Here is a 115,343-nt window from a genome sequence, read left to right on the forward strand (position 1 = left end):
TTGACCTATCGACTCTCCACAACTTGCCTTAATCATCTCATCACAGTTACTTTCATTTGAAACTTTAATTAATATGTCCACAGTCTCAGCATCTTGGAAGTTCTCTTCTAATTCAATTACTGCGTCATCTTTTTCTGCATCCGATGCTGTCGGGTCTGTTAGTATTTCTAATAACCTTTCCCTCTTCATAGACTTTACTCCCCCAATGGAATATGAGTCCCACACTCCTACCGCCCGTTTCCCCTATAAACGGATTGATGTATGTTCCCTTTTCGTCTATTCTAGCATCGAAACGAGGTTGATTACTCCCTGCACCTAGTCCTTCCCTTGTACTGGCTTCGGGTTAGGGTAAAAATTCAAGCATTAAAGTAAGAACAAACAAAATGGAGAAACCTAACTACGAGTACTACATGGGTATTACCTGTTTGTTGATTGATAAATTCATTCGTCACCCACCACCTCCCAAAAAAGAAACCTTGAGAGGACGAATCCAATCAAGGTTACAACTAATTTCACTCCTCATACTCCCAGTGAAAATATCTTGACAATAATAGTGCCACCTCTCTCCATGAATCCCCCTTGCAGTTATCTAGTAGCCGATTAACCTGAAATTGAATGGCCCCAATGTTGTAATCTTTCATAATAAAGATTCCCCGTCCAATTTCAACATTATTTCCGTCAAGATATAGTTCGAGTCTCTTGGGGCTTATGACACGAAAGGAAAAAGTATCAGCACCTTCCGTGTTATATGGTCCGATATCTATTTGTACATCTACAGCAAAATTTTCGATATCGTCTCCCCAATCCTCGCTAGTAACAGTAAATGAGATTAATTGTGGTTTAATCATTCTATTCCTCCAATATATCAACGTGCACGTTTTTAACTTCTTTTATTCCATTAGTGCGTTCGTTTCGAGTATTCTCAGTAAAGTTAGCCCTTACTCTCCCTTCGTTCGGTTTATATTGTAACCTAAATGCCCTTAACCCGTTCTGACTGCTGTAACCAATTACCTCACCATTTCCGTTAGTTATTGGCTTTGCACCAGGTCCAACCCACGCTTTACCTGCTTCTAAAGCATCGGCCCTTCTAGCACTCCCCATCGTTGACAATCCCTTAGATGCATTTTTCGCCCCTAGAACCATGTCGGTTGAACTCATGTTATAAACATAATTTGGATTATAATACTTTGTCCTAGTCCCCCCAACAGGCTGAGCAGCCGGCTTGAGCATCCTTGTCTTCGCATCTGGCTGAATCGGGGTTGGATCGGGCGGGTGGTACGTGCGAGGCGACAGATTTCCTGCGCCGGAAGCTTGCATTCCTTGGACGCCGATCATCAGTTGCATGCCGTTGTAGAACTGGCATTCTTGCGTGCGGAGTCCCGGGCCGGATTGGCAGTATTGCTGGCGCTCGTTCGCTTCCATCTGTCTGCCGATCGCTTGTTGGATCATGCGGTCGTCGTAGTTGCCGAGCCATCCTTTGAGATAAATCCCCGTTGCCTCCATGTTGTCTTCCATCGAGAGATTTTGGTTGTACTGTCCCGAGGCTGTCAACATGTAGAGCATCGTGAGCTTCTCGGTTCGGGACATGCTTTCGAGCGGTATTGGACCTGAACTGCTCGAATAGTCATTGATCCGCTGTTGCCGGATCTGCTCCCTGATGATTCTTTCCAGCTCATCATCGGGGATCGGGTCGGGGTCGTCCGGGTCGAAGATGCCTCCGTCTCCGGGGTTGCCCCCGCCTCCACTTCCACCTCCGGTTGCGGGCGGTGGAGGGTCTTCAATGCTCATGTCGCAGTCTCCGATTTGGATGCTGCAGAAAATGTGGCCGGTCGGGTCGGCGTATTTGAGCGGGTTGTTCACAGTATAGATATAGCGGTTTTGCGATTGCGGGTCGTCGAGGTACCCGGGCCAGGTGTCCTGCGTGGTGAAGCGGCCGTTCGCTGGGCTGTACCAGCGGGCGCTGTAGTCCATCAGGCTGGCTTTGATGTCGTACGTCTTGCCGGTGAGACCGACTTGGTTGTACGGGTTCCACAGCTGGGTGAACACCCCGCCGAATGCGTCGTAGCGGTATTTCAGCACTTCGCTTCCCGTGTGGTCGGTCAGGTCGGTGACGTTGCCCGTCACATCGTAGTGGTAGAACAGCTGGTGTCCTCGGTCGCGCAGGTTGCCTAAGTACCCTTGCTCCTTGCGCCCTTGGAAGCCGAACATCTTGCGGGAGATCACCTGATCCTGCTCGCCTCGCGCATAGTAGGCGAAAAGCTCGTTGTCGCTGCCGTTGTACTCGTTGAGCAGGGCAAGCCCGTCGTAGAGGTAGCGGGTGGTCTCTTGCTTGAGATGGTAGTTTTTAATCACTCCACCGTTACCACCAGTGCCTTCGCTGCCTTGGTTTTTATCGCGTCCGTAGGCGTTGCCTTTGCCGTTGCCCGGGTTGGGATTTTTGTCTTTGCCAGTTGCCGCTCCGTTGTTTCCACCCATCGAGGCCCCGGGGCCGTTCAGGTCGTAGAACTGCTCTTGGCGGTAGACTTTGCGGCCCAAGGCGTCATAGTCGTATTGGACATACGTCTGATCCGCATACGACACTTTGGTCAGTTGGTTGTCCGAATTGTAGGCGTAGTTGACCGGACCGTGTTCGGTCGTTCTTGAGGTCAGATTGCCTTTGGCATCATACGAGTACGTTTCCCCGTCCGCTTCGATCAGGCGGTTGGCCGCATCGTAGCGGTAGGTCACTTGGCCGTAGTCGTCGGTCATCGTGGTGCGGTTGCCTGCCGCATCGTAGGTGTAGGTGGCGCGCTCCACCGGGTTCAGGAAGAAATCGGGATCTTCCGGCACGTAGTTCGGCGGATAGCCCAGCTCCTGCAGGGTCACCGGTTCGTATTGTTGCTTCTGTTCTTGTATTTGCCGTACGCATCGCCGTTTCCTTTGCCCGGTCCTTTTCCGTTGTCATTTCCAGCTTAAGTCAGGGTATAAAATTCAACATTAGATATGCGTAGTATCTAAATGAAGAGAACTCGTTACACCCTATAGTTTAAACAAGCGATCGTGAAAGAGGTACAGGAAGTCGGCAATGCAGCACAAGTAGCGCGTCGTCATGAACTCAGATCGGATTTGGTCTATCGTTGGGTCAAGCAGACCAAGCATGGTATCTGTACCATAATCAACCTGATTAATGTAACGGCATAGCGTTATTTAGGTTACAAATTCAAGCATTGATTCATTGAAGTGCGTACGAACGATTTCATGAAATTTTTATACATATATTACATTGGTTAGATGTGTTGTTAATTGAACGATGGATTCATTCGGCACTGGGTAGCCCCCGCCAAGAAAAAACCTTGAATGGCACGAAGCCAATCAAGGTCCTCTGAGGATTATTCAAACTCAATGATAAACTTAGAATTCTTTGTTTCAGCGATTACCTCTTTAATGATTTTAGATTTAGTCACATCATCTATTGCTAAATTCTCGTGTGGTGACTCCCAATTCTTAATTGTATCAGAATAAGCAATAAATCCCCCAACAGTCATTTCCCCTTGAATCTTGACCGTTTTATTGTCATATTCCACTTTAATGTAACTTGAGGTTCCTGTGATCTTCATAGAATCACCTCCTAAATATTACTTTTTCAACGAGTGTCTTAGGGTCAATCGTAGTAATTTGGGTTACGTTAGGGTTTTTCATTAATCTTGGCAACTCGACGTTCTCCCATATATTCCCTCCTCTTAAATTAGAACCTACAACAGCACGTACATTTCCTGAAACTTGATTGGCATAGGTAGCAGAAACATCTTCCCACGCCTTGATAGAACTTGGATTATTAATATCCCATTCAGGCATTTTAATCCCTTTGCTCTCAATGAGACCTTCTAATGTAGTTCCACCTTTTTGTTTGGCAATTTCCAATGCTCGCTTAGCCCCTCCAATACCATCTGTTCTTCCTGACCAAAAGAACGCAGAATTGGATTCAGTTTTTAAGAGTGATGGGGCAAAGTTTCCCGCACCCCCACCAGGCTGAGCAGCCGGCTTGAACACCCTTGTTTTCGCATCGGGCTGAATCGGGGTTGGATCTGGCGGGTGGTACGTGCGGGGCGACAGATTTCCTGCGCCGGAAGCTTGCATTCCTTGGACGCCGATCATCAGTTGCATGCCGTTGTAGAACTGGCATTCTTGGGTGCTGAGTCCCGGGCCGGATTGGCAGTATTGCTGGCGCTCATTCGCTTCCATCTGCAGGCCGATCGCTCTTTGGATCGTGCGGTCGTCGTAGTTGCCTAACGATTGGTTGAGATAAATGCCCGTTGCCTCCATGTTGTCTTCCATCGAGAGATTTTGGTTGTACTGTCCCGAGGCTGTCAACATGTAGAGCATCGTGAGCTTCTCGGTTCGGGACATGCTTTCGAGCGGTATTGGACCTGAACTGCTCGAATAGTCATTGATCCGCTGTTGCCGGATCTGCTCCCTGATGATTCTTTCCAGCTCATCATCGGGGATCGGGTCGGGGTCGTCCGGGTCGAAGATGCCTCCGTCTCCGGGGTTGCCCCCGCCTCCACTTCCACCTCCGGTTGCGGGCGGTGGAGGGTCTTCAATGCTCATGTCGCAGTCTCCGATTTGGATGCTGCAGAAAATGTGGCCGGTCGGGTCGGCGTATTTGAGCGGGTTGTTCACAGTATAGATATAGCGGTTTTGCGATTGCGGGTCGTCGAGGTACCCGGGCCAGGTGTCCTGCGTGGTGAAGCGGCCGTTCGCTGGGCTGTACCAGCGGGCGCTGTAGTCCATCAGGCTGGCTTTGATGTCGTACGTCTTGCCGGTGAGACCGACTTGGTTGTACGGGTTCCACAGCTGGGTGAACACCCCGCCGAATGCGTCGTAGCGGTATTTCAGCACTTCGCTGCCCGTGTGGTCGGTCAGGTCGGTGACGTTGCCCGTCACATCGTAGTGGTAGAACAGTTGGTGTCCTCGGTCGCGCAGGTTGCCTAAGTACCCTTGCTCCTTGCGCCCTTGGAAGCCGAACATCTTGCGGGAGATCACCTGATCCTGCTCGCCTCGCGCATAGTAGGCGAAAAGCTCGTTGTCGCTGCCGTTGTACTCGTTGAGCAGGGCAAGCCCGTCGTAGAGGTAGCGGGTGGTCTCTTTCTTGAGGTGGTAGTTTTTAATCACTCCACCATTGCCACCATTGCCACCATTACCACCATTACCACCATTGCCTTCGCTGCCTTGGTTCTTGTCGCGTCCGTAGGCGTTTCCTTTTCCGTTGCCCGGGTTGGGGTTTTTGTCTTTGCCAATTGCTGCTACGTTGTTTCCGCCCATCGAGGCCCCGGGGCCGTTCAGGTCGTAGAACTGCTCTTGGCGGTAGACTTTGCGGCCAAAGGCGTCGTAGTCGTATTGGACATACGTCTGATCCGCATACGACACTTTGGTCAGTTGATTGTCCGAGTTGTAGGCGTAGTTGACCGAACCGTGTTCGGTCGTTCTTGAGGTCAGATTGCCTTTGGCGTCATACTAGTACGTTTCCCCGTCCGCTTCGATCAGGCGGTTGGCCGCATCGTAGCGGTAGGTCACTTGGCCGTAGTCGTCGGTCATCGTGGTGCGGTTGCCTGCCGCATCGTAGGTGTAGGTGACGCGCTCCACCGGGTTCAGGAAGAAATCGGGATCTTCCGGCACGTAGTTCGGCGGATAGCCAAGCTCCTGCAGCGTCTCCGGTTCGTTGGTTGAATGATGGGTTCATTCGTCACTCACCCCCTTCCAAAAAGAAACCTTGAAAGGCATATAGCCAATCAAGGTTCTGACACTTTTACAATGATTCACGTGTAAACGGTAATATTTTATGAGCTAGGTTCTCCAAAAAAATAATATCATCTTCACTTCCTTGAATCGGACATAGGCAATTGCCTGTGTCCTCATGGTACATTAACCTAAATGGAATATTATCTATTTCAAAAGTGCAATATCTTGAATATATTCCCTCCAGGTTATCAGAAACTATGGCGTTAAAATGGGTTGTCAGGATATTTTTTAACGTATCAAAGTCATCCCATAACTCAAACCCGACAAATTCAATGTCAACTTTTCCATCATCAGCGATATGCTTTATGATTCTTACCACTAGAAACCTCCTCTCACTCTAATCCCAGTGATTTATTTACACTTTTCCTTGATTTTTGGGAACTTTCAATAATCCCTTTGTATATATCATCACCAGTAAGACCTTTATCTTTTTGACGTTGAACAATCTGTTCCCAAGTCAAATTTGGGTCTGTCTTATTCAATGATGCGGCAGCATCCCTATCAGACATTAGCTCTCTAGCCTTAGTTCGATATTGGTTCCTCAATTCAAACGCTTGTCTTGCCTGTTGCTCTAGTGGTGCGTTTTTGTTGATTAAGTTAGGGATATTGGCTTCCTGTTTTAAGTACCACTTCCTCGTGTCCAAGTTACTTAGAGTCCCCCCAACAGGCTGAGCAGCCGGCTTAAGCACCCTTGTTTTTGCATCGGGCTGGATCGGGGTTGGGTCAGGCGGGTGGTACGTGCGAGGCGACAGATTTCCTGCGCCGGAAGCTTGCATTCCTTGGACGCCGATCATCAGTTGCATGCCGTTGTAGAACTGGCATTCTTGCCTGCGGAGTCCCGGGCCGGATTGGCAGTATTGCTGGCGCTCGTTCGCTTCCATCTGTCTGCCGATCGCTTGTTGGATCATGCGGTCGTCGTAGTTGCCGAGCCATCCTTTGAGATAAATCCCCGTTGCCTCCATGTTGTCTTCCATCGAGAGATTTCGGTTGTACTGTCCCGATGCAGTCAACATGTAGAACATCGTGAGCTTCTCGGTTCGGGACATGCTTTCAAGCGGTATGGAGCCTGAACTGCTTGCATAGTCATTGATTCGCTGTTGCCGGATCTGCTCCCGGATGATTCTTTCCAGCTCTTCATCGGGGATCGGGTCGGGGTCGTCCGGGTCGAAGATGCCTCCGTCTCCGGGGTTGCCCCCGCCTCCACTTCCACCTCCGGATGCGGGCGGTGGTGGGTCTTCAGTGCTCATGTCGCAGTCTCCGATTTGGATGCTGCAGAAGATGTGGCCGGTCGGGTCGGCGTATTTGAGCGGGTTGTTCACGGTATAGATGTAGCGGTTTTGCGATTGCGGGTCGTCGAGGTACCCGGGCCAGGTGTCCTGCGTGGTGAAGCGGCCGTTCGCCGGGCTGTACCAGCGGGCGCTGTAGTCCATCAGGCTGGCTTTGATGTCGTACGTCTTGCCGGTGAGACCGACTTGGTTGTACGGGTTCCACAGCTGGGTGAACACCCCGCCGAATGCGTCGTAGCGGTATTTCAGCACTTCGCTGCCCGTGTGGTCGGTCAGGTCGGTGACGTTGCCCGTCACATCGTAGTGGTAGAACAGCTGGTGTCCTCGGTCGCGCAGGTTGCCTAAGTACCCTTGCTCCTTGCGCCCTTGGAAGCCGAACATCTTGCGGGAGATCACCTGATCCTGCTCGCCTCGCGCATAGTAGGCGAAAAGCTCGTTGTCGCTGCCGTTGTACTCGTTGAGCAGGGCAAGGCCGTCGTAGAGGTAGCGGGTGGTCTCTTGCTTGAGATGGTAGTTTTTAATCACTCCACCGTTACCACCAGTGCCTTCGCTGCCTTGGTTCTTGTCGCGTCCGTAGGCGTTGCCTTTGCCGTTGCCCGGGTTGGGATTTTTGTCTTTGCCCGTTGCCGCTCCGTTGTTTCCGCCCATCGAGGCTCCGGGGCCGTTCAGGTCGTAGAACTGCTCTTGGCGGTAAACTTTGCGGCCCAAGGCGTCGTAGTCGTATTGGACATACGTCTGATCCGCATACGACACTTTGGTCAGTTGGTTGTCCGAATTGTAGGCGTAGTTGACCGGACCGTGTTCGGTCGTTCTTGAGGTCAGATTGCCTTTGGCATCATACGAGTACGTTTCCCCGTCCGCTTCGATCAGGCGGTTGGCCGCATCGTAGCGGTAGGTCACTTGACCATAGTCGTCGGTCATCGTGGTGCGGTTGCCTGCCGCATCGTAGGTGTAGGTGGCGCGCTCCACCGGGTTCAGGAAGAAATCGGGATCTTCCGGCACGTAGTTCGGCGGATAGCCAAGCTCCTGCAGGGTCTCCGGTTCGTAGGTGTTGTTGCTTCTGTTCTTGTATTTGCCATACGCATGGCCATTTCCTTTGCCCGGGCCCTTGTCTTGCGGGCCTTTTCCATTGCCATTGCCATTGCCATTGCCATTGCCATTGCCATTGCCATTGCCATTACCATTTCCGTTGCCCGGCGTTTTGACCTCTCCGCCATTGCCGTTCCCGTTGCCGCCTTTGGCTGCGGAAAGGGTCAGTTTGTCGAGCGGCGGAGTGTAGTAGGTATCACGGATCGCTTCGATTTTTTCAATCGGATAGACGGCTTCCACAAGGCGGGACAGCTCGTCGTAGGCAAAGTTCGTGACAGCCCCGTCCGCTTCGGTTTGGCTCAGGAGGTTCCCCAGGCGATCGTAGGTGTAGCTCAAGCTCTCCAAAACGCCATTTGCATTCGTGGTATGAATGTTGGTGACGAAGGCGTTTTTGTTATATTCATATGCGGTCGTGGTCAGATCGCCGCCGCGGATGTTTTGCACCTGTCCGAACGGGTTGTATTCGTAATTCGTGACAAAGCCTTCCGGATCGGTGACGGTGCGGATCTGATCGCGCTCGTTAAAGGTGTAGGATGTCGTGCGGCCGTCAGAATCGGTGATGGCCGTTTTGTTGCCGATCGCATCGTACGCGTAGGAAATCGATTTGCCAAGGCGCGGGTTGGCCACCGAGGTGATGCGCCCCAATTTGTCGTAGGCAAACGTTTCTTCAGAAGCCCGGTTGGACGCGCCGGTCATGCGTCCGATCGCATCGTAAGCAAAGCTGGCGGTGCCACTCGGGCTGTTGATGCCGGTGAGCAGTTGGCGCTCATCGTAGACGTACGTGGTGCTCTCGCCTGCCGCGTCGATGCGGGTGGTCAGATTGCCCGCCCCGTCGTAGCGGAAGGAGGTGGTATTGCCCAGCCCGTCCTTCTCCGAGGTCACGCGGGACAAACCGTCATACGTCCAGGACATGGTGTGGCCGAGCGGGTCGGTCTGCTCAAGCACGTTGCCCATCGCATCATAGCGGTAGGATGTCACTTTTTCCAACGCATCGGTCACTTGGGCCAGACGTCCGGACGCGTCATAGCCGTAGCGTGTTTTCGCACCGTTGGCGTCGGTGGTTTCGACAGCTTGGCCTGCTGCGTCGTATGCGGTCGCCGTCGTATTCCCTTCACGGTCGGTGACGCTGACCAGACGGTTCAACTCGTCATAGGCGTAGCGGACCGAATCGCCTGCGTGGTCGATCTCTTGGATCAGGTTGTCCGCTTTGTCATAGACGTAGCGCGTTTTGGTTCCGCCGGTGTCGGTTTGCTCGATCAGGCGGTTCAAAGCGTCATACGCAAACGAAGTCTGACGCTTCATCACGTCGGTGACCCCGGTCAGGTTGTCGTTTTCGTCATACGCATAAGCTGTCGTTTGCGCCATCGGGTCGGTGACGGCGGTCAGACGGCCTGCTGCGTCGTAGGTGTAGCTCCACACATGATCAAGCGCGTTGGTGCGCGTGAGCAGGTTGCCCGTTTTGTCGTAGGTCATGGTGGTATGGCCTTGGGGATCGGTCAGAGTGGTCAGCCGTCCCAGCTTGTCATACTCGTAGCTTGCCGTGTGGCCGCGCGGGTTGGTCTTTTCCAGCAAACGGCCTAATTCGTCATATTTGTACGCGGTCACGCCGTCTTCTGCGTCGCGGAAAGAGAGCAGTTCGCCCACTTTGTTGTACTCATAGCGGTTCGTCTTCCCGTTCGGCAGCTTTTCTTCCACATACAGCCCGAGCGGGTCGTAGCTGTAGGAAGTCACCGCACTGGACGGATCGGTAACGCTGATGACGCGGCCCAACGCATCATAGGCGTAAGCGGTCGCATGGTCGAGCGAATCGATCTCCTGCGTCAACTGGCCCAGCGCATCGTAACGGTACTGAGTCCTGCCAAGCGGCGTCTCCACCTGCGTCAGCCGCTGGTCAGCATCGTACGTGTACTGCGTGGCATGACCGTTTTCATCGGTGACTTCGATCAGGTTGCCTGCAGCGTCATAGCGGTGCAGTTTCGAAATGCCTTCGTCGCGGATCACTTCCGCCGTGCGCGCTTCTAAATCGTAGCGGAACAAGGTGCTGTGCCCGCGCGGATCGAGCAGTTCGGTCAGGCGGCCGGCCGGATCGTATTGAAACTGGTAGGTTCTGCCGAGCGCGTCGGTCTTGCTCGCCGGCAGCCCGGTCGGATGGTAGGTATAGGTGGTGGATTTCTCGTCCGGATCGATTTTTTCAACGACCCGGCCTGTTTTGTCATACTTGTACCCTGTGACTCCGCCTGCAGGGTCGGTTTGGGCGATCAGACGCCCCGCCTCGTCATATTGGTAGGTGGTGACGAGCGTGCCGTTCTTTGCTTCCAGCACGTTGCCCATCGCATCATACGCATACTCCGTGATGCGCTCCTCCGGGTCGGTGACGGTCAATACGCGCCCCAATACATCGTAGGTGTACGAAGTAATGCGCCCCTTCGGATCGGTGACCGAGGACAGGTGCTGCCATTCGTCATACGCGTACATGGTGATACCGCCGAGCGGGTCGGTTTTGGTCAGCACGTTGCCATACACGTCGTACGTATAGGTGACGCTGCGCTCCAGCGCGTCGGTAACCTTTTCCACGTGGCCGGCTGCGTTGTACGCATATTGGGTCTTGTGCTGCCCCGGCGTGGTGACACTGATCACCCGCCCCATCGCGTCGCGTTCGTAGACGGTGGTGCCTGCTGCTGTCTTGACGCCGGTGACCAGCCCGTACACATCATACTGATACTCAGCCGATGCGATGCCTTTGCCCGATTTCGATCTCAGGCGTCCTTGTTCCCAGCCGTACTGCACCTGCCGTCCGTCCGGGTAGGTGATCCTCGCGATATTGCCCATCGCCGTGTAGGTGTAGGAGGTGACAAGGTTGCCCGGTGCGGTCATCTGATCGACCTGGCCCAAGGCGTTGTAACGATATTTCGTGCCCGCTCCCGCCTCGTCGATCGTCTCCATCAGGCGCCCTTTGTCATAGACAAACCGCGTCTCGCTGCCAAGCGGCCCGCGGACCTTCGACGGGTTGCGGCTGCCTCCGCTGTACTCCACGAGAACACTGCGTCCGCCCGGGTAGTCGACGCGGGTCAGGCGCATCGAGTTGTCGTACGTGTACCGGGTCATCTCGCCTTTGGCGTTGACGACTTCGGACACTTTGGCGAACGGGTTGTTGTAGTCATACTGCATCCCGCGCCCCGAGGGGTCGGCGGTTCTCATCGTCACTTGCCAGAACGGGTCGAGCTCATGGCGGGTGACACGGTTTTTCGGATCGGTGACCGAGGTCAAAGTTCCCTTTTCGTTGTAGGTGTAGCGCCACTCCGCGCCGCCCGGTTCGACGACACGGGTCGGCTTTTCAAAAACGGGGTGGTTCTCGATGCGCGTCACGCGGCCTAACGGGTCGGTGCGCAGCGTCACATCGCCTTGATAGGCAAAGCTGGTCGTACCTTTGTTCGTTTTGATGGCTGCGACTTTTCCTTCTGCGTTGAATGTCATCTGCACGCCTTTGGAGTCAACGGTCTGGCGGACTTTGCCTCCTTCGACTGTGTAGACGAGCGTGTTGCCGTCCGCATCGGTGCGGGTGACTTTGTTGCTTTCATAGCGGTAGGAGTAGATCGTGCGCTCCAGACCGTCTTTGATCGCCGTCACTTTGCCGCCAGTGTACACGTAACCGGTCTTGACGCCGTTTTCGGAGCGCGAGATCATGCGGTGCTCGCCGTCATACGTCATTTGCAGCGTTGAGCCGTCCGGGCGGGTGATTCCGGTCAGATTGCCCGCTCCATCGTAGGAGTAACGATAGGTCAGCCCTCCGTTGTCGCTGACCGAAGTGACGAGCGGGCTGTTCCCCGTATAGCCAAAGGTCAGCTTGGGCGGCGTGTTGCCCTTGAAACTTTTCAGCCGTCCCTGCTCGTCATAATCGACCCACATCGTCAAGCCTGTGCGGTCCGCATAGCGCATCAGTTTGCCCGCTTTCGGAGACTGCCCGTCGCGCCACGGGGCTTTGTACCCGTAGAACGCGTAGGCGTACCCATTCTCCGGGTCCCAGATCAGGTAGTCGGTCGGGCCGCGGCGGCGCAGCTCTTTTTGGCTGTCCTCATCGGCGGGGGCATAACTGCCGAGGTGCAGCGGATAGTAGATTTTCGGATCGTCGTCATAGCTTTCGACGAACTCGATATCCGGATTGGATTTGGTAAACTTGTAGTTCTCCCGCGTCCCGTTCCCATGCACATCGGCAATGGCAAATTCATCGTACATCTGCAAATAGCGGTCTTGCGGAATCGACCACCCATGTCCGAAAATCGACCGGGTCCCGGCCAGTTGCGTCGAGTACGAGCGCTCAAGCGTCAGCGGCGGCCCGAATGTCGAATAGGCAAAATCGACCTCTTTCAAAATCAGCGCCCCGGTCGTCACATCAATCGGGTCGTCCGGCGCTGTCGGCTGCATGTCTTCCGCTTCCGTGACCGGCGAGACGGCCAGATTTTCCATCGTCTGCCCAGGTCCTTGCAACCCGCGCTGCAATTGCGCAGCCGGGTCAAAATTCTGCCCGTTCCCAGGCAGCCATTCCAGCAGCGGATCCCACTCCGCAGCAGAAGCTGCCTGTGCATGCCTGTCGCCGCCCGGTACAAGCGGCGAAACGAGCACTGCGGCACTCAGGACAAGCGATGTCAGCTTGCGTACCCACTTCTTTTTACCCATGCGTCTCCTGTCTCCCCTACAGACTATTTTCCCAGATCGAGAAGTTAAATTTAGGATAATAGTACTACTCTTTCGATAGGTAAATCGAATTACCTTTTGATAACAGTAGAATTTGATTATTTTCTATGGCATTTCCATTTTCCGAAAATCCTTTAAGAGATAAAAAAAAGAAACCGGAGCGGTCGCCCCGGTTCAATCATTCGATAATGGCATTATGCATGTACGGAAATCAATTGTTCGCCAATCCCGCGAATGTCGCCTGCGCCCATCGTCAGCACGAGGCCGGCCTGCGCAGCGCGCTGTTTGCGGATCCATTCGGTGCCCTCGTCCAGCGTGTTGACCAGATGCACCGTCTTGCCGCGCTCGGCGATCTTCTCGGCGAGCAGGTTGGTCAGCTCTTCCGCCCGGTCGCCCGCTTCGCGCGCCGACTGGTAGATCTTGACCAGCATCACTTCGTCAGACAGCGTCAGCGCATCGGCAAACTCATCGAGAAACGCCATCGTCCGCGAAATGGTGTGCGGCTGGAACACGGTGAGCAGGTGATCGTTCGGGAACGAGCGTTTCACCGCTTTCAAGGTCGCTTCGATCTCGCTCGGGTGATGGGCGTAGTCATCGTACACTTCCAGCTGCCCGATGTGACCGAGGTAATCAAAGCGGCGGTAGACCCCGCCAAACTCGGCAAACGACTCCTGCACCGTCGCAAACGGAATCTCGAGGATGCGCGACAAGGTGATCGCCGCCAGCACGTTCAGCACATTGTGCTCGCCGATCGCGCGGACTTTGACAACGCCTAGCTGCTGGCCCTGTTCCCAGGCCATAAAGCTCAACATCCCGCGCCGTTCCTTAACATCGGTCGCGTAGATGTCGTTTGTATGTTTCAAACCGAAATAGTGAACCTTACCTTTGGAGACCAGCTTGCGGCACAAGGCCTGGTCGCCCCACGTGATCAGAGCGCCATCTTGCGGCACTTTGTCCACGAAGGTCTGGAACGCTTCAAACACATCGTCGATGCCGGAAAAATAGTCCGGGTGGTCGAAATCGATGTTGTTGATAATCGCAATCTTTGGCGAATAGTTGTGGAAGCTGCGACGGTATTCGCACGCTTCCGCCACCATATGCCCGTAGCCGTAACGGCCGTTGGAGCCGATGTTATAGTTCTTGCTGCCGATGATGGCCAGCGGATCGAGCTTGGAAAAAAGCAGCATGTTCGCGATCATCGAAGTGGTGGTCGTCTTTCCGTGCGTTCCGGAGACGGTGATCGCCGCTTCTGCGTGACCGTCCATCAGACGGCCGAGCATCTGCGGGTAGCTCAGCACTTCGATGCCGAGTTCCTTTGCTTTTTTGATCTCGATATGATCATCTCCGTATGCCGGAGAGTGGCAGACGATATCTGCATCTTGCACGTTTTTCTCAGACGGGCCGGTGACCTGCGTGATGCCAGCCTGGCGCAGCAGTTCATCCGTGAAAAAGACCGCGTCTGTGTCCGAACCGGTCACCTCGCAGCCCATGCGTGCGTACACCTGTGCGAGCGCACTGATCCCTGAGCCTTTGATTCCCACGAAGTGAATTTTCTGCACTGGACGTACCTCCCATGATCCTCTCCCAAACGCCACGAGGGCAAAATGGGGACAACAGTCTTAGTATGGGCAAAACCAGCTCAAATTGCAATTGTAGATTTATTACAATCCTGTTTCCGGAAGCTCCTGCAGCGGGAACAGAAAGCGGAATGTCACGCCTTCGCCCGTTTTGCTTTTTGTTTCCACCCGCGCATAGTGCTCGTGCATCGTGCGAAACACCATGGTCAGCCCCAAACCTACGCCGCCGTCTTTCAGCGAGAAGAACGGTGTGCCGAGCAGATGCAACAGCTCCTCCGGAATCCCTTCACCATTATCCTCCACCTCGACGACCAGCGTCCCGTCCTTGCGTTTGTGGCGCAGGATGATCGTCGGGTTCTCTGCGCCTTTCATCGCTTCCAGCGCATTTTTGATCACGTTGAAAAAGGCCTGCTTCAGCGTCTCTTCGCTGCCTTCGATCAGCACGTCTTCATCCTCAAATTCCATCACGATCTGTTTATCATACAAGTGATCGGCAAACAGCTCCGCCACCGAGGTCAGCACTTTGTGCAGCGAGACCGGGCGCTTCGGCGCCTGCGGTTTGTTCGGCTTGGCGACGTCGAGCATCGTGTTGATCGTCATGATCCCGCGGTCGAGCTCCTGCATCGCCAGAGTCAAAAAGTGGTGTGGCTGCGACTCCATCAACAACTGCAGGAAGCCGCGCGTCGCCGTCAGCGGGTTGCGCACCTCATGTGCGACACCGGCTGCCATCTGGCCGATCGCCGCCAGCCGTTCCGTGTCGAGGCGGCGCTTCTGCTCGTTGAAATAGTTCTCCTTGATCGCCATGTAGTGCGTCATGTAATTTTGCATCGCCAGCTCACACTGGTTGTTTAGCGCTTCTGCCAGTTCGAGGCTCTCGCGGCAAGGGAGATTCTCCCGCTCTGCAAAATCAATAAAGTAGGTGACCAGTGTATGGCGGAACATCCGAAAACGTTCCACCGCTTCGTCGACCGGCACCCCTTGCGTCGCCCGTTTCGAAGAGCAGATTTTTGCCCATTCGGTCATGCTGGCAAGATTGTTTCCATGGAACGACTGAAAAACGATGTCCAGAAGCTCTTCCGCTTCCTGTCGCAACACCGTCTCATAAAACTTGTCATCCATATGATAGAAGAAATTCTGGTTGTCCTCATGGCGATCATTCCACCAGCGGTAGGTAAATTCTTTGATCTGCAGCGCCATATGCGCACGGAACTTATCGATGGTCAACATTGCGAGTTACTCCTTGTTGTTTCAGTCCGTCACCCGGCATGATTAGTTACTTTATAGTATAAACGATTTCGACAAATAATTGCGCTTTTCGACAAATTTCCCTCGGCATTACTAACAAAGGACACCCCTAAGGGTGCCCTTTTCCGGACGAATCATCCACCGGTTCCACATGAATGTGGACATATTCGATTTTTTCCTTATCGAACAAAAGCTGTTCAATCTGCTCGGTGATATCGTGGGACTCGCCAACGGTAAGCTCAGCATCGACACCGATCACCGCGTCGACATAGATGTTGCTGCCGTACGTGCGCGCTTTGATGTCGATGATCGAACGCACCTGCGGCACGTCTAAGATCATGTCTTCCAACACTTTCAGATGCGCCTCGTCATACCCGTCGGTCAGCGCATGCGCCGCTTCCCGGAAGATCTCATAGGCCGTTTTCAAAATGATCACCGCCACGAACAGCGCTGCGATCGGGTCGAGCCAGTGCAGCCCAAACTGGGCGCCCAAGATCCCGACAAAAGCGCCTAAGGACACATATGCGTCCGAGCGGTTATCCGCTGCGGCGGCCAGCACAGCCTGTGAATTGATGCGCTTGCCAAGGCGCTGGTTGTACTGCCCGACAAACAGCATCACCCCGGCCGAAAACAGCGCCACCCACATCGAAATCGGGTTCGGCACCGTGAAATTGCGATCCATCATGCTCTGAATGGCATCCCACAACACATTGATGCCGACGCCCGCCATGATCAGCGCGGCGATAAACGTCGCCACCGTCTCGGCGCGGTAATGGCCGTATTTGTGATCTTCATCCGGCGGTTTGCGGGCGATGCGCAGACCGATCAGCACGGCGACTGAGGCCACGATGTCGGTCGAGTTGTTCAGCCCGTCTGCGAACAGGGCCTGCGAGTTGGCCACGTAGCCTACAAACAGCTTGAGCGCGGAAAGTACCAGATAGGCGGCGATGCTGACCCAGGCCCCGCGCTCGCCTTGTTTCATCATCGCTTGTTTGTCATCCATCGTCCCCGCTCCCATCTCATTTGACTCTGCATGTAAGATGGTACCCTCTGCACCCCGTTTTAGTCTACGGAAACGTTTTTGGACACGGGCAACAATGTCTTCATCCTCCCGCCCTTTTGCGCTCAATGGATGCCACCGCCCGTTAGGTCAGGCCCTCCGTCATGCTTGCCGACGCCGTCGCGCGACATTTTGTCACGCAGCTGTTCGACCATGTAGCGCCCGAGCATTTCATACAGCTCCTGGCGGTTCATATCGCTGATGATCTCCATCAGATGCTCTTTTTCCAGCTCTTCTAAGATGCCGGAGACGATGATCACCGCATCTTCCTCATCGCCGACCAACTGTTCCCGGTAGTGGTTGTAGAGATCGTTTACAAATTTCATCGTCATCCGCCCCCACGCTCCTTTTGCGAAAAGCTGTCTTGGGCTAGTGTCCCCGTTTTTCCTGCAAAAGATTTCTTACATATCTTTCTGTAGGTTTTTATAAAGATGCTGTAGTTTTCAGGCTAGTATGAATAGTGCCAGGGGGTGTCCTCATGATTCATTTCCATCAAATCAATAAACATTACGGTTCTTTCCATGTGCTCAAAGACATCGACCTGCACATCAAAGCGGGCGAAGTGGTCGTCATCATCGGCCCGTCCGGCTCCGGCAAAAGCACGCTGCTCCGCTGCATCAACCGTCTGGAGACGGTGACCAGCGGGGAACTGCTCGTAAACGGGATGAAGGTGAGCGACAAGTCCACCAACATCAACAAGCTGCGCCAGGACATCGGGATGGTCTTTCAGCACTTCAATCTCTATCCGCACATGACCGTTTTGAAAAACATCATGCTCGCGCCGACCAAGGTGCTGGGGATCTCCGAAAAAGAAGCGCTGGACACGGCGATGCATTATTTGGAGAAAGTCGGCATCCCGGAGAAAGCCAACGCCTTCCCGTCCCAGCTCTCCGGCGGTCAGCAGCAGCGCGTGGCGATCGCCCGCGGCCTTGCGATGAAGCCCAAGATCATGCTGTTCGACGAGCCGACGTCCGCGCTCGACCCGGAGATGGTCGGCGAGGTGCTCGACGTGATGAAAAGCCTGGCCCGTGAAGGCATGACGATGGCCGTGGTCACGCACGAGATGGGTTTTGCCCGCGAAGTGGCCGACCGCGTCGTGTTTATGGACCAGGGCCAGATCGTCGAAGAAGCGGCGCCCGATCAGTTTTTCGCCAATCCGAGCGAAGAGCGGGCCCGCCAGTTTTTAAGCCGTTTGATGAACCATTAAGGGAGGTAATTTTGTCATGAACAAATGGAAAAAGATCTTCTCCACGGTGCTTGTTTCGTCCCTGACCGCAGCGCTGCTCGTTGGCTGCGGCTCCGATTCGTCCGCTCCGAAAGACAACACCGGCGGCGACACGCCGGCCGCCTCGCAGACCCTGCAAGCGATCAAAGAGCGCGACAAGCTGGTCGCCGGCGTCAAATTCGACACCAACCTGTTTGGCCTGAAAGACCCGGCGACAGGCATTGTGGACGGTTTTGATATCGACATCGCCAAAGCGTTGGCGAAAAAGTTGACCGGCGATGAGAACAAGATTGAATTTAAAGAAGTCACCTCGTCGACGCGCATTCCGATGCTGAACAAAGGCGACATCGACATCATCATCGCGACGATGACGATCACTGAGAAGCGCAAGGAAGAAGTCAACTTCTCCGACGTGTACTTCAAAGCCGGGCAATCGCTGCTGGTCAAGAAAGGCTCCGACATCACCGGCGTCGATGCGCTCGACGGCAAGACGGTGCTGGCTGTAAAAGGCGCCACTTCCGGCAAAAACGTCAAAGAAAAAGCGCCGGGCGTGAAAGTCCTCGAGTTCGCCAACTACGCCGAAGCGTTCACCGCGCTGAAATCGGGCAAAGGCGATGCGCTGACCACCGACAACTCGATCCTGCTCGGCATGAGCGCGCAAGACCCCAACTACGTGCTGGCCGGCGATCCGTTCTCCGACGAGCCGTACGGCATCGCTTCCAAGAAGGGCGATGAAGAGTTCACCAAAACTTTGAACGACTTCCTCAAGGAACTGAAAGACTCCGGCGAATACAACAAGATCTACAAGAAGTGGTTCAAAGAAGATCCGAAGTAAAAGTGATAGCAGCAAGGAGCTTCGGCTCCTTGTTTTTGTAAACAAGCGAGGTGACTTCCGTGGACTTTTTTGATCCTACCATCCTTACCGAATATTTTTCCGATAACTTCCTTGTCGGTTATAAAAATACGCTCTTGGCATCCTTGTACGCCCTGTTCGGCTCCTTTATCCTCGGCGTCATCATCGCCGTCTTCCGCATCGCCCCGGTCAAGCCATTAAACTGGATCGGCGCGGTCTATGTGGAAGTGATCCGCAACATCCCGATCCTGATCCTCGTCTATGTGTTTTACTCCGGCCTGCCCGCGCTGAACATCGACCTCGACGGCTTTGCAGCCGGGACGATCGGGCTCGCGATCTACACTTCGGCCTTTATCGCCGAAGCGGTGCGCGCCGGCATCCAGGCCGTACCCAAAGGCCAGACCGAAGCGGCGCGGTCATCCGGTCTTTCCTATCTGCAAACGATGCGCCACATCGTCTTGCCGCAGGCGATCAAGATCGTCATTCCGCCGCTGGGCAACCAGTTTATCAATCTCGTCAAAAACTCCTCGGTGCTCGGCATCGTCGCCGGACTTGACCTGATGTACAACGCCGATCTGGTGATCAGCGACTCGTTTGACACGTTCTCCACGTACCTCATCGTCGCCGTCTTCTATCTGACACTGACCATTCCGCTCGCCATCTTCGTCAATTACCTCGAACGCCGCATGGCGCGGTCGAACTAAAAGGAGGGATTGAACGATGGACTTTGCCGGAACGTTCCAATCTGAATTTGTCACCTTTATGCTAAAAGGCTTCCTGCTCACGCTGGAAGTGGCGGGAATCTCGATCCTGCTGTCCTTTGCCGTCGGCATCCTGATCGCGATCCTGCGCTACACCAAGATCCCGGTCCTCTCCCAAGCGTTGTTCCTGTGGGTGGAATGCATCCGCAACCTGCCCCTGCTGCTGATCATCGTCTTCATGTACTTCGGCCTTGACCCGTTCAACATCTCACTCACGCCGAAAGTCGCCGTGATCTGGGCCCTCGTCATCTTCGAATCGGCGATGATCTCCGAGATCGTGCGCAGCGGCCTGAACTCGATCGACAAAGGCCAGACCGAAGCGGCACGCTCCTCCGGGCTGACCTACGTGCAGACGATGCGCTACATCCTGCTGCCCCAGGCCTTGCGCCGGATGATCCCGCCCACCGTGTCGCAGTTCATCTCGCTGCTCAAAGACACCTCGCTCGCCACCGTCATCGCTTTGCCGGAGTTGATGCACAGCACGTCGATCGTCTACGCGCAGCACGTTTCCTACGTGTTCCCGGCGATCCTCTTCGCAGCATTCCTGTACTGGGCGGTCAACTACCCGCTTTCACTGGTGGCGCGCCGTTTGGAAAAACGATTCACAACCTAAACGAAAACGCCATTCCCATGGTAAACTATTGGGAATCGGCGTTTTTTTCTGAACCGATCGTCTTGCACACAGAGGAGGTGTCCCGATGACGATCATGAAGCGCCTGCTTTTGCTCGTCCTGATCATGGCGGCGACCGCCTTTTTTGGCGAACTGAAGATGAACCCGTTTGGTTCGCAATTTCGCTTCTCGCTTGGCACCTGCGTCTATTTTTTCGGACTGATCTGGTTTCGCCAGCTCCGGCCGTTTGAGACCGGTGTCAGCGTTGGACTGTTCCTGATGCTCTTCCGCTCCCTGCTCGATGTTACCCAGCATGGCGGCACGTTTTGGAGCTACCTGCCCGACCATCTGCCCTCGGCCGTCTACTACCTGCTGTTCGCGTCCTTTCTCACGCTGACCAACCTGCGCAAACGGCTGGACAGCCCAATGCTTGTCGGCATCACCGGGACGCTTGGCGACCTGGTTGGCAACATCGGCGAACTGTTGACCCGCAACGCCCTCGGCGCCGACTATGTGCTCGGCCCCAATACCGTGCTGGTGCTCTTGCTGTTCGGGGCGCTGCGCTCCTTTTTTGTCGTCGGCTTGTACAACATGCTGATGATCCGCCAAGTCCGCGCCTTGGGCCAACAGCAGCAAAAGCAGATCGACCGCCTGCTCCTGATCAATTCCTCATTATATGAAGAAGGATTTTATCTGCAAAAATCGATGCTCCACATCGAAGAGATCACGCGCAGTTCCTACGAGCTGTACAAACAGCTGATCGAGCAGGAGAAACGAGGACAGACCGCCCCCGCGCTCTCCCGCCGGGCGCTGCTGATCGCCGAAGAAGTGCATGAGCTGAAAAAAGACTCCCAGCGCATCCTCGCCGGGCTCGACAAGCTGATCAAGCAGGAGTCACTGCGCGACCGCATGCCGCTCCTGCATCTGAATGAACTGGTGATCGGCGCCAACGCCAAATACGCCGAGATGCTCGGCAAAGAGATCGAATTCAGCACCCGCACCGACATCAATCTCGGCACGACGCGCATCTATCCTCTGCTCTCCATTCTGAACAACCTCACCGCCAACGCCGTGGAAGCGATCCCGCACAAGGGGCGGGTGGGGCTTGAGGTGATGCTGCGCGAAGGCAGCATCGAATGGCATGTTTGGGACGACGGACCCGGTATTTCGGCGGACGACTCCGAATATATATATCAGCCTGGCTACACCACCAAATACGATTCGCTCGGCAACCCCTCGACCGGCATCGGCCTCTCGCACTGCCAGGACTTGGCGGCGATGCTCGGCGGGTCGCTGACCCTGCTGCAAGAAAACGGCGTGACACGCTTTATCATGCGCATGCCGACTTATGAACTGCTGAGCAAAGAGAAAGGAAGGTAAAAGGCGATGCGTTATTACCTGATCGAAGATGATGCGGCGACACGGCGCATGCTGGAGCGGATCGTCACCGGCGAAGGGCTTGGCGAGATCGTTGGCGTCTCTTCCAGCGGCTCCGAGGTCACGATCGGCGATGTGGCAACGGCAGACATCATTTTGATCGACCTGCTCATGCCCGGCCGCGACGGGATCGAAACGATCCTCGCCTTGCGCGAACAAGGCTATCTGGGACGATTCGTGATGATCTCGCAGGTGGAAAACAAAGAGATGGTCGCCGATGCGTACCTGAGCGGCGTCGACACGTTTATCCACAAGCCGGTCAACCGCTTCGAAGTCCTGTCTGTCCTGCGCCGCGTCGCGGAACACCGTCAGTTGGAGCAGTCCCTGACTTCCATTCGCCGCTCGCTCTCCGCACTCGACCTCGCCCAACCGGCCGTCGCCGTGCAGACGACCGTCCGCACGTTCGAAGCCTGTGCCAGCGACCTGCTCTCCCGGCTCGGCATCTCCGGCGAAGCGGGCGCGTACGACCTGGCGCGCATTTTAAACTTCCTGCGGCGGCAGGAAGGGCTGGGGCATCAGCTCGCCCATGACCTGCCGACGCTCAAAGAGCTCTACCAGTCGGTGCTGCACAGCGACAACTCCGGGCTATCCGGCGAGCAGTTGCAGCGCGAGATCAAAGCGATGGAGCAGCGGCTGCGGCGCACGATCCTGCAGGCGCTTGGACATATGGCGTCGATCGGGCTGACCGACTATGCCAACCCGACGTTTGAGCACTATGCGCCGCGCCTGTTTGATTTTCAGGAAGTGCGGCTGCGGATGACCGAGCTTGAGGAAGGCGAACGGACGACAAAATGCCGTCTGAACATCAAAAAGTTTATCTCTGCGCTGTATGCCGAAACCAAAGCGCAGCTCGAAGCATGACAAACAAAAAGGCGACAGGGGTTCCACTCGCTCGCGAGTTGCGGATGCTCCCTGTCGCCTTTTCAGCTGGCATTCAATTGTCGGCTCCATCACTTCGGCTGTTTACCTCCGGGGATTTTTTGTGGAAACACTTCGTACATCAGCAGTTCGCGCCGCAGTTCTTCGAGGCGTGCTTTGACGCGGTTGATCTCTTCGCCATCCTGCGCTTTCAAGGCGTCTTGCAGCGAGACCAGCTCGTAGTCCATCTCCAGCCGCAGCACCGGAATCCGCTCGGCGATCTCCGCGCTTTTGAACGCTTTCAACACATCTTCGCTCGTCACATGAATCGGCTTCTCGTACACAACTTTTTTGCGTGGTCCGTTGAGTTCCATAATCGATTGCGCCTCCCCATTTTTTATTTTGGAAATCAAGATCGGGCCTTCGGTGAAATGCTTGATCACCGCACACCCTTTGGCACGGATTAAGGTGAATTGAAACGCGTGAATCAGACCGCTGTCATGCAGGTGAAACGTGCCGGTCAGGATGAATCGGCCCGCTTTCTGCGCGAAGCAGAACTCCTGCCGCTGCACCCGGGTGGCGACGGTGAGGATCACTCCACCTTGGCCGTCCCGCCATTTCATCGAGGCTCCGCATTGGGCCAGCTTCCCGAGAAATTGTTCAAGGTCTGCCCGCTTCAATTCCATGTTGACATCGCAATACTCGGCTTCCCGTATCTTCTCTGTCAACAGCATCGCCCTCCTTTGCTCTTATTATACTCAATATTCTGACTTTTTGCCATCATGCTTTGCTGTGTATTAATGGATTCGAAGGAAGAAAAGGCTAATTGACGGTCGGGTGCAAAAATAGGCGGCCGTCCATGACGACCGCCTTTCCTGCTATCGCTTGATGATGCTCAAGTCGCCGCTCGAGGTCTCGACGCGCACCATCGGGCCGCCGTCGCCGATCTCCGCCACAAGCTGATGATCGTCACGCGATTGCACATTCAGCGGAAAATCGACGGCCGATGAACCGGACGACGTGTTGAAGTCCAGCTTGTAAAAGGCGCTGGCCGGAAGCTCCAGTTCCACATCGCCCGACGAGGTCAGCAGATCGAGCTCCTCCTGCAGTGTATTCATCGCGAGGCGCACACCGCCTGACGAAGTATGCGCGCGCACCGCTCCGGTCAGATCGAGCAGGCGCAAGTCGCCGGAGCTCGATCTGGCCTCCGCTTTCGTGCCCGACCAGGTGCGCAGTCCGATCTCCCCGGATGCGCTCTCCAAAACAAGCTCTCCGGACAGATTTTGCAGCTCCTGATCGCCGGAGGAGCTGACAAACTGCATCTTTTGCCCCTGCACGTCTTTGGCCTGAATCTCGCCGGACGACGTTTGCACCCGGATCGCTTCCCCGTTCACCCCGGAGATCTGCAGATCCCCCGAGGATGCGGTGGCTGTCAGTTCCTTGTAGAGTTTTTCCGGCAATCGGACGTCTAAGCGCAGGTTGCGCTCATCGTAAAAGCCGAACTGAACACTGTAGACCTGCTTCAGCTCCACCTTCAGCACATCTCCGCCCAGATCGGTGAACAGCTCATAGTCTCCGCCGCCGATGCCGCCTTTGATCACTTGTCCGGTAAAGTCGATATGTACTTGATCATCATTCGAAGGCAGAAGATTGAGATCGGCGCTGCTGGTCAGCACTTGCACCGAGCCGACTTTTTCCCCATCGAATGTTTTATGCTCGTCATACTCGCGCGTCTCCCGGTTGATCCAGGTGATCGAACTGATCGCCGCGATCACAATTGCCAAGCCGAGGATTACCGCGGCAGTGATTTTCAATGCTTTCATCTAAACTCCCCCTCCAGAAGATTAGACGCAGATTCTGGAAGAAACACTTCAACTTTCGAAAAAAAAAAAGCACCTCTTCGCCCATGCGGGGAAGAGGTGCCTGTTTCATGCATACAGATTGATTACTGAGTAACCGCGCGGTATGCATTGACACGGCCGTTGATCCAGTAGGAGCCGGTGCCGGAGATCTTGTCAGCAGTTGCGTTGATTTTGTTGACGATGGTAGCCGGGGATGCGCCGGTGCCGTAGCGAGCCCATACCAGACCTGCAACGCCTGCAACTACCGGAGTAGCCATCGAGGTGCCGGACATGGTGGTCATGCCGCCGCCGTTACGGGTGGAGTAGATGGATTGGCCCGGAGCTGCGATGTCAACCCAAGTGCCGTAGGTGGAGAAGGAAGCTTTGGTGTCGGAGCTGGTGGTTGCAGCTACGGACAGTACGTTGGAGTAGTTCGCCGGGTATTGAACAGCGGTGTTGCCGTTGTTACCAGCAGCAGCTACGATGACGGTACCGGAGTTCCAAGCGTAGTTGATTGCCGATTGGAATGCGGAGGAGTAGCCGCCGCCGCCCAGGGACATGGAGATGACATTTGCATTGTTGTCAGCAGCGAAGTATACGCCGTCGATGATGTCAGAGGTGTAGCCGGAACCGGATGCGGAGAGAACCTTCACCGGCATGATGCGAGCGTTCCAGTCAACGCCAGCGCCGTTGGTGCCGTTGTTGGTGGAAGCAGTCGCGATACCTGCGCAGTGCGTGCCGTGACCTTGGTCATCGTCAGCGTTGGAGTCGTTGTTTACGAAGTCGTAACCAGCAATGATTTTGCCAGCGAGGTCCGGATGCTGGATGTCAACGCCGGTGTCAATGATTGCGATCTTGACTGCGGAAGAGCCGGTGTTGTAGTCCCAAGCGTAGTTTGCTTGGATCTTCGGCAGGTGATATTGGGAACCGTACGACGGATCGTTCGGCGTGTAGTTGATGCTCATGATTTGGTCGATTTCAACAGACTCAACGTTCGGGTCTGCTTGCAGCTTCGCGAGAGCTTCGGAAGCTTTGCCGTTTTTCACTTTCAGAACTTTGTAGCCGTCATGCTTGAGGGATTTCTTCACATCTGCGCCAGCTTTAGCTGCAACTGCTGCAGATACGTCGGACTTGCCAGCTTTGAACTTTACGATCAGCTGGTCGGATACCGGACCTACTACTTGTTTTGCTTCCGGTTGTGCAGCGGACACGCCAGCTGCCGGCAGCAGAGCTGCGCCCATTGCAATCGCCAGGATTGCGCCGGAGACTTTGTTCAATTTCGCCATTTTAATGGCCCCCTTTATTTGTTTTAGCGGAATTCGTGTTCCGCTTACAATTTGAGTATAGAGTGAAATCACAAACGAAACAAATCACGTAATGTCCAAATTTGGCGACGAACACCACTTTTTCGTCCATTTTTACTCAAAATCTAATTTTTTCATATATTTTTTTAAAATTCGTGTATCTATTTACAAAAAGAAGAGGCTCCCTGATATTCAGGGAGCCTCTTCCATTATTTAAGTCGATTACAGAGTAACCGCTTTGTATGCATTTACGCGGCCGTAGATCCAGTAGGAGCCAGTGCCGGAGATCGCATCGGTAGTCGAAGTGATCTTGTTCACGATAGTGGACGGAGCTGCGGAAGTGCCGTAGCGAGCCCATACCAGACCTGCAACGCCTGCGACTACCGGAGTAGCCATCGAGGTGCCGGACATGGTGGTCATGCCGCCGCCGTTAGCGGTGGAGTAGATGGATTGGCCCGGAGCTGCAACGTCAACCCAAGTGCCGTAGGTGGAGAAGGAAGCTTTTGCGTCGGTGCTGGTGGTAGCAGCAACGGACAGCACGTTGGAGTAGTTAGCCGGGTATTGAACAGCGGTGTTACCGTTGTTACCAGCAGCTGCTACGATGACAGCGCCTTTGCCCCATGCGTAGGTGATTGCCGATTGGAAGGTGGAGGAGTAAGAGCCGCCGCCCAGGGACATGGAGATTACTTTCGCGCCGTTGTCAGCAGCCCAACGTACGCCAGCTTCGATGTCGGAGGTGTAGCCGGAACCAGCGGAGTTCAGAACCTTCACCGGCATGATGCGAGCGTTCCAGTCAACGCCAGCGCCGTTGGTGCTGTTGTTGGTGGAAGCAGTTGCGATACCTGCGCAGTGCGTGCCGTGACCTTGGTCATCGTCAGCGTTGGTGTCGCCGTTTACGAAGTCATAACCAGCAACGATTTTGGAGGACAGGTCCGGATGTTGGATGTCAACGCCGGTGTCCACGATTGCGATTTTAACCGCGGTGGAACCTTTTTGGTAGTCCCAAGCGGAGTTAGCTTGGATTTTCGGCAGGTGGTATTGGGAACCGTACGACGGATCGTTCGGCGTGGTTACATCGATGGAGTAGATGTGGTCGAGTTCTGCGAACTCAACGTTGCCGTCAGCTTGCAGCTGAGCGAGCACATCTTCTGCTTTGCCGTTTTTAACTTTCAGAACTTTTGCGCCGGTGGAGAGGGTTTTCTTCACGGAAGCGCCGTGTGCTTCAGCAACTGCTTGAGCAACGTCAGATTTGCCAGCGGCAAACTTAACGATGATTTGGTCAGTGCCAGTTACGTTTTCGATCTTTTTCGCCGGTTTTACTTCCGCTTGTGCAGCGGATACGCCTGCTGCCGGCAGCAGGGTTACGGTCAGTGCTACTGCTACGAGAGCACCGGAGAGCTTGTTGAACTTCGCCATTTTTAATGGCCCCCTTTATTTATATTGTGAAGGTTGTGTCACCTTCTGACATCATTGTAGGCGCTGTTATTTATTAATTCAAATGCCGAGTTATTCAAATACAACCGCCATTGAACCCGTTTTCTACTCCATACGCCCGTTTTCAGGCTTTTTCGCGCTTATCTAAATGTTTTATTATTTATTTATCTATAAAACGACAAGGTGTGTTAGTAGTTTCTTTCTACATCCATAATTTTATATTTATTTTTTAAAATACTAAAAAATCTATAAAAAAACACCCCTTGGAGCAGGGGTGTCTGTCAAATCTTGCGGTTTATCTCAGGTTGATTTTGCCGTATGTCCAGTAGGTGCCGGTGCCTGTGATCGGGGTTGCGCGGCTGCCGAGATAGTTGATGATGCCTTGGTTGGTCAGCGTCGGGTTCTTCGCCCACGCCAGCGTAAACGCGCCGGAGACGATCGCTGTGGACATCGAAGCGCCCGACATCGTCGCCGTGCCCCCGCCCATCTTGCCCGAAACGATGCTCACGCCCGGCGCTGCAAAATCAACCCAGGTGCCGTAGGTCGCGAACGACGCTCTGACATCGGTGCTGGTCGTCGCCGTCACCGCAACGACATTGCTGTAGCCGGCCGGATATTGCACGGCCGAAGAGCCGCTGCCGCCTGCTGCTGCGGTCAGGACGATGTTCTTGCCCCAAGCGTAGTTGACCGCGTCTTGGAACGCCTGCGAGTAGGAGCCGCCGCCAAGCGACATGTTGATCACTTTCGCCCCGTGGTCGGCCGCCCAGCGGACGCCGGCGATGATGTTCGAGGTGGTGCCGGAGCCGGACGAGTTCAGCACTTTGACCGGCATGATCTTCGCATTCCAGTCCACACCTGCGCCCAGCACCCCGTTGTTGGTGTTGGCAGCCGCCAGCGTGGCGAGGAACGTGCCGTGGCCCTGGTCGTCATTGGCAACGGTGTCGCCGTTTACGAAGTCATACCCCGGCACGATCTTGCCGGACAGGTCGGCATGGCTCAGTTCCACGCCGGTGTCGATGATCGCGATCACGTTGGACGTGCTGCCTTTGTTGGTGTCCCAATGCACGTTGGCGCCGATGTTCGGCAGATGCCATTGGGAGCTGTAGGTCGGATCGTTTGGCGTGGTCGCCAGCGCCGTGTGGATATAGTCGAGCTCGGCAGCCGCCACATCGGCGTCGCCTCGGAACTTCGCGAGGAACTCCTGCGCTTTTCCGTTCGGGACTTTGACCAGCTTCCACTCCCCTGCCAGTTCTGCTGCTTCGCCTGCTCCATGCTTTTTGGTGAGCGCTTTCGCATCTTTGCCTGCTTTGACCTTCACCAGAATCTGGCCGTCTTGGAACTTCTGCTCCGCTTTCACCGGAACTGTCTGCCCGGCAGCGGACACACCGCCTGCCGGTACCAGTGCTGCCAGCATTGCCAGCGCGAGGAACGAACCTGCCCATTTGCTGTGCTTCATTCGGAATGGCCTCCTTATATGTTTAGATCAGGTTCAAGCGGCCGTGATACCAGTAGGTGCCGGTATACGGGATCGGAAGCGCCTTGTCGATCAGGTAGTTCTCCACCCCGACGTTTGTCATCCCGCTTTTCCAGACCAGCGAAGCAGCGCCTGCTGTCACACCAACCGCGCGTTCGGTGCCGGTATAGTGGTACATGCCGCCGCCAAGCTTCGTCGAATAAATGTAGGTGCCCGGCGCCGAGATGTCCACCCACGGCCCGCGGTTGCTGCGATACCAGAGGTTATCTTCCGGATCGATCGCGTTCACCGAAAACACATGGCTGTAGCTCGCCGGATAGCGGGGGGTCGTGCTGCTGTTGTTGCCCGCTTGGGAGACGATAAAGTCCCCGCGCTGCCAGGCGTAGTTGATCGCCGACTGCAGGACGGACGTATAACGGACCGTCGTGCCGGCCGTGATGCTGATCACGTCAGCCCCGTGGTGGGTCGCCCAATAGATCGCATCGGCGATCGTTGACGTGTAGGAAACACCGTTCTCGTTCATCACTTTCAGCGGCATGATCTTCGCGGTCGGGTCCACCCCTTTGCCGCCGGTCAGGTTGTTGTGCGTAGCCGCTGCGATTCCGGCGATGTGTGTGCCTGTGCCATACTCATCGTTGGCGATCGGGTCGTAGTTGACAAAATCATAGCCCTGCACGATTTTGCCGCTCAGGTCGGGATGGCTGTAATCCACCCCGCTGTCGATAAACGCGATGGTGCGATAGTTTCGATTGGATTTCCAGAGCTGGTCAGCGCCGATATACTTTTGATGCCATTGGTCTTTGTAAGCCGGGTCGAAGAACAGTTGCGGAAAGATGCGGATGTCCCGCTCGATCAGCTTGATGTATTTCGCATCGCGCAGCTTGTCCATCCAATCGTCCACTTCACCCGGATTGACGTAAAAAATGTTCCAGTTCTCCGCGCCGTCGCCAAGCGGCTGCACCTTTTCGATGCCGTACTCGGCCGCCACCACTTGCGGGTCGACGCCTGCTTCGATCTGCACCAGTACGCGGTCATCCGCGTATTCAACAACTTCCTCTTCCTCCGCCTGCACAGGCGCTGTGGTCAGGACGCCAACCGAAGACAGGAGCGCCAGCGCAACCAGGGTATGAGTCAACGTTTTTTTCATCGTCGCTCTCCTCCTTTCGAATTAGAAACCGTTGACCGTCTTGTACGCGTTCACGCGGCCAAAAGCAGCGCCTGTGATCGGATCGATCTGCGTCAGCACGCGGTTCTGCACGGTCGCATTCGAGTACGACAGGTTGCACGACCAGCCCAGCGCCATGACCCCGGAGACGATCGCCGCCGAGAAGGAAGCGCCGGAGTAAGTTGCGAGCCCTCCGCCCATCCGGGTGGTGGTGATATTGCTGCCCGGTGCGCCGATGTCGATGTAGCTGGCGTTGATCGACGGAACGTCGGTCGACGAGGTTGCCGTCACGCCCACCACATTGGCGTACCCGGCCGGATACGAAGGATTGGAATAACCGTCAGCCGATGCGACGATGATCGCACCGCTGTTATATGCATAGTTGATCGCAGCTTGCATCGCCGACGAGTAACCGCCGCCGGCCAGCGACAGATTGATCACATGTGCGTCTTGATCGGCCGCGTAGTAGATGCCGTTGATGATCGTCGACAAAGCGCCGGAGCCGGATGCGTTCAGCACTTTCACCGGCAGGATCTTGGCGTTCCAGTCCACGCCGGACGTGCCGATGCCGTTGTTGCCGTATGCGGCAGCCACGCCTGCCACCGCCGTGCCGTGGCCTTGGTCGTCGTCCGCGTTGGTGTCGCCGTTCACAAAGTCATAGCCGGTCAGGACTTTCCCGATCAGGTCGGGATGATCGACATCCACCCCGGTGTCGATGATCGCGATCTTGCGCATCGACGAGCCCTGTGTGAAGTCCCACGCCTGCGGAGCCTGAATTTTATTGAGATACCACTGGCTGCTCAAGTTCGGATCGTTTGGCGTGGTCGTCAGGATGCTAACCTCCTGGTCGACCTCCGCCGCTTCCACATCGCCGTCCCGCGCCAGCTTGTCCAGCCAGAACGACAGCTTGCCCGCCGGCACTTTGAACTGGTGCCAGTCGCTTTTGCCGAGCTGCTTCTCGTTTTCTGCGCCCAGTTTCGCCGCGATCTTGTCCGCATTTTTGCCATGCTTAACTTTGACCAGAATGCTGTCTTTGCCTTGATCGACATAGGCGACAGACTCGGCCTGCACCGGCAGCCCTGCCATCACAACGAGGCCAAGGGCCAGTGTTGCACCAACCGCCTTGCTTTGCCATTTACTCATTTCAATTCCTCCCATTTTTATTTAATTTGTTACAATTCCATTATACATAAAACAAAAGAAAAAGCACCCTGCATCATCTGCAAGGCGCTTTTTCTTCGGACGATCACCAGTTTTGCATTTTAGGGCTTCCCATTTCTCTCTATTTATGTAGTCGCTTTTACGACTTACAGGATTCAATATATGGTCGAATTAAGGAATTATGCTATTCCTGCAACAATAAAAAGGCAACAGGGAGTTGTATGCATTCACATGGCCGTACCAAAAGTAAGACCCGGTGCCTGCGCTCTGCTCCGCCCCGGCAAACAGGCGGTCGCGCACTTCGTCGTTCGAAGCATGCGGATACTCTGCACGGATCAGCGTCGCCAGCCCGGCCACCGCCGCAGCGGCCATCGACGTGCCGGACATCGTGGTCATCCCGCCGCCCATCCGGGTCGAGTAGATCGAAGAGCCCGGCGCGGCCAGATCGACCCACATGCCGCGGTTGGAAAAATAGGACAAAGCGTTGCTGCCGTCTGTCGAAGCGACCGCAACCACATTGCTGTACGCGGCAGGATACGCGTACTGATACGACCCTTGATTGCCCGCCGCCGCCACGACAAACCGGTCATGGCTCCACGCATAATCGACCGCATCCTGAAACGCCAGCTGATAGACGCCGCCGGTAAAGGCCAGGCTCAAGACATCCGCCCCCGCATCAACCGCAAAATACACCCCGTCGATGATGTCTGACGAATACCCCCGCCCGCTCGCATCGAGCACTTTGACCGGCATGATCTTCGCCGCGGCGTCCACCCCGCTGCCGCCTTCCCCGTTGTTGCCGATCGCCGCGGCGATCCCGGCGCAGTGCGTGCCGTGCCCGTGGTCATCGTCTGCGCTCCAGTCGCCGTTGACCACATCATAGCCGGGGACGATCTTCGCCGCCAAGTCGGGATGGCGCAAGTCGACGCCCGTATCGAGGATCGCCACCGTTTGCAACTCCGAACCGGTGCTGATCTCCCACGCCCGTTCCATCTCCAGACCCTGCAAATGGTATTGGCTGAAATAAGACGGGTCGTTTGGCGCTTTGCTCATCCGCATCACATAATCGGGTTCGGCCGCCTGCACATCCCGGTCCTTTGCCAATTTTGCGGCATACTCGGCCGCTTTGCCGTCCGGCACCCCGACCAGCTTCCACTCCGACCGGCCGATTTTCTTCTGCAAGGTCAAGCCGTATTTGACCAGCACCTTTTGCATTTTGTCCGGGGAGATTTTCACGAGAATCCGGTCGGGGGCGAATTCCATCCCCTCCACCGACTCCGCATCGTGGATCAAAAACTGGCTCTCGACCTGCGCCGACCCGTGCGCCGGCAGCAACACCCCCGCCAGAACCAGTGCGGCGAAGGTTCTGACACGCTTGGTTCTAACGGTCATCTGGTAACACCACCCTTTTCTTTTATCATATTACCATCTATTTTAAATCATTTTGCCGAAATAAAAAATACCCCTCTATTTGGAGGGGTATTCCGGGCGTTTCGGATACGGTCTGGCTTCCAGACGGTAGATCGGCATGCCCTGTGAGGAGAACTTCTCTTCGTACTCCGTCATCACGTTGCCTTCCATCCACGGGCTGTTGTGCAGATCCAGCGTGATCGCCGACAGCTTCCAGTCGTCTTCGGCGAACTCATTGAGCGAGAACTCGTACAGATCGCGGTTGTCCGTCTTAAAATGCACCGCGCCTTCCGGGCGCAGCACCGTGCGGTAGGACTGCAGGAAGTCGCGGTAGGTCAAGCGGCGCTTGGCGTGGCGCGACTTCGGCCACGGGTCGGAGAAGTTGAGGTAGATGCGGTGCACTTCCCCCGGTTCAAAAAATTCGACCAGGCGTGCCGCATCGGCCGGGGTCAGCACGAGGTTCTTGCCGACTTCCAGCTCTTCCGCTTTTTTGCCGACCTTGCCGAGCAGTTCATGCTCCAGCTCAATGCCGACATAGTTGATCTCCGGATTTTGCTTGGCCAGCGTCGAAATGAAGCTGCCGCGTCCGGTGCCGATTTCGATATAGATTGGATTGTCGTTGCCAAACAGCTCCCGCCATTTGCCTTTATGGTTGCTCGCCATCTCCACAATCCGTCCTGCTTCTTTATGCATTTGGTATTGCCGGATCAGTTTGTCACGTCCCCGAATGCGCATGTTCTTGATCTCACCTTTGTCTCTTTTTCTGGTTTCTTCTGAATTATAGTGTGTAGGCTTAGTCTTCGCAAGGAAGAGTCTTCTATTCAGAAGAACTTTTGGCAATCCTAAGAGCATCGGAGGTGTCAAGATGATGACAGGTTGGATTGGCTGGCCGCTGGAGCGGGTTGTGTTGCTGCTCTTGGGCCTGATGTTTTTGATGATTTTTGTGCAGGTGACGATGTTCCACTATCGCCAGAATTTCCGGCACTGGTCGATGTGGATTCCGGTGCTCGCCACCCCGGTCGACGGGTTGGCGCTGGTCACCTTGGCTTTTTACAACGCGGACTGGCTGCGCGTCGTGCTGGCCGTCCTGATGGGCGCTTCGCTCGTCGCGGGCGTGTTTGGCTCGATCATGCACGTGCGCGGCGTTGGCGAGCGCGTCGGCGGATATGAGGTGCGCAACTTTCTGGTCGGCCCGCCCGCCGCATTGCCGGGGCTGATCACGATTTCCAGTCTGCTCGGCCTTTTCTTGCTCTATTGGTCGTAAACGGACGGAACAGGAGGCGGGACGATGGAACGCAGAACGCATTATCCAAACTACAACGTACTGAATGAACAGGAACACTGGGACGACCACACGCGGGAAATCGTGCAGAAGCGGCTGGAGATTCCGGGCAGTTTTCAAAAGCTGACCGGGGAGCAGGCCGATGCGATCCGCGCGATGGCCGCCCTGTTTGTCGATGACGGGCGCCGCGAGCTGCTCGACTATGTGGTCAAGCATTTTGACAGCAAGCTGAAGAGCGACATCGGCGAAGCGCAGCGCAAAGCGGGCGTGCCCCCGTTCAAGGACTTGGTGAAAAAAGGGCTCGCCGCGCTGGACAAGCTGGCGCAGTCGGAGCATGGCGGGGCGTTTGCCGGACTGCGGCCGGAGCAGCAGACCGCGCTGTTGGTCGGTCTGGAAAATGACACCTTGACGCTGCCCGAAGCGGACGGGATGCAAGTGCCGTCCAAGCCGTTTTTTCAAAAGATGCTGTCCGAATCGGTCAGCGCGTATTACTCGCACCCGACCGTCTGGTCGGAGATCGGCTATGGCGGCCCGGCCTATCCGCGCGGGTATATCCGCAGCGAGCTGGGGCTGACCGACCCGTGGGAGGCGAGAAAAGATGCGTAGTCATGATCCGATTCACCATAATGTCTGCCATTATGAAGGGCATCGCTTCGATGACCTCGACCATCGCAAATACCCGGACGAAGCGGATGTCGTCATCGTCGGGGCCGGTGCGGCCGGCGGGGTGCTGGCGTATGAGCTGAGCCGGGCGGGGCTGCGCGTCGTGGTGATTGAAGCCGGGCCGTTTTGGAATCCGCAGTCCGATTTTGCTTCTGATGAGCTGTCGATGGGGCATCTCGGCTGGCAGGACACGCGCATCGTCGACGGGCAGAACCCGCTGCGCATGGGGCACAACAACTCCGGTCGCGGGGTCGGCGGCGGCACGACGCATTTTACAGGCGTGTTTTTGCGGTTCCATGAAAGCGACTTTGCGACAAAAACGCGGGACGGCGTCGGCGAGGACTGGCCGATCAAGTATGAAGATCTGGCGCCGTATTATGACTACATCGAGCGCGCGATCGGCGTGTCGGGGCCCAAGAAGTTCCCGTGGGGGCCGTTTTCCGGGCCGTATCCGATGCCGGAGCGGGAGCCGTTGTCGGCCAATGCGGAGATGTTTCGGATCGGCTGTGAAACGCTGGGCATGAAAAGCGTGGTCACGCCGCTGGCGATCAACTCCGCGCCGTTTGACGGGCGGCCGCCGTGCATCAACCGGGGCTTTTGCAACCAAGGCTGCAAGCCCAACGCCAAGTATTCCGGCCTCGTGCATCACATCCCCAAGGCGATCGCCGAAGGGGCGGAGATTTTGACCGACTGCATGGTGACGCAGATCGAGCTCGATGAGACCGGCAAAGCACGGAGCGTGATTTTCAACCATGACGGCGTGGAGTACCGCCAGCGCGGGAAAGTGGTCATCCTCTCCTCCTTTGTGGTCGAGACGCCGCGTCTGCTGCTCGCTTCGGCGACCAAAGGGCACCCGGACGGGCTGGCCAACTCCAGCGGCACGGTCGGGCGCTACATCATGCCGCACTCGTCGCACGATGTGTACGGGCGGTTCGATGAGGAGATCCGCTTGTACAAAGGCACGCCGGTGCTGGCGACGACGCAGGAGCTGTATGAGACGCGGCTGGATCGCGGCTTTATGCGCGGCTATACCTTGCATGCGCACGGGTCGCGTCCGGTGGCGATGAGCAAAGGCTTGGCGACACAGGGCGGTGTCTGGGGCAAGCGGCTGCGCGAGACGATGATCAACTACAACCACTACGGCCGGATCACTCTGGTCGGCGAAGTGCTGCCGCATGCGGACAACCGTGTGACGCTGACCGATGAAAAAGACGAGTATGGTCTGCCGATGCCCAAGGTGACATTTTCCTACGGGGAAAATGACCTCAAGCTGATCGACCATGCGGTGTACATGATGAAAGAGATCATCAAAGCGGCGAACGGGACGCCGGAGTTCGTCACCAAAGACACCGCCCACCTGATGGGCGGCTGCCGCATGGGGAGCGATCCGGAAACATCTGTCACCAACGAGTGGTGCCAGACCCATGACATCCCCAATCTCTACATCTGCTCCGCCGCCTCCTTCGTCACCTCCAGCGGCGGCAACCCGACCAACACCGTCATGGCCCTCGCCGCCCGCACCGCCGCCTACCTCAAAGAGCAATTCCGCACGAGTGAGCATTAAAAAGGCAGGGTTCCGCTTAGGGAACCCTGCCTTTTTACACTTACTTATTCAGCAAAATCGCTTCGATCGTATTGAGGTCTTCTGCCGTCAGCACGACGTCGAGCGCCTTGACGTTCTCTTCGACCTGCTCGGGGCGGGATGCGCCGATGATCGCCGAGGAGACGTTTGGCTGGCGGAGGATCCACGCCAGGGCGAGCTGGGCAAGGGAGCACTCTTTGCGCTCGGCAACGGCACGCAGCTGCTCCACTTTGCCGAAGTTCTCATCGGTGAAGAAACGCTGCACCGAACCGGATACGGTCGGATCTTCCACAGCGGCGCGAGAGCCGGCCGGGAGCGCTTCGCCTTTTTTGTATTTGCCGGTCAGCATGCCTTGCGCCAGCGGCGACCAGACGATCTGGCCAACCCCTTCGCGCTCGGACAGCGGGATGATCTCCGGCTCGATGTAACGCTGCAGCATCGAATACTGCGGCTGGTTGGACACGATGCGGTCGAGGAACAATTTGTCTGCCGTATGTAATGCTTCCGCGATCTGTGTCGCCGTCCACTCCGACACGCCCGCATACAAGATCTTGCCTTGCGTGATCAAGTCATCGATCGCCCGCAACGTCTCATCGAGCGGCGTCTCCGGGTCATAGCGGTGGCACTGCCACAGGTCGATGTAGTCCACATCGAGCCGCTTCAGCGACGCGTTCACCTGCTCGATGATATGCTTGCGCGACAAGCCGCGGTCATTCGGGCCGTCGCCCATCGGCCAAAACGCCTTGGTCGCCAGCACAAACGAATCGCGCGAATACTTGCGCAGCGCACGCCCAACTACTTTTTCCGCTTCGCCGCGGCGGTACACGTTTGCCGTGTCAAAAAAGTTGATGCCCAGCTCATACGCCCGGTCGATGCACGCCGTCGCCGACTGGTCTTCCGTGTAGCCGCCATACGTCAGCCACGAACCCAGCGCGATCTCCGAAACTTTCATCCCGGAGCGGCCCAAACGTCTGTATTTCATCTCTGTCATCTCCAGCACCTCCACTGTTCATACGCAACTCTTTCGACTTACGAAACATTTCTTCCTTCCGCTGGAAATTGTCTGTAACCCAGCTTACTCAATCTTCGCCCACAGCTCCGGCGGATTCAGCGTGTACACCCCGTCTTCCCGGTACATGTAATGGTTCATCACAAACTCGCGGCGGATCGTGCAATGATCCTCATGGTACTGGTTGATGTACGCGTCAATTTCTTTTTCGCTGTAAGGATGCCCGATTTCCAGCCCTTGTAACAGGTGCTCGAACACAAACAATTTCTTCTTCCGCTGCGACGGGATGTTCTTAAGTTTCCCGTCCGCATCAAAAAAGTTCTGCACCACTTTCTCCCGTTCACTGCTACTTGTTCGCTTCACCGTCTCCACCCTCCTCAAGATCGCCTGCGACTTGGTCTGCAGTTCCTTCTCCAGCAACTCAAAATAAATCGTGTTTTTTTCCCGCACCCCTTTGACGACCAGCGCATTGCGCAACAAGTTCATGTGGTGCGTCACCGTCGCCGGGGTCAGCCCCAGCTTCTCCGCGATCTCCTGCCCGCTGAGTGGTCCGGCCGCCAGCAGCATGACGATCTTCAAGCGGTTGGCGTCGGCCAGCGCCTTGTGAAATTCCAGCATTCTGTCGAGCTGCATTCCGCCACAACTCCTTCGATATATTTCTAATTAGATCATAATCAAATTACCAACCCGCTGTCAACAAAAAAAGCCCGGCTCCATTAGGAGCCGGACGGTTGCAATTCAGGGTTGTTGTTGTTTTCCGGCTTCGCAGGTTCCGGATCTTTGTTCGAAGTGCGCAGCGGGATCTCCTTCAGGAAGAAGGTGATGACCAGCGCCAGCAGCGAGATGATAAAACCAACGAGGAACACTTCATCAAGACCGGCCACCAGCGCCGTTTTCAGCGATTGAATCAACTGATCGAAAATCGGTTGAACCTGCGCCGGAATCTGAGCGCGAATCGCCTCCAGCTGATCCGGTGCGACCAGCAGTTGCGGGTTGGTCAAGTCTTTCGCATGCGATGCCATCTCCGGAGCGGCCAGGAACTGCTTGACCGGCTCAGGCATGATTTTCGCAAGCTCTTCTTGAATCCGGTTGTTCATCAAAGTGCCCATGATCGCGACGCCGACCGTACCGCCGATCTGACGGAACAGCTGCACCGCAGAAGAGGTAACACCGATCAAGCTCTGCGACGTTGCGTTTTGCACTGCCAGCATCAGGATCGGCATCGAGAAGCCAAGGCCCGCGCCGACGACGATCATGTCGATCGAAGTCATCAGGTTGGACGTTTCGGTGGACATGCGGGTCAGCATGAACATCCCCACCGCCAGCACGACGCTGCCGATCAGCGCCATGAACTTGTATTTGCCCGTTCTCGACGTTACCTGCCCGGACAGCGCCGAACATGCGACCATCGAGACCATCATCGGCATCGTCACCAGACCGGAAGCGGTCGCCGTCGTGCCAATGACGCCTTGTACAAACAGCGGAATGTACATGATCGAGCCAAACATCGCCACACCGCTCAGGAAGCCGATCAGGTTGACGACGTTGAAGATGCCGTTCTTAAAGAGCGCCAGCGGCAGCACCGGCTGCTCAGCGCGGCTCTCTGCCCAGATGAACAGCAGCAGGGAGACCACCGCGCCGGCAATCAGCCCGATGATCGTGCCGGAGCCCCATTCGTACTTCGAACCGCCCCACGAGAACGCCAGCAAGAGCGGAACGAGGAACCCGGTGGCAAAAATCGCGCCGGCATAGTCGACGCGTCCGGTCGCTTTGCCTGTCTTTTTCGGGAACAGGCGCATGATCAGCAGGAAGGCGATCACGCCGATCGGCAGGTTGACCCAGAAGACCCATTTCCAGTCTGCGTTGTCGACGATCCAGCCGCCGAGGAACGGCCCGATGACAGCCGACATGCCGAACACGGCGCCCATCAAACCTTGCCATTTCCCGCGTTCACGCGGCGGGAACAAGTCGCCGACCGCCGAGAATGCGGTCGACATGATAAAGCCGCCGCCAAAACCTTGCAGACCGCGATATAAGATCATTTGAATGATATCTTGAGATGTGCCGGTCAAGAATGCGCCGATCATAAACAGCCCGAGACCGACCAAAATAAACGGCTTGCGTCCGTACATGTCGGACAGCTTGCCAACCAACAGCCCTGTCACACTCGACGTCAGCATGTAGATCGTGAAGACCCACGAATAATACTCCATCCCGCCAAGCTCAGCAATGATGCGCGGCAGAGCGGTGCCGACGATCGTCTGATTGAGCGATGCAAACAGCATGCTCGCCATGATCGCGATCATGATCATGATCTTCGTCCTTTTATCGAGTTCCTCCATGGTTCCCCTCCTCAAATTGCGATGTTACTTTGCTTAGCACCCGAACGAGAGTTTCTGCATCTTCCTCGCTTAGGATGCCAAAATACTGCGCAAACAACCGTTCACGAATCGCCTTGGCCTGTTCAAGCACTTCACGCGCCGGTTCGGTAATCGCCAGAATCACCACACGGCGATCTTTCTCCGAACGCTCACGGGTCAGGTAGCCCACTTTGTGCAGGCGGTCGGCCAAAAGCGTCACGTTGCCGACCGTCACGTAGAGCTTGTCGGCCAGATCGGATACCTTCGAAGGTCCAAACCGATCGAGCGCTTCCAACAGCTGTACTTGCGGCCCGGACAGATCACGGTTGAGTTCCTGGCGATATTCGGCGCTCAGCCGGCGAAACAACTTTATAAATTGCTCTGCAACCTGATTACGCACGCAGTATCGCCTCCCCTTGGAATATAATATAGTCCGTAAATGTTTTAGTCAATCAAATATTTGAGGACAGAAACAATGCAACCGCTTTCATGTCACCCAACCTTCACATCATCCCCCGCGCGCTGTGTTAAAATGTAGAGGAAGCCTGTTTCTGAAAGGAGTCTTTCCATGTTGGACAATCCGCAAAAGACCATCTATGAAATGATCGGCGGAGGCGAGACGATCCGTCGTCTGGTCGATGCTTTTTACAAACGAGTGGGCGAACACCCCGGTCTCAAAGACATGTTTCCCGATGACCTGACCGAGACGGCCGACAAGCAATATCTGTTCCTGACCCAATTTTTCGGCGGCCCGCAGCTGTACTCCGAAAAGTACGGCCACCCGATGCTCCGCGCCCGCCACATGCCGTTTGCCGTCACGCCCGAGCGTGCCAAGTTCTGGCTCGGCTGCATGCGTGAAGCGATGGACGAGATCGGCCTCGAAGGACCGGTTGCCGACTTTATCTACGACCGCTTCATCCAGACGGCCCACCACATGGTGAACACAGCAGAATAGAACAACGAAAAAGGAACTGATCTATGCGATCAGTTCCCTTCTTCTTTTAAGCGGCCGGCATTCTTCACCGCTTCCCGCAACAGGTATTCGACATGGCTGTTCACACTGCGAAACTCGTCGTTTGCCCAGCGTTCCAGCGCCTCATAGAGCTTGGGGTCGAGGCGCAGCGGAAACTGCTTTTTTTTGGTCATGGCGCGGGCCTAGTAGATAGACCCCGCGTTGACGACCGGCTGGGACGGTTTCTCAGAGACGATCGCCACCATCAGGTTGTTGATCATCGCTGCTTTGCGCTCTTCATCAAGATCGATGACCCCGTCCGCCTTCAGCTTGTCGATTGCCATCTGCACCATGCCGACAGCGCCTTCCACGATCTTCTCCCGCGCCGCCACGATCGCCGCCGCCTGCTGGCGCTGCAGCATCGCCCCGGCGATTTCCGGAGAATATGCGAGGTGCGTCAAACGCGCTTCCAACACTTCCACACCGGCCACCGCCAGACGCCCCTGCAGGTCGCGCTGCAGTTCCACCGCGATCTCATCGGTGTTGCCGCGCAGAGACGTTCCGTTCGTATCATAATTGTCATACGGATGCAGCGATGCGATGTGGCGCAGCGCCGTCTCGCTCTGAATCTCCACGAACTCCATATAGTTATCCACTTCAAACAGCGCCTTGGCCGAATCGGTCACTTTAAACACGATCACCGCCGCGATCTCGATCGGGTTGCCGACCACATCGTTGACTTTCAGTTGCTTGGAGTTGAAGTTGCGCACTTTCAGCGAAACGTTAGGCTTCGAAGTAAACGGAATCGTCCAGAAGAAGCCCGGACTGCGCACCGACCCTTTGTAGTTCCCGAAAAACACCATCGCGCGCGCCTGGTTCGGCTGCACGATAAACAGTCCCGTCCAGACCACCAGCGCGGCCAGAATCGCCAGCGCGCCGACCGCAAACCCGACCGGCGTTTGCATCGCGATACTCAAGCCGCTCAGCACGAACAACAGCAACACGATCAACAGCCCCAAAAATCCGTTCCAGGCCATCGTCTTCTTCTCTTGCATGAAGGAGTCCCCCTTTTAAATTGTCTAAATTCTATATACACATGATATCACTTTGATCGCACCGCTGTCTAGCCGCAATCGACAAAAAAGCACACCTTCCGCAGCCGGAAAGTGTGCTTTGCAGAACTCTATTTATTCTTGCGCTTTTTCACCAAGTTGATGCCCAACTCGATCAGGCAGGTCACCGGGAACATCCACAAGAGCCAGATGTACAGGATGCCATAGTTTTCACCGAACGTATCCGGCTTCTCCGCCGCGCCCAGGTAGCTAATCAGAAACAGGACAAAAGACAAGCCCAGCCAGATAGCAATAAAACGTTTTACCACAAGGACAACCCCTTCCTCTATGCTTGCGTCAAACCTTCGAGCTGTTCACGCACCCGGCTCAATTGTACCACATCGACCTGAGCGGAAAGCGCTTCGAACAGGCCGGCAAAATATTCTTCGATCTGCGCTCCGAGCTCCGCCTGCAAACGGCCGGCCAACAGGTTCAGCTCCTGGCCGTACTCCGTTTTAAAACGCTCGCACGCGCCGTCCAGATACGCCTGCACCGGCGTCTCCATCCCTTTTTCCAACGCGTCCTGCATCGCCTGACGCCCGTTCTTTTCAAAGAAGTCCTTGGCGCTCTTAAACAGCCCCAGCTCCTTGGAAAAATCGGCCGGGTTGTACTGCGGCAACGTGTCGCCAAATTCCAGCGTGTCAAACTCGCGCGCTTCGTACGCTTCAAACAACGTCCTCACGCCCGCCTCGACCACTCCGGCGCACAGGCGTTGATGGATGCGCTTGCCGTTTTGGTTGAGGAACTTCTCGACCCGCAGCGCGGTCGCCCGCATCTCCTGCCCGAGGTCAAAGCCGATCAAGCGCACCAGCTCATCGAGCGAATTGCGCAGCGCCGCCTTCAAGTCGCGCCCGTCGTCCTGCAGCACAGCCGGGTTGAACGACTCTTTGAACAGGTTGCCAAAGCGGAAAAACAGACGCTGGCGGACATAGTAAACCAACTCGTCCACTTCTTTGAGCAGCGCTTTCTCCTCCGCCGATGCGTCCAGCGCCGCGATCGCCGCTTGGGCCTGCGCTTTTGCCGTCTCGGCGACCAGCAGTTTCTCCTTGCGCACCGACTCGTCTTCGTTCGCCGAAGCGATCAGCTCTTCCAGTGCGCTCAAGGCGCGTTTGATCTCCGCTTCCGCCGAACCGACGGCGATCTGCGTCAATTCGGAGATCGTGAAGGACAGGAAGTCTTTTTCAAACTGCGTGATCCCGGACAGCTGCAGCGCCGCATCGGACGCCATCAGCTCGCCATCACCGGAATCGGTGCGCTGGCGGTACACTTTCTCCGCCGAGCCTTTCAGCTCGCCTTTTTCATGCAGGCGCGCCAGCAGTGCGGTCTGCGAAGAGACCGGATAGATGCGCGGCATGGAGATCCCGCAGGAGACGAGGTTTTTGCGGACGTGCTGCACAACGCCATGCAGTTCCTCGTCGTCTTTCGCCAAGTCAGAGGCATTGACGACGAAAAACATCTTGTCCATCTCAAAGGTGTCTTTCACCCGTCCGAGCTGAATCAGGAACTCGCGGTCCGCGTTGGAGAACGCATGGTTGTAGTAAGTGACGAACAGCACCGCGTCGGCGTTCTTAATGTAGTTGAACGCCACGCCGGTGTGACGCGCGTTGATCGAGTCCGCTCCCGGCGTGTCGACCAGCGTGATGCCTTGGCGGGTCAGCGGGCAGTCATAGTACAGTTCGATCCATTCCACGAAGCACGCTTTTTCCTCCTTGGCGACAAACGACTTGAACTCCTTGAGGTCGACGATCACCTCGTTGCCCAAGTTCTCCTGGATCGGAGCCAGCCCTTTCGCCACCGCTTTCAGGAACGAAAAATGCGGCTTGGCGTTCGGCTGCACCTGAGTCGGATCGAGCGTGGCGATCACCGTCAGCGACCCTTCCAGATCACCCGCAGACAGGCCAAACACAGCGAGCGACTGCTGCACGTCGACGGTGATGTCTCCTTCCGACTTGAGCTTCACGCGCACCGCGCCGTGCGGATAGGTCTCCGTCGGCGGCAAAATTTTATTGATCGCCGCCGTCGTCGGATTTGGCGATACGGGGAGTACCATCTCGCCCATCAACGCATTGGCAAACGACGACTTGCCCGCCGAAAACGCGCCAAACAGCGCGACGGTGAACAAGTTTTTCTCGAGGCGTTCCGCCCGCTGGTTCATCCCGGCTGCGATGCCTTTGAAGCCGGTGATGGCGTGTACAGCGTCTGCAGCGCTGCGCAGACGGGTCGCGGTGGCGCCCAGTTTTGATTTGAAATCTTCCATGACTTACGCTTCCTTCCCTGACAAAATGCTGATCAGCGCTTGCACAGCGCCTTGTTCTGCCTGTTCCAGCTTATAAATCTCTTCTTGTGCCGCCCAGATCTGCTTGCCTTTGGCGATCACTTCGCGGTGCTCGGCCCCATCCACTTCCCAGCGGCGGTTGGCGAGCGCGACGCCCATCTCAATGAAGCGCTGCGCTTCCAGGCGATACAGCGCCTTGATCTCCGCCGAGATGTCTTTGGCGTATTGGTACATGTATTCTTCGGAGGACAAGCCGCCTTCCTTGACAGCATTGGCGAGCAGCTCCGGCTGAAAATCGACGCGGAACTCGTCGGTCACCGCATTGTTGAACGCTTCATCACGCAGGCTGTACCGCTCCACTTCCTTGATCAAAATGCCGCGGATGTGCCAGTCGATGTTCGTCTGCACCTTGTCTTGGAGATCGGTGTACAGAGCTTGCAGGCGGTTGTCGATCTCCTCCTGCGTCTTCTTCGCCGAGCCGAACAGGAATCCGACTTTAAAGCCCGGACGGCGCGAGGCGATGTAGGCCCCCGCCTTCTCCGTGGTCTGGAACGGCGTGATCTTCGCGTTGTCGAGCAGCGTCGCGACCGCTTTTTTCATGTCGTCCTCAAGGTCGGGCGGCGCGGTGCGCCATGCTTCGTATTCCTCTCCCAGCACCGACGCGTCGCAGCTGATCTGCATATAGTCGCCGAAGCTCTCCAGGAACTCGTGCAGCTCGGCCTTGCGCTCCGCATTTTGTGCCGCCTGCACTTTGGCATGCTCTTCAATCAGGTAGAGGCCGGATGCGACAACGCTGTTCTTGAGTAGGGCGCCTTTGTCCGCAAACAGCTCGCGGAGCTTGTCCTGCAACTGGTCGAACATGTTCTCGTCATGATCTTCTTCCATCAAAGACGTAAAGAACAAGCCATCCGGCTCGATCCCCCACGTGGCAAAGCCTTCGATGACACTTTCGCGGTACTCGTCAAAATCAAGCTCAAAGTCCATATGCTTGTCGATCTGATTGACGACGAGATAGACCGGCTTGCCGCGGTCTTTCAGCGTCTTGGTAAACGAAAAGTTCAACTCAGACTGGACATGGTTATAGTCCATGACATAGAAAATCACATCAGCCAGATGCAGCGCCGACTCGGTGGATACTTTATGCGCATCATCGGTCGAGTCGATCCCCGGCGTGTCCATCACCGAGACGTGCTCGCCGAGCAGTTCGCTGGGATGCGTGATCTCGATCTTCACCACGGTGTTGCCGTCGGCCGCGTAGTTCTTGATCTTCTCAAGCTCCGTGTCGAGGTCGAATTCGATCGCGTCGCCGTCGGTGAGATAAGCGAGCGCTTTCTTTTCTGCGCCGCCTCTGATCTCCACGATGTTCGCCGAGGTCGGGATCGGGCTGGACGGGAGGATGTCCGCGCCGAGCAACTTGTTGATCATGCTCGACTTGCCGGCGGAAAAATGTCCGCAGAAGGCGATCGCAAACGCTCCCTGCTCCCATTTCTCTGACAGCTCGGCCACTTTCGCCGCGTTTTTCTCATCGCCCGCCGCTGCCATCCGCTCACGGAGGACAGCCAAAGCGCGCGGCATCTCATCCTGCCGCGCCTCGGCCTGCACTTGTTCTATTTGATCAATCGTTAATGTCGTCATTCACTTAGCCCCGTTCTGTTCAGGAATCAACGCTATAAATTCTATCATTCCTGATACAAGAAAAAAAGCGACCCTTTTTGGAAAGGCCGCTTTTGCTTAAACTTTACTTAATCGAAACTAGCAAACTTAGATTTCGGCACAGCCTAGCGAATCAAAAATGCAGTCTCCCATGCCGTGCCCTGCTCCCCGATCCGGTCCAGCAGAACGAGGGCCGTTCCGGCCGCACCGTTGAGCAGCCCCGGATCATCCCCATAGCCAAACGAAGTGTCCGGGTCGTACTCCGCCAGCACCCCGTCCAGCAGGCGGTCGCGCTGCACCGCCAAGTCGGCCGCCCCGCTGTCTGCCGCCATCGCGGCGGTCAATTGCAGCAACCCGGCCCGTCCATGGCAAAAATTCGGCTTGTGCGCATCCCACAGCTCCTCCGGCCGGCGGAACGTTTCGCGGTACGAAGCCACCGCCTCCTCCTGCCAGTCACTCCGCCCCAGCGCCCGTCCGGCCAGCCAGATCATCCGCGCCACGCCGGGTGCGCCGTAGCACCAGCCTTCGCGATAATACGGCTGCAGCACCCGCCCGGCCTGCAAGTCTGCCCATTTGACATGCGTCGGCCAATAGCTGCCCGTCGCATCCGTCTGCCGCCATGAGATCAGCCAGTCGGCGATACGCGTGACCGCCCCGCTCTGCCCCGGCACCTCGATCCCCGCTTCCAGCGCCAGGGACAGCAGGCCCAGCACGCCGGGAATCCCGTGTGACAGACCAAGATTCAAGTGCCCTTGCGGTGACAACCGCCGTTCCTGCGGCGTCGCCAGCTGGTCAAACGAAATGTACCAGCCCGGCACCTCCACCCCGTCCACCAGCTTCGGCGCGGTCAGCCGCACCAGATACTCCAGCACGCGCAACAGCGCCGCCTTCATCTCCGGCCGTTCTGCCGTCAACAGCAGGTAGCGCCCGACGCCGCTCATCCCTTGGATCAGTTCAAAGTCAACCGCCTTCACGCCGCCGCCCAGCCGCTGCGTTCTGTCGGCCAGCTGCTCGTCCAGACTGCGCAGCAACAGACCGTGTAGCTGTTCCGTAAACTGCACATAGCGCGTCCCGCCGCGCGACAAGCTGCGCACAGCCATCGCCACCCCGGCCACGCCGAGCCAGAGCGACAGCGACGTCAGAGGGCGTTGTGCCATCTCGCCTTGCAGCGCCTGGAGCAGCGCGTGCCCTTTCAAGTCCCATCCTGCATCCGGTTCCAAGCGATCCAGTTCGCCGAGCAGCGGACAGATGCCCGCATAGCCGTTGGCGAAGTCGTATCCGATCCAAGAAGGTTCCGTCCGGATCGCCTCGAACCGCTGCAGGTCAGAGGTGCGTTGCCCGATAACTCTCGCGATGTCCATGATCTTCTCCCGCATCTCACAGCCTCCTTCAGATAAAGAAAGACACCAACGGCTGCTGCCCTTGGTGTCTTTGCTCCTGTCAAACTAGCAAACTTGAACTTCCGGACCGATTTCGTCTTGAGCCGGAGCATAAGAGCAGTTCACAGACGGGCCCCACGGATACGCGGTGGTGTCACCTTCCGTTGTTACTGCCAGTTCAGTTACAGTCAAATCTAGATCAAACATATCCTTTTTCATTACTTGTTCCTCCCTTAACTTTTATTGTTTTGCAGTATCATAATCAATATATTATCACTATTCCATCAATTGACAAGTCCTATCTTTTTCCTAGTCTTTCATTCCTACACAAACTCCGTTATGATGGAACATGTACTCTGAAAACGGGAGTGTGAGAAACGCATGGCAGAAGTAGAAATGAAAGACTTGGAACTGAAAGACCTGAGCGTAGAAGAAGAAGCGCAGCTTTCGCGCACGCTTCAATTAGAAGATAAGATTCTTCGATACTTCCAAAACAAAGAGATCGAAAAAGAGCGCAAAGAAGAAAACAAGCTCCTGTTCGAAGAGATCGAGCAGTTTTTCGAAGACTCCGAAGAAGATGACATGGTGCTGCCGTTGCCCAACGGCGAATTCGCAGTGCTTTCCAAAAAAGCGTATGTCAAAGACAACTTTGACAAAGACGCCCTGGCCCAAGAGCTCCTGATCGCCAAAGACGAGCTGAAAACTCCGTTCGATTATTCCATCCTGACCGCGCAAGGCAAGCTGACCCCGGACATGATCTCCAAGCACACCTTGACCGAGACCATCGTCAAAATCCGCTTATCCAAGCGCAAGACCAAGCCCCGCAAGAAAAAAGAAACTCTCTAGGGCAGGAAGATCTGCCCCCAAAATGGAAATCCTCCCCTTAAAGAACACAAAGGGGAGGATTTTTTGCATACGCTCACCAAACACCAAGTACAGCGCCTTGCGCTGTACAAACAAGGCTTATACCATACGCCGACGGCGTCAACGCCCGAAGAAGCCCTGACCATCTTCCAAAACTTAGGCTGCGTGCAGCTCGACACCCTCAACGTCGTCACCCGCAGCCAGCACCTGATCTTCTGGTCCCGCATGCAAGAATTCCAAACCGACTGGTTCCACCAGTTCTACGAGCAACACCACATGTTCGAGCATTACCTGCATGCCTTATCCGTCCTGCCGATGCAGGAGCATCCTTACATGCAGCCCTTCCTGCGCCATTTCCAAGAAACCCGTGTCGAGCGCACCCCGCTCCACGACCAGCTCCTGCAAGCGATCGAGCAGCATGGCACCTTGACCGGCCAGCAGGCGGCCCGCGTCTTAGAGCTGCCCCAAACACAAAAAGACACCTGGCAGCTCAGCCCGGTGCGCCGCGCCCTCGACCAGCTCTGGCGCAGCGGGGAAATTGGCGCGCTTCGCGACACCAAGTTCCACAAAGTCTATTGCCGCCTCCAAGACCAAGTGCCAAGCAATCTCCTAAACCAAACCCAAACCACAGCCGACACCATCCACCGCTACGTCCACAAGGCCGTATCAGCCATGGGAGCGGCCACCGAGTCAGACATCGCCGACTACTTCCGCTTCAAGCGCCAGACGGTGCGTCCGCACCTCACCGACTTCCAACAAGTCCAAGTCGCAGGCGACAGCGAGCCCTACTACATGCTCCCAGAAGACGCCGAGTTGCTGCCGCAGCTCGAGGACGAGCCGACGCACAGCACCTTCCTCTCGCCCTTCGACAACCTGATCTGGCACCGTCCGCGACTCGAAAAAATCTTCGACACCCACTTCCGCCTCGAATCCTACGTCCCTGAGGCCAAGCGCCAATTCGGCTACTTCGCCCTCCCGATCCTCATCCGAGGATCGATCGTTGGCACGATCGACCTGAAGGCCGATCGCAAAAAGAAAACAATCAACATCAACAAACTGGTGATCTTCGATCCCCAAAAACAAAACCACCCCAACTACCAGCCCGAAATCGAGACGATCTTACATCGCCTCACCCAGTTCTTAGGCTTCTAAAAAAAACAAACACCCGCCGCCCCGAGAAGCTCGGGGGAGGGCGGGATATGCGGAAGTGGTGATCTTTGAATCTTTACCCATCCGCTAAAAAGGTTTTACGGTTTTACTCAATCAAGGGGTACAGATGAAACGTGAACCCGGAGCATGTCCCGCCCGGACCCGACCACCCAGCTACCTCCGCAACCCAAACGCCAACACCTTTTCATTCAACCCTATAGCCGTCCGGTACAACTCCACCGCCCGACCATCCTTCCTCTCAAACAACACATCAGCCAACTCCACAGCCAGCTCATACGCCTCCCCCACAACCGAGTGCTGCGCATAAATCCCCAGCACCTCCATCGCCTGTTCCACATAAACCTCAAACTTACCCGCATCCCGCTCCACCCAACTCCGAATCTGCAGCGCCCTCGCGTGTTCCATATAAAACTGCCCGCCCGAGCGCTCCACAATCCCCAGCACGTCCGCCAGATGTCCCAAACACTTCTGCACATCCCCAACAGCCAGCGCAATCTCCGCCAGATTCAAATAAGGGTCACACAAATACTGCTCCTGATTCAGCAGCTCATACACCTGCAGCGCCCGCTGAAAATGAGCGTTCGCCTGCCCATACTCCCCGGCCGCCTTATACAGACAGCCGAGATTATTATTAATCGTCGCCACATCAAACAAAAGCTGATTATCCTGCGCCTCCTTCAGCGTCCCGATAAACAACCCCTTCGCCTTCTCCGACTGCCCCATCTTCCGCAAAATCGTCGCCTTATAATAAGTGCACCGAATCCGCGTCAAATGCATCGACAGCTCCTGTGACAACTGCTCCGCCTTCTCCATATAGCGCAGAGCCGTCCGATAGTTCTGCATATAAAAATGGCAATCCGCCAGTTCATAATACGTCCGCAGATGCGACTCATTCTTGCCGTCGACATGTTCAAACTCCTCATCCGCCTGGCAATAGCAATCATGCGCCATCATCATATTCCCGCACAGCCGGTGCGCCTTGCCCAGCTCGATCAGCAATTCCACCCGCTGTTTCGGCTCCTCGCATCCATCCGGCTCAGCCAATACCTCCGTGATCAGCTCGACCGCCTGCACACAGCCGTTCAAGCGGTTCAACAGCCGGCATTCTCCCAATACCGCCTCCATAAAAATCCGGCGATACCCATGCTCCCGTGCTGTCGCGCTGACCTTCCGAAAATACCCAAAGGCCCGCTCATCATGCCCGGCCAGCGTTGCCGCCTTGGCCAGTTCCAGCGTTTCCGTCAGTTCATCGTGCAGCGAATCGGCCGATTCCAGCTGCTCCATCGTCACCCCCAGCCGCTCCGCCAAAACTTTCAGCAGCGAGGGCTTAAGATGCGTCTTGCCGTTTTCCACCTTGCTCAACTGCGAAATGCTGCACAGTCCTTCCGCTGCCTCATCCTGCGTAAATCCGCGCAGCAGCCGGTAGCGGCGCAAGTTCTCCCCGATAATGCGGTTTCTGGCTTCCCCATCAAGCGCCAGCACCCTCTTCACCTCAATTCCGTAAATCACGCATATAACTATTATAGCGAAACTAGGATAGATAAAAAGGTCTAACGTGTAGTACAATCAAGTAACAATCGAAGTTAACTTCTGTATCAAAGTTCGTGAGGTGATTGATATGAGTCCAATCCAAGATGTAGCTTCTCATTTGATCCAAGAAAAAGAGCACGTCAGCGAACGCGTGATTTTAGATATCATCGCCAAACTGAGCTTGCGCCTCGAAGACATCGAAGAGCACGCCTACCTGGAGAGCCGCTCCAGATTCTCCAATCTGGCAGAGCTGATGGGCAAAGCGCTCGTCCATGAGCCGGGCGAAATTTTTGCAGAAGTGGAACGCTGGAGCCGCAACTTAGGCGAACAGGCCGCGCAAAACGGAGAGCCGCTCGACCAGACGCTTGCCGTGATTCCCAACATCCGCGCCGCTTTCCTGCGTTATGTCGGGAGAATCTCGCAAGAAAATGCCCTCAACTTTGACGAGTACATGGTCATCCAAGAGCGCATCAACCACACGCTCGACATCTCGATCAACGAGACGATCAAAGCGCACGACCAGTACAAACAGAAACTGATCGAGCTCGCCCGCATCGAAGCGGCCGAACTCTCCGCCCCGATCGTCCCGATCTTACATAAGATCGCCGTGCTCCCGCTGATTGGCACCATCGATACCTTCCGCGCCGAGCAGATCCATAACAAAGTCATACCGCAGATTGCCGAGCTCGATCTGAACATTTTGATCATCGACCTGTCCGGCATCCAAGTGATCGACACCTTGACCACCGACCACCTGTTCCGCATTTATAACGTGCTTCGGCTGATCGGCGTCCACGTCGTCCTGACCGGCATCCGTCCCGAACTCGCCCAGACGGCGATCGGCATCGGACTGGATTTTTCCTCGATCGAGACCTACCTCACCGTCCAGCAGGCCCTGTCGCGCCTAACTGGCAAATAAAAAGAGCCATCCATTTGGATGGCTCTTCTGCTTTGCCCTCAGTACATACATCAGATCGGCAGCGACTTCTGCTCCGTCTCCACTTCCTGATCGAAATCGATCTCGTAGAACCCGGCTTCCATCACGCTTTCCGGACGGCGTTCCGTCGACTGAATGATCGAACGGCCCAGCGCCGGCACCAGCTTCAGCGAATACACCACTTCAAACAGATCATAGATCGACTGCTTGTTATGGTCGGACAAACAGATCATCTGCACCTTGTTCGCCTGCGCCAGTTTGAAGATCACCTGCAGCAAGTGCGGCGACGACACCACGCCAAACGGGTTGTCGGCAAGCAGCACCTTAGAGGCATTTTCAATCCCGGACATCTTCGCCCGCAGGTACGACAAGACGGCGATAAACATCGCGAAACAGCCGGTATACTGCTCGCCGCCCGACCACTTCATGATCTCCGACCAATGGTCATAGCGCACCTTCTCGCCCGGCACCTGCTGCGGCTTAAACACCTTGATCCGCGCTTCGCCGATCGGGGCGGTGACGTTGAGCAGATGCTTCGAAGACAGCTTGATCCCCAGCCACTTCTCAATGTCATCCTCATCTTCGCCTTTCGTCACCTTGGCCTGCAGCTCTTCGGTCAGCGCATGCAGGTACGAGCTCATCAAGCGCAGCCCTTCCGGCTCTTCCCACTTCTCCTTGAGCTGAATGTCGATCGCCTGCACCTTTTTCCCGCGGTAGTCGATCTTCGTGTACTGCGCGATGCTCTTCAGGTTGTCATAGACCCGGTCAGCATGCTGCAGACAGCGGTGCACCAGCTCTTCCTTCGCCTCTTCCAGCTCCTGACGCTCCAGATGCGCTTTTTCAATGTAAAGGTTCATCATCTCAAAGCACTTCTCAAACACCGGACGCACCTGCTCGATGTCGTTCATATCGCCTTCCGACTTCGAGTCGATCACCGAGCGGATAAACTTCTGCACGATCTTCGACTCATACTTGTCGATCGAGCGTTCAAATCTGTAGAACTCATCGTCCAGCTCGCGGCGGCGTTCGTCCGTCTGCTTCGCAGTCTTCTGCAGCGTCTTGTCGATCTCCGTGACCACAGCGGTCGGCTCATGGGTCAGCTTCTTCGCCCGCTCCTCCGCCAGCTCCAACGGCTCGCATTCGATCGAGTACGCCGACAGCAACGTTTCCGCTTTTTGCAGCAGGCCCTTCACTTCCGCCAGCGACTTCTTGGTCTCCTCCAGCGCGCTTTCGTTCGCCTTGCGCTGCGTCCAGAGCTCGCTGAGCAGTTGCTTCAAGCGCTCCTTCTCCTCGCCGAGATCCACATCGTCGCCATATTGGTAAGCCGGACGGTCGAAGTCCTTTTTCACTTTCTTCTCTTCCGTCTCGATCATGCCTTCGAGCTTCTTCTGCTCCGACTGCAGCACGGTGCGGTCTTTCTCCGCCTGTTTCTTCTCCTGCTGCGACTCCTTCAAACGGCCTTCCCAATACGTCAACTCCGACGCAGGCGGCGCGCTTTGGAAGCCGGCCAGATCCTCTTCCGTCACGAGCTGCTCCTCGATGTAAGCCTGATTCTGGCGGATCGACTCCTCATGGTTCTGAATCAGCCGCACCAGCTCATCGCGCCCCACCGACTTTTGCGCCAACAGGTCTTCCAGCGAGTCGAGCTTGCCCTGCACCATGTCATAGCTGAGCCCTTCCTCAGCAGGCGTGGCTTCCACCACCGCCGAACCGAGGTATTTCTCGCGCTCCTTCTGCAGCGCGGTCGTCTCATTCTCCAGCGAGAACAACGCAGGCATCAGACGGTCTTCCTGCTCGCGGGCATCCTGACGCGTTTTCACCACATCGCGCTGCTCCGCTTTAAACGCCGCTTCCTTGTCCTTCTGCCCGCTGCGCTCCGCCTCTTTCTCCTTGCGCTCGGCGGCGAGTCCGGCGAACGGGTCGAGCAGGCGCAGCTTGTCGCGCAGCTCGTCGAGCTTCTCCCCGTGCTCCTTGATGCTCTTTTTCGCCTCAGCGACTTTGGCGCGAAGTTCAGCAATGTTAATGGTCTGACCTTTAATCTCTTCATCTTTCTCAGCAGCCTTCAGCACCAGCGAGTCCTTCTTGGTCTGCAGGCTGTTCAGCGGGTCTTTCCCATACGTCTCGAAAAAGCGGCTCAGGTCGTCGCTGACCTGCTCGATATGACGGCGCGACTTTTCCACGACGTCCATCTTGCCGATCAGTTCCAGCTCTTCCGCCTCCAAAGAGGTGCGGCGCTTGTTCAGCGAGTCCTGCGACAGGAACGGCGAATACCCGCCATGCAGCGAAACGAATCCGCCCGCACCCAGCTGCAAGACCTGCCCTTCTGTCGCCACCGCCGCTTCAGCCACAGAAGAGAGGGCAAACAAAGGCACCAGACTTTCCACGCGCACGCCTTCCCAGTCCAGACGCGGATCGTGCAGCTTTTTGATCTCCGCATCGCCGAGCAAGAGCGCATACGGCAGCATCGGATTGGCGCGCACATACGTCTCGCGCATCGCTTCCTCCTGCTCCTGCAGCCACTGCGAGCCAAGCACCGCTTCAATGCCCCAGTCGCCAAGCACCTGCTGGAAATACAACAGATCCTGGCTCGGAATGTAATGGTCGCTCTTCAAGAGCTCCATCTTCTCTTCCACCGCGCCTTTTTTCGCCGCCAGCTTGGCGTATTCACGCGCATAGCCTTCGCGTTTTTGCGTCAGGGAGAGCTCGATGTCCGCCTTCGACCCGTGCAGGTCGGAACGGGACAGATCGAGCAGTTCCAAGCGGCCGAGCACCTGCTTCTTGCGCTCTTCATACTCCGTGATCTTACCTTCCGTCTTCTCCTGATCACGCCGTGCGATGCGCAGTTCGTCTTTCGCCGTTTCGATCGCCGTCTGTCCCTGTTCGATCGCCGCTTCCGACGTCTCGATCTCCGCTTCCAGCTCGCGGACGAGGTTCGTCCACTCGATCTCCTTCCAGCGCAGGTCATCACGATGTGTCACCGGCTCTTCGGCGATCTCCTCGCCCAGCGTCTCCGTCACCGCACGCTTCTGCTTCTCGAACTGCTTGAACCAGACCTCAATCTCGCCGCTCGTCTTGGACAGGTCGTTCAGCGCATCGGCCAGCTCAACCAGCTTTTCATCCGCTTCCCGCTCAACGTCCTTCCACTTCTGGCTCTCTTGCTTCTTCGCCGCAAGCTCCGCCTGCAAGCTCTCGACCCGCTCTTGCCAAAGCGTCAAAAACTGCCCGCGATACGTCGACAACTCGGTCAGCAGGTCTTCATTTTGCATATCCAGCCCGGCCAGCGTTTCCTGGTCGCGCGCAAGGCGTTTTTCAAACTCCTTGATCTGCAAAAACTTCGGCACGGCGCGATGCAGCCGCACCTGCTTCTCCGCCTCCATCTCCGCGTCGTCGAGCTCCTCCAAGCGCTGCGTGAACTCCTGCACCGCCAGCTCCGCCTTGCGGAACTGCTCCTTCAGAGCATTCACATCGAGCGACGCCTGCTTGAACTCCTCTTCGCGAATCTGCTCCTTCATGCTGCCGACGACCATCTCCAGCGCCTCGGCCTCTTCCGTCCGCTCGCCAACCATCTCTTCCAGGCGGCCTTTCACGGCGGTGAGCTGCCCTTCCAGTTCGCGCTTGAGTTTGCCCGACTCCGAGTAGCGCTCGACCTTCTCCAGCACCGTGCGCCCCGCCTCTTCGATCACGCGGAATTCTTCCAGATTCTTCTCGATCTGCGGAATCCGCAACAGCTTGTCCTTATAGCGCAAAAACGAGTTCGCCAGATCCTGCGCCTCATCCTCATCCTGGAACAGAGCCTGATCGACCGTCGGAATCAACAGGTTCTCCAGCAGCGACTGCTCCGTCTTGGAGCGGGCGAAAAATCCGTCCATGCCGCCTTCCGACCCGTTGGTGGTACGGATCGCCAGCCACTCTTTTTCATAGATGTTGTACTGGGCCAGATGGTTGATGTACTTGCGGCGGTCATGCTGGGAGAACGTCTGCAGCTTGCGTCCGCCGCCTGTGCCTTCTTTGCGCAGCAGGTTATAGAAATCCCCATACGACAGCACCCGTCCGTCGGTCACCAAAGGCATCTTCACGATCCCAAATTCATCGGCGATCTTGTACTGGTGCGTATACGTAAAGAACTTCAACTCGCCTTCCTCATCGGTAGACTTGGTAAAGCAGAATCCGGTCAGCAAAAACTCGCGCTCCGCAAAGCTGTCCAGTTTCCACTCCACCAAAATATGCCCGGTGTAGCGCTCATGGGCCAGCAGGTCGACCATCCGCCGCGATCCGTACATCGCGCCGGGCAGCGCCGCCTGGGTGACCAGTTGCAGCCACAACGTCTTGCCCCCGCCGTTGGCGAGGTTGAACAGCGTGTTTTTGCCGTGCAGCTTAAACAGCTCATCCGCGTACTGTTTGCCGCCTTTGTCATATTGAATGTTGACCAGTCGAATCCGGTTAATGCTAGGCATAGAAGATCTCCTTTTGCGAAATCAGCGACAAGAGGTCGTTTTTCCGCTTCTGATGCGAGTAATACTTGCGCACCATGTGGTCGAGCTTGTCGGTCGGATGCAGCTCCGAGTCCATCGCCACTTTCGCCAAGCCTTCCTCTTCGAGGAACGACCACACTTTCAGCAGGTACGAGACCCGCGAGTTGCGCCCCATCCGCTGGTTGGTCAACGTCTCGTCAAACGCCGGCATGTTGTGCCAGTACTCGGCGACCTGCTGGAAGTTGAACTCATACTCCTGTGACAGGTAATCGCCGTACTCGCCTGTGCCGACCATGTGCAGCTTCTCCGTCACGTATTGCTCCAGCTCCTCGATCGGCACATACTGGCGGACTTTCGTGTTCAAGTCGTCCGAGTTGTAGAACATGGCGAGCGTCGCCAAAATGATGAAATACGCCACGTACAGCTTCAAGCCCATCGCCACGTTGTCGGAGCGTAAGCCCAGCTTCACGCGCAGCTCTTCGTTCGTATAGCCAAATACTTTATTGTCAATCGCCGGCGTGACATACAGCTTGTCCCCGACGCCCAAGATCTTAATGCCTGCCTCTTTCTCGATCATCTGCGCGACAATCTCCTGCGCAGCAGGGTCTTCCTTATAGGCAAACACGAGGTCGCGGTCCTTCTCGTCGGTCTCGCCTTTTTCCAGCAAGAGCACAAACAGCTGGATCGCCCGCTCCACGCTTTCTTTGCTATACATACAACCCCTCCTTATAAAAACGGAAATTCGACACCGTCCACTCCTCTTCAGCCAGGCGCATGCCCTCGCCTTCCGCCGTTACCATCACCGTGCCGAGCAACTCGTAATCGGGCTCTTCACTGAGCAGTTGAATCAGCAGATACGGCACGTTCGTCTCGTCCCCGTCCAGAATCTTCGCCTTCGTCTCCGCATCGAGCCGGAAGTTGATCGGGCTCATCTGGTGCAGTTGCACCAAAAACGGGTAAAAGTCCCGTGAGTTGACCACATCATACTGCCGGTCGGCCGGCTGTTCGCGCAAGATGTCATGCAAAGTCAGGGACTGCTCGTGCATCAGCGGTTCAAAGATCATCTTCAGATAGCCTTTGTACCGCTCATCCCGGATCGCTTTCAGCTTCGCCTTGGGGTCATCCACGGCGACCGCGACTTCCTCCTGAATGTCGGGCGCCTGCTCTTTGACTTCACGCTCCGGCTTCGGCACCGGCTGCGGGGCAAACGCTTTGTGGATGTTGAAGCGCTTTTTCACGTTCAAGGACAGCATCGGCTCGATCAGCCGCTTCACATTTTCCAGCGACGTGCCCGAGCGCAAGACAGGATCGAGAAACTCGCGCTCAAAGTTGACTTTCGAACGGAAGCCCTGCACGATCCCTTCTTCCAGCGCTTCCAGTACCAGCCCCTGCAGGTCGAGCTTGTCGGTGAGCAGCTTGTTGTGCAGGTTCATCACCTGGTTCAGCCGCTGCGAGATCTCGACGAGCTGATTCATCGTCCGCTCTTGCCCTTCCGTGCCGCGCTGCTCATAGTTGGAGCGCGTGTCGCGCAGCAGATTGTTCAGGTCGTCGAACATCTGCTTTTCCTTCTGAAACTGCTCGCGGATCGCCGACAGCATCGCCTCATAGGCGGGCAGGGAGAACTGCGATACGTCACGCTTGATCGCCATCTTCATCCGTTCCAGCTCTTCGCGCAGTTGGCGCACGTCCAGCCCCAGCGAGGACACGGTGCGGATCGCGTCTTCGAACACGCCTTTTTCGATCTGTTGGCGCAGCAAAATCTGCGAGATCGTGATCCGCAGTTCTTTGTACATCTCGCGCGTTTTAAACAGCAGGTCGAGCCCGGCGTCCGACAACTTGAAGCGGATCTGTCCGCTCGCCACATGATAGGTGCCATTTTCGATCAAGTGAAACGTATGCTTGTCCTCATGTCCTGCTTCCAGATTGCGGTACGTAAATTCAAACGGGCGTCCGTCGTTGCGCAGGTTGGCGAGCAGGTAGCCGGCCAGATCGCGGCTTTCCTCTTCGGTCAGCTGCTTGCCGTACGATTCTGATATCACCCCGCGCAAGAAACGCGCCACGTCGTTATGGTCCGATTCGAGCCGGCCGATCAGCATGTGCTCCAAGATGAGGAGCATCACGCCGACACCTAACGCCAGCAGGTCATATTCCTGATATTTGCGCAGTTCGCGCAGCCGAAACAGCGGATAGAACTCCGCGACGTTTCTCATCCGGTCATGGAAATTTTGCAAAGCACCGTGCAAAAGGAGTCCCTCCTTATCTATCACTCTACCGATTCTACTCCATTTCGACAAAAAAAACTGCCCTTTTTGGGCAGTTTGGTGAGATGTGAACTTTTTACAGAATATCGATTTTTGCAACCAGCGCCAGCAGGACTTGCACCAGCACTTGGATGTTTGCTGCGACATCGGTGTCGGTAGTGATGACTTCGACGTTGCGGGAGTTTTCGATCACTGTACGCTGTTTGTTGACTTGCTTGACTTGAACTTTTTGCAGAAGATCTTGCGTGACCGCTTCTGCTCTATCGCTGTCCGCGATCGTCAGGCTCAGCACGACGGCGATTGCCAGTTGCAGAGCGACTTGCAGGTTGACAGCGGCTTGCGTGTCGGTAGTTTTGACATCAACACCGAAAGAATCTCGGATGATGATTACCTCTTCCGATTTTTGCAGCGTTTTCGATACTTGTGCTGCCTCTTGCACAACTTCATCTTCATTGCACAGCGGGTGTCTCGAGTTAGAATCAAGCGCAGACCAATTCGCCACTTTAAACTGCCTCCTTCCGATAGGGTACCTCAACGTATCACAACGGCTCTGCCGTTTGCTTACATCATATGGGGGCGCGTCTCATTTGGTATGGACAAACGCACTGGGCGAATGCACATTTTTTATGCGTTTGCCTTAGAAAGGAAACGCCCCTGTACAAACAGGGGCAGCTACCAGTACTCCTTGTTACAGCACATCGATCTTCGCAACCAGAGCGAGGAGAACTTGCACCAGTACTTGAATGTTGACGGAAGCGTCGGTGTCGGTGGTGGTGACACGTACACACTTGGAGTTGTCGATGATCAGTTTCTGGCGGTTTTCCTGACGAACTTGGACGCGTTGCAGCAGGTCTTGCGCAATGCCTTCCGCCCGGTTGCTGTCTGCGATGGAGATGGACAGAACAAGCGCGATCGCCAGTTGCAGAGCTGCTTGCAGGTTAACGGACGCTTGCGTGTCGGTCGTCTTGACAGAAACATCGCAGGAGTCCTTGATGTAGATCGACTCGCCGGAGAATTGATCGGTGTCGGACAGTTGCTCTGCCTCTTGTTCAACGATGGCATCGTCGAGGACAGAACCGCGGCCGCGGCCACCGGTGTGCTCCATTTCCAGATCAAGTGCGGACCAGCGTTGTTCAGTGTTTTCGCTCATGACGATTTCCTCCTCAGCCGAGAAGCTGGTAACAGGCGCATCCTCCCAGCGTTTTTGCGCTTTTTTCGGGAAAGCGGTAACCCCGGAACGTTTGCGTGCTTTCGGTTTCAATGTGAACCCTCCTTTTTGCTATACACTATGTCGGGAAGGTCAAATGCGTATGGACATACACCCTGTTTTTGCGCCCAAATTTAAAGCCGTGATGGAAGTCCATCACGGCTTGGGGGTACAACTTTCTTATTTGTCCTTGTCTTTGCGCAGCACCATGCGGCGCTTGCGCTTGGGCGCAGCAGCTTCGTTGTTCAGGGTCGGAGCAGGCGAAGAAGACGGTTCGGCCACGATGCGGCCCGGCGGCGGAGCTTTCGGCTCCAGCTGGACGTTTTTCTCCACGAGGCCTTGTTTCATAAACTCATCCACCTGCCGCTGCAAGTCTTGCACGAGATCGATGATCTCCTGCTTCTGATCGGCTGTCATCTGACGGCGATGCTCCGGCTGGATGCCATGCTTGTTAAACATATCGGCAATGAGCAGTTCGCTCATCCCTTTGGAGATGTGACCCAGTCTTTGTTGCGGTTCCTGCGCTTGCGGCTCTTTCTTATCCGACTCGCTCATTTGCAAACCCTCCTCACAGCATCGTTACCTACAACGTATGCGAAGGGTTTTACTTGCGTTTGCCTTTGTTGGGATTGCTCTTGCCTTTTTTCGGCCCTGTAGCCGCTGCAGGCCTGGGCGTTGCTCCGGGGCGGCGCGTGACGATCTTGCCCTGCTCCAGCCCTTTGGAGAAGATGCGTAAGTCCAGCGCCTTTTCAAATTTCTTGACGATAAATTTCTCATCAGGCGTGAGGATCGAGACCGACACGCCAGACTGGGTGCCGCGTCCGGTACGTCCTGCGCGGTGCACATAGTGTTCCGGGTCGATCGCCGGGTCGTAGTGGAAGACATGGGTCACGCCTTCCACATCCAGCCCGCGCGCGCCAACGTCGGTGGTGATCAAGAGCTGGAACTTGCCGTCACGGAAACCGCTCATCGCCTGTTCGCGCTGAATCTTCGCCGCTTCGCCGGACAGCCCTTCGGCGGTCAGACCGAGCTTGCGCATCTCGGAGACGAGCCACATCAGGCCTTTGTTTTCGTTGACGAAGACCATCGCCCGGTTCACGTCGTACGCGCGCACCAGACGGCGCAAAGTGTCCGGCTTATCCTGCTTGCCGGTCGAGAAGTAGACGTGCTCGATTTTGCCGATCATCGAGCCTGCTTCCGTTTCGAGGAAGACGGGGTCGCGCATCCAGTCTTTGGCGATCTTTTTCGCTTCATCGGAGACGGTCGCCGAGAAGAAGAGCAGTTGGCGGTCGCGCATCGTGCTTTTGACGATCTCGCCGACGTCTTTTAGCGAGCCGAGCTCCAGCATCTGATCCACTTCGTCGATCGTGATCGACTTCACTTCATGGACTTTCATCTTTTTGCGGCCGAGGATTTCTTTGATCCGGCCCGGTGTGCCGACGACGATGTGCGGCTTTTCTTTCAGCTTGTCGATCTGGCGGTCGATGTTCCCGCCGCCGACCAGCGCCAAGGCGCGGATCTCAGAGCCTTCGGTGTATTGTTTGATCGCGCCTTCGATCTGCATGGTCAGCTCGCGGGTCGGCGCGAGGATCAGCACTTGCAGGGCGCGTTTGTCCGCTTCGATCTTCGCCAGCTGCGGGAGCAGGTAGGCGAGCGTCTTGCCCGTGCCGGTGCGGGATTTGCCGACCACGTCCCGGCCTTCGAGGATCAGCGGGATCGCTGCCTCCTGGATCGGCGACGGTGCGGTGATGCCCGCTTTCTCCAGCGCTTTGGTCTGGTACTCCGGCAGTTCATATGTATGGAAAGATGCTGTCATCGTAAATTCCCCTTTCTTGCCACTCTTTGCTATCATACCCGAAACACCGGGAAACAAAAAGACACGAGAGCAGGAACTCTCGTGTACCGTTACCGATATGTGACCGCCTGTTTGCCCATCATCTCCCATGAACGGCGAAACTGCTCCCGGTTGACTCTTTTGCGCTTGCCGTCGAGCGGGTCGTTGATCTCCACCGACTTTTTATTGAAGCCAACGACCAGCACCGCATGTTCATGGAAGGTGGCGGCGACTTGTCCGGTCGGGGAGTTCCAGTACACCCATTGCTTCGTGGTGTCAAAAAAGCTCGTCGTCCAAGCCACGACAGGATGGCCGGACGAGACGCTTTCCAGCACTTTATCAAAATTTTTGCCGGACAGGTCCTGCGCTTTGCCGGGCAGATGGCGGTTGAGCAGTTGGGTCAGCGGGCCATGATAAACGCCGTAGCCTTTCTGCTTGCCGGTGATATCGCCGACAAAGCCGACGTTCGGGTCGCCCCAATAGGTGATGCGGCCCAGTTCGTCCGTTTGGATGGGAGTTGGATCTTTGGCGACTTCTTGTGCGAGCTGCAATCGGCTGACCGGTTTGCCCGCGTGCTGCAAAAGCATGGAGAGGCTGACGACTTCACATCCATTGTCCAGTTCGGGCATCTGACATTGTATCGGCACTTTCATCTGTGCCTGATCTGCCACCGGAGGCCAGGCCGGCCAAAACGGAGGCGATACGGTCACCGCTGCGGCGAGCGCCAAGGCACCCCACATCGCCCATCCCCCCTTCGTGTTTACCGTTCCCTGTTGGAAGCAGAAAAAAACCGGCTCTCCGTGCAGCCGGTTTCGATACATCACCCAAATTTACTCAATCGTTACTCCCCCGGACGGTGTCGGTGGCATTTGGTCTGCCACTTTGACCGCGCCGTTCCCCGCTGTGATGCTCACCAGGAACATCAAGAGAGTACCAACCACAACCCATTTTTTCACTTGCTGTCATCTCCTCATACCAATTTGCTGACTTTTCGTATTGAAATCGACAGCCTTTCGATAGAGGTCTACCGCCCGCGGATCATTTTGCTCATAGAGCTTGTCGGCGATCTCAACGGCAACTTCGTACGCTTCCCGAACCAGTTGGTGCTGCTCGTAGATGGCCAGCACTTCTTCCAGTTTCGCGATGTATTCGGTAAAGTTGCCCTGATCGGCCAATACCCATGCGATTAGACGCGTAGCTAACCCTTTTTCTCGATAAACATTTGTTTGAACTTTATCGGCCATCGAAAGTACTTGGTTACAAATTTCGACAGCACCTGCTAAATCCCCTTCTAAACGGTTGATTGCGGCTATATTAACAAGCGTTTCACAAAGGTAGGCTTCTTCGTTAAGAATTTCGTAGATCTTGCGCGCCCGCTGGTAGTGGGCAAGCGCTTGAGAGGTCTCGCCGTGGTCTTTGTAGAGACTGCCAAGGTTGTTGTTGATCAGGCCAACGTCGAGCAGGAAGGAGTTCTCTTGTGCTTCCCGCAGGCAGGCGAGGTAGATCTCTTTGGCTTTTTCGGTCTCGCCGAGCTTGCGCAGCGGCGTGGCTTTCATGTAGGAGACGCGCAGGCGGTAGAGATGCTTGGAGTAGATGCCGGCGAGCTGCTCAGCTTTTTCCGCGTATCGCAAGGCGCTGCGGTAGTTCTGCATGATGATATGGCAGCGCACGAGGTTGAAAAGGACGCTCAGGCGCACATCGTCTTTGCCTTCGACAAACTGGAACTCTTCGTCGGCGCGGCAGTAGTAGTCGAACGCTGCGACCATGTTCCCGCTCAGTTCGTACGCATGGCCCAGTTCGTACATCAGGAGCAGCTTGTGCGCGGAATCTTGAGGCAGTTCTTGTTCGAAGACGTGCTGGACTTTGTCGATGACCTCGAAGTGTTGCTTGGTGCGGTTGAGCAGTTTGCATTCGACGAGCAGGGCTTCGAGGAATAAGGTGTGATAGCCCATCTCTTCGCTTTGCGTCAGCACTTCGCGGACGTACTGGAATGCTTTGTCTAAGTTGTTGGCTGTGTTGGCATCTTTGGCCAACTGCAGCGTTTCGGTCAGCTCTTCCTGCATGGCATCGAGCATCTCGATGCGCTCGACCGTCACCCCGAGGCGTTCGGCCATGAGTCTGAGGAGGGTGCGTTTGATGTAGGTCTTTCCGTTCTCGGCCTTGCTCAATTGACTCACACTACAAATTCCCTCTGCCAATTCGTCCTGAGTCAGCCCTTTGAGCAATCTGTATTTGCGCAAGTTTTCGCCGATGATCCGATTGCGCCCGTCCACGTCCAATTCTAATGACACCGTACTCACCTCTTTTCTATTTAGCAATTATGCAACAATTATAACAAAGTATGAAAAGAGTTGCCTATCCCCTGATGAAGTAAACGAATGGATACGGATGAAGAACATTACTAAAAGGCAGGCAGGAATTTGACTATCTGTTCTGGGAAATGTAGTAAAATGCTTTTAAATGGGGGTATAAGTTTAATGGGAGTATTCGGTTTTATGAATCTCCGGGTTGGTGACGATTGCATGGACGATGTCGGTGGATTTGTAGGTTGGGGGTATCCTGTATAGGATGCCTTTTGTTTTGACAGGGTATATAAGAATATGCTTATATAAAGATATACTATTTTGTTGTGAGAGGAACGTGATGGGGATGAAAATGCACGTTGCGATTAATGTGCGGGATCTTGAGACTGCTCTTGGTTTTTATAAAAAGCTGTTTGATGCGGAACCGACGAAGGTTCGCCATAATTACGCGAAGTTTGAGTTGGAGGAGCCGGGGCTGCACTTCTCGCTGAATGTGCGGCCGTATGAGTCGCGCGGGGTGATCAATCATTTTGGCTTTCAGGTGGAAAATACGGAAGCTGTGTTGGCGGTGAAACAACGCCTGCAGGATGCCGGTCTGGTTGCTGTGGATGAGATGGGCACGACGTGCTGCTACGCGGTGCAGGATAAGATTTGGGTGACTGATCCGGAAGGCAACGCTTGGGAAGTGTTTTATACGATGGCTGACTCGGAGTTTGAGTCGGCTGAGGAAGGTTTGCGCCCGGACTCTGTTTGCTGCCCGGTGGAGTCTGACCTGATCTCGCTGGAGTAGGTGGTTGGTGATGGATCTTGAGTTGATGGCTGAACTGCATAAGGCGCTGGGGGATAAGACGCGTCTGAAGATCCTCGCGCTATTGAAAACGTCGGAGCTGTGCGTGTGTGAGCTGGTGCCGATTTTGAAGATGACCCAGCCTGCTATTTCTCAGCACATGCGCAAGTTGAAGACCGCCAAGCTGGTGAAGGAACGACGGGCCGGGCAGTGGGTGTTTTATTCGCTGGATGGGGCGGGGTATCCGTTTTTGGAAGGTATTTTGGCGGAGCTGCCGGACTTGAGCGGGGAAGTTCAAAGGCTGAAAGATGAAGGGCTGAAGGTCGTTTGTTGCGACTGAGGTTTTTGGGGGCTGGGTGGTCGGGTCCGGGCGGGGGATACTCCGGGTTCGCGGTTGAAATCTGAAACCTTGATTGAGTAAGAGCTTTTTTTTAGCGGAAGGTTCAAGATTATCAAATCTCACCTCTCCGCATCCCCCGCCCTCCCCCAAGTCTCCCAGGTATCTTGTGTTGGTTTTTTTTAAGGGCAGAAGACCTCCGCCCCTTTTTTCGGGTGGTCTCCATGGTTGGATTTGAGGAGGAAGTTTCTTTTTCCTTTCGGTGGTTCGTGGTATCAATGTTGGTTTGGGACTGGAGTGGAACTCATGACTTGGATGGCCATTATGGCCTTTGCGATTTTTGCTGTGACTTTGGTGTTTGTGATCTGGCAGCCCAGAGGGCTGTCGATTGGGTGGTCGGCGTCGGCGGGCGCTGTGCTGGCTTTGGCCGCCGGTGTGGTGAGCTTGGCTGACGTGTGGACGGTGACCGGCATCGTTTGGAACGCGACGCTGGCGTTTGTGGCGATACTTTTGTTTTCGCTGGTGCTGGACGAGATTGGCTTTTTTGAATGGTCAGCCTTGCACATGGCTCGCTTGGCACGCGGGAACGGAAAGTTGATGTTCGTCTACGTCGTGCTGCTCGGGGCGCTTGTCGCTGCCTTTTTTGCGAATGACGGGGCTGCATTGATTCTGACTCCGATTGTGTTGGCTCAGGTGCGGGCGCTGAAGTTTGATGATCGCATGATTTTGCCGTTTATTATGGCGAGCGGCTTTATTTCGGACACCGCTTCCCTGCCCTTGATCGTTTCGAACCTCGTGAACATCGTGTCGGCCGACGTGTTTGGCATCGGTTTTGTTGAATACGCATCTCGCATGATCGTGCCCAACTTGTTCTCGGTCGCCGCTTCGCTGCTCGTGCTGTACTTCTTTTTCCGCAAAAGCATCCCCGGCCGCTACGATCTGGCCCAGCTGAAAGCCCCTCGCGAGGCAATCAAGGACATGCGCCTGTTCAGGCTGTCCTGGATGATCCTCGCCGTCTTGCTCTCAGGCTACCTGCTCAGCGAGACGCTGGCGATCCCGGTATCGCTGATCGCAGGCGCTGCTGCGCTTCTGTTCCTGCTGGCCGCGAAGCAGAGCGGCAAGGTTGAGACGGGTCGCCTTATTAAGGGCGCTCCGTGGGCGGTCGTGGTCTTCTCGATTGGGATGTATGTGGTTGTCTATGGACTGAAAAATGCCGGCCTGACCGACCTGCTGGCTCTGGTCATCCAGCGCGCTGCGGACAACGGCCTCATGGCTGCCACGCTTGGCATGGGCTTCTTGGCCGCCTTTTTGTCCTCGATCATGAACAACATGCCGACGGTGATGATCGACGCGCTGGCGATTCAGAACACCGTATCGAGCGGCCCGATTCGCGAAGCTTTGATTTATGCCAACGTGATCGGCTCCGATCTGGGGCCGAAAATTACTCCGATCGGGTCGCTGGCCACCTTGCTCTGGCTGCACGTTTTGTCTCAAAAAGGCGTGCGGATCACCTGGGGGCAATATTTTAAGACCGGGATTGTGCTGACCATCCCGACGCTGTTGATCACGCTGCTCGGCCTCGCTTTCTGGCTGACGGTCATTTTGTAAGGAGGCATATTCGATGACTGATAAGAAACCTCTGATCTACTTCCTCTGCACCGGCAACTCGTGCCGCAGCCAGATCGCGGAAGGCTTCGGCAAACACTACGGCGGCGGTGACGTTGACGTCTACAGCGCGGGCATTGAAACGCACGGCCTCAACCCCCGTGCCGTCCAAGTCATGTCGGAAGCCGGCATCGACATCTCCGGTCAAACATCTGATAGGATCGACCCGGAGATTTTGAACCGCGCCGACTACGTGATCACCCTTTGCGGTGACGCCAATGACAAATGCCCGATCACCCCGCCGCACGTGAAACGCCTGCACTGGGGCTTCGAAGACCCGGCGAAAGCAACCGGGTCGGACGAAGAGGTCTGGGCAAAATTTCAAGAAGTCCGCGATGCAATCGGCACCCGCATCCAAGCATTTATCACGGATCTGGAAAAGTAAATCCCTATCATTAACGAGCCTGCCATTTATGGTAGGCTTCTTTTAATGCATTGACTTTTAAAATAACGAAACTGTATATTATAAATGATCAAAATATTCAAATCTAATCGATGCAAAATAGAAGGAGGTACCATCCATGTCTTCAATTCGTCGCAAACGCGTCTGGCTTCCGCTCCTGTCCGTTGTCGTAGCAGGCGCTCTGGCCGTCCCGACGCCGACTCTGACGTCGGCACAATATGTGACCGATCCGCATCTCCTGCAAACGGCGTTTGCCGAAGCGGCTGCCGAGTTTGGCGTTCCGCAAAGCGTCCTGATGTCGGTGGCGTACAACCAGTCCCGCTGGGACAACCACGGCGATCACCCGTCTGTCGCAGGCGGCTATGGCATCATGCACCTGACCGACCTCGAAGGTGAAGCAGCCTCCGACCTGATCGGCCACTCCAAAGGCGATGTGGAGGAGATCGACCGCACACCAGCGGACGACCTCACCCTGCACACGCTCGACACGGCAGCGGAGCTGCTCGGCGTGGACGAGGACGCGCTGAAGTCCGACCCGGAGCAAAACATCCGCGGCGGCGCTGCGCTGCTCGCCGAATACGCTTACGAGACACTGGGCTACCTCCCCGAGAATCCGGCCGACTGGTACGGCGCTGTCGCCAAATACAGCGGTTCCGAATACGCAGACATCGCGTTCGATTTTGCCGATGAAGTGTACGCCACCGTCCAGCGCGGCGAATCGCGCCAGACCGCAGACGGCCAACAAGTCGCACTGGCTGCTGCAAATGTGACCCCGAACAAGAGCACGTCCGACTCGCTGCACCTGCGCAACGCCGAGCAGACGGGCGCAGACTGCCCGAACGGCCTCGCCTGCCGCTTCCTCCCTGCTGCCTACACGCAGTACTCGGCGAGCGCGACCGACTACGGCAACTACGACCTAGCCAACCGTCCGGATGACGGCTTGGATATCAAATACATCATCATCCATGACGTCGAAGGCAGCTACAACTCGGCGATCAAAACGTTCCAATCGAAATCGTACGTTTCTGCCCACTATGTCATCCGCTCGTCCGACGGGCAGATCACCGAAATGCTCCGCCCGGAAAATGTGGGCTGGCACGCCGGCAACTGGTATTTCAACACGCATTCGATCGGCATCGAGCACGAAGGCGTCGCCGTCGAAGGCGCAACCTGGTACACCGAGCAGATGCTGCGCTCGTCGGCGAAACTGGTCAAGTACCTCGCCGAGCGCTACGACATTCCGCTCGACCGCCAGCACATCATCGGCCACGATGACATTCCCGGCCTGACCCCGACCAACCAGCGCGGCATGCACTGGGACCCGGGCGCGTACTTTGACTGGAAGCACTACTTCGATCTGCTCGGCGCACCGTTCAACCCGAGCGGCGCGGACCAAGACAGCAACATCGTGACGATCGCGCCGAACTACCACACCAACACCCCGGTGCTCAGCTACACCGGCGGCAGACTGCTCGAACCGCAATCGGCGAGCTTCGTCTACCTGCGCCAAGCGCCACGTGAAGATGCGCCGCTGATCAGCGACAAAGCCCTGCAGCCAAACGGCACACCGGGCACCACCGCGATCAACGACTGGGGCAACAAAGCATCGACCGGGCAGAGCTTCGTGCAAGCGGACCAGCAAGGCGACTGGACGGCGATCTACGTCGGCGGCCAAAAAGCCTGGTTCCACAACCCGAACGGCCAAAACACCGTCCCCGGCAGCGGCACCGTCATCACGCCGAAAGCCGGCAAGACCTCGATCCCGGTCTACGGCGCGGCCTTCCCGGAAGCGGCCGCCTACGCCAAAGCTGGCGTCCCGGCCCGCCTGAACACCCCGCTCCAATACACCATCCCGTCCGGCCAGCTGTATGTGGCAGGCGAACCGGTCCAGTCCAGCTACTACTACGCCAAGCTCTACAACCAGCCGGACACCTACCGCGTTGTGAAAGGCGAAGATGTGTACTACCAGATCTACTTCAACCACCGCCACGCGTTTGTGAAGGCAAGCGATGTGGATGTCGTGCATGAGTAAGCAAACGCAAGCAACCCCCCGGTGTTCGGGGGGTTTTTACATGATCTGACACACCACCGTTAGGCGATTGACATATCTTGTGTTGAGTATTCCTGCATCAGAAAAAGGAGGAACCCGACACATGTTCGATCCCGTCCCTTACCGCTATGACGGCCACTGGTATGCCCCGGTGGTGTACGCCACCCGTTCCGAAGTTCAAGCAACCAATGAGCACTTGATCGCCAATCTCGCCAAAGCGATCGACGCTGAGAACCACGCGATTCAAATCTACGAGCGTCTGGCACAGCTGACCAATGACCAAGATTACAAACAGATCATCCTCGCCATCCGCAGCGATGAGGTCGGCCATTTCCGCAACTTTTCGCAAATCTACGCGACCCTCACCGGCGGTCAGCAAGCGCCGCTGACCAATCCGCAGCTGCCGGCCAATTTCCTCGACGGGATCGAAGAATCGATTCGCGACGAACTGGACGATTCCAAATTCTATCAGGACACCAGCCTGTTTACCACCGACCCGACGATCAACAGAGCGCTCCTCTACGCCTCGAACGATGAAGCGCGACATGCCACCTGGTTCTCTTACATCTGGAACAAATCGCGCCGCTGATACGGGTTGCGCAACCGTTTGATCTCTTGGCGCAGTTCTGCATATTGCAACCATACATCCCGTGGCACTGACGTGTCACGGGGTGGCGCCATACGTTGAACCTTGTCCACCGGACGAATCGATGATTCCTCCATCTTCTGCACCCCTTGCTCCGGCTCCGGCATCTTCTGCACCTGCAGGGGAACTCCGTACCAGCCGGCCAGCCGCACCACTCGATCGATCATCCGACTTCCCTCCCTTTGCAAAATAGCTATGCAAAGGGCTGGAAACTTATGTATAATAGTTTCCAATTACCTAGATTCGAAGAGTGGAAAGGTGGTGCAAGACATGAAGATTGGATTAGTCCGGCACTTTCGAGTGAAGAAAGACTTCCCGACCCAACTGGTCACGCCAAGCGAAGTGACGCAATGGCTGGACGAGTACGAGCACACCGACGTGGAGATCGCGACCACCGACCTCGGCGGCATCGACTGGAAACGCTGCTTCGCCAGCGACCTGCCCCGCGCCGCCAAGACGGCCGAGACGATCTACAACGGCCCGATCACCCAGCTGCAGGAGTTGCGCGAAGTGCGCCCCATGCCGATCACCAACCGCAACATCAAGCTGCCGTTCATGCTGTGGGGAGCGCTGGTGCGCGTCGCCTGGATGCTCAACCACAAGTCCCAGCCCGAGCCGCCCAAGGAGATCGAGGCGCGCCTCGCCGCCGTGCTCGACAACATCCTCGCCCAAGGCGAAGACGACGTCCTGATCGTCTCCCACGCCGCCTGCATGATGTTCATGCAAAAGGAGCTCCGCAAGCGCGGCTTCCAAGGCCCCAAGCTCGGGACTCCGGAGAATGGCAAGCTGTACGTGTTTGAAAAGTAAAAAGCGACTCGCGTGCTGTCCGGCACCCGAGTCGCTTTTTGCTGATTAGAAGTCCTTGACTTTATTTCGATCCACATAGAACGAGATCTGCAGATCCTCGTTGGAACGGCTCACCACATCATCGAGTTGTGCTGTGTCAAATGTAGCCGAGTAATAGTTGATCAAGTTTACCTGGTACACCAGATACGTCGGATTCGATTCCATTATTCGGAAAGAATTTGCATGAAACTGATCCGAGCCCAGATACTGCATCGTCTTCCCGGAGACGGCAGCCCGCACTTCAAAGCGGTTTTCCGCGACAAACTTCACAAGCCGTCTGGGCAGTTCGAGTTCCACTACATATTCAATCCCCGGAAGCACGCTGCCGTCCACATCGGTCATGGTGGCCGTCCGTGCTGTCACGCCGCGCAATTGCACACCCGTTACAAAATCAGTCTCCATCTTTACCTGCTCCGGCTCTTTCAGCACCGGCTTGCCATCCTGAACCGGCGCAGAAACAGGTTCCGACGCCGGAGCCCCGCTGAACGCATTGCCTAGCAGAAGCGACAGTCCCAACACAACGACAACTCCGACAACCGACACCCATTTCTGATTCACCGCTGGTCACCCCAACTTCACATAGTCCTCCACGTCCCGCACCAACACATCGAGCGACTGCTGCCAGAAGCGTTCGTCGGTCAAATCCACCCCGAGATGCTTCCGCGCCAGCTCCTCCATGTTCATGCAGCCCGTGTCCTGCAAAAAGTCCGCATACTGCGCGGCCGTCAGCTCACCCTTTTCCATCCCCAGCGCGTAAAGTCCTGCCGAGAACAGATAGCCGAGCATGTATTGATAGTTATAAAAAGGCCGTTCGCTCAAATAAAACAAATTGTTGCTGATCCAATGCCCCGGCGTGTACCCGGCCAATGCATCCTGATACACCCCGCGCTGCACATCAATCATCATTTCATCTAATTGTGCCGCCGACAGCACATCCTGCTTGCGCACTTCACAGAGCCGCTTTTCAAACAGGAAGTTCACATACGGCTTGACCAGGTACTGGAACGTGTTGCGCACTTTTTCGCCAAGCATAGCCGCTTTTTCCGGCCCGTCCGGCAAAGCGGAAAGATACCCGTTGGTCAGCAGCAGCTCCGAAAACGTCGACGCGATCTCCGCCATCGAAGTCGGCACCTTCTGCGCCAAAGGCGGCTGTTTGGACAGCTCATGGTAGTGGTAGGCATGCCCCAGCTCATGTGCGAGCAGCGACACGCACTGATACATACCTCTGAAGGTGGTAAACACGCGCTGTTCCTTCGCCACCGGCAACTGTGTGCAGAAGATAATATTCGACTTGCCCAAGCGCTCGTCTGCCTCGATCCAGCGCTTCGCCACCGCTTCCCGCACATAGTCGGCCATCACCGGGCTAAACCGCTCAAAGTGCGAGAGGATCAGCTCCAGCCCCGCTTCATAGGAGATCGCCGTGACTGCCTTCTGCCCCGGCGGCGCCATCACGTCCTCTTCCCCGATCCGCTCCACACCGAGCAGTCTCGCCTGCTTTTCAAAATAAGGCACAAAACGCGGCAAATTCCGCTCCACCGCCTGGCAAAGCGCTTGGAGTGTCGCCTCTGAAACACGGTTGACCTGCAGCGTCTCATGCAACGGATTCTCCCACCCGCGTTTCTGAAACGTCTGCATACGCAACCCGATCACCTGATTCAGCACCATCGCATACAGCTCCGCATCGGGTGCCAAAGCGTCGGCCAGCTTCACAGCCAGCTCCTTGCGCAACGCCGGGTCGGGATGTGACGTGAACAGCATCTGAAACGCAAAACCCCCGGAGACGGTGGTCTCCTCGCCCCCGATGTTCATTGTAAGGCGCACCCGCTGCACCATCGCCTGCCGCATCCTCGACCACGACTTCGCCCCGTTGCCTGCGAACTCGACCAGCATCGTCTCCAGCTCAGGAGAGAGGCGTTCGGATGCTTGCTTGCGTCGTTCCTGCAGGTAGAAGGTGTCGTTAATGACCGCCTCGTCTGTTAGTAGAAGCAGACGATCCACTTCGATATATAAAGTCTTGAGCATCCCCATGAGACCGGAACTCCGCCTCTGCACCGCTGCCCTTTCCCGATCCGCCGTGTCCTCGCTCATCCAGCACATCGCATACGACTGCGCCTGATTCACCTCAGCGTCCAAACGCCCGATGTCTTCCAGCGTTTGTTTAAAGGCAGCTATTTCTTGGTCGGTCTGCGGCGCGGGCATGTTTTGAAGTGCAGTGCGTTTGTTGCGCACTTCCGCCTCCAAGCTTGCCAGCACCTCCGCAAACTCAACCTGATACAGAGACTCCAAGTCCCATTTTTGCTCAATCACTTTGTACATGTAATTCCTCCAATTCAAATAAATACAAGTCTAACAGAAAATTCCAAACAGTCAATGTACGACTTGTCTTTTTGAAAGGAGCAGTCCGATAAGAAAACTGCTGCGGGTAAAAGGTAGGATTGCTGCGTCCATACTAGAAAAGCCGGGCAGTTGTATGCCCGGCTTCCCTCTTCCTACAGTAAGCTACGGACGCTCTAAGCGGCGCACCCGACGTTCCAGTTCATTGATCTCCCTTTGTTGGCGCTCTACCTGACGCTCCAGCCGTTCCACGCGCTGCGCCACGTTCCCGCCTACGCCAATCCCCGGAGGCGGATACCCTGGGCCAGGTGCCGGTACGGGACCACCTTGCCCGACCGGAATGTAAAGAGTCTGCCCCGCGAACAGTTGGAGCGGATTCGTAATGTGATTCGCAACCATGATCGTCTGCACCGGCACGCCAAACCGCGCTGCGATCGCATACAGGTTATCGCCAGGTCTCACCGTATATTGCATGTTCCGCAAAACCTCCCAAGGTCAATTGTCCTTGTAGTGTATGTGCCGGGGGATGCTTGGGTGTTTGTACGAAGAGGTGGGGATGAGCCTATTCTTGAGTGAGTTTGTTGGTATAGTAAGCCTTGCTTCCTTGTTGCGGAAGGGAACGCTCAAACGCTTCGTCTGGCGTGTCATTGATGAGCTCGTCCAAGAACTTTTCCATTAACTCCGTAGAGTTCGGCAGAAAAGGAAGCGCGCCGATGTTCACTTTCTTGATACTTTTGTAAAAATGGTGTTCGGCAAATTCTGCTTCATTGTGATACGGGAAAAGCACGTATGCACCGAACATACTTCTTTCATAGAATCCGCCTTCCGCACTCACAATCGCGTCACGGTATCGGTGCATTGTGTTGATGTCGTCTTCCTCCGGCCCCGGTGTTGAGTACCCTCTTTGATAGTTCGTGCCACTATAGGCAGGATTGAGACGATACTTCGCATCAAAGACGTATTTGTACTCAATGGGCGAGTTGTGCTTTTTCAGTGCAAAAACGTTGTCCGGCTTTTGCGACAGTGTTGGGTGTTTGTATGAGATGTCGCCTTCAGGCAGCGCGTTGTAGAACAGCGAGAACTTCTCCCCAGTTTGCGGATGACGGAATGTGACGCTGGCGCTGCGCTTTTTGTCCAAGCGGACGAATACACCCTTCCGATCCACACGGAGAATATTTTGAGAAACTAGATCGTATTTGGTTTTCAACAGCTCATGAATTTTCAAGAAACACCAATACTCATAGAGCTGTGCCACGTCTTTGAGCGACATTTGATAGAAGTCGCCTTGCAACGTGAGCCCCTTTGTCAGCAACAAGTACAGCCGATACACGTCGCGATATCCCGGTGCCATTTGCAGAACCAGTGTAAGCGACATGTGGCTCATCTCCCCGACCTCTTGCAAAAAATCGAGTCGGAGCAGACGGTCTACTTGTCTCTGATAGCGATCAATGAGCCCTACTTTGTCCTTCTGCGCTGGTGAAAGTCCGTTTTGACGCCGATGATAGCTGTTGCCTGATACACCTTTACGAAGCGCTTTTAGACGGTCTACGATCCGAGTGAGCGCCCATCGTATAAAACGGTTTTCAACCGTATCATAGCTGGTACGACGTTTGGTCTCGATCAGTTTGGCAGGATTGTATCTGTCTGCACCGATTCTGATGACCCCTTGATCATGTTTGGACAGTAGGTGCGGTCGCTTTTCGAGATAGGAGATATTCTCCTTGCCTGCTCGTTTGACTTTATCCGCAGACACCACGCGGTTCTCTTTTTCCAAACGGTGGTGAGGCATCTTTTGAATGCGTTCCACCGCCCGGACCAGTTCATCAAAATGCGGCCTGAGCACCGAGAAAAACTCAGTTAGACTTTGACTTTGTGTGTTGCGCAATCCAGCGGTACTGTACGTTTTTCGCATGAAGTCAAACGCGAGGTTATGCACTTGCCGGTTCACGTCGTCGCGGATCGCTTCGTAGTCATTTTTGTAGTCCATTTTGGATGGGAAAATTTCGAGTTGGACTCTTAAGATCGTCTCCCCTGCAAGACGTATTTCAAAGTCTGTATACCCTACTTCATTTCGGAAGTTGAGCACACCTGAGAGGATGTTACGCCCACGCGGCTTAATGGCTTGACGTAAGGCATGGTCTTGGTGAAAGAACTCTAGTTGTACATCCGCGTTCTTTTCAATCAAGACCTCGTACCCTTGGTATTCGTAAAAACAGGGTAACGCTCGATGGGTGTCCAAATCCTCAAGCTGTCCAGTCATCGGTGAAAAGATCTGCTTCTTCTCAACCTCTATCCGTCCAGAGACAGGCACTACCGAGATGGCTGCATCCACCCAGGCCACTTCTTCTCGATGGAGTTGCAGCGCTTCGACAGTTGGGTGAAACGGCTTACCTATCAGATAGAGATTGAACAGATTCGTCTCAACAAACAGCAGCGTTTCATCTTGGTTCCTACGCGAGCCAGAACGAGGTGAATCCATCCTCTTCTAACCTCCGTAGCATGAATGCGATTTTTTGTGAACTTTGCTTGTAGGCAAAGCTGTCAAAGCGAGTTTCATCCGTTCCGAAGACGAGGTTGTACAGTTCGGAGTCTTCTTCCATTAGATGATCCGCTTTGTATTTCCTGATGTCTCTCGTTGTAAGGTTGAGGAGTTCGACTAGAGTGTTTCTCACGCTTTGACTGCTGCCCTGAATTCGAGGGAGAATCTTCTGACACAGTTGAATATCAAACGCGTCCGATTCATCAAGTAACTCGAATCGCTTGTTGTAGGTTAAATAGAAGCAAATCGCATCACGAATCCGATAGCCCACGTGGGCATTGATCTGCTCAAGTATTTTGTTGACTTTGGCGAGTTTCTCAACGCTTGCTCTTAGGTATGGATGATAGTCTTGTGCGTCTTTGATGTTGAGGTAATCGCTTCGCAGGAAAGATTGATGTACTTGAATGACTTCGACATCTTCTTCATCACCAATGCTGAAATCATACATGTCGGTTAAGTCAATATGATTGAACTCAATCGTGTTAGCGCGGTCGAGCACCTTTTTACTAAACGGATGTGTCGTCTCGTCCATATTGACGGTGCCGATGATGTAGACGTTTTCCGGGATACACAGGTCTATATCCCCTTCTTCGCATGGCAGCGTGACTACTTTTCCGGTTGTGATGCGCTTGGTTTGGTTGTCATCTTCGATCCACTCTTGTGTTTCCATCAAGCTCAAGAGGTCACTGAAGTAGTGCTCGACGCGAGCTAAGTTCATTTCATCCAAGCAGATAAAATAGGGCTTGAATTGGTTCTCAGGTTTCGAAGCCCGCTCTAAAACTTCAGTCAGGCGTCCCTTCACAAAGTCCCCTGATAAATCCCGATAACCGATCAGATCGGACGGATCGCTCCAGTCCGGACGAACTGGGATTAACTCGAATTGGCCGTTTTCACTTGTCGCGCCTACCGCTTCTGCGAAGAGCTTCACCAACTTGGTCTTCCCTGTACCAGATATCCCCGCAAGGATGACGAATGGCTTTGATTTCAAAGAAAGGAAGAAGTTCTCGATCAGAAATTCGGGGTAGGAAAAGCCTTGCTGCTTGATAAACTGTGCGATGCCAGACAGTGTAACCTTCACTTCCTGATCTTGAATGTTCCGAAATTCAGGTTGGGGCTGCGGGCTATCGTCCACTCCGACTTTCTGATCCACCAGCTCTTTATATGCCTTTACCAGATCGAAAAGGTCTTTCTTAAGCTGCTGCTCGTCTGGAACTTGTCCCTTCTGATAGCACTTATGAGCTATGACGCCTACCAAGTAGTTCGAATCCGAATATCTTTCGTCAGCCTGGACAAGATCGCTTTTCTCAAAGCCTTCGAGTTGAATTTTGTCTCGAAGTTGTCCCACCTGCTCCTTAAGAATATTCCGTCCAAATTCTTTGCCATATTCTCTAAGGGGCTGGTCACTATGTTTAAGCGTCAAATAGACAGCATTTGAGTCTGCCGAGAAGATGTAGCAAATGTAATACCCTTTTGGTGTCGTCTCCGTGATACGGGTATCCATAATCGCAATCCAAGGCATATTCGCCCAAGCAGGGCGGCCTGCTGATCCTTGAATCTTGTATTCATTGAATCGGAAAAAGTTGAAGCTCTCCAGTCTGGCAGGAATTCGTTTCGAGATCACATCCGCAATCGGATGCCCGCCTCGGGCGGATATCTTGGCAGTTGGGTACTCCTGGAGCACCTTTTCGAAGAGGCTCTTTAATGAAACTGTTTCCATGGTTCGAAGATCGACATCAAGCTCACGTTGCGCTTCCGTTTGAAGTTCATGAATCACTTCTTCATTCATCTGCTCCCAGACATCCGCGCGAAATCGGATAAGATCAGCACTCCGTTCAACATCGAGTACCCGTCTTAGAGCAAGAATCGGTGAATCCAATACGAGATTAAGTTGACCAATGGTTGCTTCGCCCCAACTTCTCATCTCACTTAACGGCTCATCAACGGGGAGCCCGTGTGATTCTCGAGTCTTATAAAAAGATGCAAAGCTATCTCGTACTTTGGTGTAGGAAGCTGAACCCGTCGATAAATCCAAATTGGTCAGAACTGATTGGATCAGCACCATTTTGTATGTTTTGTTTCGTTGCTTGAACAGGTTTTGCAAAACAACAGGCAAAGTCATGGTCTTACTCCTCCACCCTTTCCAGGTACAGTCGCTTATCAAATCCGCCACGTTCTTCTGCTTTTTTGGCACGAACAACCATGAGCTCTTCTTCGGACGCACCGTGAACTTTCCCCAGAGCAAAGATAACTTCTAAAAGATCGGCCAGTTCTTCAACGCTGTCCTTTGCTTCTTCGGCAGCAAGGTACTCTTGCATCTCTTCTTGGAGCTTAGTGCGAAGTTCGCTCTTGTAACCTTCGTCATCTAAAACGGTATGGATCGGCGTGCGACCGTTCTTTTCAATAATTTCGGGGATACGGTCTCGGACGAGTTTATTGTAAGTTGGCATGTATTACTGCTCCTTCATCATTTTTGATGGCTTTTAAGATTAGTATAACAAAAAGCCTGGCAGCAACTGTCAGGAATGCGACAATTTCTTGTTTTCGAATCTTTTCTTCATCAGACACCTTCCACTTGAAATGTTGCCTACTACTTCTTTAGGAAGGAGGATTAGTTCCCTCTTCGTGAAGCAGGGCAATTATGATATTGTTGTTGCTGCCAAGCCAAAAGACGGCAATCATGTCCAAATACTCTGTTCGTCCGATGTATTATAAAGTTTCTGATAGGCTAAAATATCCATTATTTCGTCTTTACATCCCTAAAATAACGCTGATGATCTATTTTGTCTGTTTAATATGGCACTCTGTACAGTGTCGACCGACTTTATTGCGTTTTTTGCCAACTTCACACGCTTGTCTGGGCACCCATTCTCCCCCAGTGGAGAGACCCGGGAGACTCGTCCCATGCACCCCAACTTTCACCGCGAGACAGGCAAAAAAGGATTGCTGGGTTTTGAATAGTTTGTATACCAGTCAAGCCTAAATCCACGCTTCGCGGCCTTGACTTTCTTACAGTGGTCATCTTCACTGTCATATCTCAGACGTTTCTTACCGTCAACCTTTGGACATTATGACTTAACTAAAACATAAAGAGTGCAGGATTTCTCCTGCACTCTTTACTCATAAATTTAATGATCCGAGATATTTGTGACTACCGTAGTTACCGCATTTATCGTCGACCAGGAAATCAACTTCATATGAGTCACTGGAAACATATATATTTATCTTGTTATTTAAGCACTCAAAAATAATATCGCCTGCCGAGTTTTGTGTTATTTTGTTGTAGCCTTGGTAGTAGTTCAAATGTTTAGACGGCGCTTCGCCGATGATGATTATTTTGGGTTTAATTTTATCCAATATCTCTTTAGGAACTTTGCCGCTTTCGCGTCCATGGTGAGGGGCAAAAAGGATATCTACTTCTGACCAGTTTACCTCATCCTTGATCTTCTCCATAAAGTCTGTTTCTAAATCACCCATCCACAAAGCCTTTACTCCGTCCTCTAAACTGTACTTAATTATTGCAGATATATTATTGGGGCTTTCTCCATTTTTCGCTTTTGCTAAAGCGTCCTTAAAATCGCTATTGTCTGTATCTGGCCACAAGATGCTAACACCTGAACTTCCTCGTTCCTCATCTTGTTGATTCATCCATCTTCTACTGCATCCCTTATAGATATAAAAGGCCTTATTAGAATCCCGCAATTCACAGTATTTAATAAAGTCCTTACTTTCATCTGCCTTGGTTGCCTCATTTTTAACACAATAAAAATTTGCAATTCCCATCTTCTCTTCAATATATTCAAGCCCGCAGATATGATCTTCATCGGGGTGGGTAGAAATAAATCTGATGATCCCCTTATTCTTTGACTCGGAAATCAGTTCGTTAACAATGGTCTCCTTATTGTCATCAGACAGATAAGTGTCAATGATCGTGAAATTGTCGGTGTCATGTTTAATATAAAACATATCGCCTCTTCCAACAGAAAATGACTTGATAATACTCATAATTCACACGCTCCATTCTTTTTTTTACTCATCACAAACTTCTAACAAAGTACGGGCATAAGCCTTTGCTTTCGAATGTACTGTCTCTTCAGTGAGAAAGACCAAAAAGAAAGTAATAATTATAGTAACAGCAAAGGAAAGCCATACTTCCGGCGGAACAGCCTTGACTTCAAAATTATACTTTTTGTACATTAAAAAAACAGATCCAAAAAACACCGCCGAATTTAGCGTTAATCCCAAGGGTTTCATAGCCCATAGATTTCTAGTAAAGCCATAGCTGATATTATCCTGATACAACAACTTGTATTTTTGAGTATCCCTTGTTTTGTTTAGAAGCCATTTTACCGAGGATCTATAAATTGTATCAGCAGCAGCAGGATCAGCAGATTCTTCTTGCGGAGTAGGGATGACCAGATTGGGAACATGGACAGAAAGGTACTGATGGTATCTTTTCTTTGTATGCTCATCAACCGTTGAATCGCTGTGACGCAAGAATCTTTCACTTGGCATCCCTCTCCACTTGGTAATAAGCGTATCCTGTTTTCTCTTACCGACTTGTCTTGAAAACTTCCCCAAAAAATAGGTTATCCCCAAGAAAAAGATTGAGCTTAATGCCGCTGACAAAAAATCTCTTAAATACGGGAACAAACAATAGGTTGCAACTAACGTTGGCAAGATAATGATTAGTGCCGGATATATCCGTGCTTTTCTTTCATATGGATCGAAGAGATCTTGAAACAAATCCATATTTCCACTCTCCATTTCTATGATGGTAATATCTATAAAAATAGTACAAGAAGAAGGACTAGTAGTCAATCGAACAATTTAGTTATTTTTATATTTTGTTCACATTTGTTAGCACCTAATATCAATTCTGTTTTGAGCCATCTTATTGAGATAAAATACCAAACAAATATCCAGGGATTAAAACTAGATTCCTCGCTCAACATTTATTGTGGTATGAGCTTGCTTGATCGCACCAAAAAGCCTGACAGATAAACTGTCAGGCTTCATGGCTTATAACGCAATGCCCCGCTTCAACATTGCTTGTCTTGTATACCCTCGAATCTCTTGCATCACACCAACTGCTGTTTTCAAATCCCCTTCGTTCTTGTAAACCTCTGCAAGTTCGCTCATGGTGTCTCCCCATTCGCCTAACTCATCTGTATGTTTGAACCGATCTGCCGACTTTTGAAAACGGCGAATGGCTTCGTCACGCTGCCCCTTTTGCACGGCGATTCGCCCGTACAAGCGGTGGACACGTGCCTGGTAGATGTGCAGCTCTGGGAGGAGTTTACGCGCTTGATAGCAGGCTTCCTCGGCTTCTGGGAGGTCGTTTTGCTGGAGCAACAGAGTAGCGAGCTCGACGGAGGCCATGCCGGCTTCTTCTTGCTTGCCGAGGGTGAGGAGGTTGGTGATCGCACCTTGGAGCATCGTTATCGCCTCCCCTTCCCGGCCTGTCTGGCCGTAGAGGACGGCGCAGGTGGCTTGGAGTTTGACTGTCATGACGATGTTGTTGAGGCTTTCGTAGATGTGGACGGCTTTCTCGGAGTATTCGGCTGCTTTGTCGAGGTCGTTGAGTTTATGGTAGGAGATCCCGAGGTTGAGGTAGACGTTGCCCATCTCTTGCAGGCTGTCCATTTTGTCGTAAAGGGCGGAGGATCTGCCGTAATAGCCGAGCGCATCGTGGAGCTTGCCTGATTTGAAATAGGCGTCGCCGAGGTCGTAGAGGATGCCTGCTTGCAGGTAGATGTCGGGCTCTTCCATTTTGTCCGACTCATCGTACGCCTTGTGCCAGTGGAAGGCGGCGAGTTGGTAGCGTTTGCGGTTTAGTTCAAGTCGCCCTAGACTGCGATAGACACGGGCGGACAGATGGGTGTCGCTTTTGAGGAACGCCGTTTCCAGCACGCGGCTGAGGATGCTGTCGGCGTCGGTGTAACGTTTGGTATGGATGTAGCATTCCGCCAGGTCAAACAGGATGTCGGTCTCAGGGATTTGAGCTTGGGAGGCGGATTGCAGCTGTTCGAGGAATGGGATCGCTGCGGTGTAGTCTTGGGCGGAGACCATGGCTCTGGCCATTTTGTAGGTGCTGAGGAATTCTTGGTTGAGGTCTACGTCCGTCAAGAGATGTTCGAGCGGGACTTCGAGGCGGTCGGCGATGCCGTATAGGATTTTATAGGACGGGCGGGCTCGGTCGGATTCAATCTGGGAGATCATGCTGGGCGTGCAAAGCTGTTTAGCAAGTTCGATCTGGGTCATGCGCTTTTGCAGGCGCAGGTGTTTGATCTTTTGACCAAGTGAATACATGTTATATCACTCCTGTCCGGTAGTATTATAAGTTTTATGCATTTGTTTGGTTGGTTGTTTTTACTAAAGTTAGTATAGGAAATTGATTTCCTTGGACACAAGAATTAATCGATTGGACTTTGCAATTGGTAGTTGTGAAATTTATTCGGTGTTTGTGAGAGGTTGTTTAGTTTGTGTATCCCTTTTGTTTATAGTGTGGTATATACTAGATTTATTGCAAGTGGAGAAACGGAGGTTGGATGCTGTGGAAAACGGGACGGTCGAGACGATTGGTCAGAAGATTAAGCGTCTGCGTTTGGAGAAAGGCATGACGCAGGGGGAAGTTGCGGACGGGTTTGTGACGATCTCGATGATCAGCCAGTTGGAGCGGGATCGGAATACGGCGTCGGTGGAGCTGCTGCAGCATTTGGCGCGTAGACTGCAAGTGCCTTTGCATGAGCTGGTGGAAGATGAAGTGGAGCAGATGGAGAAGGCTTGTCTGCAGAAGCTGGTGAAGGTGTATTTGGAGACGAAGCAGCCGACAGAAGCGGAGCCGCTTTTGCTGAAGCTGCGGGGGCGGTCGGATCTGTCGCAGGCGGAGACGATTGAACTGACGGTGGAGATGGGCGAGTGTTTGTACCAGCAAGGGCGGTATGAGGAGGCCATGGGGGAATTGTTGCCGCTGGCGGAAGAGTTGGAAGCGGTGAACTATGATGATGCTCATGTGCTGGCGTTGGTGCGGTATACGGTGGGGAATGTGTATTATGGACTGCAGAGCTATACGAACGCTTTGTATAATTATAGGAAGGCGTTCGATTACACGTTTCGTTTTGGCACGTTTGATGTGATGGCTGCGCGGATTTCTTATAATGTAGGGATCACGCTGCAATTGATCGGTCATGCGGAGGAATCGATTTATTATCTTGATAAGGCATATGGCGTTTTCCAGCATCACGACGATCTTTACAAGCTCGCAGCTACAATTTTTGCTCAGGGCATCACGTATCGAAACATCAAGGATTATAAGCGTGCAGCGGATCACTTCAGCCATGCAAAAGGGCTTTTCAATGCTCTGAATTTACGACAGGCCACTTTCAAGGTTCAGCGTACGATTGCTTCAACGATTACAGCGAAAGAAAATCCCGCATTGGCTGTTAAGCAGTTAGAGGACTGCATCCCAGCTTTTCAGGAAGAGAAGGACTTTTCATCGCTCATCATGATCTATGCGAAGCTGGCGGAAATCCATATCTCACAGAACAACCTGGACGATGCGCTCCGAGCGTTAGCTTTAGGAGAAGCAACGATTAAAGAAAATGATCGCGAAATGACTCAAGATGCCGGTGTTTGCTTCCAGATTTACGCGAAGTGTCATTTGAAAAGCGAGAACTTCCATAGCGCGATAACTTATGCTTTAAAATCAGCCTCTTTGTTTGATACAATTGGTTTATTAACAGATCAGGTCTGCTCGTTGCAAATTGCTTGTGACGCATACACAGCACTTGATGATTTCAAGCAAGCCTTTTTGTTGGAACGAAAGTCTAACCTGCTGTTACTACAAATGAGTGGAAAGAGGGAGAGCATCATATGAAACGATTGATGTGTGTTCTTTTGCTTGCAGGTCTTGTTTTTGGAGTCGGGTCTTCCCTATCCGACACGCAACACTTGGCATCACTTGAGCCCCCGATTGGGCCGCTTGTTATTGCGAATAGCTAATGAAAGAAACCACCTACCCCAGTGGAGTAGGTGGTTTCTTGTTTACCCCTTGATCAATTCATTAACTTGAGGTGTGATGAGCATATTTGGAAATTGTACAATTCGACGATTTATACCGAAGCACTTTACCCTTCTATCAGGTTTCGGCTTCCAAACTTTTATATCATCCGCTTTTTTCGCCAGCTTCAGTGCTGTTCCTGCAGCTATGCCGGCAGCAAGACCTGCCTTAAGGACTCCTCCGCCTGGGATGATGGCAGTGGCACCTGCGATGGCTCGATCCCAGAAGCCGAGCTTTTCACCTGTAATCAGATCGTAGCCGGTGATGGCTTCGACGGCAGACTTGATATTGCCTAAGACTGATGTGGAGTCGACGCCCATCGCGCGATGATCTGGAACATGGTCGTTATCTCTGCTGGTGACATGCCTGTCTTCTCGAGCAGGGCCGCGATCCGGCCGTCTTTATTCATCCACGACGGGAGCGACGGCGGTTGCCCCAGTCGTCGGGGTTGGGGGAGTAGCCGCAGCGGAGGTCACCGTTGTCGTCTTCGTAGCACGGCGCATGGCCGCTTGGGTCGGTGATGTTGATCGGGTTGTTCAGGGCGTACGCATAACGGTTCAGCGTCTGCGGGAGATCGCCGAGACCCGTCCAACTGTCTTGTGTCGTGAAGCGTCCGACAGACGGGCTGTACCAGCGGGCGCTGTAGTCCATGAGGCTTGCTTTGATGTCATAGCATTTGTTGGTCAGACCAACTTGGTTGTACGGCGTCCAGAACTGGTTAAACACGCCGCCGAACGATCTAGCGGTCTAATCAGCACTTACTCGAAGTATTTGGACATGCATAAGAAAAGCTGATGCCTGTTTGTGCAGACATCAGCTTTTTTTAAGACTAGGATTTAGCTTCTGGTGTCACCAGTTTTACAAACCTTTCAATTATCAAAAGATACTCTTACGACCAAAATCGACCAAGTCAGGGTCAGAAACTTCAAGTTCACTTTCAAAAGCGTCCCAACCGAATTTTTTTATATAGTCTGATTCTTCTCGTGTTATCGGGACTAACCATGATTGAACAAACGAGGACCCGTCAGATATAAATGTTTGAAAAGAGTCTGGAAAATATACTGGAATAGTTACATACAGTGCTTCCAAACTTGAAGCTTCAAACAATTCCCCATAAGGGCCAAATAGATCCCCTCGTAGTATTGCTTGTTTATTTCTTAGTGCATTTAATCCAACATATTGAAGGATCGAAGGAATATTCTTATCCCCGAATGATGAGTATGTGACTAAGAATATCTCCTGTCTTATTTCTTTATTGGATACTGGAGAGCGCAGTGGTTGATTGCTTAATCCTAATGTGGAATAGGTAACCGTCCCCGAGAAAGGGCCTCCACTATATTTTACAACTTGGAATGGAAGACTCTCTCCCTTGTCATCTGTACTCCACCCGTATTGGATTTTCCCCAGATGTTCTTCTAGAAATTGAACGTAGTTATTCATCTTACCTCCTATTCCCTGCACTTCTATTGCAAGAAGGACACTCGAGATCAACGCCATCCTGGTAGTTGTCCAAGACTTCCTTCCGAGTGACATCCGCTGGAAACTCGCGTTTTGTCCAAGGTGGGGTATGATTGATATCCCAATCACGGTCTTGGCCTGAAAAAGGTTTTACAGTCACTTCTTTGTTACAGGTAGGACATAATTTTCCACCATTAGGTCCTGGTTTAGCATTATCCCACGCTTCTCGTACCGTTCCCTTTCTAAAGCCACCGCGAGAAGTAACTTGTCCTTTTTCATTTGTACCTTTCAAGGTAGTTAAAACTTGGCCAGTCCCCTTAATCTCACAAACCTCATTATGCACCCAAATCTTCAAATCCGACACAAAGTACGAATGGAATTTCTCTACGCTGAAGTTGTAGACTTTGGTCTGTTTCTTCTCAACCTCAATCTTCTGAATCTCCAGCAACATGCCCGAGGCGGTTTCCAGTTGGTCGCCGGGCTGGAGGTTGACGGTGCGGAACCAGCCTTTGTTGTTGACGTAGAAGGGGTGGTCGTCGGTGGCTTCAACGGTTTGGTTGTCGAAGGTGATGGTATAGACTTCTTCTGCAACGCGGCTGAAAGTACCTTCTACTGATTGGTAGGCGACTTCTCCGGTGACTTCGTCTTTGGCGAGGACTTTGTCTCCCGTTTGAATCTCTTCGATCGGCTTGGGTCCTTCTTCGGTCTCGACGAGGGTTCCTTCTGGGAAACAGTTACACGTCTTCTTCGCGACTTTGGCGACTTTTATTGCGGTGGCGGCTGCCACACCTGCGGCGAGGCCAACTTTCAGCGCTCCTCCGCCTGGGATGACGGCGGTGACGCCGGAGGTGACTCGATCCCAGAAGCCGAGCTTTTCACCTGTAATCAGGTCGTAGCCGGTGATCGCTTCGACGGCAGACTTGATGTTGCCTAAGACCGGTATGGAGTCGACGCCCATCGCGATGAGTTGGAACATCGTCGTTATCTCTGCTGGTGACATGCCTGCCTTTTCGAGCAGGGTCGCGATGCGGCCGTCTTTGTTCATCCACGGCGGTAGCGGCGGCGGCTCTACTTCGTCCGGGTTCGGCGGGGGCGGCGGTGGTGGCGGGTACCAGCCATCATCGTTGCTGCCTGCTCCACCGCCGCCTCCGCGGTTGCCCCAGTCGTCGGGGTTGGGGGAGTAGCCGCAGCGGAGGTCGCCGTTGTCGTCTTCGTAGCACGGCGCATGTCCGCTTGGGTCGGTGATGTTGATCGGGTTGTTCAGTGCATACGCATAACGGTTCAGCGTCTGCGGGAGATCGCCGAGACCCGTCCAGCTGTCTTGCGTCGTGAAACGGCCGACAGACGGGCTGTACCAGCGGGCGCTGTAGTCCATCAGGCTGGCTTTGATGTCGTAGCTTTTGCCGGTCAGACCGACTTGGTTGTACGGCGTCCACAATTGGGTGAACACGCCGCCGAACGCATCGTAGCGGTACTTCAGCACTTCGCTGCCGAGGTAGTCGGTCAGGTCGGTGACGTTGCCCATGCCGTCATAGTGGTAGAACAGGTGGTGCCCGCGGTCGCGCAGGTTGCCGAGGTACCCTTGCTCTTTGCGGCCTTGGAAGCCAAACATCATGCGGGAGACGACTTGGTCATCCGCACCACGGTAGTACTGGGCAAATGTCTCGCCGGTCGCACCGTTGTACTCGCTGAGCAGGTTGTTACCGTCGTAGAGGTAATTAGAAAACTCTGAAAACAGGAGTTAGTTCTTAATCACACCGCCCTGTGCCGATAGCGCTGCCTCTTCCATTGCTGTCGCCGCTATTGCCAGTACCATTATTATTTCCGCATTAATTATGCTCTCTAGTTACTATACCCGGACAAATTAGTATAGGCTCTTGATCAAAGAGCCTACATCAATACTAACGAGGGGTGCATTAGTAAAAGGCCTGATGAGTAGTTAATAACTCATCAGGCCTTTCATCTAAATAAAGTAGTTCGGCTCTGTATCCATGCGTCTTAGAAATTCTTCTAAGTTGTTAGCGATTACTTTCCCAAAGTAATAAATTTTGCAATCGCTATTATCTTCTTCTTGGCTTAAATCCATTGTTAAATATGTCCCTTCCGAAACCTCGAAAAATATAATTGAATTTACATTATCGTAAAGTTCACGATCTGGATCAAATTCATAAATGTCTTCCCCGAGTCTAAAATCAGCAACACTCATTGGATCCATGAGCCTATTAAAACCTTGTTTGCTTTGATTACATAAAAACCCATAACCTATTTCTAGGTAAAATGATCGTAATTCCCCAGGGAAAACCCGAGAAATTCTTGATTCAGCTTCAAGAACTTCAGATTCTTGTAAACTGTAAAAAGAATGTTTCCACTGGCTGGGGTTGTCTTCTTTCTCGTTCAGGACGTATTTTTTGAGGAAGGAAAAATCAGCCATAAAACTCTCGACCTCCTATTTGAATATTTCTCTTATTACACCACCTGATCTATGAATTCCACCTTGATGTTCATTTGGAAAAGCTGCTGGATGCATATTCCACCACTCATTTGGTCCACCAAAACTACTTTCAATGATATGGTGGGCATCGTAGTTATCTCCTGCTTTTCTCAAAGTCTTACCGTTTTTTGATAACACATGTTGAGTATAAGTTGGCCATTTTTGTCCTGTGTTTTGTTCCCAATCTGCTATGATCTCACTTCTTTTATTATTGAAGTCTTGCCTATGGATAAGTTGCTCTTCTTGGGTTAACTTAGTGTAGTTGCTAGACTGTAACGATTCCTTTAGTAACTTCCTTTGCTCAGAACCTATCGCAGTACCAGTGTTATTCTCAACATCACGAACATATTCCTTGTACTTAAGCGCCTCGATTGAACAAACACCAGTATTATGCGTCCAGACCTTCAGATCAGACACGAAATACGAATGGTAGTCCGTCACGCTGAAGTTATAGACCCGAGTGGTTTCTTGCTTCACTTGGATGTCTTGGACTTCAAGGGTCATGCCTAATGCAGTATCGAGTTGGTCACCGACCTTGAGGTTCTTGGTACGCACCCAGCCGTGGTTGTGGACGTAGAAGGGGTGCTCGCCGGTGGTGGTCAGCGTTTCTGTGCCTACTTGGATAGTATATATCTCTTCGGCATCTCTTTGGAAGGTGCCGTTGACTTCTTTGTATGCGACGGCTCCGGTGGCGTCGTCTTTGGATAGGACTTTCTCGCCGACCTCGATCTCTTCGATCGGCTTTTGGCCGTTCTCCGTCTCGATCAGGGTGCCGGCGGTGAAACAGTTGCCGCAGCCCATTGGGACGTCGACTAGTTTCCGCTCCAGACTCACCGCTTTGTCGAGGGCTTTGGCTGACTTCATGCCGGCTGAGAGTGCGTTCTTTAAGGCTCCTCCGCCTGGGATGAGGGCTGTGACGCCGGAGGCGGCGCGTTCCCAGAAGCCGAGCTTTTCACCGGTGATGATGTCGTAACCAGTGATCGCTTCGATGGCAGACTTGATGTTGCCTAAGACCGGGATCGAATCTACACCTGCGGATAGCAGTTGGAGAATGATCGACATCTGTTGTGGTGATATACCTGCCTTCTCGAGCAGAGACGCGATACGACCGTCTTTGTTCATCCACGGCGGGAGCGGCGGCGGTTCTACTTCGTCCGGATTGGGCGGCGGGAGCGGGTCTGGAGGATACCAGCCGTCGTCGTTGCTGCCTGTACCACCGCCGCCTCCGCGGTTGCCCCAGTCGTCGGGGTTGGGGGAGTAGCCGCAGCGGAGGTCGCCGTTGTCGTCTTCGTAGCACGGCGCATGGCCGCTTGGGTCGGTGATGTTGATCGGGTTGTTCAGGGCGTACGCATAACGGTTCAGCGTCTGCGGGAGATCCCCAAGACCTGTCCAGCTGTCTTGTGTCGTGAAACGCCCGACAGACGGGCTGTACCAGCGGGCGCTGTAGTCCATGAGACTTGCTTTGATATCGTAGCTTTTGCCGGTCAGACCGACTTGGTTGTACGGCGTCCAGAGCTGGGTGAACACGCCGGCGAACGCATCGTAGCGGTACTTGAGCACTTCGCTGCCGAGGTAGTCGGTCAGGTCGGTGACATTGCCCATGCCGTCATAGTGGTAGAACAGGTGGTGCCCGCGGTCGCGCAGGTTGCCGAGGTAGCCTTGCTCTTTGCGGCCTTGGAAGCCAAACATCATGCGGGAGACGACTTGGTCATCCGCACCACGGTAATACTGGGCAAATGTCTCGCCGGTCGCACCGTTGTATTCGCTGGGCAGGTTGTTGCCGTCGTAGAGGTAATTGGTCAACTCTTGCTTGAGGTGGTAGTTCTTGATGACACCGCCTGTGCCTGCGGTGGTGCCACTTGCATTGCTGTTGTTCCCATTTCCGTTGGCGTTGCCTTTGCCGTTGCCCGGGTTGGGATTTTTGTCGTGTCCGTAGGCGTTGCCTTTGTTGCCAGCTCCGCCGGTTGCGGTGCCTGTGCCGCCTTGGCCCATCGAGGCGCCGGGGCCGTTCAGGTCGTAGTACTGCTCTTCGCGGGACACTTTGCGGCCAAATGCATCGTAGTCGTAGTGGACGTACGTCTGATCCGGGTAGTTGACTTCGGTGAGCAGGTTGTCCGCGTTGTATTTGTAGTTCGCAAAGTCGTACTCTGTGACTAGGGAGTCACCATCGATGGACATTTGCTGAGTTCTCTTGAAATCTTTACACCGTAGTTATAGGCTATGGCCATTTTATTTTCGACCTCAAAGGTTTAGAAAAACCTTGAGAAGCAGATAGCCTCTCAAGGTTTTAATTTATTTACTGATATAGATTACTATTCAGGTGTTTCACTAATATATCCGGTAACCTCTTTTACAATCCCAAAATCCGCAGTTAGATTTATCTCTACAGTGCCACTTATACAAACTTCGAATTTGCCATCTTCATTTTTCTGAATTTCTATATTCCCGCGGTACTTTCCCCCCGATGATTTAATCATAATTTCCGTGATGTCAACAAATGCAAGTTCCACAAAAACTGTATTATAACCTAAACTGATCCACTTGGACGGTGGAATATCAGCAAACCTCGGCATGTTGAAGAAGACTGTAAACTTCCTCCCATCGTCCGAAAGTTTGATCTCAGCCATCCTTACATTTAAAAGTTTTGGGACTTCTCCTGCATATAGGCTTGATAAAAATTTATTTCTTTGTAAAAATTCACACCACATAACATCACCCCTTTACTTTTTAAATGGATAGTGTTCCTTTGTACCTGCAACTTTACCCGTACGAGTATCACCTGCTGGTCTAACATTAAAGTGCGGCCCTTGACCACCTTTTTCATGTCCAGCCCCATGATCTTGAATAACTATTTTTTCTCCTTTCGTATTTGTAAAATGATATTCTCTGGTTTCAATGATGCCCCCATTTTTATCCTTGATAACATGCCCACCCTCATATTCAGCAGTACGCATTTCCTCTCGTGTTACCGCTTGCGGTTGTTGTCCATTTGGTATATCTGCATCTCTTTTTGCTGCACGAAAGGCTGCATTTCTACTTAGAAGATCGCATTTTTCATTATGCACCCAGATTTTCAAATCCGAGACAAAATACGAATGGAAGTTCTCTACGCTGAAGTTATAGACTTTGGTCTGTTTCTTTTCAACCTCAATCTTCCGAATCTCCAGCAGCATACCAGAAGCGGTTTCCAGTTGGTCCCCTGGCTGGAGGTTGACGGTGCGTACCCAGCCTTTGTTGTGGACGTAGAAGGGGTGGTCGTCGGTGGCTTCGACGGTTTGGTTGTCGAAGGTGATGGTATAGACTTCTTCTGCAACGCGGCTGAAAGTACCTTCTACTGATTGGTAAGCGACTTCTCCGGTGACTTCGTCTTTGGCGAGAACCTTGTCTCCCGTTTGGATCTCTTCGATCGGTTTGGGGCCGTCTTCGGTCTCGACTAGGGTTCCTTCTGGGAAACAGTTACACGTCTTGCCCAGCAAGGCGGCATCCTTGGTCCTTCGTTCGAGGTTGACCGCTTTGTCGAGGGCTTTGGCTGACTTCATGCCGGCTGAGAGTGCGTTCTTTAAGGCTCCTCCGCCTGGGATGAGGGCTGTGACGCCGGAGGCGGCGCGTTCCCAGAAGCCGAGCTTTTCACCGGTGATGATGTCGTAACCAGTGATCGCTTCGATGGCAGACTTGATGTTGCCTAAGACTGGGATCGAATCTACACCTGCAGATAGCAGTTGGAGAATGATCGACATCTGTTGAGGTGATATACCTGCCTTCTCGAGCAGGGACGCGATACGACCATCTTTGTTCATCCACGCCGGGAGCGGCGGCGGTTCTACTTCGTCCGGGTTGGGCGGCGGGAGCGGGTCTGGAGGATACCAGCCGTCGTCGTTACTGCCTGTACCACCGCCGCCTCCGCGGTTGCCCCAGTCGTCGGGGTTGGGGGAGTAGCCGCAGCGGAGGTCGCCGTTGTCGTCTTCGTAGCACGGCGCATGGCCGCTTGGGTCGGTGATGTTGATCGGGTTGTTCAGGGCGTACGCATAACGGTTCAGCGTCTGCGGGAGATCGCCGAGACCCGTCCAGCTGTCTTGCGTCGTGAAACGTCCGACAGACGGGCTGTACCAGCGGGCGCTGTAATCCATCAGGCTGGCTTTGATGTCGTAGCTTTTGCCGGTTAGACCGACTTGGTTGTACGGCGTCCACAATTGAGTGAACACGCCGCCGAACGCATCGTAGCGGTACTTGAGCACTTCGCTGCCGAGGTAGTCGGTCAGGTCGGTGACGTTGCCCATGCCGTCATAGTGGTAGAACAGATGGTGCCCACGGTCGCGCAGGTTGCCGAGGTAACCTTGCTCTTTGCGGCCTTGGAAGCCAAACATCATGCGGGAGACGACTTGGTCATCCGCACCACGGTAGTACTGGGCGAACGTTTCGCCGGTCGCACCGTTGTATTCGCTGAGCAGGTTGTTGCCGTCGTAGAGGTAATTGGTCAACTCTTGCTTGAGGTGGTAGTTCTTGATGACACCGCCTGTGCCTGCGGTGGTGCCACTTCCGTTGCTGTTGCCGTTGTTCCCATTTCCGTTGCCACGGCCGTTGGCGTTGCCTTTGCCGTTGCCCGGGTTGGGGTTTTTGTCATGTCCGTAGGCGTTGCCGTTGTTGTCAGCTCCGCCGGCAGCCGTGCCTGTACCGCCTTGGCCCATCGAGGCGCCGGGGCCGTTCAGGTCGTAGTACTGCTCTTCGCGGGACACTTTGCGGCCGAATGCATCGTAGTCGTAGTGGACGTACGTCTGATCCGGGTAGTTGACTTCGGTGAGCAGGTTGTCCGCGTTGTATTTGTAGCTGACTTGGCCGTACGCGGTCATTTTCGAAGTCAGGTTGCCGTTGGCGTCGTAGGTGTAGCTGTCACCGTCGACGTCGGTCAGGCGGTTGGCTTTGTCGTAGCTGTAGGTGACAAGGCCGTAGTCGTCGGTCATGCTGGTGCGGTTGCCCGCTGCGTCGTAGGTGTAGGTGACGCGCTCGACCGGGTTCAGGAAGAAGTCCGGGTCTTCCGGGACGTAGTTGGCCGGATAGCCCAGCTCCTGCAGGATCTGCGGCGAGTAATCGCTGATGTCCGTGCCGGTGCGCTTGTTTTTGCCGTACGCGTGGCCGTTGCCGTTGCTGTTCGGATTTTTGTCGCCGCCGTTGCCGTTGCCTTTTCCGTTGCCATTGCCCGGCGTGTCGGGTTTGCCGCCGGAATTGCCGTTTCCGCCGCCGTTACCGTTGCCGCCGCCGGGGGTTTTGACTTCACCGTTGCCGGCGTTGTTGCCGCTTTTGGCTGCTTGCGGGACGGTTGGGGCCGCGGTGTCGACATCGCCGGAACCGTCTGCGCCGTCCGGGAAGAGCTTGCTCAGCGGCGGGGTGTAGTAGGTGTTGCGAATGGTTTTGATTTTTTCGATCGGGTAAAGCGCTTCGACTACGCGGTTCAGCTCGTCATAGGTGAACTGGGTCACCGCGCCGTCTTCTTCGGTCTGGGTCAGGATGTTGCCGAGACCGTCGTAGGTGTAGTTGAACGTCGACAGCACGCCGGTCGTCGTCTTCGTGTGGATCTTGGTCGGACGGCGGTTGTGGTCGTAGGTGTAGGAGGTGACCGTCTGGTCGCCGCCTTTGATCTCCGTCACCTGGCCGTACGGGTCGTACGTATACGAGGTGACCAGGCCTTCCGGGTCGGTCATCGACTGGATCTGGCTGCGCGAGTCGTAGGTGTAGGCGATGACGCGTCCTTCCGGGTCGGTGAGCTTCGTGCGGTTGCCAACTGCGTCATACTCGTACGCAACCGTTTTGCTCAGTTGCGGGTTGGTGACTGCGGTGATGCGGTTGAGCTGGTCATACGCGTAAAGTTCTTCCAGCCCGCCGTTTTTCGCGCGGGTCAGGCGGCCGATCTCGTCGTATTCGAAGACGGACGGCGTCTCGCCTTGGTTTTGAATCTGAGTCAGCAGTTGGCGCTCATCGTACACATACTCGGTACGCTTGCCGAGCGCGTCGATGCGGGCCGTCTGGTTGCCCATTTTGTCATACTCAAAACGGGTGATGCCGTTTTCACCGTCTTTTTCAGACGTGACGTTCGACATCGCATCGTACGTCCAGACGGTGGTCTGGCCGAGCGGGTCGATCTGCTCGGTCTGGTTGCCCATCGCGTCGTAGCGGTAGGCGGTGACGCCTTTTTTCGCATCGGTGACGGTGGTCAGGCGACCCAGTGCATCATACGCGTAGGACGTTGCCACGCCGTTGGCATCGACCATGCCTGTCACGTTGCCCATGGCGTCATAGGAGGTGGTGGTGACCTTGCCTTCGCGGTCTTTCACTGCCACTTCGCGGTTGGACGCATCGTAGGTGTACTCTTTGGCCACCCCGTCATGGTCGATCTCGCGCAGCAGGTTGTTTTCCCCGTCGTACTCGTAGCTGGTGGTAAAACCGCCCGTGTCGGTCGTTGCGGTCAGGCGGTTCAGCTTGTCATACGCCAGCTTCGTCTCGCGGTTCATCACGTCGACGATGCGGGTGAGGTTGCTGTTCTTGTCGTATTCATACGTCGTCTGCTGGTTGAGCGGATTTTTCACCGCGGTCAGACGGTTGGCATCGTCATAGACGTAGCTCCACGTCTGCTCCAGCTCGTTGGTGCGGGTGAGCAGGTTGCCGTTCTTGTCATACGTCAGCGCCGTCTTGTAGCCTTTCGGATCGGTCACTTCGGTCAGACGGCCCAGCGCGTCGTACTGGTACTGGGCAAAATGGCCGCGCGGGTTGGTCTTTTTGGTCAGACGGCCCAGCGTGTCATACTCAAATTTCGTCTCGCCGTTGCCCGCGTCTTTCTGCAGCATGACTTGCCCGACCAAATTGTACTCGGTGCGTTCGGTCGCGCCGTTGGGCAAGCGAACTTCGGTAAAGCGGCCTTGCGGGTCATACGTGTAGGTGGTGACGCCGTTTGCTTTGTCGGTCACCGTCAAAACGCGGCCCAGCGCATCGTACGTGTAGCGCGTGGTGTGTTTGAGGAGGTCGGTTTCCGAGGTGAGCTGACCCAGCGCGTCGTAAGCAAACGCGATCTCGCCGTCCGGCGTGACCGTCTTGGTCAGGCGGTTGGCTGCGTCGTATTCATAGCGCGTCTCGTGATTGCGGGAGTTGGTGAACGACACCAGATTGCCCGCTGCATCGTATTGGTAGCGCACTTTCAGGTTCTCGTCTTTGACCACTTCGGTGGTGCGGGCGGTCAGGTCGTAGTTGTAGGTGACCTTGTGCCCTTTCGGATCTTCCACGCCGGAGAGACGCCCGGCATCGTCGTAGCTAAAGGTATAGACGTTGCCCAGCGGATCTTTTTGCGTGAGGATCTGCCCGGACGGGTTATAGGTGTAGGTCGTCGTCTTCCCGCGCGGGTCTTTGGTCGAGAGCAGCTGCCCTTTTTTGTCATAGGCATACTCGGTCTCGCCGCCGGCTTGGTTGATCTGCTTTTTCATTCGGCCGGCTTCGTCGTATTCGTAACGGGTGGTTAAGCCGCCAAACGTCTCGGAGGTCTTGTTCCCCGTCACATCATACGTGTATGTCGTGGTGCGGTTCAGCGGGTCGGTGACCGACTCCAGCTGCCCGATGACGTTGTATTTGTAGCTGGTCACGCGCCCTTCGGCATCGGTGACGGTCAGCGGGTTGCCGAGGTCGTCGTAGGTGTAGGTCTCGGTGCGGCCGGCCTGGTCTTTCTTGGTCAGCACCTGGCCGTCGGCGTCATAAGTGAAGGAAACGCTTTGGTTCTTGGCATCGGTGACCGTCTCCACGAGACCTGCCGCGTTGTAGGCGTATTTCGTCTCCTGCTGCAGCGGGTTGATCTCTTTGGTCACGCGGCCCAGCGCGTCACGCTCGTAGCGCGTGGTGCCTTTGGGCGTGGTGAGCGCGGCGACGTTGCCGTAGATGTCATACTCATAAGTGGTGGCGATGACGCCGGTGCCGGATTTGCTTTCCAGGCGACCGTTTTCATCCCATTTGTAGGTGACGGTGCGTCCGCCCGGATAGGTGGCCGAAGCCAATTGCCCCAGCGGCGTATAGGTGTAAGCGGTGGTGCGGTCGCCCGGTTCGATTTTTCTCGCCAGTTGACCCAAGTCGTTGTATTCGTACTCGATGAGGTTGTTTTGCTCATCGTACTCACGGACCAGGCGGCCTTTGTCATACTCGGCCCGCGTCTTCAGCCCCATCGGGCCGGTGGTGACAGAAGGCTTGAGGTTGCCGCCTTGATACTCCATGGTTAAGCTTTTGCCGCCCGGGTATTTCACTTCCTTCAGACGGTTGGAGTTGTCGTACTGGAAGGTGGTGACTTGCCCTTTGGGATCGGTCATGTCGGACAGTTCTGCATAGTCGTTGTAGTCAAATGTCGACACGCGGTTGGCGTTGTCTGTGCGGGACAAGACAACCTGCCAGAACCACGACACTTCGTTGGTCGTGACTTTGCCGCTCGGCTCTTTGACCGACTGCACAGCGCCACGGTCGGTGTAGGTGTATTCCCAAACTCCGCCCGGCTGTTCGACGCGGGTCGGCTTGTCAAACACCGCGTGGTACTGGATGCGCGTTTCGCGTCCCATCGGCTCGACGCGGCGGGTCATGTTGCCTTTCGCATCGTATTCCATCGTCGTGGTGCCTTTGGGCGTCGTCAGCGACGTGACTTTGCCGTCCGCGTTGTACGCGTAGGACGTGGTTGTGCCGTCCGGATCGACTTTTTGCGTGATTTTCTTGTTCGCGCCAATTGTGTAGAGGGTGCGATGTCCGTCAAAATCGGTGCGGGTCACTTGGTTGCCTGCATAGGCGTAAGCGTAGATCGTGCGTTTTTTCGCATCTTTGATCGCGGAGACTTTGCCGCCGCTGTATTCGAAATAGGTCGCCACGCCGTTTTCCGCACGCGAGGTGATGCGGTGGCTGCCATCGTAGGTGTATTCCACCTTCGAGCCGTCCGGACGGGTGACTTTCGTTAAGTTTTCATTGGAGTCATAGCCATAATAGTAAACCAGTCCGCCGAGATCGGTGACGCTGTAGACGAGGGACGAAGCGCCCTGGTAGCCAAACGCCAGATAGGGGCGGGTGTTGCCTTGCAGTTTCTTCATCCTGCCCTGCTCATCATAGTCGATGAACATGGTCAGACCGGTTACATTGTCCGCGTAGCGCAGCAGTTTGCCTGCTGTCTTCGGCGCGTCGGTGCGCCACTTGGCGTAGTAGCCGTGGAACGCGTAGTTCGTGCCGCCCAGCGGTTCGCGGAGCAGATAGTCGGTCGGCCCGCGGCGGACCAGCTCCTTTTTGTTGGAGGCGTCTTGCGCCGCATAGCTGCCGAGGTGCAGCGGATACCAGATCGTATCATCGCCGTCATACGTCTCGACGATCATGTCGGGATCGTTTTTCGTGTAGACGTACGATTCGGTCGTGCCGTTCGCTTGCAGGTCTGCCATCGCAAAATCAGCGAAGATCTGCAGACGGCGCTCCTGCGGAATCGACCAGCCGTGGCCGAACATCGTCTCGTTGTCCGTCTTGTCACTGGTGTACGAGCGGGCGATTTCCAGCTTCGGCCCATATGACGTATAGGAAAAATCAGTTTCGGTCAGCACCAACGCCCCGGTGGCGATGTTGACCGGCTCCTGCGGCGTCACCGGGGCAGGATCTGCCACATCGACGATCGGCGTGTTGCCCGTGCCGCCGGTGGTGTGGTTTTGTCCGCTGACGGCGGAGCTCATGATCTCCCCGGCCGGGTCGAAAGTCTGGCCGTTTTCCGGCAGCCAATCGAGCAGCGGGTCCCACTCGCCTCCCGTTGCCGCAGCGCTGGCCGGTGTGGCAAAGCCCTGGAGCAGGGATGTCACGACAAGCGTCACGATCATAAAGACCGATAGCGCCTGCCGTTTGAGTCGTTTACCCATTCCTTTTGTCCCTCCCATGATTAGGTATAGATAGGTAATAATGCCTACTATCTTTTTCGTCATGGGGTGACAAAGTCCTATAGAGGAATTAGCCAAATTTAAAAAAGAGCCAAATCCGCATTCACAAGCAGGAGTTGGCTCTTTGTAGGGCAAGCAGGCGAGATGCCGAATTGGGCGAGGACGGCATCTCCGGCGGGGTGGCCGTAGGTGTCGTTGATGCGCTTGAAGTAGTCGATGTCGATTAAAAGGAGCGCAAGCGGCCCAAAGAAGAATTGAACAGTATATTCGCTTCTACAACCATGAGCGTGGCCAACGAAAATTCAACAAGCTGACGCCTGTTGAATACAGACGTCAGCTTGCGGTCTAACTAGGTGTTTTTTCTGTGTCGTACAAAATCGTGGCTTGACTACCCCAATGGAATAGATTGAGAAGTTTCACACGCTAACCTCCCCTTTAGTTCATTTCCTTTCGCCAATCGTACTTGTCCTTCCTTACATCCAGTTTGTGCCCGTTTATGACTACGGTATGTTCGTCGGTCCAAACTGCTTTTACATCTTCCCTGCGGTACTCCCAATAGATATTTTCTCGCTCGTTCGTTTCAGCGGTCACAAGCTCTCCTCGGATACTAAAATCAGTCGTTGCTCCACCGTTGACCAAGTAAAACTCAATTGTGTATGTCATGTTCGGGGAATTCGTTTGGCTCAAGTACTCTCCTTCAGGCAACCGATTCATCGAATAGAAGAAGTAATAGACGGTAAAAACGAGTGATACTATTACCAAAATCAAAAACGTCATACATCCCAGTAGAAATTTCCTCTTCAACTTATCCCCCCCTTAACTCAAACGCTAGGAAGATGTGGTATACCTTACCACTTCCCGCCAAACGTCTAGGAAGTCGGAGGCGTTGTCCTTGTTTTCCTTGTAACTGATGCGGGAATCGAGATACCCTTGCAGAATTCCTTCCAACTTAGTCAGGTATTGCTTCATCTCGCTCTCGGGGCCACCTGACAGGAGGAATCTGCCGATCGCAGCATTGGGAGGGTGGTACCCGGATGCCGGAATAAGTGAAGGGTCTTTGATATCTTGGTTTAAAAGATCCGCTTCACGCGATAAGGCAAACGTTTCGGCCTCCAAACGGGCAAGAGCTTGCACATTCCCCGTCTTCTTATACGCGGCAATATCAAGTAACGTGAGACTGATTGTACTGAACAACTGAGCATGGCGTTGCGACTGGTACTCGGAATGAACTTTATACTGCCAATAGATGACACATGTTTGTCCGAGTATGATGAATATTAGGATAACAAAAAACGCACGCCTGACTTTGATCATGTTCAAAACCTCCAAGATAGAAGAATACTCCCTGTTACATACAGGGAGTATCATGTCTGTATTCATCCAGCAAACTGCACCTGATTGCGGCCAGCGTGTTTGGCGAGATAAAGCGCCTCATCCGCCTGCTTAATCAACTGCTCGGTCGTCTGCCCACTCCCTTGCAGTTGGGAGACGCCGACTGACACGGTGATGTTGATACGCATCCCATCTGGCAGCACAAAGGGTCGCTCCTCTACCGCACGACGAATCCGCTCGGCGATCTGGGACGTCAGCGCACGGTCGCATCCGGGCAAGATCACGCTGAACTCTTCCCCGCCGTTGCGGGAGATGATGTCGACCGCGCGGCAGCTCTCGGCGAGCACTTGGCCGAGCTGGGCGAGGACGGCATCTCCGGCGGGGTGGCCGTAGGTGTCGTTGGTGCGCTTGAAGTAGTCGATGTCGATCAAAAGGAGCGCCAGCGACTGACGCTGCTCGGTCGCTTTTTGCACGGTGAGGTTGATCGCTTTATCAAAGGAACGGGCGTTGTTCAAACCGGTGAGGAAGTCGATGCTCGCCGTCTCCTCCAGGTCGGCAACGGACGCGTTCACGCGGCGCAGGAACAGGATCAGCATGCCGGAGATGATCAGGGCTGTCCAGGAAGCGATCCAGAAGGCGGGCATGATCACCGACCAATACAGGGTGTGATTGAGCACGAACATATAAAAATGCACCGATATATAAAGAGCTCCAAACAGGTTCGCCAAGAGCGCTTTTTGGATCAAGGTTAGACTGGTTTTGCGGATCAAGAACGTGAAAAGAATCATGAAAAACAATCCGGCACACGCCCACAGCGAGGACTCCGTGACCGGGTACAAGGTCAGACGGAAAAAGGTCACGATCGCTGCAGCGAAAAACGCGGTGAGCGGACGACCGATTAAGGCGGCCAGCAGGACCGGGATGTAGCGCAGGTCAACGATGACCGGCGGGATCTGCACCGAATACGCCATGAGGAGCACTCCGATGCCGCCGACGACAGCGCCGGTGGTGATCTGGCTCAACAAGCCTGCATCAGGAGCAAACGGCTTGTATCTGCGCGCCATCGAAGCGGAGCCTGCGAGGAAGATCATCGAGATCAAAATGCACATGTTCACGAACAGACTGCTGATAAACGTGAGAACCAAGGTTCGCTCCCCTTTCTTATCAATTCTTTAGTCTGAGTTGATTGTACGATAAATCCCCATAAAAAAACACCACCGATTCGCGCGGAACCGGTGGTGTTTATTAGTTGGAAGACACGCTCAGATTGGTCGCTTCGATCACGCGGGCGATGATGCTTTTGTTCAGTGCATAGCCGCGGTTGAATTCCCGTTCCATCGCCAGTTCGGAGAGGTAATAGTCGGCGTTTTCAGCTTGCAACGAAGGCAAGCCCGGCACCCCTTGCAAGGCAGTCAGAAGCGCTGCGGCGTCATCCGCATCGAGCGCAGCGTTTGCACTCGTCAGCGCGGTTACCAGTGCTGCATTGCCCGTGTTGACGATCGTGACGACTCGCTGGATGTCTGCGAGGGTCTTCGGAGTCGGAAGCGCGTCGATCCCCTGCATGTAGAGGTCGGCGAGCACCGCTTGCGGGTAGGTGATGCCGGCATCTTTCAGCACGTCGATCAGTCCGGCCGGGTCGTTGGAGGATACCACTTCTTCGATGGTGAGCACGTTGACCACATCGATGGTCTGCTGCATCTCGACGCGGGTCAGATCGCGGTTGACTCTGTACTGCTTTTTAAGCAATGCATCCATGTACAACTCCTGGGTCGGTTCGAAGGAGCTGAGATGCTGGAAACTCTCGTCCTTCAAAGCGGCAAGCAGTTGAGCCGTCGGACTGTTGCGGATGACGTTATTTAGAGAGGTGAGATCCTCCAGAGTGTCCGTTCCGGTGCCTGTGCTCGGCTGGGTCGGCTCAGGGGTTGTGCCCGGTTCCGGTTGCGGCGCAGTCGGGTCTTGAGGAGCGCCGACCAGCGCGGTAAAGTTGGCAGCCATCACGGCAACCTCTTGGCGGGTCGCTTGGCTTTGCGGGTTGAAGTTGGTGCCGTCGCCGCGCATGAGCTTTTTCTCGATCGCGGTCTGGACGTACGCTTTGGCCCAAGAGGAGATCTTCTTGTGGTCGGCTACGGTCAAGGCGTCTGCTTGTCCGGCCGGGTCGATGTCTGCTGCCTTGACGAGCAGGACGGCGAGCTCTTCGCGGGTGATTTTGTCATTCGGGCGGAACACAGCGCCGTCGCCGAGCATCACGCCCGCATGTTTCACCGCTTCGATCTGCTTCCAGCCCCAGTCGTTCGCTGTCACGTCGCTGAAGGTGATCTTGGTGGAAGCGGTCGTGTCCAGCTCCAGCAGCTTGACGAGGATCGCAGCTGCTTCCTGACGGGTAATGGCATCGAGCGGACGGAAGTTGTTGTCGGTGCCGCCTTGCATGATGCCGCTGTTGCGGGCTTCCAGCACCGCATCATATGCCCACGGGGCGATCTTGCCGGAGTCGAGGAAGTTGGCAGATGCTATGGTGGCAGTTAATCCAGCGAACGTGGTAACGAGCAGTGCGCTGGCGAATACTTTCGAAAAGGTTCTCATGCAGAAGCCTCCAATAGTTGATTTGAAAGAAAAAGAAAAAGAAAAATGGGAAAAAGTTGTATACTATCATAATATTCCTAGTTGATCGTGCTGGGCAAGTTGTTTTTAATAACATTGTAAAGAAGATATAAGTTCTATTTAGATGAAGGAAGCCACCTGACACTGAACAGCGCGGGTGGCTTCCTTCTTTTGTGTTTGAATTACCCGCCAATCGGATCTCCCGGATCGCCTTCCGGTAGGGAGTAACTGCCATAGAGTGTTGCTTGCTGGTTCACCGCATCGACAATGCTTTGGATTTGCGCATGGTTCAGCAAAGCGCCGCTTGCTGTGCGGGCGTTGGAAAGCCCTGTTTGGTAAGCAGTTGCATACTCATGATAGGCAAATTCGATGCCTGCCTCCTGCAAAGCAAAATGTGTGGCAACCGGGTCGCCTGCGGTGATCTTGTCGTTTACGTTGAGCGTGATCGGGGACAGCGAATTGATTCCAGTCGGGATGGCCAGAGATACATAGGGGCTGGATGCCGCACCTGTCCCCCCTAAAACGAGGTATTGGACGTCGAGATGAGACAGGCCGTCTACCTTATTCACCGGCAGATAGACGGTGACAGTCCCTTCCACACTGCTGTTGTTGCGGCCGATCGCCAGTTCATTCGCGTGATTGAAGGGGTGGTCGATTTGGACAAATGCATATGCCGGCACATGGGACACCGTAACCTCGACCACATCTCCAAGATAATGAGCAGCCGTTGTGTCTGCTGCGACCGGGCCTGGAGGAATCGTTGTCACCGCGCGCGCTACGCGGGCACTTTCCGTTTTGTCCGGCTGTGTCAGTGTCACGTATACGTTGCTCAGATCACCGAAGCCCTGCGGTAGTTCAAGGGTAGCGCCTCTCCAATACACGCTGCCTGCTGCAAGCAGCGTGCCGCCTGTTTCAGCATCATAAATTTTGACCACACTTCCCGCGTCTGCTGCGACATTCACATAGTCAGATCCGTCAAAATGATTGGTTATCGTGATCGAAGTCTCCAGTGGGGCCGGGGTAGCCGTTTCATCCAGCGCAGAAGCCTGCACCGGTTGTGTGGCTGCAACCATTAGCAGTGCGGCAGTTGCTAATAATTTGATGTACAATTTCACAATGATACCTCCCAAAATAGAATCGCTTTGATATGTGATTTAACACTTAAATCAAATTACAAATATATCATAATGGAAATTCGGTATCCGTGCAAGAATATTTTGGAAAAAACGGCGTCCAGATCGAGATGGGAGAATCGGACCTACTTTATCTTCCAGATTTGCAAGTAGATTTTTCCAAGAAAGAGAAAACAAAAAAACCTGCTGTTTTTAACGCAGCAGGATTTCCTTGTTTTTTATCGTTTTACCGGGCAGCAAAACGGACGGGATCTGCGGATCATACAGCCGCAAATAAAACAGGCCGATCCCCGCATCGCCGAGCAAGAGCCCGGGCGTCTGGCCGCCGCTGTTCGTGCCGCCCGGCCATGGCAGGCCGCGCTTGGCATACCGCTCGATGCCGCTGTGCGCCGCCGCTTCTGCGGTCGGAACGCCTGCGAACACCTCGCGACCCAGAGCCTGCTCGCCCCAGACGAGCACTTCCGCATTGCCTGCCAGGCCGTGGCAGAGCGAGTAGTTGCCCGTCCCCTCTTGCAGCATGCGTTCGACGTGCTGCTTGGTCGTGCGCAGAGCGGTCAGCGCCTGCTCACGGTACAAAGCGTTGCCCGTCACCTCATACGCATGCAGACGGCTCAGCGCAATGCCCGGCGCGCCGTGGCACCAGTAGGAAACGCAGGAATGCGTCTCCCCGCGCTTGGCAGGTCCGGTGACGCCGCGAAAATCCGGCCAGTTGTTCCGCTCCGGCACGAAGCAGCGCTCTTCATAAGCGAGCGCCCCTTCTGCAGCCTGCAAGTACCGCTCCTCCCCCGTCGCCCGATACAGTTCCAGCAGCGCATACGCCGCCCCGGCCGCACCGTGTGAAAATCCGGTCAGGTGCCGCTGGCTCAACTGGCGCGGGTCCGGCCAGGAATACAGCCCGTCGGTGCGGTCGGCCATCTTCAGCAAACGCTCGCCAAACTGCACCGCCAAGTCGAGGTGTGCCGGCTCCTCCAGCAGCTCCCCGAGTGACAACAGTGCCGTCACAGCGCCCGCACTGCCGGAGATGATGTCAAATTCCCTTTTGTCCGCACGGTGGCGAACCGTTCGTGCCAGCAGTTCCCGCGCCTGTTCCACGAGCTCTTCGTCTTCGCAGAGCAAGCCGCCGCGTGCAGCCGCATACGCGATGCCCGTCCACCCGGTGTACAAGCCAGAACGCATCGCAGGCGCGATCTCCTGACGCTTCGCCAGCGCCTGAGAGATCGCTCCCAGCGCGGCTTCCCGCAGCTCAACATCGCCGGTCACCCGGTACAGCTCGGCCAAAAACAGCCCGATCCCGCTCGTGCCGTTGTAGAGGTTGCTGCCGAGTGTGCGGTAGTTCGAACCTTGTCCGGCAAACGCTTCCCCGTCATCGCCCATCCACGTCCAACGCCCGCCGGAGCGGAAAGCCTGCTCCAGCAACTGCGCGGCGATCTCCTGTGCGGTGCCCAGCAGTGCCTGCCTTTCCAGTGACCCTTCTTGACGTGCAAACGCCTCCGTCCGCTCCAGCGCTTCCACCTGCAGCAAGACGTCGACCCGGTCCATCCTGTACATATCCTCTGCGCCCGGATTGAGATACGGAGCGTCAAGCCGAATCCCGTCCTGCATAAAGCGCTCCCGCACACTCTGCATCCGTTCATCAACTGTCAGCTTCCCCTGTTCAAACGCCAGCAACAGCCCCTCGGCCAACAACCGGCAGCGGTGCATGCCGAAGCTCTCCTGATCGCCCGGGTCTTCCGAGCAGCCCAAGCCGTTCGCCAGCTTTTTGGTAAACGCGGGCACAGCCGATTTTAAAAATGGGGCAAGATCTGCGTACAAACGGCTCACCAGTTCCATCACGGCGGCAAAATCCCGTTTGTCCACATAGAGCACTCCGGCGTCACAGCGGTCGTACAGGTGCGGACGACTCAACACTTTCAGGCGAAACGGAATCTCCGCTGCGTTCAGCGCGGAGGTGAGCGTTTGCATCAGCTGCGGCGCACCTTGCGGAACCAAATTCCAGTACAGGCGCACCACTTGCTGGTGGGCGTGGTCAAACAGATCGCGGTCGCCAACCGCCATGTAAAAGCCCGGTGAGAGGCTGAGAAACTCTTTGGGAAAACGCAGCTTGATCGTCTGCCCCGCCTGCAGGTCAACGCTTGGCATCGCTTGCTCCAAACGGGCATGAACGCGCAGCCCGTGCTGCTCAACGACGATGCGCCCTTCCGCATCCCGAGGCTGCAGCACCGCCCAGCCATCTTCCCAGAATCCCTTGCCTGCATTGGCGGCAGACAGCGTTTCCACAAAAGCGGCCGAACTTTCGCCATACGCGGGCGCGTTGCGTTCAGACTGCAAGGAACCCGGGCAATAAAAGCGCGCATAGAGCCTGTTCTTCAATTGGTAAAGAAGATAATCTCGTGCTGTTTTCGAAGTGAGTTCTTTCCGAATCCGTTTCGACAGCGGATCGGAAGCATGGCCTTGCAGCGTAAATCGGGACGCGGAGATCTCGGTCGCTGCCACCGCCTCGCGAATCAGAAGTTCGTATGCGTTCATCGCGCCGCCCCCGCTTTCCGTGGAATTCCCAGCACCTGCACCGCCGCCTGTTCCGGGCGTTGCAGCATGTTTGCGCTCATCTGCAGGAAGCAGATCATATTGCCGGTCGGCTCGATCGACGACTGCATCGCCTCATAGGCGGAGAGCACCAGCCGTGCCGCCGCATAACGCACCGAACGGATCAGCTTGCGGTCCTGTTCCGCTTCTGTCAGCCCCATCCGCTTGCAGTACGCCTGCCAAAATGCACGCAGGGCCGGATGCATGGTGTGAATCGGATGTTTCGCCAGCTGCAGCGCCCGTTCCGGCGGGGTGTCCCCGGTGATCGGGATCGAATGCAGCCAGGCGCTTAAAAAGGAGCTGAACATCGAGCCGACATCCCAGCAGGAGTCGCCCGATGCGGCCAGTTCCCAGTCGATCAGGCGCAGAGCTGGCCGTTTTTGTGCAATGAAATCTTTATCGTCAGGCACAACCAGAAAGTTGTCCCATTTCACGTCTTGATGAATCAAAGTATCGGTCGTCCATTCGCGATGCAAGAGCTCCAACGCGTCGCAAAACGCGGGAAAGCGCTGCATGATTTTCACCAGCCGCAGATTGGCCGAGGAGATGCCATGGTAGATGCTTTGCGCAGGCTGGTGCAGTTTTAAGATCCACGGAGGATCGCTTTTCGGCAGAAGATCGAGCCCGTTCCGGCACAAGTGCAGGCGGCCCAGCGCATCGCCAGCTTCCCGGGCGAGCTGCACCGGAAAACGGCCTTTTTGGCGATAGAAAGTATCACCGAGAGTGGACGCCCCGCGCAGCAGTTCGATGACCAGAATGCCGTCCGCGTCGTCGTAGCTGTAATAGCGCGGCAGGTACACTTCCATGCCGCTGTCCTTTCCGCCGCCTTGCTGAAAATAGCGGTAGAGAAACGCTTCCTGTGCGGTCAGCTCTTTTTCCTCGGCGGATTTGCCCGCTTTGAGCAGATAGGAGCGGCCCTGTTCGCGGATCACTTGAAAATTGAGATTGCGCCGCGTCACGTCCAGCACGGAGATGTTGCCGTTCACTATGTGTTTTTCCTCCAGCAGCCGGTGGGTCAGGAGGTGGTGAATCGCTTTTTGTCTGGTCAGCATGACACAGCCTCCGTTTGCTAGGGTGATCTTGGGTGATGCAGAGGAAGAGGAAGAGGAAGAGGAAGAGGAAGAGGAAGAGCATGTCTCCCCTCCTCTGCACAGGCCAAGATGGTGATGCGATTACGGACAGCCTTTTTCGGACGGGCAGGCGCGCGAACAGTCCTCGTTTTTGGTCGGGCAGCGGTCTGACGGGCAGAACGACACACTGACGCACAGCGGCGTCGGCGGCGGACATCCTCTGACCGACGGGCAACTGCGGATCGACGCGATCACCGTGCGGCAGACGACCGTGGTCTGCACATGCACCCCGCCTTCATCGGTGAGGTTGTTCGTGTGCGATGCGCTGTCTAGGAAACCGGACATGATGTCACCCGACAAAAATTCGGCCTGGACTTGCTGCACGCTGGTCTGCGTGCGCTCCAGAGCGGCGTCAGGCTTGACCCACAGGGTGGCTGCGCTCTGCTCTTCCTCCGGCATGACAGCATGCAGAATGTCCTCTTCCCGAATCTCCACAAAATCGTTCAGCTCCGGCGTCAGATAGAGCCGCCACTGGCCGTCTTTGGGACTGTGCCCCAAAGATCCGCTCAGGACAACCGCATCTTCCGGCAGTTTCGCATTCGGATCAAACTCGGTCATCGTTTTCTCCTCCTACTTTAGAATCATAAAAAAGTATTATTCTGATTCATTAGACCTATTCAACAATTCAGTAATTTTTTCCTTCCCAAGAAAAAACTGACGCCTGTTGGGGACAGACGTCAGCTTTTTTTGTGACTGGTGGACTTATAACATCGGGATGGTGACGGCCAAGCTTGGGCTTTCGGCACCGTGATCGTCTTCATTGCGGATGAAGAACGAGACGTTCAAGACGCTGTTCTCGCTGGTCGGAGTGCCGTAGACAGGGATAGTGAAGGTGCCCGTCTCACCGCTGTCATTGTAAACGCCGCCGCGCAGATCGGAACCGGCCGGACCTTGGACATTGACGTAGACGCCGGCCGGCACGTTCTCGACGACCACTGCGATCCCGTTCGCATCACGGTTGACGTGGATCTGTTCGGCGAGCGGAGCATCCGGGATCACCGGGCAGGTAAATGCGGTGCGCGCCCCTTCCGTTTGGCCGGTTTTGGTCAAGGTGACGTAGACCGTTTGCATCCCGTCGAGACCTGCTGCCAGCTCGATCAGCGAATACTGGCTCTCATCAATCGTCGCTTCGCCCAGCAGCGTGCCTCCAACTGCTGCGTCATAGACGCGCGCGGTATACCCCGGCAGCCCGTACACCGAGACCGTGTCGGAGCCGGTGTAATAGTTCTCCAAGGTGACAGCTTTCTGTACATCCAGTGTGACCTGCACCGGAACCAGCGCTGTTTCGGCGTGGTTGATCAAGTAGGAGACGTAGACGGTTTCCGGCAAGGTGTCGGCGTTGAACATGATCGAAACGGGCGCTGCCGTGCCTTCCGCGTTGAAGTTGCCCGCCAGGAATTGCGTTGCACCTGCCGACTCATACACATAGACCTCTGCGCCGGACGGAACGTTTTGCACCGTGACTTCATACAGGCCGTGCCCGTAGGCAGCTGTCAGATCGTTGGCAGCAGGAGCCATCTCCGGTGTTGCCGTCGGGACGGCGGCGACCACTTTGTCGCTTTCCGCTTCGCCCGGAGCTTGCGCGGTGACGTAAATGTTCGTCAGATCGCCCAGACCCGCTTCGATCAAGACGGTCGCCAGCTCATAGTTGGGCACCCCATCACGGTCATAGTCGATGCCTTGCGAAATTCCCTCCGCCAGTTGCGTGTACACGCCATTTTCCAACTTGTAGACGCGAATGACCGTCCCAACCGGTGCGGGGACTTGCACCCGGTCGGCAGCGTTGGTGTAGTTGTCGATATGAACGTGCATCGTGGTGTCGGCTGAGACCCCAACAGGCGTTGCAAGCGAGGTGATCAGAACTGCTGCAGCCAATAACTTCGTAAATTTGCGCACAATAGTACCTCCAGATAAATGAAATAGGAACAACAACAACCACTCACATTGTATTACATTATCTGGTAATCAAACACGTAAAAATTGCTATTTTGGAAGTTTGTTACAAATAAAAAAACCACCCGTAGAGGGTGGTTGGACGCACTGCGGAATCACTTATTGAAACTTCGGCATGACGTCTGTCGCAAAACGCTCCATCTCCTCGAGCTGCGGGGAGAACTGCAGGAGCAGCAGATCGACGCCTGCTTCCTCATACTCTTTGACGCGTGCGGCGATCTGTTCCGGGGTGCCGACGAGGTTCGGGCGCAGGCCGCGGTTGGAGACGCTGTAGTCTTGCAAGGTCAGCTTCTGCTCCAGCTGGGACTTGTTCACAAAGTCGCCAAAGCCCGCGTAGCCTTTCATCGCATCTTCGCTTACGGTGGTGATGCGCTCAAGTTCCGCCTGCGCTGCCTCTTCCGTATCGCGGCAGATGACGTAGGCTGCCATGCCAAACGACTTGAACGGCTCCAGACCCGCTTCGGCGCGGCGCGCTTTCATGTCGTCGATCTTCTTCTTGACCTCTTCCGGCGTGCCGCCATGCATCACATAGGCATCACAGTGCTCTGCGATCAGCTTCTTGCCGCGCTCGCTCTCCCCGCCCGCGTACAAAATCGGGTTGGGACGCTGCACCGGCTTGGGCGACAGTTTGGCATCTTCGACGTTGTAATAACGGCCCTTGTAGCTGAACGACTCCTCTGTCCACATGCCTTTGAGCACATCGACAAACTCCTGCGTGCGCTCGTAGCGCTCATCATGTTCGGCAAAATGCCCGCCGTATTGGCGCGCTTCTTCCGCCCACCACGCTGAAACGATGTTCAAAGTGAAGCGTCCGCCGGAGATCTGGTCGATGTTCGCCGCCATCTTTGCCGCCACCGCCGGGTTGTGGTAGCCGGGGCGGATCGCCGTCATGATCTCGATCTTTTCGGTCACCGACGCCAGTGCCGCCGCCGTGCTCCACGCTTCCAGCACATCCTGCTCCACGCCTTTGATGTCGTTCAAATACAGCTCGGCGATCAGCGTTGTGCTGTAGCCCCACTTTTCGGCCGATTGAATCACCGTTTTTGCATAGTCGAACGTGGACGGCATGTTTTCATTTTCTACATTGCGCAGCCATCCGCCGAAGATCGGCAGCCAAAATCCAAATTTCATTAGGTTCATCTCCCCAGATCATGTAGATCGTTTAAAAAGTGCTTGCCCGGCTGGTGACCTGTGTGATCTCGCGGACGTGTTTGGTCAGTTCGACCGTCATTTCGAAATAATTGAACGGCGTGATCAGATAGATGCCGTTATAATGTTTGACCGCTTCATCGAGCAGCTCTTTGCACATCTCGACGCCTTCTGCCCGTGCAGCCGCGCCTTCGAAGCGCTTGATCCGCTCGCGGGACTTTTGCGAAATCTTGATGCCTGGCACTTCGTTGTGCAGAAACTCGGCGTTGCGCGTCGAGGTCAAAGGCATGATGCCGATGAAGATCGGGACTTTGATATGCGCGGTCGCTTCTTTGATCGCCAGCATCGTTTCCAGATCGTACACCGGCTGGGTCATGATGTAGTCCGCCCCCGCTTCGACTTTGCGTTCGAGGCGGGCGACCGCCGCGTCGAGGTTGCGCACATGCGGGTTGAACGCTGCGCCGCAGACGAAGCGGGCCTGATTCTTCATCGGACGCCCGGAGAAGGCGACGCCTTGGTTCAACTGTTTGACCATGCGGATCAGATCGAACGACGTCAGGTCAAACACGGTGCTCGCCCCCGGCAGGTCGCCGACGCGGGCCGGATCGCCGGTGATGACGAGGATCTGATTGATGCCCAGCGCATGCAGCCCCATCAGGTGCGACTGCTGCCCGATCAGGTTGCGGTCGCGGCAGGCGACGTGCACGACCGGCTCGATGCCCAGCTCCCGTTTGATGATCGAGCCAAGCGCCATGTTGCTCATCCGCGTGGTCGCCAGCGAGTTGTCGGCGATGGTGATCGCGTCCGCCCCCGCCTTGTACAGCTCATGGGAGCCTTCGACATAGCGCTCCACATCCAGATCGCGCGGCGAGTCGAACTCGACGATGATCGTGTGCCGTTTCTCCACGAGGTCGACGATGGTCGGCATCTCGCTCTGCTGGAAGCGCACCACTTCGCGCTCAAACACTTCGATGCGCGGGGCGTTCTCCGGGTTGACACGCGGGCGGCGCTTCAGGCCGGACACGGCGCCTGCGATCGCCTGGATATGCTCCGGCGTTGTGCCGCAGCAGCCGCCGATCAGCGATACGCCTTGCTCCCACAGTTTGACCGCACTATCTCCAAAATACTGATAATTGGGCTTATAGGCAAACTCTCCGTCGACGATCGCCGGGCGGCCTGCGTTCGGGAACGCCGACAAGCCCAGCCCTTCCGGCACCACCGCCCGCTCCAGCGCCCGCAAGATCTCGGCCGGACCGAGGCGGCAGTTCAGGCCAACCATGTCGGCGCCCGCTTCTTTCAATTTAAAATACGCATCGCTGAGCAGGTAGCCGTCCCGGGTGCGCTCGACATCGAGCAGCGAGCACTGGGCGATGATCGGCACACCGGAGGATGCGACGAGCGGACGCACCACGTCGAGCGCGAGGAGCAGTTCTTCCAGATCGAAGAACGTCTCCAGCACCAGACCGTCCACGCCTTCGTGAAGCAACGCCACCGCCTGTTCCTCAAAAGAGTCGCGGAACTCTTCGACATTGGCGGTCATCACGCGGGCCGCCGCGATCGAGCCGATGCTGCCGACGACAAACGCATCCGCTTCGGCGATCTCCACCGCCTGGCGGGCAAGCTGTACAGCCGCGCGGTTGATCCGCGTCGTCTTGCGCTCCAGCCCGTAGCGGGCGAGCGCTTCGCGGTTCGCCGCGTAGGAGTTGGTCTCGATCACCTGCGCTCCTGCACGCAAGTACGCCATGTGGGCTTCGCGCACCCACTCTTGATTTTTCAAACACAACTCCTCGGTTGAAGAGCCGACCGCATGGCCTTGCTGGTACAGCCACGTCGCCATCGCGCCGTCGCCGATCAGCACGTCTGTGCCAAGTTTTTGCCGAAACAACTCATGCCGACTGCTCACGCTGCATCCTCCCTCTCTTTGTCGTAGTGCTTCGATGTAGTAGTGCTCCGATAACGGAATAAAGTCCGAATATAAAAGAAAACGCCTCTTCTTTGGCATAAGAAGAGGCGTGAATACGCATAGGAAAACTGCGAACCTCTCTTATCTGCCAAGCCGCATCATCATGCGGCCTTGCTGGAATTGGCACCTAATCGCAGCTAGTTGCTACCGGTTGCCGAGGCTTCAAAGGGCCAGTCCCTCCACCTCTCTGGATAAGAGCTTGCTTACTATGTGGTTGCAGTTAGAATAGCACCGTTTCTCGTTGTCTGTCAATGGTCGTTTCGGCTCTGTTTTAGTTGTAGTTCAGCCAGATGCTCTTGATCTGCGTGTAGTTCTCCAGCGCGTATTCGCCCATCTCGCGCCCGATGCCCGACTGCTTGTAGCCGCCAAACGGCGACGCTGCGTCAAACATATTGTAGCAGTTGATCCAGACGGAACCTGCCTTCAGCTTGTGCGCAACATTAAACGCCGTGTTCATGCTTTGCGTCCAGACGCCGGCTGCGAGGCCGTAGGTGGACAGGTTGGCGCGCTTGATCACATCGTCGATGTCGTCAAACGGCATCGCCGCGACCACCGGGCCAAAGATCTCTTCCTGCGCGATCGCCATGTCGTCCTGCACATCGTAAAACACGGTCGGGCGGACAAAATAGCCGTTCGCGAGGTCGCCATCCGCACGGGAGCCGCCCGTCGCGACTTTTGCCCCCTGCTCGATGCCTTTTTCAATGTAGGAAGTGACGCGGTTCAACTGCTCGCCGGTCACCAGCGGCCCCATCGTCGTTTTCGGATCAAGGCCGTGGCCTTGGCGAACCTTCTTGTCGGCATAGGACACCATGTCGGACAAGGCGTTGTCATAGACGCTCTTGTGGATGTACAGGCGAGAACCTGCCGAGCAGACCTGGCCCTGGTTGAAGAAAATCGCCTGCATCGCGCCCGGCACAGCACGGGTGAAGTCAGCATCCGGGAACACGATGTTCGGGCTCTTGCCGCCGAGCTCCAAGGAGACGCGCTTCAGGTTGTCGGCCGCATAGCCCATGATCAGTTTGCCGACTTCGGTCGAGCCGGTAAATGCCACTTTGTCAACGTCCGGATGGGTCGCCAGCGCTTTGCCTGCCGTTTCGCCGAAGCCCGGAATGATGTTGACGACGCCCGGAGGGAAGCCTGCTTCCTGGATCAATTTTGCCAAATACAGCGCGGAGAGCGGGGTCTGCTCAGCCGGCTTGAGCACGACCGTGCAGCCGGTCGCCAGTGCTGCGCCGAGCTTCCACGCTGCCATCATCAGCGGGAAGTTCCACGGGATGATCTGGCCAACGACGCCGATCGGTTCGCGGCGGACGTAGTTGTGCATGTTCGGCACGTTGACCGGAATCACGTCGCCGGAGATCTTCGTCGCCCAGCCTGCATAATAGCGGAAATGCTCGATGGTCAGCGGCACATCCGCGTGTTTCGCTTCACGGATCGGCTTGCCGTTGTCGAGCGTCTCGATCTCGGCAAAAACATCGGCGTCGCGCTCGATCAGGTCGGCCAGCGTATAGATCAGGCGGGCGCGCTCCTGCGGCTGCATCCGCGTCCACGGGCCGTCTTCAAAAGCGTCGCGGGCAGCAGCGACCGCGCGGTTGATGTCTTCCTGATCGCCTTCCGATACATAGGCCAAAATTTCACCGTTTGCCGGGTTGTAGGTCGGGAAAGTCTTGCCGCTGGCCGCTTCGACAAACTGGCCGCCGATGAACAACTTTTTGATCGTCTTGGATTTTACAAAATCCGCCGTGCGCGGATTGAGTTGAAATGCTGTGGTTTCCATTGATGCGCCTCCTCAAGTCGGGTATGTAGGAGAATGTCCCACTCTCAACCTATGAGGAGTCTAGCAGAGGTATGACTAGTCGATGTCGATGCCCATGAAAATCGCGTCGTAAAATGTCCCATCGAGATACATCGACCGGCGGTGCACGCCTTCCTGCACGAAGCCGAGCTTTTTGTAGACGTGGATCGCGCCGTGGTTGTCAACGCGTGTCACCAGGTTGATCTTGCGGACGATCCCGGTCGATTTAGCCCAGTCGAGCAAGAGGGTCAGCATGTGGGAGGCGATGCCGTGGCCCCAATATTTTTCACGGACGGTGATGCCGAATTCACCGACGTGGCGCGAGCGCTGGCGGTGTCCGCCGGCGAAGTTGTTGACCGAGGCGATCTCCCCGTCGATCAGGCCGATCAGGAAAATTTTGTTGTCGCTTTGGATGTGGTCTTCGATGATCGCAACTTCCTGTTCCACAGTCGTGGTAAATTCGCCCGGGCCAAATCCGAGATAAGGGCTTTCGTAAGGAACTTGCTGCAGGTAGGCGACGATCGCGGCAGCGTCGTCCGGCGCTGCTTCGCGGATCGTCAGCGTGCGTCCGTCTTTCAGTTGGTGGGTGCGGGTGGTGTCCATGATCTGTCCCCTCTTGTCATCTTTTATCCACCATTATAGCGTTTGTTTCGGGTAAAATGAGAGCAGGAGGTGTGCATCATGGACTTTTTGTTAGACGCACCAAATTCACAGGAGCAAGTCGCGCTCGATCAACTGATCGGCGAACAGCGCATGCTGCTTGTGCTCTTGCGCCACCTTGGCTGACCGCTGTGCAGAAGTTATCTCGCGCAGTTGCGTGAGTCCGCAGAAGAGATTACCCGTCACGGGGTGAAGATCGTCACCGTCGCTCCGGCGCCGGGCGACCAGTTGGCCCCGTTTATTGAAGAATACGGACCGTATCCGTTCCCGCTGTACGGCGACCCTACGAACGCCTTGTACCTCGCGCTGGGCAGCCGCCAGATGAGCAAATGGGACATGGTCAAGCTCGTCACCCGCGGCATCGTCACAGGCGGCGTCAAGATCTCCGAGATCGTGCCGAAAGACCCAGAGCAGCGCGAGATCTCGATGAAGGCGGCGAAGACGCAGGATGTGGCGCTGCAAGGAGGCACCTGCCTCTTGTCGGCAACGGGCGACATGCTCTGGCAGCATCGCGACCAGACGCCCGATGACCATGCGACGATCCCGATGATTCTCGAGCAGATTAAGCAAAACGACCCGGTCCTGTAAGGACGGGTCGTTTTCTTTATCCTGCTCAAAAATTACTCAAAGCGCTCCGAAATCACCAGCTCGGACAGCGGAAGGCGCACAGAGTCATGGCCTTTTTCGGTGCCTTTGCCCAAGGTGATCATCATCGTCGGGAAGAAGCGGGACGGGATGTTCAGCTCGGCGACCAGCTGGTCGCGGTTGAAGCCGGCCATCGGGCAGGTGTCATAGCCGAGAGCGGTCGCCGCCAGCATCAGCTGCATCGCTGCGAAGGAAGAGTTGATCAGCGCCGCATCGTGCCCAAACTGCGGCGGGTTGTTGGCGTAGGTCGGCTTGATTTGGCCAAGCAGCATGTCGGCGATCTCACGGGTCATGTTGCCCGCTTCCACCGCTTGGTTGTAGATCATGTCGGCCGCCTTGTCCGCTTCCTGGTCAGCCAGGATGATGATCACAGCCGGAGCGTCGACCACTTGCTGCTGGTTGTACGCGGTCGGCAGCAGCTTCTGCTTGTTGTCCTGGTTGGTCACCACGAGGAAACGCCAGTGCTGCAGGTTCCACGCCGACGGAGCGGTCGCAGCCAGCTCGAGGATCTGGTTCAGGTCCTCCTGCGGCATGGTCGGCTCGTATTTGCGTACAGAATGACGGGTACGCATCGCCTCTTGGGCGGTCATCTGTTGTTGCGTCATCGAAAACACCTCTTGTCCTGTTTATGTACTCGGCTTATCATAACAAAGTATACAAAAACGAGGTGACACATGGCAAACTACATTCAAGACCTGCGCGAGCTGGTTGGCAACACCAAGGTGATTCTGGTCGGCTGCGGCGTGCTCGTGTTTGACGCAGATGGCCGCCTGCTGTTGCACCGCCGCACCGATAACGGCAAATGGGGCATTCCCAGCGGCTTCATGGAACTCGGCGAAAAGGCGGAAGAGACGGCACGGCGCGAAGTCTATGAAGAAACCGGCCTGCGCTTAGGTAAATTGGACTTCTTTGGCATCTACTCAGGCAAAGAGCGCGAAGTCACTTTGCCCAACGGCCATGAGCTGATGGCGGTGAAAATTGCCTTCACCTGCCGTGACTACGAGGGCGAGCCGCACGTCAATGATCACGAATCGCATGAAGTGCGCTTTTTCCCGCTGGAGGAGTTGCCCGCCGATTTCAATCCGACACAACTGCATTACCTCGAGGACTTGTTGTCGGGCGAAACGCCGCCTTTCATTAAATAATTGTCAGACACTATTTTCCCAGCCTTCCGACCATCGCAGGAAGGCTTTTTTGTGCGAATATAGTAAAGAGGTATTTTTCTATTTACCTTGAAGTAGTGATGGCTCCGCATAAATTCGCTCTCTACATTGAATGGAGGACCGATGAATTTCTTTCATAAGTTGCTTAACAAACAGTTTCCTGCCATTTGTTTTCTAGGCTTTGTCGGGATGTTGTACGCCTGGGAAAGGGCCGAGTTTTTGCGGCTGGACTATTTAATCGTATTGACGCTGTTTCTGGTCGTCATTGAAGCGTTTCCGTTCCGCATCAAACGGCTGAACACCACGTTTCCATTTCCGCTGCTCTACGCGATGGTCTTGAATACCGGCTTCGAGGCAACCGCCTTGTATTCCGCCGCCATCCTGCTCATCGTGCACACGATAAAAGGCCGGCCGTGGAAAGCGCGGCTGACCGCAATGTTTGGCCGCATCACCACGGTGCTTGGCGCGGGGATGACGGTCAATCTGCTCTGGCCCTTGCTGCCGGGCGAGCCGACCGAACTGCTTTTTGAAGAGGTGCGGATGGTCGCGATGCTGCTGATCTTCACGTTCCTGTCCGCGTCGATCTTCGTGTGGAACACCAACTTTC

General features: G+C 55.0%; 101 protein-coding genes, 1 pseudogene and 1 riboswitch (2 of these 103 only partly in view). Of the genes and pseudogenes, 26 read left to right on the forward strand and 76 right to left on the reverse strand.

The window, feature by feature from the left end; all coding sequences use genetic code 11:
• From CBW65_RS02215 to CBW65_RS02225, 3 genes are all read right to left on the reverse strand, one after another.
• Nucleotides 1-189: the 5' portion of a hypothetical protein gene (locus tag CBW65_RS02215; RefSeq protein WP_087455398.1), read on the reverse strand. It extends 141 nt beyond the left edge of the window; 189 of the gene's 330 nt are visible here — the first part of the coding sequence; it begins with the start codon at nucleotides 187-189; its stop codon lies off the left edge, out of view.
• A gap of 323 nt (nucleotides 190-512) precedes the next feature.
• Complete coding sequence (locus tag CBW65_RS02220) at nucleotides 513-848, reverse strand: Imm8 family immunity protein (protein WP_087455399.1); 336 nt, start codon at nucleotides 846-848, stop codon at nucleotides 513-515.
• A gap of 1 nt (nucleotide 849) precedes the next feature.
• Nucleotides 850-2,865, reverse strand: a complete 2,016-nt coding sequence (locus CBW65_RS02225; RefSeq protein ID WP_087455400.1) for an RHS repeat domain-containing protein — start codon at nucleotides 2,863-2,865, stop codon at nucleotides 850-852.
• Nucleotides 2,866-3,036: 171 nt separating this feature from the next.
• Here CBW65_RS02225 and CBW65_RS25270 point away from each other — a divergent pair, with 171 nt between their 5' ends.
• Nucleotides 3,037-3,180 carry a hypothetical protein gene (locus tag CBW65_RS25270; RefSeq protein ID WP_408646545.1) on the forward strand — a complete coding sequence of 48 codons (144 nt, stop codon included), beginning with the start codon at nucleotides 3,037-3,039 and terminating at the stop codon, nucleotides 3,178-3,180.
• A gap of 188 nt (nucleotides 3,181-3,368) precedes the next feature.
• Here the strand turns inward: CBW65_RS25270 and CBW65_RS02230 are convergent, their stop codons facing one another.
• From CBW65_RS02230 to CBW65_RS02265, 9 genes are all read right to left on the reverse strand, one after another.
• Nucleotides 3,369-3,596: an Imm74 family immunity protein gene (locus CBW65_RS02230; protein WP_087455401.1), complete on the reverse strand. Its 228-nt coding sequence runs from the start codon at nucleotides 3,594-3,596 to the stop codon at nucleotides 3,369-3,371.
• A 4-nt stretch (nucleotides 3,597-3,600) separates the two neighbouring features.
• The gene (locus CBW65_RS02235) at nucleotides 3,601-5,301 is read right to left on the reverse strand and encodes an RHS repeat-associated core domain-containing protein (RefSeq protein WP_157721724.1); all 1,701 of its coding nucleotides are present in this window, start codon (nucleotides 5,299-5,301) and stop codon (nucleotides 3,601-3,603) included.
• Nucleotides 5,302-5,493: 192 nt separating this feature from the next.
• On the reverse strand, nucleotides 5,494-5,655 hold the full coding sequence (locus CBW65_RS24015; RefSeq protein WP_157721725.1) for an RHS repeat domain-containing protein: 162 nt from the start codon (nucleotides 5,653-5,655) through the stop codon (nucleotides 5,494-5,496).
• 130 nt (nucleotides 5,656-5,785) lie between these two features.
• Complete coding sequence (locus tag CBW65_RS02240; RefSeq protein WP_087455403.1) at nucleotides 5,786-6,097, reverse strand: hypothetical protein; 312 nt, start codon at nucleotides 6,095-6,097, stop codon at nucleotides 5,786-5,788.
• Between the two features lie 13 nt (nucleotides 6,098-6,110).
• A complete protein-coding gene (locus CBW65_RS02245; RefSeq protein ID WP_087455404.1) occupies nucleotides 6,111-12,827 on the reverse strand; it encodes an RHS repeat-associated core domain-containing protein in 6,717 nt (2,238 codons plus the stop codon).
• Nucleotides 12,828-13,039: 212 nt separating this feature from the next.
• Entirely contained in the window at nucleotides 13,040-14,404 is a 1,365-nt protein-coding gene (gene murC, locus CBW65_RS02250) for a UDP-N-acetylmuramate--L-alanine ligase (protein WP_157721726.1), read from the reverse strand.
• Between the two features lie 102 nt (nucleotides 14,405-14,506).
• Nucleotides 14,507-15,649, reverse strand: coding sequence for a two-component system sensor histidine kinase NtrB (locus tag CBW65_RS02255; RefSeq protein WP_087455406.1), 1,143 nt, complete (start codon nucleotides 15,647-15,649; stop codon nucleotides 14,507-14,509).
• A gap of 127 nt (nucleotides 15,650-15,776) precedes the next feature.
• Complete coding sequence (locus CBW65_RS02260; protein WP_087455407.1) at nucleotides 15,777-16,670, reverse strand: cation diffusion facilitator family transporter; 894 nt, start codon at nucleotides 16,668-16,670, stop codon at nucleotides 15,777-15,779.
• 122 nt (nucleotides 16,671-16,792) lie between these two features.
• Complete coding sequence (locus tag CBW65_RS02265; RefSeq protein ID WP_087459083.1) at nucleotides 16,793-17,053, reverse strand: DUF6154 family protein; 261 nt, start codon at nucleotides 17,051-17,053, stop codon at nucleotides 16,793-16,795.
• 152 nt (nucleotides 17,054-17,205) lie between these two features.
• Between CBW65_RS02265 and CBW65_RS02270 the strand changes: the two genes are divergently transcribed.
• From CBW65_RS02270 to CBW65_RS02295, 6 genes are all read left to right on the forward strand, one after another.
• Nucleotides 17,206-17,934: an amino acid ABC transporter ATP-binding protein gene (locus tag CBW65_RS02270; protein ID WP_087455408.1), complete on the forward strand. Its 729-nt coding sequence runs from the start codon at nucleotides 17,206-17,208 to the stop codon at nucleotides 17,932-17,934.
• 16 nt (nucleotides 17,935-17,950) lie between these two features.
• Nucleotides 17,951-18,787 (forward strand): glutamate ABC transporter substrate-binding protein, encoded by an 837-nt coding sequence (locus tag CBW65_RS02275; RefSeq protein ID WP_087455409.1) that lies wholly within the window; start codon nucleotides 17,951-17,953, stop codon nucleotides 18,785-18,787.
• A gap of 59 nt (nucleotides 18,788-18,846) precedes the next feature.
• Nucleotides 18,847-19,509: an amino acid ABC transporter permease gene (locus tag CBW65_RS02280; RefSeq protein WP_087455410.1), complete on the forward strand. Its 663-nt coding sequence runs from the start codon at nucleotides 18,847-18,849 to the stop codon at nucleotides 19,507-19,509.
• A 16-nt stretch (nucleotides 19,510-19,525) separates the two neighbouring features.
• A complete protein-coding gene (locus tag CBW65_RS02285) occupies nucleotides 19,526-20,179 on the forward strand; it encodes an amino acid ABC transporter permease (protein ID WP_087455411.1) in 654 nt (217 codons plus the stop codon).
• 85 nt (nucleotides 20,180-20,264) lie between these two features.
• Nucleotides 20,265-21,557 carry a sensor histidine kinase gene (locus CBW65_RS02290; RefSeq protein ID WP_232463428.1) on the forward strand — a complete coding sequence of 431 codons (1,293 nt, stop codon included), beginning with the start codon at nucleotides 20,265-20,267 and terminating at the stop codon, nucleotides 21,555-21,557.
• Between the two features lie 6 nt (nucleotides 21,558-21,563).
• A complete protein-coding gene (locus tag CBW65_RS02295; RefSeq protein WP_087455412.1) occupies nucleotides 21,564-22,475 on the forward strand; it encodes a response regulator in 912 nt (303 codons plus the stop codon).
• Nucleotides 22,476-22,564: 89 nt separating this feature from the next.
• On the opposite strand, the gene CBW65_RS02300 is transcribed toward CBW65_RS02295, so the two are convergent.
• The 9 genes from CBW65_RS02300 to trmB form a co-directional block, all read right to left on the reverse strand.
• On the reverse strand, nucleotides 22,565-23,200 hold the full coding sequence (locus CBW65_RS02300; protein WP_157721727.1) for a hypothetical protein: 636 nt from the start codon (nucleotides 23,198-23,200) through the stop codon (nucleotides 22,565-22,567).
• Between the two features lie 150 nt (nucleotides 23,201-23,350).
• Nucleotides 23,351-24,295, reverse strand: coding sequence for a DUF4097 family beta strand repeat-containing protein (locus tag CBW65_RS02305; protein ID WP_087455414.1), 945 nt, complete (start codon nucleotides 24,293-24,295; stop codon nucleotides 23,351-23,353).
• Nucleotides 24,296-24,417: 122 nt separating this feature from the next.
• A complete protein-coding gene (locus CBW65_RS02310) occupies nucleotides 24,418-25,599 on the reverse strand; it encodes a S8 family peptidase (RefSeq protein WP_087455415.1) in 1,182 nt (393 codons plus the stop codon).
• A gap of 240 nt (nucleotides 25,600-25,839) precedes the next feature.
• On the reverse strand, nucleotides 25,840-27,033 hold the full coding sequence (locus tag CBW65_RS02315; protein WP_087455416.1) for a S8 family peptidase: 1,194 nt from the start codon (nucleotides 27,031-27,033) through the stop codon (nucleotides 25,840-25,842).
• 313 nt (nucleotides 27,034-27,346) lie between these two features.
• Entirely contained in the window at nucleotides 27,347-28,507 is a 1,161-nt protein-coding gene (locus CBW65_RS02320) for a S8 family serine peptidase (RefSeq protein WP_087455417.1), read from the reverse strand.
• 22 nt (nucleotides 28,508-28,529) lie between these two features.
• On the reverse strand, nucleotides 28,530-29,672 hold the full coding sequence (locus CBW65_RS02325) for a S8 family serine peptidase (RefSeq protein ID WP_087455418.1): 1,143 nt from the start codon (nucleotides 29,670-29,672) through the stop codon (nucleotides 28,530-28,532).
• 21 nt (nucleotides 29,673-29,693) lie between these two features.
• Nucleotides 29,694-30,833: a S8 family serine peptidase gene (locus CBW65_RS02330; RefSeq protein WP_157721728.1), complete on the reverse strand. Its 1,140-nt coding sequence runs from the start codon at nucleotides 30,831-30,833 to the stop codon at nucleotides 29,694-29,696.
• 189 nt (nucleotides 30,834-31,022) lie between these two features.
• Entirely contained in the window at nucleotides 31,023-32,243 is a 1,221-nt protein-coding gene (locus CBW65_RS02335; protein WP_087455420.1) for a S8 family peptidase, read from the reverse strand.
• Between the two features lie 75 nt (nucleotides 32,244-32,318).
• Nucleotides 32,319-32,990: a tRNA (guanosine(46)-N7)-methyltransferase TrmB gene (gene trmB / locus CBW65_RS02340; protein WP_408646546.1), complete on the reverse strand. Its 672-nt coding sequence runs from the start codon at nucleotides 32,988-32,990 to the stop codon at nucleotides 32,319-32,321.
• A gap of 136 nt (nucleotides 32,991-33,126) precedes the next feature.
• On the opposite strand from trmB, the gene CBW65_RS02345 reads away from it, so the two are divergent.
• The 3 genes from CBW65_RS02345 to CBW65_RS02355 are packed head-to-tail and all read left to right on the forward strand — an operon-like array spanning nucleotide 33,127 to nucleotide 35,770.
• On the forward strand, nucleotides 33,127-33,525 hold the full coding sequence (locus CBW65_RS02345; protein ID WP_232463429.1) for a hypothetical protein: 399 nt from the start codon (nucleotides 33,127-33,129) through the stop codon (nucleotides 33,523-33,525).
• A gap of 24 nt (nucleotides 33,526-33,549) precedes the next feature.
• Complete coding sequence (locus tag CBW65_RS02350) at nucleotides 33,550-34,149, forward strand: gluconate 2-dehydrogenase subunit 3 family protein (protein ID WP_087455422.1); 600 nt, start codon at nucleotides 33,550-33,552, stop codon at nucleotides 34,147-34,149.
• Nucleotides 34,142-35,770, forward strand: coding sequence for a GMC family oxidoreductase (locus tag CBW65_RS02355; RefSeq protein ID WP_087455423.1), 1,629 nt, complete (start codon nucleotides 34,142-34,144; stop codon nucleotides 35,768-35,770). Before CBW65_RS02350 ends, CBW65_RS02355 begins: the two co-directional genes overlap by 8 nt.
• A gap of 40 nt (nucleotides 35,771-35,810) precedes the next feature.
• On the opposite strand, the gene CBW65_RS02360 is transcribed toward CBW65_RS02355, so the two are convergent.
• From CBW65_RS02360 to CBW65_RS02375, 4 genes are all read right to left on the reverse strand, one after another.
• Nucleotides 35,811-36,770 carry an aldo/keto reductase family protein gene (locus tag CBW65_RS02360; RefSeq protein ID WP_087459086.1) on the reverse strand — a complete coding sequence of 320 codons (960 nt, stop codon included), beginning with the start codon at nucleotides 36,768-36,770 and terminating at the stop codon, nucleotides 35,811-35,813.
• Between the two features lie 93 nt (nucleotides 36,771-36,863).
• The gene (locus CBW65_RS02365) at nucleotides 36,864-37,430 is read right to left on the reverse strand and encodes a DUF2087 domain-containing protein (protein WP_087455424.1); all 567 of its coding nucleotides are present in this window, start codon (nucleotides 37,428-37,430) and stop codon (nucleotides 36,864-36,866) included.
• An 83-nt stretch (nucleotides 37,431-37,513) separates the two neighbouring features.
• Nucleotides 37,514-39,139 (reverse strand): MDR family MFS transporter, encoded by a 1,626-nt coding sequence (locus CBW65_RS02370; protein ID WP_087455425.1) that lies wholly within the window; start codon nucleotides 39,137-39,139, stop codon nucleotides 37,514-37,516.
• Complete coding sequence (locus CBW65_RS02375) at nucleotides 39,123-39,557, reverse strand: MarR family winged helix-turn-helix transcriptional regulator (protein WP_157721729.1); 435 nt, start codon at nucleotides 39,555-39,557, stop codon at nucleotides 39,123-39,125. The genes CBW65_RS02370 and CBW65_RS02375 overlap by 17 nt, the downstream gene beginning before the upstream one ends.
• Before the next feature lie 168 nt (nucleotides 39,558-39,725).
• Here CBW65_RS02375 and CBW65_RS02380 point away from each other — a divergent pair, with 168 nt between their 5' ends.
• Nucleotides 39,726-40,112, forward strand: coding sequence for a globin domain-containing protein (locus CBW65_RS02380; protein WP_087455427.1), 387 nt, complete (start codon nucleotides 39,726-39,728; stop codon nucleotides 40,110-40,112).
• A 29-nt stretch (nucleotides 40,113-40,141) separates the two neighbouring features.
• Here the strand turns inward: CBW65_RS02380 and CBW65_RS02385 are convergent, their stop codons facing one another.
• The 7 genes from CBW65_RS02385 to CBW65_RS24020 form a co-directional block, all read right to left on the reverse strand.
• Nucleotides 40,142-40,303 (reverse strand): type II toxin-antitoxin system antitoxin, encoded by a 162-nt coding sequence (locus CBW65_RS02385; protein WP_087455428.1) that lies wholly within the window; start codon nucleotides 40,301-40,303, stop codon nucleotides 40,142-40,144.
• A 9-nt stretch (nucleotides 40,304-40,312) separates the two neighbouring features.
• Nucleotides 40,313-41,164 (reverse strand): SPFH domain-containing protein, encoded by an 852-nt coding sequence (locus CBW65_RS02390; RefSeq protein ID WP_087455429.1) that lies wholly within the window; start codon nucleotides 41,162-41,164, stop codon nucleotides 40,313-40,315.
• Between the two features lie 128 nt (nucleotides 41,165-41,292).
• Nucleotides 41,293-41,490 carry a hypothetical protein gene (locus tag CBW65_RS02395; RefSeq protein WP_087455430.1) on the reverse strand — a complete coding sequence of 66 codons (198 nt, stop codon included), beginning with the start codon at nucleotides 41,488-41,490 and terminating at the stop codon, nucleotides 41,293-41,295.
• Nucleotides 41,491-41,507: 17 nt separating this feature from the next.
• Nucleotides 41,508-43,478, reverse strand: a complete 1,971-nt coding sequence (locus CBW65_RS02400) for a dynamin family protein (RefSeq protein ID WP_087455431.1) — start codon at nucleotides 43,476-43,478, stop codon at nucleotides 41,508-41,510.
• A 3-nt stretch (nucleotides 43,479-43,481) separates the two neighbouring features.
• Nucleotides 43,482-45,131 (reverse strand): dynamin family protein, encoded by a 1,650-nt coding sequence (locus tag CBW65_RS02405; RefSeq protein ID WP_087455432.1) that lies wholly within the window; start codon nucleotides 45,129-45,131, stop codon nucleotides 43,482-43,484.
• A 143-nt stretch (nucleotides 45,132-45,274) separates the two neighbouring features.
• Nucleotides 45,275-46,525: a lanthionine synthetase C family protein gene (locus CBW65_RS02410; RefSeq protein WP_087455433.1), complete on the reverse strand. Its 1,251-nt coding sequence runs from the start codon at nucleotides 46,523-46,525 to the stop codon at nucleotides 45,275-45,277.
• Between the two features lie 69 nt (nucleotides 46,526-46,594).
• Complete coding sequence (locus CBW65_RS24020) at nucleotides 46,595-46,747, reverse strand: hypothetical protein (protein WP_157721730.1); 153 nt, start codon at nucleotides 46,745-46,747, stop codon at nucleotides 46,595-46,597.
• A gap of 162 nt (nucleotides 46,748-46,909) precedes the next feature.
• Between CBW65_RS24020 and CBW65_RS02415 the strand changes: the two genes are divergently transcribed.
• Nucleotides 46,910-47,374 (forward strand): hypothetical protein, encoded by a 465-nt coding sequence (locus CBW65_RS02415; protein WP_087455434.1) that lies wholly within the window; start codon nucleotides 46,910-46,912, stop codon nucleotides 47,372-47,374.
• 63 nt (nucleotides 47,375-47,437) lie between these two features.
• Complete coding sequence (locus CBW65_RS02420; protein ID WP_157721731.1) at nucleotides 47,438-48,544, forward strand: winged helix-turn-helix domain-containing protein; 1,107 nt, start codon at nucleotides 47,438-47,440, stop codon at nucleotides 48,542-48,544.
• 171 nt (nucleotides 48,545-48,715) lie between these two features.
• On the opposite strand, the gene CBW65_RS02425 is transcribed toward CBW65_RS02420, so the two are convergent.
• Nucleotides 48,716-50,044 (reverse strand): helix-turn-helix domain-containing protein, encoded by a 1,329-nt coding sequence (locus CBW65_RS02425; protein WP_198299731.1) that lies wholly within the window; start codon nucleotides 50,042-50,044, stop codon nucleotides 48,716-48,718.
• 136 nt (nucleotides 50,045-50,180) lie between these two features.
• On the opposite strand from CBW65_RS02425, the gene CBW65_RS02430 reads away from it, so the two are divergent.
• Nucleotides 50,181-51,011: an STAS domain-containing protein gene (locus CBW65_RS02430; RefSeq protein ID WP_087455437.1), complete on the forward strand. Its 831-nt coding sequence runs from the start codon at nucleotides 50,181-50,183 to the stop codon at nucleotides 51,009-51,011.
• 50 nt (nucleotides 51,012-51,061) lie between these two features.
• Here the strand turns inward: CBW65_RS02430 and CBW65_RS02435 are convergent, their stop codons facing one another.
• The 10 genes from CBW65_RS02435 to CBW65_RS02475 all read right to left on the reverse strand — a co-directional run bounded on the left by CBW65_RS02435 (nucleotide 51,062) and on the right by CBW65_RS02475 (nucleotide 63,094).
• A complete protein-coding gene (locus tag CBW65_RS02435) occupies nucleotides 51,062-55,483 on the reverse strand; it encodes a coiled-coil domain-containing protein (RefSeq protein ID WP_087455438.1) in 4,422 nt (1,473 codons plus the stop codon).
• On the reverse strand, nucleotides 55,476-56,216 hold the full coding sequence (locus CBW65_RS02440) for a DUF6063 family protein (protein ID WP_087455439.1): 741 nt from the start codon (nucleotides 56,214-56,216) through the stop codon (nucleotides 55,476-55,478). The genes CBW65_RS02435 and CBW65_RS02440 overlap by 8 nt, the downstream gene beginning before the upstream one ends.
• Complete coding sequence (locus CBW65_RS02445) at nucleotides 56,209-57,744, reverse strand: hypothetical protein (RefSeq protein WP_087455440.1); 1,536 nt, start codon at nucleotides 57,742-57,744, stop codon at nucleotides 56,209-56,211. The genes CBW65_RS02440 and CBW65_RS02445 overlap by 8 nt, the downstream gene beginning before the upstream one ends.
• Nucleotides 57,745-57,838: 94 nt before the next feature.
• A complete protein-coding gene (locus CBW65_RS02450; RefSeq protein WP_332457830.1) occupies nucleotides 57,839-58,264 on the reverse strand; it encodes a spore coat protein in 426 nt (141 codons plus the stop codon).
• Nucleotides 58,265-58,450: 186 nt separating this feature from the next.
• Nucleotides 58,451-58,912: a spore coat protein gene (locus tag CBW65_RS02455; protein ID WP_087459088.1), complete on the reverse strand. Its 462-nt coding sequence runs from the start codon at nucleotides 58,910-58,912 to the stop codon at nucleotides 58,451-58,453.
• Nucleotides 58,913-59,149: 237 nt separating this feature from the next.
• Nucleotides 59,150-59,524, reverse strand: coding sequence for a hypothetical protein (locus CBW65_RS02460; RefSeq protein WP_087455441.1), 375 nt, complete (start codon nucleotides 59,522-59,524; stop codon nucleotides 59,150-59,152).
• Nucleotides 59,525-59,573: 49 nt separating this feature from the next.
• Nucleotides 59,574-60,785, reverse strand: coding sequence for a DEAD/DEAH box helicase (locus tag CBW65_RS02465; RefSeq protein WP_198299732.1), 1,212 nt, complete (start codon nucleotides 60,783-60,785; stop codon nucleotides 59,574-59,576).
• Between the two features lie 89 nt (nucleotides 60,786-60,874).
• Complete coding sequence (locus CBW65_RS02470; RefSeq protein WP_157721732.1) at nucleotides 60,875-61,543, reverse strand: C39 family peptidase; 669 nt, start codon at nucleotides 61,541-61,543, stop codon at nucleotides 60,875-60,877.
• A gap of 90 nt (nucleotides 61,544-61,633) precedes the next feature.
• Nucleotides 61,634-61,759: a hypothetical protein gene (locus CBW65_RS25010; RefSeq protein ID WP_269767995.1), complete on the reverse strand. Its 126-nt coding sequence runs from the start codon at nucleotides 61,757-61,759 to the stop codon at nucleotides 61,634-61,636.
• A gap of 6 nt (nucleotides 61,760-61,765) precedes the next feature.
• Entirely contained in the window at nucleotides 61,766-63,094 is a 1,329-nt protein-coding gene (locus CBW65_RS02475; protein ID WP_198299733.1) for a helix-turn-helix domain-containing protein, read from the reverse strand.
• A gap of 358 nt (nucleotides 63,095-63,452) precedes the next feature.
• Between CBW65_RS02475 and CBW65_RS02480 the strand changes: the two genes are divergently transcribed.
• From CBW65_RS02480 to CBW65_RS02505, 6 genes are all read left to right on the forward strand, one after another.
• Nucleotides 63,453-63,896, forward strand: a complete 444-nt coding sequence (locus CBW65_RS02480) for an ArsI/CadI family heavy metal resistance metalloenzyme (RefSeq protein ID WP_087459089.1) — start codon at nucleotides 63,453-63,455, stop codon at nucleotides 63,894-63,896.
• Between the two features lie 10 nt (nucleotides 63,897-63,906).
• The gene (locus CBW65_RS02485; RefSeq protein ID WP_087455445.1) at nucleotides 63,907-64,233 is read left to right on the forward strand and encodes an ArsR/SmtB family transcription factor; all 327 of its coding nucleotides are present in this window, start codon (nucleotides 63,907-63,909) and stop codon (nucleotides 64,231-64,233) included.
• A gap of 312 nt (nucleotides 64,234-64,545) precedes the next feature.
• Nucleotides 64,546-65,838, forward strand: a complete 1,293-nt coding sequence (locus tag CBW65_RS02490) for an arsenic transporter (protein WP_087459090.1) — start codon at nucleotides 64,546-64,548, stop codon at nucleotides 65,836-65,838.
• A gap of 13 nt (nucleotides 65,839-65,851) precedes the next feature.
• Entirely contained in the window at nucleotides 65,852-66,280 is a 429-nt protein-coding gene (gene arsC / locus CBW65_RS02495) for an arsenate reductase (thioredoxin) (RefSeq protein ID WP_087455446.1), read from the forward strand.
• A gap of 136 nt (nucleotides 66,281-66,416) precedes the next feature.
• Nucleotides 66,417-68,330, forward strand: a complete 1,914-nt coding sequence (locus CBW65_RS02500) for an N-acetylmuramoyl-L-alanine amidase (RefSeq protein WP_087455447.1) — start codon at nucleotides 66,417-66,419, stop codon at nucleotides 68,328-68,330.
• Between the two features lie 121 nt (nucleotides 68,331-68,451).
• Nucleotides 68,452-68,937, forward strand: a complete 486-nt coding sequence (locus tag CBW65_RS02505) for a hypothetical protein (RefSeq protein ID WP_087455448.1) — start codon at nucleotides 68,452-68,454, stop codon at nucleotides 68,935-68,937.
• On the opposite strand, the gene CBW65_RS02510 is transcribed toward CBW65_RS02505, so the two are convergent.
• Nucleotides 68,910-69,161, reverse strand: coding sequence for a hypothetical protein (locus CBW65_RS02510; protein WP_087455449.1), 252 nt, complete (start codon nucleotides 69,159-69,161; stop codon nucleotides 68,910-68,912). The genes CBW65_RS02505 and CBW65_RS02510 overlap by 28 nt on opposite strands.
• 103 nt (nucleotides 69,162-69,264) lie before the next feature.
• Here CBW65_RS02510 and CBW65_RS02515 point away from each other — a divergent pair, with 103 nt between their 5' ends.
• Complete coding sequence (locus CBW65_RS02515; protein ID WP_087455450.1) at nucleotides 69,265-69,801, forward strand: histidine phosphatase family protein; 537 nt, start codon at nucleotides 69,265-69,267, stop codon at nucleotides 69,799-69,801.
• A gap of 45 nt (nucleotides 69,802-69,846) precedes the next feature.
• On the opposite strand, the gene CBW65_RS02520 is transcribed toward CBW65_RS02515, so the two are convergent.
• The 9 genes from CBW65_RS02520 to CBW65_RS02560 form a co-directional block, all read right to left on the reverse strand.
• Nucleotides 69,847-70,398 carry a hypothetical protein gene (locus tag CBW65_RS02520; protein WP_087455451.1) on the reverse strand — a complete coding sequence of 184 codons (552 nt, stop codon included), beginning with the start codon at nucleotides 70,396-70,398 and terminating at the stop codon, nucleotides 69,847-69,849.
• A 6-nt stretch (nucleotides 70,399-70,404) separates the two neighbouring features.
• Nucleotides 70,405-72,156: a M3 family metallopeptidase gene (locus CBW65_RS02525; RefSeq protein WP_087455452.1), complete on the reverse strand. Its 1,752-nt coding sequence runs from the start codon at nucleotides 72,154-72,156 to the stop codon at nucleotides 70,405-70,407.
• A 183-nt stretch (nucleotides 72,157-72,339) separates the two neighbouring features.
• Nucleotides 72,340-72,648: a LysM peptidoglycan-binding domain-containing protein gene (locus CBW65_RS02530; protein WP_087455453.1), complete on the reverse strand. Its 309-nt coding sequence runs from the start codon at nucleotides 72,646-72,648 to the stop codon at nucleotides 72,340-72,342.
• Nucleotides 72,649-72,736: 88 nt separating this feature from the next.
• A complete protein-coding gene (locus tag CBW65_RS02535; RefSeq protein ID WP_087455454.1) occupies nucleotides 72,737-74,653 on the reverse strand; it encodes a restriction endonuclease-like protein in 1,917 nt (638 codons plus the stop codon).
• A complete protein-coding gene (locus CBW65_RS02540) occupies nucleotides 74,625-76,832 on the reverse strand; it encodes an McrB family protein (protein WP_087455455.1) in 2,208 nt (735 codons plus the stop codon). The genes CBW65_RS02535 and CBW65_RS02540 overlap by 29 nt, the downstream gene beginning before the upstream one ends.
• A 4-nt stretch (nucleotides 76,833-76,836) precedes the next feature.
• Nucleotides 76,837-77,160, reverse strand: a complete 324-nt coding sequence (locus tag CBW65_RS02545) for a nucleoside triphosphate pyrophosphohydrolase (RefSeq protein ID WP_087455456.1) — start codon at nucleotides 77,158-77,160, stop codon at nucleotides 76,837-76,839.
• Nucleotides 77,161-77,830: 670 nt separating this feature from the next.
• Complete coding sequence (locus CBW65_RS02550) at nucleotides 77,831-78,715, reverse strand: ComEC/Rec2 family competence protein (RefSeq protein WP_087455457.1); 885 nt, start codon at nucleotides 78,713-78,715, stop codon at nucleotides 77,831-77,833.
• Nucleotides 78,716-78,739: 24 nt separating this feature from the next.
• On the reverse strand, nucleotides 78,740-79,462 hold the full coding sequence (locus CBW65_RS02555; protein ID WP_087455458.1) for a hypothetical protein: 723 nt from the start codon (nucleotides 79,460-79,462) through the stop codon (nucleotides 78,740-78,742).
• A 270-nt stretch (nucleotides 79,463-79,732) separates the two neighbouring features.
• Nucleotides 79,733-81,022: a helix-turn-helix domain-containing protein gene (locus CBW65_RS02560; protein ID WP_087455459.1), complete on the reverse strand. Its 1,290-nt coding sequence runs from the start codon at nucleotides 81,020-81,022 to the stop codon at nucleotides 79,733-79,735.
• A gap of 244 nt (nucleotides 81,023-81,266) precedes the next feature.
• Here CBW65_RS02560 and CBW65_RS02565 point away from each other — a divergent pair, with 244 nt between their 5' ends.
• Nucleotides 81,267-82,589: a helix-turn-helix domain-containing protein gene (locus CBW65_RS02565; protein WP_087455460.1), complete on the forward strand. Its 1,323-nt coding sequence runs from the start codon at nucleotides 81,267-81,269 to the stop codon at nucleotides 82,587-82,589.
• 167 nt (nucleotides 82,590-82,756) lie between these two features.
• Here the strand turns inward: CBW65_RS02565 and CBW65_RS02570 are convergent, their stop codons facing one another.
• From CBW65_RS02570 to CBW65_RS24700, 9 genes and pseudogenes are all read right to left on the reverse strand, one after another.
• Nucleotides 82,757-83,092, reverse strand: a complete 336-nt coding sequence (locus CBW65_RS02570) for a pre-toxin TG domain-containing protein (RefSeq protein ID WP_087455461.1) — start codon at nucleotides 83,090-83,092, stop codon at nucleotides 82,757-82,759.
• Nucleotides 83,093-83,177: 85 nt separating this feature from the next.
• A complete protein-coding gene (locus tag CBW65_RS02575; RefSeq protein WP_087455462.1) occupies nucleotides 83,178-83,498 on the reverse strand; it encodes an RHS repeat-associated core domain-containing protein in 321 nt (106 codons plus the stop codon).
• 150 nt (nucleotides 83,499-83,648) lie between these two features.
• A complete protein-coding gene (locus CBW65_RS02580; RefSeq protein ID WP_157721733.1) occupies nucleotides 83,649-84,212 on the reverse strand; it encodes a suppressor of fused domain protein in 564 nt (187 codons plus the stop codon).
• 1 nt (nucleotide 84,213) lies between these two features.
• The gene (locus CBW65_RS02585; protein WP_087455464.1) at nucleotides 84,214-85,845 is read right to left on the reverse strand and encodes a polymorphic toxin-type HINT domain-containing protein; all 1,632 of its coding nucleotides are present in this window, start codon (nucleotides 85,843-85,845) and stop codon (nucleotides 84,214-84,216) included.
• A gap of 348 nt (nucleotides 85,846-86,193) precedes the next feature.
• Nucleotides 86,194-86,661 (reverse strand): SMI1/KNR4 family protein, encoded by a 468-nt coding sequence (locus CBW65_RS02590; protein ID WP_087455465.1) that lies wholly within the window; start codon nucleotides 86,659-86,661, stop codon nucleotides 86,194-86,196.
• A 15-nt stretch (nucleotides 86,662-86,676) separates the two neighbouring features.
• Nucleotides 86,677-88,899, reverse strand: a complete 2,223-nt coding sequence (locus tag CBW65_RS02595; RefSeq protein ID WP_087455466.1) for a polymorphic toxin-type HINT domain-containing protein — start codon at nucleotides 88,897-88,899, stop codon at nucleotides 86,677-86,679.
• Nucleotides 88,900-89,033: 134 nt separating this feature from the next.
• Nucleotides 89,034-89,429, reverse strand: a complete 396-nt coding sequence (locus CBW65_RS02600; protein WP_087455467.1) for an Imm50 family immunity protein — start codon at nucleotides 89,427-89,429, stop codon at nucleotides 89,034-89,036.
• A gap of 12 nt (nucleotides 89,430-89,441) precedes the next feature.
• Nucleotides 89,442-96,614, reverse strand: a complete 7,173-nt coding sequence (locus CBW65_RS24025) for a polymorphic toxin-type HINT domain-containing protein (protein WP_198299734.1) — start codon at nucleotides 96,612-96,614, stop codon at nucleotides 89,442-89,444.
• A 164-nt stretch (nucleotides 96,615-96,778) separates the two neighbouring features.
• A pseudogene (locus CBW65_RS24700) lies at nucleotides 96,779-96,871 on the reverse strand (diguanylate cyclase); the annotation flags it as partial.
• Nucleotides 96,872-96,897: 26 nt separating this feature from the next.
• Here CBW65_RS24700 and CBW65_RS24705 point away from each other — a divergent pair.
• A complete protein-coding gene (locus tag CBW65_RS24705) occupies nucleotides 96,898-96,981 on the forward strand; it encodes an IS3 family transposase (protein ID WP_232463503.1) in 84 nt (27 codons plus the stop codon).
• Between the two features lie 86 nt (nucleotides 96,982-97,067).
• On the opposite strand, the gene CBW65_RS02675 is transcribed toward CBW65_RS24705, so the two are convergent.
• The 13 genes from CBW65_RS02675 to CBW65_RS02735 form a co-directional block, all read right to left on the reverse strand.
• On the reverse strand, nucleotides 97,068-97,436 hold the full coding sequence (locus CBW65_RS02675; RefSeq protein ID WP_087455468.1) for a DUF5412 domain-containing protein: 369 nt from the start codon (nucleotides 97,434-97,436) through the stop codon (nucleotides 97,068-97,070).
• 24 nt (nucleotides 97,437-97,460) lie between these two features.
• Nucleotides 97,461-97,946, reverse strand: coding sequence for a hypothetical protein (locus CBW65_RS02680; protein WP_087455469.1), 486 nt, complete (start codon nucleotides 97,944-97,946; stop codon nucleotides 97,461-97,463).
• A 62-nt stretch (nucleotides 97,947-98,008) separates the two neighbouring features.
• A complete protein-coding gene (locus CBW65_RS02685; RefSeq protein ID WP_087455470.1) occupies nucleotides 98,009-99,109 on the reverse strand; it encodes a diguanylate cyclase in 1,101 nt (366 codons plus the stop codon).
• 100 nt (nucleotides 99,110-99,209) lie between these two features.
• Nucleotides 99,210-100,544, reverse strand: coding sequence for an S-layer homology domain-containing protein (locus tag CBW65_RS02690; RefSeq protein ID WP_087455471.1), 1,335 nt, complete (start codon nucleotides 100,542-100,544; stop codon nucleotides 99,210-99,212).
• Between the two features lie 200 nt (nucleotides 100,545-100,744).
• Nucleotides 100,745-101,677, reverse strand: coding sequence for a hypothetical protein (locus CBW65_RS02695; protein ID WP_087455472.1), 933 nt, complete (start codon nucleotides 101,675-101,677; stop codon nucleotides 100,745-100,747).
• 210 nt (nucleotides 101,678-101,887) lie between these two features.
• Nucleotides 101,888-104,221: a lanthionine synthetase LanC family protein gene (locus CBW65_RS02700; protein WP_087455473.1), complete on the reverse strand. Its 2,334-nt coding sequence runs from the start codon at nucleotides 104,219-104,221 to the stop codon at nucleotides 101,888-101,890.
• Nucleotides 104,218-105,330, reverse strand: a complete 1,113-nt coding sequence (locus CBW65_RS02705; protein WP_087455474.1) for a phosphotransferase family protein — start codon at nucleotides 105,328-105,330, stop codon at nucleotides 104,218-104,220. The genes CBW65_RS02700 and CBW65_RS02705 overlap by 4 nt, the downstream gene beginning before the upstream one ends.
• Nucleotides 105,331-105,450: 120 nt before the next feature.
• Nucleotides 105,451-105,966, reverse strand: coding sequence for a hypothetical protein (locus tag CBW65_RS02710; protein ID WP_087455475.1), 516 nt, complete (start codon nucleotides 105,964-105,966; stop codon nucleotides 105,451-105,453).
• A 144-nt stretch (nucleotides 105,967-106,110) separates the two neighbouring features.
• Nucleotides 106,111-107,304, reverse strand: a complete 1,194-nt coding sequence (locus CBW65_RS02715; protein ID WP_087455476.1) for a hypothetical protein — start codon at nucleotides 107,302-107,304, stop codon at nucleotides 106,111-106,113.
• A 156-nt stretch (nucleotides 107,305-107,460) separates the two neighbouring features.
• Nucleotides 107,461-108,492: an LLM class flavin-dependent oxidoreductase gene (locus tag CBW65_RS02720; RefSeq protein WP_087455477.1), complete on the reverse strand. Its 1,032-nt coding sequence runs from the start codon at nucleotides 108,490-108,492 to the stop codon at nucleotides 107,461-107,463.
• 31 nt (nucleotides 108,493-108,523) lie between these two features.
• On the reverse strand, nucleotides 108,524-110,413 hold the full coding sequence (locus CBW65_RS02725; protein WP_269767996.1) for a bifunctional homocysteine S-methyltransferase/methylenetetrahydrofolate reductase: 1,890 nt from the start codon (nucleotides 110,411-110,413) through the stop codon (nucleotides 108,524-108,526).
• Between the two features lie 138 nt (nucleotides 110,414-110,551).
• Nucleotides 110,552-110,671, reverse strand: a riboswitch (SAM riboswitch).
• A gap of 73 nt (nucleotides 110,672-110,744) precedes the next feature.
• Nucleotides 110,745-112,250: an aldehyde dehydrogenase family protein gene (locus tag CBW65_RS02730; RefSeq protein WP_087455479.1), complete on the reverse strand. Its 1,506-nt coding sequence runs from the start codon at nucleotides 112,248-112,250 to the stop codon at nucleotides 110,745-110,747.
• Nucleotides 112,251-112,325: 75 nt separating this feature from the next.
• Nucleotides 112,326-112,871 (reverse strand): GNAT family N-acetyltransferase, encoded by a 546-nt coding sequence (locus CBW65_RS02735; protein WP_087455480.1) that lies wholly within the window; start codon nucleotides 112,869-112,871, stop codon nucleotides 112,326-112,328.
• 186 nt (nucleotides 112,872-113,057) lie between these two features.
• On the opposite strand from CBW65_RS02735, the gene CBW65_RS02740 reads away from it, so the two are divergent.
• A complete protein-coding gene (locus CBW65_RS02740) occupies nucleotides 113,058-113,516 on the forward strand; it encodes a peroxiredoxin-like family protein (protein ID WP_087455481.1) in 459 nt (152 codons plus the stop codon).
• Nucleotides 113,517-113,548: 32 nt separating this feature from the next.
• Here CBW65_RS02740 and CBW65_RS02745 read toward each other — a convergent pair whose 3' ends face one another.
• Nucleotides 113,549-114,178 carry a nitroreductase family protein gene (locus CBW65_RS02745; protein ID WP_087455482.1) on the reverse strand — a complete coding sequence of 210 codons (630 nt, stop codon included), beginning with the start codon at nucleotides 114,176-114,178 and terminating at the stop codon, nucleotides 113,549-113,551.
• 69 nt (nucleotides 114,179-114,247) lie between these two features.
• On the opposite strand from CBW65_RS02745, the gene CBW65_RS02750 reads away from it, so the two are divergent.
• A complete protein-coding gene (locus tag CBW65_RS02750; protein WP_087455483.1) occupies nucleotides 114,248-114,718 on the forward strand; it encodes an NUDIX hydrolase in 471 nt (156 codons plus the stop codon).
• 207 nt (nucleotides 114,719-114,925) lie between these two features.
• Nucleotides 114,926-115,343, forward strand: the 5' end (the start) of a protein-coding gene (locus CBW65_RS02755; RefSeq protein ID WP_198299735.1) for a GAF domain-containing sensor histidine kinase. The gene runs 1,349 nt beyond the window's last position; 418 of the gene's 1,767 nt are visible here — the first part of the coding sequence; its start codon is at nucleotides 114,926-114,928; its stop codon lies off the right edge, out of view.

The sequence above is a fragment of the Tumebacillus avium genome (genome assembly GCF_002162355.1).
GTDB lineage: Bacteria > Bacillota > Bacilli > Tumebacillales > Tumebacillaceae > Tumebacillus_A > Tumebacillus_A avium.

Excerpts from the sequence above, each read along its gene's own strand:
- CBW65_RS02220 (WP_087455399.1), bottom strand. The coding sequence starts at position 848 with ATGATTAAACCACAATTAATCTCATTTACTGTTACTAGCGAGGATTGG.
- CBW65_RS02230 (WP_087455401.1), bottom strand. The coding sequence starts at position 3,596 with ATGAAGATCACAGGAACCTCAAGTTACATTAAAGTGGAATATGACAAT.
- CBW65_RS02235 (WP_157721724.1), bottom strand. The coding sequence starts at position 5,301 with ATGGGCGGAAACAACGTAGCAGCAATTGGCAAAGACAAAAACCCCAAC.
- CBW65_RS02245 (WP_087455404.1), bottom strand. The coding sequence starts at position 12,827 with ATGGGTAAAAAGAAGTGGGTACGCAAGCTGACATCGCTTGTCCTGAGT.
- CBW65_RS02255 (WP_087455406.1), bottom strand. The coding sequence starts at position 15,649 with ATGTTGACCATCGATAAGTTCCGTGCGCATATGGCGCTGCAGATCAAA.
- CBW65_RS02260 (WP_087455407.1), bottom strand. The coding sequence starts at position 16,670 with ATGGATGACAAACAAGCGATGATGAAACAAGGCGAGCGCGGGGCCTGG.
- CBW65_RS02265 (WP_087459083.1), bottom strand. The coding sequence starts at position 17,053 with ATGAAATTTGTAAACGATCTCTACAACCACTACCGGGAACAGTTGGTC.
- CBW65_RS02270 (WP_087455408.1), top strand. The coding sequence starts at position 17,206 with ATGATTCATTTCCATCAAATCAATAAACATTACGGTTCTTTCCATGTG.
- CBW65_RS02275 (WP_087455409.1), top strand. The coding sequence starts at position 17,951 with ATGAACAAATGGAAAAAGATCTTCTCCACGGTGCTTGTTTCGTCCCTG.
- CBW65_RS02285 (WP_087455411.1), top strand. The coding sequence starts at position 19,526 with ATGGACTTTGCCGGAACGTTCCAATCTGAATTTGTCACCTTTATGCTA.
- CBW65_RS02290 (WP_232463428.1), top strand. The coding sequence starts at position 20,265 with ATGACGATCATGAAGCGCCTGCTTTTGCTCGTCCTGATCATGGCGGCG.
- CBW65_RS02295 (WP_087455412.1), top strand. The coding sequence starts at position 21,564 with ATGCGTTATTACCTGATCGAAGATGATGCGGCGACACGGCGCATGCTG.
- CBW65_RS02305 (WP_087455414.1), bottom strand. The coding sequence starts at position 24,295 with ATGAAAGCATTGAAAATCACTGCCGCGGTAATCCTCGGCTTGGCAATT.
- CBW65_RS02310 (WP_087455415.1), bottom strand. The coding sequence starts at position 25,599 with ATGGCGAAATTGAACAAAGTCTCCGGCGCAATCCTGGCGATTGCAATG.
- CBW65_RS02315 (WP_087455416.1), bottom strand. The coding sequence starts at position 27,033 with ATGGCGAAGTTCAACAAGCTCTCCGGTGCTCTCGTAGCAGTAGCACTG.
- CBW65_RS02320 (WP_087455417.1), bottom strand. The coding sequence starts at position 28,507 with ATGAAGCACAGCAAATGGGCAGGTTCGTTCCTCGCGCTGGCAATGCTG.
- CBW65_RS02325 (WP_087455418.1), bottom strand. The coding sequence starts at position 29,672 with ATGAAAAAAACGTTGACTCATACCCTGGTTGCGCTGGCGCTCCTGTCT.
- CBW65_RS02330 (WP_157721728.1), bottom strand. The coding sequence starts at position 30,833 with ATGAGTAAATGGCAAAGCAAGGCGGTTGGTGCAACACTGGCCCTTGGC.
- CBW65_RS02335 (WP_087455420.1), bottom strand. The coding sequence starts at position 32,243 with ATGACCGTTAGAACCAAGCGTGTCAGAACCTTCGCCGCACTGGTTCTG.
- CBW65_RS02345 (WP_232463429.1), top strand. The coding sequence starts at position 33,127 with ATGATGACAGGTTGGATTGGCTGGCCGCTGGAGCGGGTTGTGTTGCTG.
- CBW65_RS02350 (WP_087455422.1), top strand. The coding sequence starts at position 33,550 with ATGGAACGCAGAACGCATTATCCAAACTACAACGTACTGAATGAACAG.
- CBW65_RS02355 (WP_087455423.1), top strand. The coding sequence starts at position 34,142 with ATGCGTAGTCATGATCCGATTCACCATAATGTCTGCCATTATGAAGGG.
- CBW65_RS02360 (WP_087459086.1), bottom strand. The coding sequence starts at position 36,770 with ATGAAATACAGACGTTTGGGCCGCTCCGGGATGAAAGTTTCGGAGATC.
- CBW65_RS02365 (WP_087455424.1), bottom strand. The coding sequence starts at position 37,430 with ATGCAGCTCGACAGAATGCTGGAATTTCACAAGGCGCTGGCCGACGCC.
- CBW65_RS02370 (WP_087455425.1), bottom strand. The coding sequence starts at position 39,139 with ATGGAGGAACTCGATAAAAGGACGAAGATCATGATCATGATCGCGATC.
- CBW65_RS02380 (WP_087455427.1), top strand. The coding sequence starts at position 39,726 with ATGTTGGACAATCCGCAAAAGACCATCTATGAAATGATCGGCGGAGGC.
- CBW65_RS02385 (WP_087455428.1), bottom strand. The coding sequence starts at position 40,303 with ATGACCAAAAAAAAGCAGTTTCCGCTGCGCCTCGACCCCAAGCTCTAT.
- CBW65_RS02390 (WP_087455429.1), bottom strand. The coding sequence starts at position 41,164 with ATGCAAGAGAAGAAGACGATGGCCTGGAACGGATTTTTGGGGCTGTTG.
- CBW65_RS02400 (WP_087455431.1), bottom strand. The coding sequence starts at position 43,478 with ATGGAAGATTTCAAATCAAAACTGGGCGCCACCGCGACCCGTCTGCGC.
- CBW65_RS02405 (WP_087455432.1), bottom strand. The coding sequence starts at position 45,131 with ATGACGACATTAACGATTGATCAAATAGAACAAGTGCAGGCCGAGGCG.
- CBW65_RS02410 (WP_087455433.1), bottom strand. The coding sequence starts at position 46,525 with ATGCGGGAGAAGATCATGGACATCGCGAGAGTTATCGGGCAACGCACC.
- CBW65_RS24020 (WP_157721730.1), bottom strand. The coding sequence starts at position 46,747 with ATGAAAAAGGATATGTTTGATCTAGATTTGACTGTAACTGAACTGGCA.
- CBW65_RS02415 (WP_087455434.1), top strand. The coding sequence starts at position 46,910 with ATGGCAGAAGTAGAAATGAAAGACTTGGAACTGAAAGACCTGAGCGTA.
- CBW65_RS02430 (WP_087455437.1), top strand. The coding sequence starts at position 50,181 with ATGAGTCCAATCCAAGATGTAGCTTCTCATTTGATCCAAGAAAAAGAG.
- CBW65_RS02435 (WP_087455438.1), bottom strand. The coding sequence starts at position 55,483 with ATGCCTAGCATTAACCGGATTCGACTGGTCAACATTCAATATGACAAA.
- CBW65_RS02440 (WP_087455439.1), bottom strand. The coding sequence starts at position 56,216 with ATGTATAGCAAAGAAAGCGTGGAGCGGGCGATCCAGCTGTTTGTGCTC.
- CBW65_RS02455 (WP_087459088.1), bottom strand. The coding sequence starts at position 58,912 with ATGAGCGAAAACACTGAACAACGCTGGTCCGCACTTGATCTGGAAATG.
- CBW65_RS02460 (WP_087455441.1), bottom strand. The coding sequence starts at position 59,524 with ATGAGCGAGTCGGATAAGAAAGAGCCGCAAGCGCAGGAACCGCAACAA.
- CBW65_RS02465 (WP_198299732.1), bottom strand. The coding sequence starts at position 60,785 with ATGACAGCATCTTTCCATACATATGAACTGCCGGAGTACCAGACCAAA.
- CBW65_RS02470 (WP_157721732.1), bottom strand. The coding sequence starts at position 61,543 with ATGTGGGGTGCCTTGGCGCTCGCCGCAGCGGTGACCGTATCGCCTCCG.
- CBW65_RS02480 (WP_087459089.1), top strand. The coding sequence starts at position 63,453 with ATGAAAATGCACGTTGCGATTAATGTGCGGGATCTTGAGACTGCTCTT.
- CBW65_RS02485 (WP_087455445.1), top strand. The coding sequence starts at position 63,907 with ATGGATCTTGAGTTGATGGCTGAACTGCATAAGGCGCTGGGGGATAAG.
- CBW65_RS02490 (WP_087459090.1), top strand. The coding sequence starts at position 64,546 with ATGGCCATTATGGCCTTTGCGATTTTTGCTGTGACTTTGGTGTTTGTG.
- arsC (WP_087455446.1), top strand. The coding sequence starts at position 65,852 with ATGACTGATAAGAAACCTCTGATCTACTTCCTCTGCACCGGCAACTCG.
- CBW65_RS02500 (WP_087455447.1), top strand. The coding sequence starts at position 66,417 with ATGTCTTCAATTCGTCGCAAACGCGTCTGGCTTCCGCTCCTGTCCGTT.
- CBW65_RS02505 (WP_087455448.1), top strand. The coding sequence starts at position 68,452 with ATGTTCGATCCCGTCCCTTACCGCTATGACGGCCACTGGTATGCCCCG.
- CBW65_RS02510 (WP_087455449.1), bottom strand. The coding sequence starts at position 69,161 with ATGATCGATCGAGTGGTGCGGCTGGCCGGCTGGTACGGAGTTCCCCTG.
- CBW65_RS02515 (WP_087455450.1), top strand. The coding sequence starts at position 69,265 with ATGAAGATTGGATTAGTCCGGCACTTTCGAGTGAAGAAAGACTTCCCG.
- CBW65_RS02525 (WP_087455452.1), bottom strand. The coding sequence starts at position 72,156 with ATGTACAAAGTGATTGAGCAAAAATGGGACTTGGAGTCTCTGTATCAG.
- CBW65_RS02530 (WP_087455453.1), bottom strand. The coding sequence starts at position 72,648 with ATGCAATATACGGTGAGACCTGGCGATAACCTGTATGCGATCGCAGCG.
- CBW65_RS02535 (WP_087455454.1), bottom strand. The coding sequence starts at position 74,653 with ATGGATTCACCTCGTTCTGGCTCGCGTAGGAACCAAGATGAAACGCTG.
- CBW65_RS02540 (WP_087455455.1), bottom strand. The coding sequence starts at position 76,832 with ATGACTTTGCCTGTTGTTTTGCAAAACCTGTTCAAGCAACGAAACAAA.
- CBW65_RS02545 (WP_087455456.1), bottom strand. The coding sequence starts at position 77,160 with ATGCCAACTTACAATAAACTCGTCCGAGACCGTATCCCCGAAATTATT.
- CBW65_RS02550 (WP_087455457.1), bottom strand. The coding sequence starts at position 78,715 with ATGAGTATTATCAAGTCATTTTCTGTTGGAAGAGGCGATATGTTTTAT.
- CBW65_RS02555 (WP_087455458.1), bottom strand. The coding sequence starts at position 79,462 with ATGGATTTGTTTCAAGATCTCTTCGATCCATATGAAAGAAAAGCACGG.
- CBW65_RS02560 (WP_087455459.1), bottom strand. The coding sequence starts at position 81,022 with ATGTATTCACTTGGTCAAAAGATCAAACACCTGCGCCTGCAAAAGCGC.
- CBW65_RS02570 (WP_087455461.1), bottom strand. The coding sequence starts at position 83,092 with ATGGGCGTCGACTCCACATCAGTCTTAGGCAATATCAAGTCTGCCGTC.
- CBW65_RS02580 (WP_157721733.1), bottom strand. The coding sequence starts at position 84,212 with ATGAATAACTACGTTCAATTTCTAGAAGAACATCTGGGGAAAATCCAA.
- CBW65_RS02585 (WP_087455464.1), bottom strand. The coding sequence starts at position 85,845 with ATGATGTTTGGCTTCCAAGGCCGCAAAGAGCAAGGGTACCTCGGCAAC.
- CBW65_RS02590 (WP_087455465.1), bottom strand. The coding sequence starts at position 86,661 with ATGGCTGATTTTTCCTTCCTCAAAAAATACGTCCTGAACGAGAAAGAA.
- CBW65_RS02595 (WP_087455466.1), bottom strand. The coding sequence starts at position 88,899 with ATGTCCATCGATGGTGACTCCCTAGTCACAGAGTACGACTTTGCGAAC.
- CBW65_RS02600 (WP_087455467.1), bottom strand. The coding sequence starts at position 89,429 with ATGTGGTGTGAATTTTTACAAAGAAATAAATTTTTATCAAGCCTATAT.
- CBW65_RS24025 (WP_198299734.1), bottom strand. The coding sequence starts at position 96,614 with ATGGGTAAACGACTCAAACGGCAGGCGCTATCGGTCTTTATGATCGTG.
- CBW65_RS02680 (WP_087455469.1), bottom strand. The coding sequence starts at position 97,946 with ATGATCAAAGTCAGGCGTGCGTTTTTTGTTATCCTAATATTCATCATA.
- CBW65_RS02690 (WP_087455471.1), bottom strand. The coding sequence starts at position 100,544 with ATGAGAACCTTTTCGAAAGTATTCGCCAGCGCACTGCTCGTTACCACG.
- CBW65_RS02700 (WP_087455473.1), bottom strand. The coding sequence starts at position 104,221 with ATGAACGCATACGAACTTCTGATTCGCGAGGCGGTGGCAGCGACCGAG.
- CBW65_RS02705 (WP_087455474.1), bottom strand. The coding sequence starts at position 105,330 with ATGCTGACCAGACAAAAAGCGATTCACCACCTCCTGACCCACCGGCTG.
- CBW65_RS02710 (WP_087455475.1), bottom strand. The coding sequence starts at position 105,966 with ATGACCGAGTTTGATCCGAATGCGAAACTGCCGGAAGATGCGGTTGTC.
- CBW65_RS02720 (WP_087455477.1), bottom strand. The coding sequence starts at position 108,492 with ATGAAATTTGGATTTTGGCTGCCGATCTTCGGCGGATGGCTGCGCAAT.
- CBW65_RS02730 (WP_087455479.1), bottom strand. The coding sequence starts at position 112,250 with ATGGAAACCACAGCATTTCAACTCAATCCGCGCACGGCGGATTTTGTA.
- CBW65_RS02735 (WP_087455480.1), bottom strand. The coding sequence starts at position 112,871 with ATGGACACCACCCGCACCCACCAACTGAAAGACGGACGCACGCTGACG.
- CBW65_RS02745 (WP_087455482.1), bottom strand. The coding sequence starts at position 114,178 with ATGACGCAACAACAGATGACCGCCCAAGAGGCGATGCGTACCCGTCAT.
- CBW65_RS02750 (WP_087455483.1), top strand. The coding sequence starts at position 114,248 with ATGGCAAACTACATTCAAGACCTGCGCGAGCTGGTTGGCAACACCAAG.